Source organism: Vibrio breoganii, from assembly GCF_001677275.1.
GTDB classification, from domain to species: domain Bacteria; phylum Pseudomonadota; class Gammaproteobacteria; order Enterobacterales; family Vibrionaceae; genus Vibrio; species Vibrio breoganii.
Window position 1 is genome coordinate 2,650,796 of the sequence record NZ_CP016177.1, and the last position, 115,343, is coordinate 2,766,138.

The window sequence follows — 115,343 nt, forward strand, 5'->3', positions numbered from 1 at the left end:
TCGATATCGAAAAATATCGAATAGCGTGCCCTTTCTAACTCCATTATCGTGGCTCATCATCCAGATAAGGAAAGGGATTATGAGTAAAATTGAAAAAGCAGTGGACTACGTAAATCAACATTTCACAACGGCTCTAACTGCAGAAGCTGTCGCTGAAGCGTGTGACTGCTCTGTGTTTTACCTACCCAAACTATTTCGCAATAACCTAGGCATGTCTTATCAGCAGTATGTGATGTTTAAAAGAGTAGAGCGCGCCAAAAACCTGCTCGTAAACAGAAGGCATTACAAAGTATCAACCATTGCTATCGAATCTGGCTTTTTAGATGACACCTACTTTTGTCGTGTCTTTAAAAAACAGACAGGTATGACACCAATAGAATACAGAACTAGGCATATCAACATACAGAAGCTTCAACCCGCCTATTAGTTCCTACTCTATATCATTAGCTCTGTGAGGACGGTCGCTCAATGCACTCATACCCGCCGTTCTTGAGCATCAGCATTTTATCAACGACAATTTTCTTGGCTTTATACTCACCGATAAATGCAACAAAGTGGTCTTCATCTATCAAACGGTCAATGACAAATGATGGAAGCTGGTCTTTAAACTCGATACTGGTGAATGTCCTTCCTTCACAGGTAACAAATGCCCCCTCTTCCCAATAACCTTGTATCAGCTCTAATCCTTGTTCCTGCTGATTTTTTCCCTTAGCTATCAAGTCACTGGCTTGTTGCTTAACGTCATCAATCTGCTGCTTACGCATAGGCATAACCTTGCCATTGATACGCAATCGTTGATAAACCGCTTCTCCAGTGCCGCTGAAGCGCAGAGTCATCTGAAAAGGAATTAGATCACCGGAATTAGACAGTCTTTCACCTGTGCGGGACATTTCCCTAAGGTTATCACTATCCCAAGTGTAATGGCTTTTGTACCAAGTCTTATCTTTGAAGATCACATCATCGGAGCTTGATTCTGGGGAATCAAAACGCTCAGTGAGCCAAAATAAAGAGGTTTTTGTGTTGTCAATTTCGCCACCCGAATATTCAGTAATCTGGGCAGATTGACGCAGAGGAGTCGTAGCAGAAGAACAGCCCGCTAGGGTTAGAATAGCTAAAGCAGAAGCAATAAAGTGTTTCATAAAAAATACGCCGAGCGATGTCACTCGGCGTATTTTACATTAATTAACTGAATCTTTCAGTGCTTTACCAGCAGTAAATGCAGGAACATTTGCTGCAGCAATTTGAATCTCTTCACCAGTCTTAGGGTTACGACCAGTGCGTGCATTACGGTGAGATACTTTAAATGTGCCAAAACCAATTAGTTGAACTTGGTCGCCCTCTTTAAGAGCATCGGTTACGCCTTCAAGAGTAGCTTCAAGAGCTGCTTTTGCTTGTGCTTTTGATAGATCGGCTTTTTCAGCAATTGCATCGATTAATTGGGTCTTGTTCATTAGGGTTTCCCTTCTAAAGTGTTTGAAAACAAAGTCACTCTAAAGCATAAAGCCCCCATCTGGCAAAGGGTTGCGGGCGTTCTTTAGGTTCAAGCGAACATTTTTTAGCTCATTCTGCAATTCAACTCACAAATTGACCGAATCTGAAGGGGTTGATGCTTGTATTTTCAACACTTTCAACCTATTCAACAAGCTATCATTTACAGAAAATGACTGTCATAATCCGCCTGTTTCATAAACAATTCACTAGGGTACCATGTTACTTCTTACAATCTATGTCTCCGTTGCTATCGGAGTCTCGTTCATCTGCTCAGTTTTAGAAGCTGTGCTTTTGAGTATTTCACCAAGCTATATTGCTCAGTTGCGACAGCAAGGACATCCTGCTGCCGACAAGCTAAGCAAACTTAAGTCTGATATCGATCGCCCACTGGCTTCGATTCTGACACTAAATACCATTGCTCACACCATAGGTGCAGCAAGCGCAGGTGCACAAGCGTCTGTGGTATTTGGAAGCCAATGGCTAGGTGTGTTTTCTGCAGTGCTTACTCTTGGCATTCTGATTCTTTCAGAGATTGTGCCAAAAACGATTGGTGCGACCTACTGGCGCCAATTAGCACCATCTTCAGCAGGAATACTAAATTGGATGGTATGGATGCTACGACCTTTCGTTTGGTTCTCTGAGCAAATAACCAAGCGTCTATCTCGTGGCAATGTAGAGCCAAAGCTACGTGACGAAATCTCAGCGATGGCTATCCTAGCAAAAGATTCAGATGAGTTTGGTGAGGATGAAATTCGAATCCTTAACAACCTGCTGAACTTGCCAAATGTACCCGTAACTAAAGCGATGACACCGCGACCTGTGGTATTTCGTGTTGATGCAACGCTCTCTATTAATGAGTTCTTAGCAACCCACCACGATACGCCGTTCTCACGCCCTCTGGTTTACATTGAGCAAAAAGACAATATCTGTGGCTTTGTGCACCGATTGGAGCTGTATAAGCTACAACAGAAGGGCAGAGGCACTGAGGCGCTAGGCAGCGTCATGCGTCCTATTCATGTATTCCTAAACAATAGCGCTTTGCCTAAGGTATTCGCGAACATGCTAGCTCAAAGGCTACATATTGCTTTGGTTGTTGATGAGTACGGCACAGTGCAAGGCATCGTAACCCTTGAGGATATCTTTGAGTTTCTATTAGGAAAGCAGATCGTCGACGAAGCTGATAAGAACCGCGATATGCAAGTACTGGCTCAAGAGCGCTGGGAACAGTGGACCAAGAAAAAAGGCGTAATCATCAATAATGATGATGAAGAGCCTATTGAAGAAGAACAAACCGAGGATAAACAGCCACCCGCTGAGCCTACGGAAAAATAAATAAAAAAACGGGAGCCATAAGGCTCCCGTTTTTTTTAACTCAACTCTCAGCTTATAGCTGAACGCCGATATTGCTGACGCTTTCTTCACGAAGCTCAGCACGCAAATCTTTAATCAGGTCTACATCGCGCTCGGTGCATTCACGTAGAGGGCGGAAGATAGCCCACTGCACATCCCACTCGTCACACACGGCTTCATTATCTTTCTGATTGTCATTGGTGATCTCTTCGCTGCCTTGTGCAACTTCAAGATCGGCCACTGTCATGACTGAGTTCTGGCTAATTTTTTGTACTGACTCAGGCAATAGGTCACGATCAAGCAGAGAATGAAGTAGCTCTGCTAATCCCATGCATGCATCGATTGCAGGGTACACACCATAAAAGTCGAACTCTTCTGAATTAGGAACCAGCTCTTCTAGCTTCTCTAGTTGGCGCTCAAAGTTTACCTTTGCGCTCTTCACTGTAAGTAGCTCCCAAACGCTATCGAGAATATCTCGGTAGATTCGTGCCTCGGCAAATTCCGTTGTCTGACAAAACATGGCATAGTTTGGATACATACGTTCACACAAACTGACCATAAAAGTGATTTGTTGCCAAGGTTCTAGCTTATCAATACGAACCTGAAGAGGATTCTGTAACATAACGACTCACAATTGTGGGAAAACAGCAAAAGTGTACTTGATAACACCCAAATAACAAAGAAACAGGGACGCGCTTTCAATGAAAACTGCCACTCAATACCTTTATGTATTGTCTAAAAACAAACAAGAGTACCTAGAACTGCTAAAAAGTGCCGATTTGCCACAACTTGAGATTACCGAAGACCCCTCTCTGGCGAATATCCTGCTTGCTTCCCCACCGATGGCCTCTGAGGTTATTAACGACTTCCCGAATCTTGAATGGGTGCAGTCCATCTATGCGGGAGTGGATGCGTTAACTCAGCCTGCGCCGCGCAGTGATTACCAACTCACTAACGTTAAAGACATCTTCGGACAACCCATCAGTGAATACGTATTAAGCTACTCCATTGCACACTTTCGTCACTTTGCTACCTATAAACAACAGCAAGCCGAGCAAGTATGGCAACCCTACCCTTACGTTTGCTTGAACGAGAAGACCTTAGTCATCTTGGGCACCGGCTCTATCGGCGCTCATCTGTCGAACGTAGCAAAAGCGTTTGGCCTGACGACTATTGGAGTGAACTCTAGCGGCAAGGCTCCTGAAAATAGTCAGTTTGATTCTGTCTTTCCGATATCAGAGCTCAACCATGCATTAAGCTTGGCGGATATTGTAGTGTCGGTATTACCGAAAACGGCACAAACTAAAGGCGTGCTCAACAAACAGAGCTTGAGTCATTGCAAGCAAGCGCTGCTGTTTAACGTAGGGCGTGGCGATGCCATAGAAACCGATGGACTGCTCAGCGCATTAGAAGAGGGCAACCTTGAGCATGCTTATCTCGATGTGTTTATCAATGAGCCTATTTCCCAGCAATGCCCGTACTGGCAAAATCCTAAGGTAACAGTGACACCGCACATTGCAGCGCATAGCTTCCCTAACCAGGTTATGGGGCTATTTAAAGACAACTATCGACGTTGGCTAAATGATGAGCCTTTAAAGGCTATCGTCGACTTTAATAAAGGCTATTAAAACGCAAAACGCCACCCGAGGGTGGCGTTTTAGACTCTAATGTCAGGCTCGATTAGATGCCGTATTGAGCGCGGTACGCTTTTACTGATTCAAGCTGCTCAGCGTTATCGCCTTTCTCTTCAAGGAAGGTGATTAGGTCAGTTAGGCTAACAATCGAGATGATAGAGCAGCCGAAGTCACGCTCTACTTCTTGGATTGCTGAAAGCTCACCCTTACCCTTTTCTTGACGGTCAATAGCAACCAACACACCCGCAAGGTCTGCACCGTTTGCTTGGATGATTTCCATTGATTCACGGATTGCAGTACCGGCAGTAATAACATCGTCCACCAGCATGATACGGCCCTCTAGAGGACTACCTACCAGGTTGCCGCCTTCACCGTGGTCTTTTGCTTCTTTGCGGTTAAAGCAGTATGGCTTATCTGTGTCATGATGGTCAGCTAGCGCTACCGCTGTAGTGGTTGCGATTGGGATACCCTTGTACGCAGGGCCAAATAGCACATCATAGTCAATGCCAGAATCCGCTAGTGCCGCTGCATAAAAACGACCAAGGCGTGCTAGGTCACGACCAGTATTAAACAGGCCAGCGTTAAAGAAGTAAGGGCTAGTACGGCCAGACTTCAGAGTAAACTCACCAAACTTAAGAACCTGTTTCTCAAGTGCAAACTCAATAAATTCACGCTGGTATGCTTTCATTCTTTTCTCTCTTTTATAACGATTTAAACATGTGTACATACGTCTCCTTCGGAGACAAAAAAATAGCCCCTAAAGGAGCTATTTAAAAACTATTCTGCCAGTGCAGCCTTCTGCACTTCAATGATGTCAGCAATGCCCTTTTGAGCCAGAGCCAGCAGTTCCATCAACTCTTGATGAGAGAAGGGTTCGCCTTCTGCAGTGCCCTGAACCTCAATCATTTTGCCTTCTTCCGTCATGACTACGTTCATGTCGGTATCAGCAGCTGAGTCTTCAACATACTCTAGATCACATAGGCCTTGGCCATCAACGATACCAACAGAAACTGCCGATACGTGTCCCTTCATAGGGTTAGCCTTTAGCTTGCCTTGTGCCACAAGCTTTTGGAATGCATCAGCCATAGCAACGCTTGCGCCAGAGATAGAGGCTGTGCGAGTACCGCCATCCGCCTGAATCACGTCACAGTCAACCGTTACCATGATTTCACCCATTGCTTCTAGGTCAACCACAGCACGAAGGCTACGTGCGATAAGGCGTTGGATTTCCATTGTACGGCCACCCTGCTTACCACTTGCCGCTTCACGACGGTTACGCGTATGCGTTGCGCGAGGTAGCATGCCGTATTCTGCCGTTACCCAACCTTTACCTTTGCCTTTCAACCAACGCGGAACATTCTCTTCTACAGAGGCGTTACACAATACCTTGGTATTACCAAACTCCACTAATACAGAACCTTCTGCATAAGCGGTGTAGTTGCGAGTCATTTTAATAGGACGAACCTGATCTACTGCACGATCGTTTGGACGCATTGAGAGTCACCTAAATAATTGGGTATGGGATTGGGTCGAGATTATATAGGAACATGCCACAGGATGCGACCATGCAAGGAAGCTATGATTTGTATCAAGACGCTCTGTTTTGTGCGAAGAAGTGCGGTTTTGTGCTAAGATTGCCCGCAATATAGACGCACACCTATGTGATGAATAAAGGTATTTTAATGATTTACAGCATGACCGCTTACGCGCGCAAAGAAGTTAAAGGCGACTGGGGCAACGCAGTATGGGAAATCCGCTCAGTTAACCAACGTTACCTAGAAACCTATTTCCGCTTACCAGAACAGTTCCGAGGCCTAGAGCCTATCCTTCGCGAGCGTTTTCGTAAGCGTTTAGCACGCGGTAAAGTGGAGTGTCACCTGCGCTTTGAAGCAAACCCAAGTGCTAAGGGTGAGCTAACCATCAACGAAGACCTAGCAAAGCAGGTTATCAACGCTGCAAACCAAGTAATGGCAATGACGGGCGAAACTAGCCGCATTAATCCATTCCAAGTAATGCAGTGGCAAGGTGTGATGGAAACACCTGAGCAAGACATGGACACGGTAAACAAAGACCTACTGGCGGGCTTTGAGGGTGCAATTGCTGACTTCATCGAAGCACGTGCAAGCGAAGGCGAGAACATGAAGGCTCTGATCGATCAGCGACTAGAGGCCATCACTGCTGAAGTGGTTCGCGTACGCGCTCGCATGCCAGAAATCCTACAATGGCAACGTGACCGCCTACTAAGCAAGTTTGAAGAAGCGTCTATCGAGCTAGACTCATCTCGCGTAGAACAAGAGCTTATCGTATTGGCTCAAAAATCTGACGTTGCAGAAGAGCTAGACCGCCTAGACTCTCACGTAAAAGAAACCACCAGCATCATGAAAAAAGGTGGCGCTGTTGGCCGCCGTCTAGATTTCATGATGCAAGAGTTCAATCGTGAATCAAACACACTAGCCTCTAAATCTATCAGCACAGACATCACCGCTTCTGGTGTTGAGTTGAAAGTTCTGATTGAGCAAATGCGCGAGCAGATCCAGAATATTGAATAGTCGATGTATGCTTTAGAGCATTCAAAGGCCCTGCGGTCGAGTCGAACCTCGGGGCCTATTATTTCTGCTTTTGAACTCCAAACGTCACAACCCAAGCCACTAATAATAAACCAATCCCCTTTTCTAGAAACAATCGACTATAAAATCTAGAACTATGTGACTCCCTGCTTACTACCTCGCCATTCAAAACTAAATATCCCCGTTCGAACACCTCATACGTGTAAAACGAAAAAACAATAAGTACAGCAAGTAAGCCCAACTTCAACGGAAGATAAAGCTTTTCTGAAACAGTAATTGAAAGTTTTTTAGTCACAAGGAGTACCCTCTCGTTTTGTATTTTCCATTAGTTTTCTGGCAGCTTCTTGTCCAAGAGAGTCAGCGGTTAGTTTTGATACTCCCTCATAAACAATTTTCGCTCCCTTCTGTTCTAAGGAGGCTATACCTTTGGTAATTGTAGATACTGCCTCTACTTTTTTTGCGACACTAACGTCCACCATAGCTGATATTACTTTTTCAATCGGAGCTTCTTCTGCAAGCGAAGCTGCAGCAATTGCACTTAAATCAGAGACTATGGAAGATCCAACAGTCAAAGCAGGATTAGCTGTCCCGATACCTACCCATTCAATATTGGAAGCTGTGTCTGATACAACTTCTAACGTTTCTTTTAGCCCTCTCTTGTACTCGAGTTCATTAAACTCCCAACTTTTCCACTCACCGCCCGTTAAATATGAATAAAGCCCTAGCAGATCAATATACTTCAACGGATTCCCACTTACATAACCATAGGCCATTTGTTGGCTAGGATCACGGAGCAACATGTCGGTGTTGAGCTGAGTTGTTCTTATAAGCTCATGCTGAATCTCTATGGGTAGATACGTATTTTTTAGGTTCCAATAGTCTGGTTGCACAAAGCGATTTGCGTGTGGGTTGTACCAGCGAGCGTCTAGATTAATAAGGCCTGTGCTGCTCTCTGTATATTGGCCTGTGTATTGGTAGGGCATGAGCTGTGCTAATTGCTTGTTAGCATTTACCCCTGCATTGATTTTCCAGAACGTTTTGTCGTTGTGCTTGCGGTAGGTCTGTCCAAATGGGCTGTAGCCTAGTCGCATTGCGGTTGTTCCAGTCTCATCTAGTGCATGTATAGCACTTCCTAAACGATCATGATGTACGTACAAATGGGCAATATCTGAGCCTTTAGTACCGCTAACTGCTAGCAAAGGGGAATCGAGGTCATACAGTTTTTGATGAAGCACCTCACCATAGGGAAGATCATCTCGCGGCAGTAGCGTCAATGAACGGAACGGGGAGTACTCATTGCCCTCGGAGAACCACTGCCCTTGTTCCTGCCTGCCATCATGATGACTATACAAGGTGCTTATATTTTGCTGAGCTTTGTTGCTTGAATTTCCCTTTTGAGAAGCACTATAAACTCGTTGGGATTTTACACGCCTTGAGCGAGCGTCATATCCATAACTCACAGAGCTACCGTCTGGGTTAACAACGCTAGCCAACCGCCCTAGGGCATCATGACTATAAACTTGCTGTTCCGCCCCATTGCGAACTATCACCAAGTGACCATTAGCATCGTATTCATACTCAAACGCTTGATTGAGAGCGTCTGTTTCATCATCACTTTCACAGTTTGCATCAGCACACAGAAAGCCAGGTAGTCTGTGACCTTGCATCTCTATAAGCTGATTTGCCAAGTTGTAGCGATAGGCATAAGTGTGTGATTTCGTTTTCTTGTGTCGCAGGTTGCCCGACTCATCCCACTCATATTCAAGATCTTCTTGTGCTGGGTAGTCCGCTCGAATTAGTCGGTTTACTCGGTCATATTCGAAATAAGCCCACTGGTCATTGTCTGCTAATTCTGACTTGCGGTTTTGTGCAGTAACATTACCCGCAGGATCATAGTGATACTCAAGCACTTCAAGGGTATCCCAGGTCCCTCTCCAGCGATTGCCTTTATATTCTTCCTGTTCGATGTTGATCTCAATGATTCGACCAAGGGCGTCATAGGCTATTGTTCGTCTACTGTGGTTAGGATAATCAATCTGTACTACCTGTCCCTTCTGGTCATATGTGAGATTGAAGACTCTAGACCCTTCACTACTTTCTCGCTCAATCTGGATAACCCTGCCTTGGGCATCATGCAGATAATGCACGCCCTCTGTAGTGGTTAACTGACTGTAGGTACGCTTACCCACAGAGTTATACTCATAGTGGAAGCTTTGTCCTATCTGCTCATTGTCCACCTGTATTAATCGACCAGCAGCGTCATAGCGGTATTGCTCCGTCAGCTCCGGGCTACCAATGCTCGCTAGGCGCCCCAATCCGTCGTAGTTCAACCTTTCGCTAACCCAGCTGCCTTGATGGTGATACTGACGCTCTGTCATATTACCGCGCTGATCATAGTGGAACTCAATGTCGGTATTGTGCTCTGGCTGATAAACATGACTCACTTGCCCTGCGAAATCATAGTCATAATGCCATTGCTCACCCAACTCATTGCTAAATGAACTCAGTCTGGCTAATTCATCATAAGAAAACGACTGGCTTCCCCCATTGGGTGACGTCACACGAGTAAGCTTGTTGGCCGCATTGAACTGATATTGAGTGACCGCGCCATTAGCCTGCTCTATCTGAGCTAGGTTTCCGAAGTCGTCATATTGATATGAGGTCACATGTGAGAGTTGATTGGCATAAGTCTGAACTTGGTTTTGGTAGTTATATGTCCAGCTTTCACTGCCCCCAAGAGCATCAGCCTCTATTGATAACCTGCCAAGTTCATCGTATTGAAATTGAGTCATGTTTCCGAGGGAGTCGGTCCTCGCTACCAACTGGTCAAAGGCATCGAAGCTCTGACTGGTTTCTTCGCCAAGACGATTGCGAATAACAACAGGGCGACCGGCTGAATCAAGTTGGAAGCGTTTCGTGTGCCCTGCGGCATCCGTTGAGCCCACAACTCGACCCAAGCTATCTAGTATGTTTGACTTGCGATGCCCAAGAGGGTTGATGGTGGCAAGCAGTCTTCCCATTGCATCATATTGATACTGAGTAGCGGCTCCACTGCTGTTTTCTGGCTCAACCATGTACGACAGCTGATTATCTGCGTTGTAGTCGTACTCCCATCTAAATCCATCTCGGTCGGTATAGCCAACAATGTTGTCATTTGCGTCATATTGCCAAGACTCCATATAACCAAGAGGATTGGATGCCGAAATCCTGCGGCCTGCCAAGTCGTAATAAAAGCGATGTGAGCTACCATCAGGCAAGGTAAGCTCAGTCACCTGACCCAACTCGTTATAGCGGTATGTATTGACTACCCCCAAGCGATAATAGGGAAGTTGCTCCGTTATAACTCGGCCATTTCCATCATAGGTGTAATAACTTGCTCGCGACTCTCCCTCTCTGCTTGTCACAATCTCAGAGATCATGTTCCCTGCAAGGTTATATTCTCGCTTTATAAGCACATCAATAGGCGTTGCAACTGAAGCAACTAATCCTTGTTGATTGTATTGGAATCGCCACTCTTGCCCAGCAGCGTCTTTATACTTAAGTAAGCGTCCTAATAAATCGTAAGTTCTTATGCTAACTCGACTATTGCCCAACTCCATAACAGCACGACGGCTGTCAGACTCGATTTTTGTCACCACCAGCTGACTTGGTTGTTGTTCAAATCTCCATTGCGTTATCAATCCAGATTTATTGATATGAAGAACTTTGCGCCCCAACAGATCATAGGCAAACTCCTCAATCCCCCCTTCGGAGTCAGTCACCCTGACAGCTTGACCAAATGCATTGTATTCGTGGTCGAATACACCACCAGTAGCATCACTTTGTCTTACTGGTAGACCGCGCCAATTCAATTCATTTTGTATCCGGACTTGCCCATTATTGGGCGCTGATATGGATACAACTTGCCCTAGTGCATTAACCTGATATTGAACGCTGTTGTGATTGCCATCTTGAGCTTCAACAATGTGGCCTAGTTCATTTCGCCTATATTGAACGAGGTATGAACTGCGTTCATTATCGTAAATGGCCTTTAAATGGCCGGCATCGTCATAGAAATGCTCTGTAATATTGCCAAGAGGATTAGAGATAAATTGAATATTCCCATCAGAGTAATAACTCCAATGTGAAGAATGATGAGTGCTGTTTGTTTCTGAGATTCGGCGACCGGCGAGATCATATTCAAATGCCTTGCTTACCTCAGTCCCTTCTAGGTGCGAGCTAATGAGTCGATTGCGAACGTCGTATTGGTAGTGCCAAATGGCGCCATGAGGCAAGGCTACCTTGACCAAGTTATTTTCTGCATCATACCCATAGTGGGTAAAGTACTCGCTGTTGCCATTTTCGCTTGGCATGACTACACGCTTGCTCGCGACTCGTTGACGTGAGGTATAAGAAAAGTAGGTTTTTACTCCAGAGAAGTCTTGATGAAAGGTGATAAGACCATTGCGGTCATATCGATTGATCGCTTCCCTTCCCAAGGAGTCAACAATATAGGTTGGCGAATCTAAGCTTCGTCCATCTTCACTCAGATAGTCATAGCGAGTTGTTCGCCATAGGGATTGTGGCGTTGAATCTGAGCCCTCAGAAACCCAAAGCAGTCGCCCTATTTTGTCGAATTTCTGATGAAGGATAAAAGACTGTTCAGGAAGTGTATTCACCCCGAAGCGTTCAATGCGAATGGGATACCCGAAATCATCGTACTCAAATAGAGTGTGATTGCCCTGTTGATCCACTCGCTTGATAAGTAGGTTATCAAGCCACTCTTCTTTAACGGTTGAACCGTCTGCTAGGGTTTTCGTCTCAAGTCGCCCATCCACATCATAGTTAAAGTGTGTAGTGTCGCCTGCATTGTTCGTTTGGGTTAATACTCGCCCTTGCGCATCTCGAAAATATTCCATTCTTCGACCAGCGGGATCCGTGCGCGATAGCAACCTCCCATAGTCGTCATAGCTATAGAGATAAGCCTCTCCTAGCTCATTATATTCCGCAGCTAGGTTCCCGCGATTATCGTATAGGTTGCTAACTTCACTACCATCACTCTCGAATACCTTAGAGACGATTTGGTTGTTCGCGTTGTACTGATATCGGGTGCGAGTTCCATTGCGGTTAATCACCGTTGTAATTCGATTGGAGAAATCATATTCGTAAGAGAAGGCGTTTCCACTCGCATCAATTTGGGTATCAACAACGGTCTTTTCACTCTGTTGACGATAAATATAGTGCGCGCTATTTCCCTCACCATCCGACTTCAGCGTCAAGGCTAATGGGTTAGCTTGGTGATCGTATTGATAGCTATGCTGCTCCCCATCAAATTGCACAACATCGGTTAGCATACCTCGTTGATAGGAATAGCGAGTGATTCGACCCTCTTGATCGACTATCTCGGAGAGTCGCCCATCAGCATAAGAAAAACGCAAAGTACGTCCCAGTTCATCGGATAGCGATACGGGTTGTTGCTTGCTATCTCTTTTAATGTCTACTCGTCGACCGTCATTGCCGATAACCACAACCAAAAAACCATGAACATTGTATTGGTAGCGAACCCCTTGAGTATCGGTAACAACAAACTCCCCCTCATCGTTAATCTCTAGGCGTGCACTATGGCCGGAATTAGCGGTAATAGTGGAGCTAGCAACATCAAACGAGAACAGCTTGCGTGCTCCTTGAGGCGTTACCCACTTTATGGTGTGCAGGCCTATTTCATATTCAGCAGGAAAGTGTGGATCAGCGGAATAACGATTCTTCTGTCGATAGACCTCAGACTGAGCGTCATTACGGGTGAGTGTGTCTAGGGTTGTTTGAGCTTTGTCCCTCTTCTGAACATAGATATTTCTCAACGAGACTAGCTCAGATATCGCTTCCGCTAGCTTCTGTTGCACACTGGCTTCGTTAAAGGCAATGCGATCGGTAAATGAGGTCTCTAAAATGGCGAGACTGGCTTCAATATCATCGATAATCCCTTGATACTGATTAACCACGGCTTGGTTTGCCTCAATAAGAGAGGAGGCATCAATATCCACTCCCCATAAAATACGGCTATCTAAGGCACTATGCCAACCTGCACCTAACGACCATGCTGAGCCTTGGTTAAGCCTATGCTGCCGAGTAAGAGAAAACAGTGGATGAGTATAATCTTGCTCGCGGATTATCTTACATCCCGAATACAATTCCACAGGACAATCACTGTCATCGCCTTCAAGCCCTTGTTCGCTATTCTGTTGTTGCTGTTGTTCGTTATCATCTTGACTATCAGTAGTTTGAGCCTCTGTTTCTGCTGCATTTTGATCGGCTTCTATCCCAGCACTGGAAGCGGCATCTGCTGTCTGCGTCGAAATATCGCTAACTTCAGATTGAATAGCATCGGCATCCTCTTTGACGGGATCAGGCTCTGTGTCAGGCTCTTCACTATCCTTGTCGTTGTCATCATTTTCATCGTTATCTGGAATCGTAGGTTCCCTTCCTCCATCACAGGAAAGTGCTCCTTGGCACTCACTCAAGAGAGAAATTTCTAACGCACTCACCATTCTTGTCACGCTAGACAACAACAAGAACATCACCAACAACCCAAACAGTTTTTTCATACTCGACCCAAGACACTAAAGCGGTTTGCTTGTTAGTGTATGAATCACTGGATATTTGCAGGTTTGATTCGTTTGGAGCTAGCTTCCAGATCCTTGTCGATAGCAACACAGAATCTTACAAGCTGGCGTTCTGAATATTATTGACAGTTGTGATCTGGCGTTTTTCCGTGCTATCCTTCGCAACCATTTTTCTAGGGTTATTGCGATGTTAACTCTAGTGCTATCTTTATTGATGCTTATTCAATAACACTGTTCATCACTATTTCGGAGCTCTACGAATGGGAAAAGGCACCCTATATATCGTTTCTGCACCTAGCGGAGCAGGCAAATCTAGCCTGATATCAGCTATGCTGGAAAAAAACCCGGTGTACGCAATGAAGGTTTCTGTTTCTCACACTACGCGCGGAGCTCGCCCTGGTGAGGAAGATGGTGTTCACTATCATTTTGTTGAACGCAATGAATTTGAAACATTGATAGAGCAAGGTATCTTTTTAGAGCACGCTGAAGTATTCGGTAATTACTACGGTACGTCTCGTGTTTGGATTGAAGAGAACCTAGATAGAGGCATTGATGTGTTCTTGGATATTGACTGGCAGGGCGCTCGTCAAATCCGTGAGCAGATGCCACACGCGAAAAGCGTCTTTATTCTTCCACCATCTAATGGTGAGCTTGAGCGTCGCCTAAATGTGCGCGGTCAAGACAGTACAGAAATTATCGCTAAGCGAATGAGTGAGGCGAAATCGGAAATGTCACACTATGATGAATATGACTACATCATAGTTAATGACGATTTCGACGCTGCTTTGATGGATTTTAGAGCCATTCTGCGTGCAGAACGCCTTAAACAAGACAAACAAACAGCGAAATACAGTGGAATGCTATCAGCTTTACTAGCAGAGTAATCTAGAAAGCTGTATAATTTCCCGTCATTTAAAAAATAATTTAGTAATTGGAGTCCTCATGGCACGCGTAACTGTACAAGATGCTGTTGAAAAAGTTGGTAACCGTTTCGACCTTGTTCTAATTTCTGCTCGTCGCGCACGTCAAATGCAAACTGGCGGTAAAGATGCACTTGTGCCAGAAGAGAACGATAAGCAAACAGTAATTGCTCTTCGCGAAATCGAAGAAGGTTTGATTACTAAGGAAATCTTGGACGCTAAAGATCGTCAAGAACAACAAGAGCAGGAAGCAGCAGAACTAGCAGCCGTAAGCAGCATCGCTCACACTCGCTAATCTGCACAACACCTCGTAACCTTTTGGGCCCGTAATTTGTATCTATTTGATAGCCTTAAAGATGTTGCCAAAGAATATTTAACAGAGCCTCAAGTTGAGGCTCTACGTCATTCTTATTCGGTAGCAAAAGAAGCACACGAAGGGCAAACGCGCTCTAGTGGCGAACCCTACATAATCCACCCAGTGGCCGTTGCAAGAATTCTTGCAGAAATGCGCCTCGATCTTGAAACCCTCCAAGCAGCACTTCTTCATGATGTTATTGAAGATACCGAAGTCACCAAAGAAGAACTTGAAGACCTTTTTGGTACTGCTGTAGCTGAACTCGTTGACGGTGTTTCGAAACTCGACAAGCTGAAATTCCGAGACCGTAAAGAAGCTCAAGCGGAAAACTTCCGTAAGATGGTTCTGGCGATGGTTCAGGATATCCGCGTCATCTTGATTAAGCTTTCTGATCGCACGCACAACATGCGTACGCTCGGCGCGCTGCGCCCAGATAAACGTCGCCGCATTGCTCGTGAGACTCTTGAGATCTACTCACCACTGGCTCATAGATTGGGTATCCATAACATCAAAACTGAGCTTGAAGAGCTTGGCTTTGAAGCTCTTTATCCCAACCGTTATCGCGTCTTAAAAGAAGTGGTGAAAACCGCTCGTGGTAACCGTAAGGAGATGATCCAACGCATTCACTCAGAGATTGAGGGACGTTTGGAAGAGTGTGGTATCCACTTTAAGGTCTTAGGTCGCGAGAAGAATCTTTACTCTATCTACAACAAGATGAAGACCAAGGAACAGCGCTTCCATACCATTATGGATATCTACGCGTTCCGAGTAATTGTTGATAATGCCGATACCTGCTATCGCGTGCTTGGCCAAGCTCATAGCTTATACAAGCCACGTCCTGGCAGAATGAAAGACTACATCGCGGTACCAAAAGCGAACGGCTATCAATCACTACACACCTCTATGGTTGGCCCTCATGGTGTTCCTGTTGAAGTACAGATTCGTACTGAAGACATGGACCAAATGGCGGACAAGGGTGTTGCTGCACACTGGTCTTACAAAAATAATGGTCAACGCTCTGGCACTACTGCGCAGATTAAAGCTCAGCGCTGGATGCAGAGCCTGCTTGAGCTTCAGCAAAGCGCCGGTAACTCTTTCGAGTTCATCGAGAACGTTAAGTCGGATCTGTTCCCAGATGAGATTTACGTGTTCACGCCAAAAGGCCGCATTGTTGAATTGCCTGTAGGTGCCACTGCCGTAGATTTTGCTTATGCCGTACATACCGATGTGGGTAATACCTGTGTGGGCGCGCGCGTTGACAGAAATCCATATCCTCTAAGCAAATCACTGAAGAACGGTCAAACGATCGAGATCATCAGTGCACCAGGTGCAAGACCAAACGCGGCTTGGCTTAACTATGTTGTGACTTCTCGTGCTCGTACTAAGATCCGTCAGGTTCTTAAAACGATGCGTCGCGAAGAATCCGTTGCCTTGGGTCGTCGTTTGTTGAATCACGCCTTGGGCCGCCACTCTATCGATACTATCTACCCAGAGAATATCGCGCAGGTTCTTAGTTACCTCAAACTAGAGTCGGTGGACGATATGCTAGCGGCTATCGGTCTAGGCGAATTGATGAGTATCATCGTTGCGCGCAGACTACTAGGTGATGCTGATTTACTTACCGAAACCAGTTCTGTAGAGCCTCGCTCTGATAAGAAGCTCTCTATTAAGGGCGCTGACGGTATCCTTCTGACTTATGCTAACTGTTGTCACCCAATTCCTGGTGACCATATTTTGGCACACGTATCTCCGGGTCGAGGCTTAGTTATCCATAGGGAAACTTGTCCAAATATCCGTGGCTATCAGAAAGAACCTGATAAATACATGGCGGTTGAATGGTCTGAGAGTCATGAGCAAGAGTTCATTGCCGAACTACAGATCGATATGCAAAACAGCCAGGGTGCACTTGCAGAGCTAACCAATGTTATCTCTCGCACTGGGTCAAATATCCATGGTATTTCTACTGAAGAAAAAGATGGCCGTTTGTACACAGTGACCGTTGCCTTAACCACTAAGGACAGGGTTCACCTTGCTGGCATCATGAAGAAGATTCGTGTAATGCCACATGCGCTTAAAGTTCGTCGTCGTCGTAGGTAACAATGAGTCCAGAACGTTATCAAAAAATTGTTTCCGTTCTTAAGGCTCGCCAGCCGGATTTAACCCTCTGCTTAGAGGAAGTGCACAAACCCAATAACGTGTCTGCAGTGATAAGATCTGCAGATGCGGTTGGGTTGCACAAGATACATGCTGTTTGGCCCAACAAAAAAATGCGTACCTTGAGCCACACTTCCGCAGGCGCACGCAATTGGGTTGAAGTAGAGACTCACGACACCACCCAGCAAGCTTACCAAGCGCTAAAAGCTCAAGGTATGCAAATTCTAGTGACCAACCTGTCCGACACCGCTGTTGATTTTCGTGAAGTGGATTACACCAAACCCACCGCTATCGTCCTCGGTGGTGAAAAAGACGGAACCAGCAGAATGGCTGTAGAGATGGCCGACCAAGATATTATTGTGCCTATGGTAGGCATGGTGCAGTCCTTGAATGTATCAGTGGCTAGCGCCTTGATCTTATTCGAGGCACAGCGTCAGCGCCAAAATAAAGACATGTACAATAATCCCCCCCAGCCACTCTCCGATAGTATTATTCAGAAGACACTGTTTGAACGCGGTCACCCCGTATTGGCCAAGGTCGCCAAAAGGAAAGGTCTGCCTTATCCTGAGCTTGATGATGCAGGACAAATTGTCGCTGATTCAAATTGGTGGACAGAGATGCAGCGTCGGTAACAACCACTAATCTGCATTGCTACATCCAACCTCTCTCTGCAAATGACACTACCTCACCATCCCCCACAACAAAATGATCCAGTATTCGAATGTCCACCAGCGCAAGAGCATCGATTAAACGACGTGTAATGCGTTTGTCTGCCTGACTGGGCTCAGCAACACCCGATGGATGATTATGTGCGAGAATCAAGGCGCAGGCATTGTGTTGCAATGAGCGCTTAACCACCTCTCTAGGGTAAACGTTCGCCGCATCTATGGTGCCTTCAAATAGGCTTTCATGATTGATGACTCGATGCTGATTATCGAGGAATAGTACATAGAAGACCTCGCGCTGTTTATCCCGTAGTAAACTCAGCAAAAACAGCTTGGTCTGTTGTGGACTCGTCAGAGCGTCCCCTTTTTCTAGGGTTTCCGCAAGATAGCGCTGTGTCATTTCGATAAAGGCCTGCAGTTGCACATATTTGGCCTGCCCTAGCCCTTTATGCTGGCAAAACTTCTCTTGCGGTGCGGTTAATATGTGCCGCAATGAGCCAAAGGATTTCAACAGATGATCAGCAAGCTCTAAGACATTCATCCCCGGACATCCTGTACGCAAAAAAATAGCGAGCAATTCAGCATCCGTTAACGAGCTTGGACCATGATTGATTAACTTTTCTCGAGGGAGAGACTCTTTAGGCAGTGCTTTTAATGTCATCTTATCCCCTTGCAGATCTGGTTAGCCTTGTAGTATTGATGCAAAATCCGCATTCAGAGGATGAGTTAAGAAAAAACTTGCACACAAATCGCAAGCAATCAGTCCACTTGTCAAACTCTAACTCCAGCCCAATATATGGTATGGTTACCTTATTAATTTAATTGAGAAAATGAGCATGCAACCTCTTGAAGGGAAAAAAATAGTTCTCGGTATCAGCGGTGGTATCGCAGCCTACAAATGTGCTGAATTAACTCGACGCTTGTCTGAACGAGGCGCTCAGGTCAAAGTTGTCATGACCAAAGCAGCCAAAGAATTTATCACGCCATTGACCATGCAAGCCGTCTCGGGACAGCCCGTATCTGAAAGCTTATTAGACCCAGCGGCAGAAGCGTCTATGGGGCATATTGAAATAGCAAAATGGGCCGACCTAGTCCTGCTTGCCCCTGCAACTGCAGACCTTATCGCACGTATGGCTGCAGGTATGGGCAATGATCTACTGACCACTGTGGTGCTAGCCACCGATGCACCGGTTGCTGTTGCTCCGGCAATGAATCAGCAAATGTACAAAAACGTGGCGACCCAAGAGAATATTGCTACGCTACAGCGTCGTGGAATGAGCATCTGGGGTCCAGCGTCTGGCGAACAAGCCTGTGGCGATATCGGTGCAGGTCGAATGTTAGAGCCAATGCAGTTAGTTGAGCGATGCATTGCTCAATTTCAGCCTAAACTATTGCAAGGTAAGAAGATTGTAATTACCGCAGGCCCGACTCAAGAAGCTATAGACCCTGTGCGATTTATCTCTAACCACAGCTCAGGAAAGATGGGTTACGCTCTGGCAGAGCAAGCGGCTAGACTCGGTGCTGAGGTTACGCTAATCAGCGGCCCGGTAAACCTAGCAACACCCGCTAATGTCACGCGCATTAATGTATGGAGTGCTGAACAAATGCATAAAGCTGCGATGGAACACGCGCCTCTGAGCCATGTGTTTATCGGTTGTGCTGCGGTAGCGGATTATCGTCCGGCTGAAATCGCAGAGCAGAAGATGAAAAAAGTCGACGGCAGCGATGAGCTTGTCGTTCGCATGGTGAAGAATCCCGATATTATTGCGGGCGTTGCAAATCTTACGCACAACAGACCCTTTACTGTTGGCTTTGCCGCTGAAACTCAAGACGTCGAGAAATATGCCCTGGATAAACTGTCGAGAAAGAAACTCGACCTCATCTGCGCCAATGATGTTTCTCAAGCGGGTATCGGCTTTAACTCAAACGACAATGCGTTAAATTTATACTGGCCAAATGGCCACAAGAATTTCCCTCTAGCAAGCAAACAAGCATTAGCGCAAAGCATACTAGAGCAGATTAACGAACTTACTCAATAAGCATCAAGCAATGAAAAAAATCGACTTAAAGATCCTAGACTCTCGTATTGGCAAGCAGTTCCCATTACCTCAATACGCGACTGAAGGCTCAGCCGGGCTAGACCTTCGCGCCTGCCTAGACGAAGCCTTAATTGTCACCCCAGGAAAAACACATCTTGTGCCTACTGGTCTCGCTATTCACATCGGCGACCCTAGCCTGGCTGCGACTATTCTGCCTCGTTCAGGCCTTGGCCATAAGCACGGTATTGTATTGGGCAACCTAGTTGGCTTGATTGATTCTGACTATCAGGGCCAGTTAATGGTTTCTGTGTGGAACCGAGGACAAGATACCTTCACCATAGAGCCTGGTGATCGCATCGCTCAGCTGGTTTTTGTTCCTGTGGTGCAAGCCGAGTTTAACTTGGTTGAAGACTTCGACGCCTCTCATCGAGGTGAAGGTGGCTTTGGTCATTCTGGTAAAAACTAACGCTCTAACGTAATTACTACAGTCAAAGAATAAACAGAAAAAGGACGTGATTAATGACAGGCAAACGTAGTTCAAATCGTCGCGACGAGATTTTGCAAGCACTTGCTTTGATGTTGGAATCCAGCGATGGTACTTCCAGAATTACTACTGCTAAATTAGCGCAACAGGTGGGCGTATCGGAAGCAGCGCTTTATCGACACTTCCCAAGTAAAGCTCGCATGTTTGAGGGGTTAATCGAGTTTATCGAACAATCGGTTTTAGCTCGTATCAACCAGATCATGGATCAAGAAAAAGACACCATGAATCGATTGCATGAAGTGCTGCGATTCGTTCTCCTTTTTGCGGAGCATAACAAAGGTCTCTCTCGCATCCTTTCCGGTCATGCGCTAATGTTTGAAAATGAAAGACTTAGAGAACGCATTAATCAGCTTTTTGGTAAAATAGAAAGCCAACTTAAGCAAATTCTAAGAGAAAGAATGCTACGCGAGGGCAAGGGCTTTGCTGTGGATGAGAAAGTTCTGGCTGCTATCGTGCTGAGTTATGTTGAGGGTCGCTTAAATCGCTTTGTGCGTAGTGACTTTGAAATTAAACCATCCGCTGATTTTGACGAGTATTGGACACTGTTAAGCCAGCAACTAGCTTAAAATCCTGGAAGGGGATCATGAATAAATACGCTCCGCCTCAGTTTTCATTCAAATTGCTCCACCCTAAATACTGGAGTGTTTGGATTAGTTTTGGTGTTCTTGCACTGCTTGTGAATCTGCTGCCCTATGCCGTTCTTTATAAATTAGGGCGTGGGTTTGGTAAATACTCAAGTAGGTTGGCGAAAAGCCGAGTTAAGGTAATAAGGCGCAACATTGAACTCGCCTTCCCTGACAAAACGGCTGAAGACGCTGAGCGTATTGTAGAAGAGAATATTAAGAATACAGGGCTTGCCTTTGTTGAGATGGGCATAACTTGGTTCTGGCCCACTTGGCGATTAAAGCGTCGTATACGCACGGTTAACCTGCAGCAAGCGATTGATTTTGAAAACGAAGGGCGTGGTGTATTGCTGTGTCACCCGCACACGTTAAACCTAGAAATCAGTGCTCGCGCCTTCGCAGTATTGGGCTATCCCGGTAGTGGCGTATATCGCCCAAATAACAACCCTGCCTACGACTTCATTCAGTATTGGGGCAGAACCCACAACGGTAACAAGTTGGTGGATCGCAAAAACGTCAAAGAGATGATTCGTGTTCTGAAACGTGGCGAGCGACTATTTTACTTAGGCGATCATGACTATGGTCGAAATAAGTCTGTATTCGTCCCATTCTTTGCTGTAAAAGAGGCCTGCACAACGACTGGGGCCAATATGCTCTACAGTCTAACCAATTGCGCTATGATCCCTGTAGCGGGCTTTAGAGACGACAGGGGACAGTATGAATTGAACCTTGCTGATTCCATTCATGAAGAGTTTCCAAAGAAAGATCTTGAAGCAGGCGCTACCTTGATGAACCAAGCTTACGAGCAAGTCATTTTACGCCAGGTTGACCAATGGATGTGGGTACACAAGCGTTACAAGACAATGAAAGATGAAAGCCTGCCTAAAGGCTATCGATACAAGCAATAACACAATCTAAATTTAATAATCGTGTTCAAGAATACGTAACTTGATCTGCACAATCACTGATAGTGAGAGCATTAAGCGTCATTAAAAAAACTTCACTATTAGTGATGATTCACACTACTCCATTTTGAATTTATACATAATTCCGTGGCTTATTGGATCGTATATCTAGGGTCTGTTGACCTTTTGAGGTTGTTTTTGTAGCGATTTGTTGGGTATTTATACAAGGCAGTCGCTTTTAGGTGTGGTGGTTCCACATGAAAAGTGACTAACGCGGTAGAAATGCCCAACAAAGCGCTACCCGAAGGGCTCGTCCAGAACCCATTTACTCTGCGTTGAGCGACTTTTGCTTAGATGACTAGGCGGCAAGTCCCTCGCCTTGATTAAATGACTTCTGGTCGAGCAAAATTTAATCGCAAAAGGTCAACAGACCCTAGTGACTAACTAATCCGCTTTGAAAGGAATTTATGAGTAAATACGACGGTCCCACCTTTAGCACTGCGCTTCTGCACCCTAAATACTGGGGAGTTTGGTTTGGCTTTGGGCTTCTAGCTCTGCTAGTTAATGTTCTTCCTTTTCGTGCCCAATTACTATTAGGCCGAGGCTTGGGAAGAATGGCGATGCCATTCGCAAAGAAACGAGTAAAGGTAGCCCATAGGAACCTTGAGCTTGCTTTCCCTACTATGCCTCAGGACGAGATCCAGCGCACTGTCATCGAGAATTTCAAGAACACTGGCTTCGCACTGTTTGAAACGGGCATCACTTGGTTTTGGCCAACGTGGAGGCTAAAGCGTCACCTAAAGGTGCACAATGCAGAGCCAATCAAAGGGTTTGCGGCACAGAAAAGAGGGGTACTGGTTTGCCATCCTCACGCCCTTAACCTTGAAGTAAGCGCACGTGCCTTTGCCGTATTAGGATACCCAGGTCACGGCGTATACCGCCCACATTCGAATCCAGCATACGATTTTATTCAGTATTGGGGCCGTACGCACAACGGCAATAAAGTTATCGACCGTAAAAACCTCAAGGAGATGATTCGCACCCTAAAAAGTGGCGAGCGTCTATTCTATTTGGGAGACCACGATTACGGCCCGAATAAATCCGTATTTGTGCCCTTCTTCGCCATCCAAGATGCCTGCACAGTCACTGGAGCCAATATTCTAGTGAAGATGACCGACTGTGCGATTATTCCTATGACAGGCTTTCGTGACACTGATGGGAAGTGGGAATTGTACTTCGATGACCCTATTCACGAGAACTTTCCTAAAGACGATCTCGAAGCAGGTGCAACCTACATGAATAAAGCTCTAGAGGTTGCCATTCTCAGAAAGCTTGACCAGTGGATGTGGCTGCATAAGCGCTATAAAACCATGAAAGATAAAAGCTTGGCGAAAGGCTGTCGTTATCAAAACTAAATAAACGCCACCAGCCCTAGATGCAAAAAGCCCCTCACTTGAGGGGCTTTTTCGTTATTTGTGGTATGGCTTGGATAGCTCATGGACCGCTTCAACAAACACACCTGCGTTTTCAGGTGGTACGTCTAAGTGGATACCATGACCCAAGTTAAACACATGACCGGTGCCCTCACCAAAGCCTTCAAGAATTGTCCCAACTTCTTGACGAATACGCTCAGGTTGCGCATAAAGCATTGAAGGATCCATGTTGCCTTGCAGAGCAACCTTGTCACCAATACGTTTCTTTGCATCCGCAATATTGATAGTCCAATCAAGACCTACTGCATCACAGCCCGTTGCTGCGATAGATTCTAGCCACATGCCACCATTCTTGGTGAACAAGGTCACAGGTACACGGCGGCCTTCATTTTCACGAATCAGCCCATCCACAATTTTGTGCATGTAACGCAGTGAGAACTCGTTGTAGTCGCGAGGGGTCAATACACCACCCCAAGTATCAAAGACCATCACAGACTGCGCTCCAGCCTTGATTTGAGCGTTCAAATACTCAATCACGCTGTCAGCTAACTTATCCAGTAGTAGATGCAATGTCGCAGGCTCTGCGTACATCATCTTCTTGATCTTGGTGAATGCTTTAGAGCTTCCACCTTCGACCATGTAAGTAGCGAGTGTCCAAGGGCTTCCTGAGAAACCAATTAGCGGCACTTCGCCTTGTAGATCTTTACGAATCTGACGAACTGCATTCATGACGTATTGCAGTTCACCTTCAGGATCAGGCAGACCAATCTTCTCTACATCCGCTTTACAGGTAATCGGACGCTCAAACTTAGGTCCCTCACCTGTTTCAAAGTACAGACCCAGTCCCATCGCATCAGGGATGGTCAGGATGTCAGAGAATAGAATTGCCGCATCCAAAGGAAAACGACGCAACGGTTGTAAAGTCACTTCAGAAGCGAGTTCGGCATTTTTGCACAGGGACATGAAGTCGCCGGCAACAGACCTTGTTGCACGATATTCTGGCAGGTAGCGACCTGCTTGACGCATCATCCATACAGGCGTGTAATCAACGGGTTGCTTCAATAAAGCACGCAGGTAACGATCATTTTTTAATTCAGTCATTTTCTAGGTCTTAGTCCCTTACTACGAAAGCGCTATCTTAACACTTTTTACTTATTGGCAATATTTGAGGATTGAGCGGTTGATCATGTTATGCACACTTAAACAATGGAAATCCTTTGCTCAGTTTGTAATCACATGTTAATAATTTGTTCTCTAGCGAAAAATACAATAATCTAGAATAAGAGCAACGCTTGCTCATAACAGTTTACCGTTACCCTCCACTTGTGGAGGGTATTTTTTTGCCTATTGCTGTGAGGCGATAGAATCAACGGTAGATTGAATCAAGGCCCTGGCGATGGTTCCTTCTGGAGCCACCTCTGGCAATGCATCGATGTTAAACCATTTTGCATCACTTAACTCGGTGTAATCTGGCTTAATATCGCCATCTTTATAATCGGCTAAAAAGCCCATCATCATACTGCTTGGAAACGCCCAAGGCTGACTTCCAAAGTAGCGAATGTTTTGTACATCGATACCCGTTTCTTCTTTTACTTCTCGCGCGACACACTGCTCTAACGTTTCGCCAACTTCAAGGAATCCAGCAATAACGGTGTACATGTTCCCTTTGTGTCTAGGGTGCTGTGCGAGAAGTATTTGTGACTCTTTGCGTACAGCGACAATAATGCACGGGAAAATACGAGGGTAATGCAACGTTCGGCATTGCTGACACTGCATTGCCAGTTGGTTGTGATTGAGACTGTTTCTTCCACCACACTGGCCGCAGAAGCGCATGGTTTGCGTCATATGGCCATATTGCACCGCTTTACTTACCAGTAAGAATAAATCGTCTTCTAGGTGCAGCAATTCACGCAAAGAGACCATAGGCAGCGAGGCTTCAACATCGGCATCATTCAGCCAATACACTGGATGCTCTTCATAGTGACCAATTTCAATTGCACTCTCAGCTGGCAATGAAAATCCTTGGCCTACATCATTAGCACTGCCAAAAGGCAGTTGGTCATCTTTCAACCATACATCGCTACCATTGACCACTAACCAATAGCCAATCGCTTGATGTTTACTTTTTTTTAACATCCCGTTATCTCTTTGCTTGCAGTTCTACCATTTTACTGGCAATCTAAATCTATACCAGTCGTATAGAAGAATTGATTCAAAGCTATTGGTATAACACACAATTTTGCTATTAATATGGAACCCTCTCGGTGTGTTCGAGAGCTTTACCTGACCGGTAAAGGATCATGAGGACATGGTCATGCTAAAGAAATTCAAACAAGTACAACAAGAATGGGGTGGCTCTAGTGAAGTCATTGACCATTGGCTAGAGACGCGCCAAGCATTGCTTGTCGAGTATATAAAACTAGCGGCTTTGCAGCCTTCTTCATCTCCATCCAACGTCATCACGCTACCCACTAAAGATGAGCTACAAAATTTCTCTCAGCATCTTGTAGATTATATTTCTGAAGGTCACTTTAAGATCTATGACATGGTAATGGATAAGTGGAACTCCACGGGTTTTCAAACCACAGAAGAGATTAGCCAAACTTACGCGAAGATTGTGCTCACCACTGAACCGCTCCTTAGCTTTACAGATAAATATGCAGAAATCGGCGAAGATGAGGAGCTCGAATCATTTGAAAGCGACATGTCTAAAGTCGGAGAAGTTCTAGAGCTTCGCTTTGAGGTAGAAGATAAACTTATTCAATTGATCGCCGATAGCCTAGCAATGCCTCCTGGCGCTTAGCTAACTGCGCTCTACATATTACCTAGGGAGCCTCGACAGCTTTCTAGGTTTTTTCGATTAAAATATTCTCACTAGCATTAAGCGCTCTGAAAATTTCGTAATCAGCAGACATTAAAAAAGGCACCCTAGGGTGCCTTTTTGCTATCAGCTAAACAGCTCGATTACTCGTCAGAGAAACCTGCGTTTAGAAGTGCAGCCAAGTTATCCGTTGCTTGTTCAGCAGATGGACCTGGTTGCTCTTCACGGCTAGCTTGACGGTTCTGGTGGTAAGCGAAACCTGTACCCGCTGGGATCAGACGACCCACGATTACGTTTTCTTTCAGACCACGAAGCTCATCACGCTTACCAGAAACAGCAGCTTCTGTTAGTACGCGAGTTGTCTCCTGGAACGATGCCGCAGAGATGAACGACTCAGTTGCTAGAGATGCTTTAGTGATACCTAGTAGCTCGCGCTCAAAGCCTGCTGGCTCTTTACCTTCTGCTTCTAGTGCACGGTTAGCAATCTTAACTTGTGAGTATTCCACTTGCTCGCCAGGTAGGAACTCAGAGTCACCAGCGTGTGTAATAGTACACTTACGTAGCATTTGACGAACGATAGTCTCAATGTGCTTATCGTTAATCTTAACGCCCTGTAGTCGGTAAACTTCTTGTACTTCGTTAGCGATGTACTGAGTCATAGCATGGATACCACGTAGACGTAGGATATCATGCGGAGTCTCAGGGCCGTCGGCGATTACATCACCGCGCTCAACCTTCTCACCTTCGAACACGTTCAGCTGGCGATGCTTAGGAATCATCTCTTCGTAAGCGTCTCCGCCTTCACGAGTGATTACTAGACGACGCTTACCTTTCGTTTCTTTACCAAACGACACAGTACCTGTGTGCTCAGCAAGAATCGCAGGCTCTTTAGGCTTACGAGCTTCAAACAAGTCAGCAACGCGTGGTAGACCACCGGTGATATCTTTGTTTCCGCCAGATTTCTGAGGGATACGTGCAAGAGTGTCACCAACGCCTACTTCAGCGCCATCTTCGATGTTTACAATCGCTTTACCAGGTAGGAAGTACTGAGCTGGCATATCAGTGCCAGGGATCATTACATCGTTACCTTTCGCATCAACAAGTTTGATAGCTGGACGCATGTCTTTACCAGCAGCAGGACGTGCTGCAGGGTCAGTTACTTCGCTTGAAGATAGACCTGTAAGGTCATCTGTTTGACGAGAAACTGTTACGCCATCAATCATGTCAACGTACTGGATGCTACCTGCCACTTCAGTGATGATTGGCAGTGTGTGAGCTTCCCAGTTTGCGATTACATAACCAGAATCTAGCTTCGCTGATTCAAGATCGCTTTCTTTAATGTTAAGAATCGTACCGTATGGAAGTTTGTGCTTCTCTTTCGTACGACCTAACTCATCAACGATGGTTAGTTCAGACGCACGAGAAGTAATCACTAGCTTACCTTCTTTGTTCACAACGTACTTAGCGTTGTGAAGGAAAGGTGTACCGTCATTCTTAGTCTGGATGCTGTTTTCAGCAGCCGCTGTCGATGCCGCACCACCGATGTGGAACGTACGCATGGTAAGCTGTGTACCAGGTTCACCGATAGACTGAGCAGCGATAACACCTACTGCTTCACCTTGGTTCACTAGGTGGCCACGTGCTAGGTCACGACCGTAACACAGTGCACAACAACCGAAGTCTGCATCACAGGTAACTACTGAGCGCACTTTCATGCTGTCTACAGAGTTTTCTTCCATGATCTGACACCACTTCTCATCAATTAGAGTATTACGTGGGATCAGTACTTCTTCGGTACCAGGCTTAATAACATCTTCAGCTACAACACGACCTAGAGCTAGCTCAGAAAGCGCAACTTTAACGTCACCACCTTCGATATGAGGCATCATTTCAACGCCTTCATGAGTGCCACAGTCATGTTCGTGAACTACAACGTCCTGTGCAACGTCTACTAGACGACGCGTTAGGTAACCGGAGTTCGCTGTTTTCAGTGCTGTATCCGCAAGACCCTTACGAGCACCGTGCGTTGAGATAAAGTACTGAAGTACGTTTAGACCTTCTTTAAAGTTTGCTGTGATTGGCGTCTCGATGATTGAACCATCTGGACGAGCCATCAGACCACGCATACCAGCAAGCTGACGAATCTGCGCAGCAGAACCACGAGCACCGGAGTCGGCCATCATGTAGATGCTGTTGAACGACTCTTGTTGTTCTTCTTCACCGTCACGGTTGATCACAGTTTCAGAAGATAGGTTATCCATCATCGCTTTCGCAACGCGGTCGTTCGTAGACGCCCAAATATCGATAACTTTGTTGTAACGCTCACCCGCAGTTACCAGACCTGATTGGTACTGGTCTTGGATTTCACGTACTTCTTCTTCAGCTGATTCAATCTCATCGTACTTAGCTTGAGGAACAACCATATCGTCGATACCAACAGATACACCAGATAGTGCCGCGTAAGCAAAACCTGTGTACATGATTTGGTCAGCGAAGATAACAGTGTCTTTAAGACCAAGCTTACGGTAAGCCTCATCTAGAAGCTTAGAAATCTGCTTCTTGCCTAGCTTTTGGTTTACTAGATCAAACGGTAGACCCGTTGGAACGATCTGCCAAAGCATTGCACGACCGACAGTAGTATCTACCATCTTAGTTTCTGTCGTGCTATTACCGTCTTCATCTTTGATGGTTTCAGTAATACGAACTTTTACACGTGCGTGAAGTTCAGCGCTCTTAGTGCGGTATGCCTTCTCAGCCTCTTCTGGGCCAGCAAGGTACATGCCTTCACCTTTCACGTTGATCTTGTCACGAGTCATGTAGTAAAGACCCAATACAACGTCCTGAGAAGGTACGATGATAGGATCACCTGACGCTGGCGACAGAATGTTGTTTGTCGACATCATCAGCGTACGTGCTTCAAGCTGAGCTTCCAGAGTTAGAGGTACGTGTACCGCCATCTGGTCACCATCGAAGTCGGCGTTGTACGCAGCACACACAAGTGGGTGTAGCTGGATCGCTTTACCTTCGATTAGTACTGGTTCGAACGCTTGGATACCTAGACGGTGAAGTGTAGGTGCACGGTTCAATAGTACCGGGTGTTCGCGAATAACTTCGTCTAGGATATCCCAAACGACTGCTTCTTCACGCTCTACCATCTTCTTAGCTGCTTTGATCGTTGTCGCTAGACCACGAAGCTCAAGCTTGCTGTAGATGAATGGCTTAAATAGCTCAAGTGCCATCTTCTTAGGAAGACCACACTGGTGCAGACGAAGGTATGGACCTACTGTGATTACAGAACGGCCAGAGTAGTCTACACGCTTACCAAGAAGGTTCTGACGGAAACGACCTTGTTTACCCTTGATCATATCAGCAAGAGATTTCAGAGGACGCTTGTTAGAACCTGTGATAGCACGACCGCGACGACCGTTATCTAGAAGCGCATCAACAGACTCTTGCAGCATACGTTTTTCGTTACGTACGATGATGTCCGGAGCAGATAGCTCTAGTAGACGCTTCAAACGGTTGTTACGGTTGATAACACGACGGTATAGGTCGTTCAGATCTGAAGTCGCAAAGCGACCGCCATCTAGTGGTACTAGAGGACGTAGATCTGGCGGAAGTACTGGAAGTACAGTCAGAATCATCCACTCAGGGTTGTTACCTGATGCTACGAATGCTTCAACCAACTTCAAGCGCTTAGTAACTTTCTTACGCTTAGTTTCAGAGTTAGTCGTTTCTAACTCTTCGCGCATTAGTTCAGCTTCTTGCACGAGATCCATGGTAGAAAGCAGATCTTTGATCGCTTCTGCACCCATCTTCGCAGTGAACTCGTCACCCCACTCTTCTAGTTTGTCCAGATACTCTTCTTCAGTAAGCATCTGACCTTTTTCTAGATCAGTCATACCCGCTTCTGTTACTACGTACATTTCGAAGTAAAGAACGCGTTCGATATCACGCAGTGGGATATCCATTAGTAGACCGATACGAGACGGTAGTGATTTTAGGAACCAAATGTGCGCTACAGGCGACGCTAGCTCGATGTGGCCCATGCGGTCACGACGAACTTTAGTTTGTGTAACTTCTACGCCACACTTCTCACAGATAACTCCGCGGTGCTTCAGACGCTTGTATTTGCCACATAGACATTCGTAATCTTTAACTGGGCCAAAGATACGTGCACAGAACAGACCATCGCGCTCAGGTTTGAACGTACGATAGTTGATTGTCTCAGGCTTTTTAACTTCACCAAAAGACCATGAACGAATCATGTCTGGTGAAGATAGACCGATTTTGATTGCATCAAATTCTTCAGTCTTATGCTGTGCTTTTAGAAAGTTTAATAAGTCTTTCACGATCAGCTCCTGTAAGGAGTTAAAAGGGGCTCACCTACCGGTGAGCACCTTCTTACCAATAACCACTTTTCTTTAAAAGAAAGGGATTACTCTTCGTCTTCTAGCTCGATGTTAATACCTAGCGAGCGAATCTCTTTCAACAATACGTTGAACGATTCAGGCATGCCTGGTTCCATCGCGTGGTTGCCATCTACGATGTTCTTATACATCTTAGTACGGCCATTCACGTCATCCGACTTAACGGTTAGCATTTCTTGAAGGGTGTAAGCAGCACCGTATGCTTCTAGTGCCCATACTTCCATCTCACCGAAACGCTGACCACCGAACTGAGCTTTACCACCAAGTGGCTGCTGAGTTACTAGGCTGTACGAACCAGTCGAACGTGCGTGCATCTTGTCATCAACAAGGTGGTTCAGTTTCAGCATGTACATGTAACCTACAGTTACAGGACGCTCAAACGAATCACCAGTACGACCATCAAACAGAGTTAGCTGACCAGATTCTGGTAGGTCACCCAGTTTAAGTAGATCTTTGATGTTTCTCTCAGATGCACCGTCAAATACTGGAGTCGCGATTGGTAGACCGCCACGTAGGTTCTTGATAAGCGTACGAACTTGATCGTCCGACAGCTCAGCAATATCTACTTCTTGACGAGAGTCACCTAGATCATAAACCTTCTGTAAGAACTCACGGAACTTAGCAAGCTCCTGCTGTTCTTTAACCATCTGGTTGATCTTGTCACCAATACCTTTAGCAGCTAGACCCAAGTGTACTTCTAGGATCTGACCGATGTTCATACGCGAAGGTACACCCAGTGGGTTAAGAACGATATCGACCGGTTGACCTTTCTCATCGTAAGGCATGTCTTCAACAGGGTTAATCTTAGAGATAACACCCTTGTTACCGTGACGACCCGCCATTTTATCACCAGGCTGGATGCGACGTTTAACCGCTAGGTAAACCTTAACAATCTTAAGAACGCCAGGTGCTAGGTCATCGCCTTGAGTGATCTTACGACGCTTAGTTTCGAACTTCTTATCGAAGTCAGCTTTAAGCTCGTCGTTCTGCTCTGCAAGTTGCTCAAGTTGAGATTGCAGTGCGTCATCTTCAAGAGTCTGCTCTAACCACTGTTTGCGGTTAATGCTGTCAAGTTTCGCTTCCGAGTAACCACCAGCGATCAATACAGCGCGAACACGGTTAAGAAGGCCACCCTCAAGAATCTGGAATTCTTCAGTTAGATCTTTCTTCGCTTCTTTCAGCTGCATTTGCTCAATTTCTAGAGCACGCTTGTCTTTCTCTACGCCATCGCGAGTGAAGACTTGAACGTCAATGATGGTACCTGAAACAGAGTTAGGTACACGCAGTGAAGTATCTTTAACGTCAGATGCTTTTTCACCGAAGATTGCACGTAGTAGTTTCTCTTCAGGAGTTAGCTGAGTTTCGCCTTTCGGAGTTACCTTACCAACTAGGATGTCGCCACCCTTAACTTCAGCACCAATGTAAACGATACCTGACTCATCTAGTTTAGATAGAGCAGCTTCACCTACGTTTGGAATATCAGCAGTGATCTCTTCAGAACCCAGCTTAGTATCACGAGCCACACAAGATAGTTCTTGGATGTGGATAGTAGTAAAGCGATCTTCTTGTACTACACGCTCAGAAACTAGGATTGAATCCTCAAAGTTGTAACCGTTCCAAGGCATAAATGCGATACGCATGTTCTGACCAAGAGCCAGTTCACCAAGGTCGGTAGAAGGACCATCTGCTAGAACGTCACCTTTTGCTACTGGTTCGCCAGGTAGCACGGTAGGACGTTGGTTAATACAAGTGTTCTGGTTAGAACGCGTGTATTTAGTTAGGTTGTAAATGTCGATACCGGCTTCGCCTGGTACCAATTCATTTTCGTTAACCTTAACTACGATGCGAGATGCGTCTACAGACTGAACCGAACCGCCGCGCTTAGCTACCGCTGTAACACCAGAGTCAACCGCAATGTTGCGCTCAACACCAGTACCTACAAGTGGCTTATCAGCACGTAGAGTTGGAACTGCCTGACGTTGCATGTTTGCACCCATCAATGCACGGTTTGCATCATCGTGCTCTAGGAATGGGATCAAAGATGCAGCGATAGATACTACCTGGTTCGTAGCAACATCCATATAGCTCACGTTTTCACGTGGGTGCAGACCTGATTCACCCTTCAAGCGGGCTGTGATCAGTTCTTCTGTAAAGGTGTTGTCTTCAGACAGTACGGTGTTCGCCTGAGCGATAACGTATTGACCTTCTTCGATAGCAGATAGGTAATCAACTTCTTCGGTTACTACACCATCAACAACGCGACGGTATGGGGTTTCTAGGAAACCATACTCATTACAACGTGCGTAAGCAGATAGTGAGTTAATTAGACCGATGTTTGGACCTTCAGGAGTTTCGATCGGACATAGACGACCGTAGTGCGTAACGTGAACGTCACGAACCTCAAAGCCAGCACGCTCACGAGTTAGACCACCAGGACCTAACGCAGAGATACGACGCTTGTGAGTAACTTCTGAAAGCGGGTTGTTCTGATCCATAAACTGAGACAACTGAGAAGAGCCAAAGAACTCTTTCACTGCCGCAGAAATTGGCTTAGCGTTGATCAGATCTTGAGGCATGATTGCATCAAGGTCACCAAGGCTCAAACGCTCTTTAACAGCACGCTCAACACGAACTAGACCTACACGGAATTGGTTTTCAGCCATTTCGCCCACAGAGCGAATACGACGGTTACCAAGGTGATCGATATCATCCACTTCACCTTTACCATTACGGATAGAGATAAGCTTCTTCATCACTTCGATGATATCAGTTTCGTCTAGGATGCCTTGCTCACCAGCGTCTTCACGCATGATAGAGCTGTTGAACTTCATACGGCCTACAGTTGATAGGTCGTAGCGCTCTTCAGAGAAGAACAAGCTTTGGAACAGAGCTTCAGCAGCTTCTTTCGTTGGCGGCTCGCCAGGACGCATCATGCGGTAGATTTCTACCAATGCAGAGATACGGTCTGTAGTGCTGTCGTTGCGAACTGTGTCTGACATGAATGGACCATGATCTAGGTCATTCGTGAACAGAACTTCAAGCTTAGTGTGACCTGCTTGCGCAAGGTTCGCTAGGCTCTCTAGGCTGAACTCTTGGTTCGCGCCCACAACGATTTCGCCAGTGCTCTCGTCAATGTAATCTTTTGAAGCCACTTTGCCTACGATGTAGTCAACCGGTACTTCAATGAACTCAACGCCATCTTTTTCAAGAGAGCGGATATGACGAGCTGTAACACGACGGCCAGCTTCAACGTAAGTCTTGCCGTTTGCTTCAACATCAAATGAAGCAGTTTCGCCACGCAGACGCTCAGGAACCAACTCCATCATTAGAGTTTGGTTTTGAACTTCAAAGCGTACTTTTTCGAAGAACAGATCTAGGATCTCTTCTGTCGTTTTACCCAATGCACGTAGGATAATAGACGCTGGAAGCTTACGACGACGGTCGATACGAACGAACAAGCTATCCTTTGGATCGAACTCAAAGTCTAACCATGAGCCACGGTAAGGAATAACACGTGCGTTATATAAAACTTTACCAGAAGAGTGAGTCTTACCCTTATCGCTGTCGAAGAATACACCTGGGCTTCTGTGCAGCTGGGATACGATAACCCTCTCGGTACCATTGATCACGAAGGTACCATTGTCTGTCATGAGTGGAATTTCACCCATGTAGACTTCTTGTTCTTTAATATCTTTTACAGTACCAGCTGGTGCATCTCTGTCGAATACGACTAGACGCAGCTTAACGCGCAGCGGTTTTGAATAAGTGATACCTCGAATTTGACATTCTTTAACATCAAATACTGGTTCACCAAGACGGTAGCTAACGTATTGCAGCTCAGAATTGCCGTTGTAGCTCTGAATTGGAAAAACAGAACGAAAAGCAGCTTCTAGACCGTATTGTCCTTCAGGATCCTGCTCGATAAATTTATCGAAAGAATCAAGCTGGATCGATAGCAGGTACGGGACGTCCAAAACTTGTGGACGAGTACCAAAATCCTTACGGATGCGCTTTTTCTCGGTATAAGAGTAAACCATGGGGTTCCTCAGCTCGCTGATAAGTGACCCAACTGTCTAATATTCGCTCAAAAATAAAAGACAGAGACTAACAACTGTTTAATATACAAACACTTCGATAAATAATCGAAGTGTTATGCGCGGATACAGGTGGCTAAACAGAGAAAAACACCCGTGCCCTACAGCGCAAAAAGGCCGGTGGTTAATAAACCACCAGCCATTAGCCATTCGGCTAAGAAACTAAGTAATAATTACTTAACTTCAACAGAAGCACCAGCTTCTTCTAGAGTAGCTTTAAGAGCTTCTGCTTCTTCTTTAGAAACAGCTTCTTTAAGCGGTGCTGGAGCACCATCAACTAGAGCTTTAGCTTCTTTAAGGCCTAGACCTGTAGCGCCACGTACTGCTTTGATAACTTGTACTTTGTTACCGCCGATAGCAGTAAGAACTACGTCAAATTCAGTTTGCTCTTCAGCAGCGTCGCCGCCAGCTGCGCCGCCAGCAACTACTGCAGCTGCAGCAGATACGCCGAATTTTTCTTCCATAGCTTCGATAAGCTCAACAACTTGCATTACAGACATTTCTGCAACTGCGTCTAGGATTTGCTCGTTAGTAATAGACATAACAATTCTCTTTTAAGTCAACAATAAGTTTATTTTGCAACCAGTAAAAAGCAAGGCTTAAGCCGCTGCTTCTTCTTTTTGATCGCGTAGTGCAGCGATAGTACGTACCAGCTTGCCTGCAGAAGCTTCTTTCATGCACATCATTAGGCGTGCGATAGCTTCGTCGTAAGTTGGTAGTGTCGCTAATACATCTGCGTCAGTAACCGCGCCTTCAAATGCAGCAGCTTTGATCTCGAAATCTTTGTTCTCTTTAGCGAAGTCTTTGAAAAGACGCGCTGCAGCACCTGGGTGCTCGTTAGAGAATGCAACTAGAGTAGGACCAGTGAAAGTGTCAGTTAGACACTCGTACTCAGTACCTTCCATTGCACGGCGTGCTAGTGTGTTACGCACAACTCTCATGTAAACACCCGCTTCACGAGCTTGTTTACGTAGAGAAGTCATTGCGCCAACAGGAACGCCACGAGAATCAGCTACAACTGCAGAAAGTGCACCACTGGCAGCTTCGTTGACTTCAGCAACAATTGCTTTTTTGTCTTGAAGGTTTAAAGCCATTTTGGATTTACTCCTGGTTGTCGTTACACCACTCACCAAAATTGGTGAGAGTAAAAACAGTGCAGTCCCAGAAGAAAGGCAATCTTTTTCAAGCTTGGCTTTCTGTCAGTTCGGGCACCATCTACGTAGGTATACTATTAAGCTACATCGTTAAAAATAACTTGTAACACCTACGGTCTTGGACGGAGACTCACTCTTACATCGAGATGTTTGAGTCAGCCCCAACCACAAATATTAGGCGCGAGATTATACACTAATTTCGCGCCTACGCAAGATTATGCTTGCGTGTTCAGGCTAGCCTGATCAACAGCAACACCAGCACCCATAGTAGTAGAGATGCTAATCTTCTGCAGGAATGTACCTTTAGCAGAAGACGGCTTAGCTTTCTTAAGAGCAATTAGTAGTGCTTCTAAGTTCTCTTGAATCTGTGCAGTTTCAAAAGATGCTTTACCGATAGTAGTGTGAATGATGCCATTTTTGTCGTTACGGTAACGAACCTGACCAGCTTTAGCGTTCTTAACCGCTTGAGCAACGTTAGGAGTTACAGTACCAACTTTAGGGTTTGGCATAAGGCCACGAGGACCTAGGATAGTACCAAGTTGACCAACTACGCGCATTGCATCCGGAGAAGCAACAACTACGTCGAAGTCCATTACACCCTTCTTAACTTGCTCAGCTAGGTCTTCCATACCAACGATGTCAGCACCAGCTTCTTTCGCAGCTTCTGCGTTTGCACCTTGGGTGAACACAGCAACACGAATGTCACGACCAGTACCGTGAGGTAGTACAGTTGCACCACGTACGTTTTGGTCTGATTTACGAGCATCAATGCCAAGGTTAACAGCAACGTCAACACTTTCATTGAATTTAGCAGTCGCTAGTTCTTTAAGAAGAGCAACTGCTTCGTTGATTTCGTACTCTTTAGTAACATCAACTTTGTCGCGAATAACGCGCATACGCTTAGTAAGTTTTGCCATCTTATTAACCCTCTACCACTAGGCCCATTGAACGAGCAGTACCCGCGATAGTGCGTTTCATCGCTTCGATGTCAGCGCCAGTCATGTCTGCAGCTTTAGTTTCTGCGATCTCTTGAATTTGAGCGTCGGTAACAGTACCCACTTTCTCAGTATTCGGACGACCAGAACCAGACTTAATGCCAGCTGCTTTAAGCAGAAGAACTGCTGCAGGTGGAGTCTTAGTTTCGAACGTGAAAGAACGGTCGTTGTATACAGAGATAACAACTGGGATTGGTAGACCTTTTTCAACAGATTCTGTTTTTGCGTTGAACGCTTTACAGAATTCCATGATGTTCACGCCGTGTTGACCTAGTGCAGGACCAACCGGTGGCGACGGGTTTGCCATACCTGCTGCAACTTGCAGTTTGATATAAGCTTCAACTTTCTTAGCCATGATATTTCCTAATTTTGGGTAGTAACGCTGCCTTACGGCCAGCTCCCCGTTGTTTTAAAAACGCTTTACTTCACATAAGGAAGTAAAGAGGCGCGAATTATAGATACAATTCGCGCCTCAAACAAGCCCTAAAGCCTATTTTTTAGTCAACTTTTTCAACTTGACCAAATTCGAGTTCTACCGGTGTTGCACGACCGAAGATCGATACAGACACTTTAAGACGGCTCTTCTCATAATCCACTTCTTCAACTGTACCGTTGAAGTCAGCAAATGGACCATCGCATACACGAACAATCTCACCCGCTTCGTACATTGTACGAGGGCGAGGAGCTTCACTTGCTTTCTCAAGACGATTTAAGATAGCGTCAGCTTCTTTGTCCGTGATAGGTGCAGGTTTATCTGAAGTTCCACCAATAAAGCCCATAACGCGTGGAACGCTACGTACTAGGTGCCATGATTCATCGTTCATAATCATTTGAACAAGTACATAACCTGGGAAGAATTTACGTTCACTCTTACGACGCTGACCAGCGCGCATTTCGACAACTTCTTCAGTTGGAACCAATACTTCGCCAAACAGTTCTTCCATATCATGCATTCTGATATATTCACGAAGAGAGTTTGCTACGCGACCTTCAAAACCAGAAAAGGCTTGAACCACGTACCAACGTTTCTTTGGAGCTTCACTCATGAATTAAAACCCTCACACCCCAGTCGCTAGAGCAACAAGACGAACCATAATTCCGTCAATGCCCCAAAGCGCTAGAGCCATAACAATACTTACAGCCAATACGATCAATGTAGTTTGCAGAGTTTCTTGGCGCGTTGGCCAAACAACCTTGCGAATCTCCATACGAGATTCACGTGCAAATACGATCGCAGCTTTACCTTTAGTAGTCGTAGCGGCTACACCTAGAGCGATTGCAATTAATACAACCACACCAGCAGCGCGAGCTACTACTGACATTTCACCATACAGGTAATTTCCCACAACAGCAGCGGCTAGCAGAGCAAAAGCGACAATCCACTTGAAGATGTCTGCTGCACTTGAGCTATCAGGAGTTTCTGCATTTGCTTTCATAAAACTAACCTGTGACAAGTCTTACTATAGACGACAATAACCCCGCTGTTGCAGGGCCTATTCATTAGTGTTGAAAATCAACACCTTCTTTCCGAACTTTCTTTCTAATACAGGCTATAAAACCCACAATAGAAATGAAAATTCTCAAAATTCTTTGCTTGTTAGACGATAAAAAGACCATTTTATCTTCTAATCATAAACAGTAGCGCAGAAAAAGGGCATCAAATGATGCCCTTTTGTTTAGATTTCGTCAATTATTAATCGAAAATCTTAGCAACAACACCAGCACCAACGGTACGGCCACCTTCGCGAATTGCGAAACGTAGACCTTCATCCATTGCGATTGGAGCGATTAGCTCAACAGTCATTTGGATGTTGTCGCCTGGCATTACCATCTCTACGCCTTCAGGTAGAGTGATGTCGCCTGTTACGTCAGTTGTACGGAAGTAGAACTGTGGACGGTAACCTTTGAAGAAAGGAGTGTGACGGCCGCCTTCATCTTTAGAAAGAACGTACACTTCTGACTCAAACTTAGTGTGTGGGTTGATAGAACCTTTAGCAGCAAGTACTTGGCCACGTTCAACGTCATCACGCTTAGTACCACGTAGTAGTGCACCAACGTTCTCACCTGCACGACCTTCGTCAAGCAGCTTACGGAACATTTCAACACCAGTACAAGTAGTAAGAGTAGTCTCTTTGATACCAACGATTTCTACTTCGTCACCTACACGTAGGATACCGCGCTCGATACGACCAGTAACAACAGTACCACGACCTTGAATTGAGAATACATCTTCAATAGGAAGTAGGAACGGTTGGTCAACAGCACGCTCTGGAAGTGGAATGTAAGAATCTAGTGCTTCTGCAAGCTCAACGATCTTGTCTTCCCACTGCTTTTCGCCGTTTAGAGCGCCAAGTGCAGAACCTTGGATTACTGGTAGATCATCACCTGGGTAATCGTACTCAGAAAGAAGTTCACGAACTTCCATTTCTACTAGCTCAAGTAGTTCTTCATCATCAACCATGTCACATTTGTTCATGAATACGATGATGTAAGGGATACCAACCTGACGACCAAGTAGGATGTGCTCACGAGTTTGAGGCATAGGGCCATCAGTCGCAGCAACAACTAGGATACCGCCGTCCATTTGAGCAGCACCAGTGATCATGTTTTTAACATAATCGGCGTGTCCAGGACAATCTACGTGTGCGTAGTGACGTTCAGGAGTATCGTACTCAACGTGAGAAGTAGCGATTGTGATACCGCGCTCACGCTCTTCAGGAGCATTATCGATAGATGCGAAATCTTTAGCTTCACCACCGTATACTTTTGAAAGAGTAGTACAGATAGCTGCAGTTAGAGTTGTTTTACCGTGGTCAACGTGGCCGATAGTACCAACGTTTACGTGCGGTTTCGTACGTTCAAATTTTTCTTTAGACACGAGCGTGTTCCTCTAGGTACGGTTTATAAAGTGGCTTTGTAGACCACGCAACCAAATAAATTGGATGTAAAGTATATATCAAAAGGAAATATTTGCTTGAGAGCTGGTGCTGATAGGCGGATTTGAACCGCCGACCTCACCCTTACCAAGGGTGCGCTCTACCAACTGAGCTATATCAGCACACGATAGGTTGGAGCGGGCAGCGGGAATCGAACCCGCATCATCAGCTTGGAAGGCTGAGGTAATAGCCATTATACGATGCCCGCAACACGTAACTCTTCGAGCTATTTCCTTAAGAAACTGGTGGTGGGAGATGGATTCGAACCATCGAAGGCAGTGCCGTCAGATTTACAGTCTGATCCCTTTGGCCACTCGGGAACCCCACCAAATTGTGCTTTCATAAAGAAAGTGGTGCCGACTACCGGAATCGAACTGGTGACCTACTGATTACAAGTCAGTTGCTCTACCTACTGAGCTAAGTCGGCACATAAGTGGAGCGCATTCTATTGGATGATTTCGAACCTTGCAATAAGAAAATGCAAAAAATCATCAGTTTTTACGTTTACATTGAGCCACGGCTAATTTTTCAGCAGATTCAAGGAAAATCACCACAGCTTTGCCGTCGCACAATTGAAATATTTATCCCTTCATGTATGTTGAGGCGATGAAGAAAAGGAAGGCTCAAATCAATGAATCCACACATAAATTTCAACCGACACGAATGGGCAGAGCTAAGAGCATCTGTACCTATGGTGTTATCTGATTCGGACATTGTAGAGCTACGTGGTATCAATGAAAAATTGGATACTCGCGAAGTAGAAGAAATATACCTTCCCCTATCTCGACTTCTAAACCTGCATGCAGGCTCCCAGCAACGTCGTCAGCGTGTCTTAGACACTTTCTTGAATAAAGAGGACGGTCACAGCCCTTTCATTGTAGGAATCGCTGGTAGCGTCGCTGTAGGCAAGAGTACAACGGCTCGTGTAATGCAAGCTTTGCTCTCTCGCTGGGGAGATCACCCTAAGGTTGCTCTGATCACTACGGACGGCTTTCTCTACCCTAACGAAGTGTTAGAAGAAAGAGGGATCATGCACCGCAAGGGCTTCCCTGAGTCTTACGATATTCAAAAGCTCGTTGATTTCGTTTCGGATGTTAAGGCCGGCAAAGAAAAGGTAGAAGCTCCAATTTATTCTCACCTTACCTACAACATCACTGATGAGGTAGAAGTGGTTGATAGGCCGGATATTTTAATCTTAGAAGGGCTGAACGTACTTCAATCTGGAATGGACTATCCGGAGCAGCCGCATCGCGTATTCGTTTCTGACTTCCTTGATTTTTCCATTTATGTGGACGCCGATAGCACCTTGATTCAGCAGTGGTATGTAGAGCGTTTTTTAAAGTTTCGTTCTGGGGCATTCAAAAAGCCCAACTCATATTTTGGTCACTACACTAAATTGAGCGAAGAACAGGCCGTCGCTAAAGCCTGTTCCATATGGGCAGATATTAACGGCAAGAATCTAGTGTCCAATATACTGCCAACAAAAATTAGAGCGAACCTTATCCTAAGGAAAGGAATTGATCATAAAGTTGACCAAATCCTACTAAGAAGCTGATCTAACGGATATTTCTCCACCGATAAACGATTCAATCTGGTTACCAGTATCGAGTAGTAAGGCACCTTGTTGATCGATGCCTTTGCATATGCCGGTAACTTCTCGGTTACCCATAATCAGTTTAATCGGTTGCTCCAAAAAGTTATCGTACTGGTTCCATTGCTCTAGAAATGGCTTCAGCCCCTGATGCTCATAGATGTTGATCGCATCATGCAATTTCCTTGTCATCGCAATCACAATCTCATTTCGAGAGATGCCCTGATCGCCTGATATCTCTTTTAGGCTCGTCCAAGGCTGTCCAATTCCTTGTACATGCTCTGGCATTGATACATTGAGCCCAATACCTATCACTAAATTAGCAGCATCACCCGCCTGCCCTGACAACTCAACCAATATGCCGGCAAGCTTCTTATTGTCAAAATACACGTCGTTTGGCCATTTAAGCTTAAGACCTTGTATGCCTAACTCTTCAAGGGCATCGACAAGAGCGAGACCAATGACCAAGCTTATCCCCATAGCCGCAGGAAGACCCGCTTCAAGGCGCCAATACATCGAGTAGTAAATATTTGAACCAAACGGAGAGACCCACTCGCGTCCACGACGCCCCCGCCCTTGGGTTTGATATTCGGCGACGCAGACACTGCCAGATTGAAGCTCTTTTTGCCCCAACATATGTTGATTTGTCGAATCAATAACAGGAATGACTTCTATAGGTAGTCCTAGCTCTTTAACCAGCAACTGGTCATCTAATAGATCCAGAGGTTGCTCTAGCCTATATCCCTTTCCCTTGACACTATAGATATCAATACCAAGCTCTTGAATGGATTTAATGTGTCTCGCAATAGCCGCTCTAGAGACGCCAAAATGCTCGCCCAATTGCTCGCCTGAACAAAAATCGCCTTTGCTAAGCTCCTGAATTAATTTAAGTTTGAAGCTAAAGTCTTTCATTGTCTTTACCTTCAAAAATAGCGTCGAGGTTGGTTTCTTGAGTTCGCCCCATGAAACGGACTTCATGCTCCAAGGCAATTTGATACTTCTGCCATACTGTTTGCTTCACATGCCAAGCGACAGACAACACATCATCAGCCGTCGCGTCATTGAAATTAACGATGACCAAAGCCTGTTGATCGTGAACTCGAGCACCTCCATGGGAGTACCCCTTGAGGTTGGCGTTATCTATAAGCCAACCGGCGGCAACCTTAATGCCATCGCCCGCAGGGTAACCAACGATGCTTGGATAGTGCAGTTTTAGCTCATCAAATTGAGTACTAGAGATAACTGGATTTTTGAAGAAACTGCCTGCATTACCCATGACTCTTGGGTCTGGAAGTTTTGACTGGCGAACCTGACACACTGCATCAAAGATCTTTTGCGCGGTTGGTTCACCTTCAATTAACTGTTGCAGTGCGCCATAGGCAGTTCTAGGGCTCCAGTCTTTTGATAACTTAAAACCGACCTTAGTAATCAGTGCCTTACCAGATAACTCTTGTTTAAATATAGAGTCGCGATAGCCAAACTGGCATTGCTCCGAAGCCAGTCTTTTCACTGTGAATGACTGCAAGTCTAAATACTCTACAAAGTCACATACGTCTTTCAGTTCTAAGCCATAAGCTCCGATATTTTGGATAGGCGCCGTACCTGCACAGCCTGGAATCAAGGCCAGGTTTTCCAAGCCCGGCATTCCCTTTTCGACGGTCCATTGAACAAGCTCAGGCCAATCTTCTCCGGCCGCAACCTCAAGATAATAGAAGCTTTCATCTTCCGTAACGTGTTTACCCTTCAATCGATTCAGTACTGCTACTCCGGCAAAGTAATCAGTAAAGAGCATGTTACTCCCCGTGCCTAAAGGGAGCTTAGGCAGATCTTTCCAATCCGGATTACGATAGATCTCAATAAGATCGTTTACTGAACGTGCTTCTACAAGAAAGTCGCAGTCTGTTTGAATTGAAAATGTATGGTAGGGAGAGAGTTCCGCTTGAGGGGTAATATGCATCATAGAATTAATTGTTCCATTCCCTTGTCGGGATTCCAAAGGGTAGTATTTTCAACTTTCCCTTATAATACTGGAACAAACTCAATTCCGCAGTTAATTAATGAACAGTCTGATTATCAAAGATCTGGAGCCATTGCGTTTGCCGCTCCTAAAGAAGTTATACAAGTCTCACTACCCTTCTACCAAGATAAAGGCAGGAGAGAAGATCATTGTCGCCGAGCAAAACTCAAAAATTGTAGGTGTTGTACGGTACCGTGAGGTTGATAAATGGCAGTTGCTAACCGGTATGCTGGTTGTTCCAGAAGTGCGGAATCAAGGCATTGCCTCACAGCTTTTGCGCTTTAGCCAGAAAGACATTCTGCATGACCAGGTTTTCTGTTTTGCTTATGAACACCTAGAGGAACTGTACAGCGCTCACGGATTTACAACTATTCGAGTTGAACAGCTCCCTTCTGCCTTAGCCAAGCTATATTTGCGCTACACTCAGACGGGAAAGCCACTAATTATCATGCAATATCACAGTTAACTAATTTCAAGATAATTGTTTACCAATTCATCTAGGCACTAAAGCTGCAAATTTGGTAAAATAACAGGCTAAATCAGCCCTTTACAGGACTCAATATTCATAATGGTTTTAGCTAAGAATGTCATCGATGGACTAGAAGCAGTTCCCGTTGATCCAAAAGACTTTAGAACACTTTATTCGGCTAAAGAGTTCAAAGCACAGCTATTAGAGCTTATCAAAACAGCCAAGAAGCGTATCTACATTGCCGCCTTGTATCTTGAGGACGACGAAGCAGGACGAGAGGTCTTTGGTGAGATCTACAAGGCAAAACAAGCTAATCCAGGATTAGATGTTCAGATCTGTGTAGATTGGCATAGAGCTCAACGCGGGCTGATAGGTGCTGAGTCATCTGATGGCAATGCTGCAATGTACACGAAGATGGCTGAATCTCACAAACACACAGTCCCCGTTTATGGTGTACCTGTTCGTGGTAAAGAAGTGTTCGGTGTACTGCACCTTAAAGGCTTTATCTTTGATGATACAGTTCTTTATAGTGGCGCAAGTATTAACAATATCTATCTGCACCAGCAAGAAAAGTATCGCTTTGATCGATACCACTTAATCAATAGCCCAGCAATTGCCGATGCTATGGCTAATTACATTATGGACGCACTCATTAAAAACCCTGCAGTGAACACACTGACAGAAAAAGAGCGTCCAGCAACCAAGTCATTGAAAGGTGCAATTCGTCAATTGCGAGCAAGTCTTGCAGTCACCAACTACCGCTTTGATTGTGCAGATGTTACCGAAGACAAAATCGCGATTACCCCGATTGTTGGTGTAGGTAAGCGTAGAAATCTTCTAAACATGGCGATCGTTCAATTACTACGTGATGCCAAAGATGAAATTACCATATGTACGCCTTACTTTAACTTCCCTAAAAGTGTCGCTAAGGAGCTAAAGAAAGCCCTTCGACGCGGCGTTAAAGTAACGGTTGTAGTGGGTGACAAAACTGCCAACGACTTCTTCATAGATCCCGAAGAAGAGTTTAAAACCGTTGGTGGATTACCTTATCTGTATGAGATGAATCTACGCCGTTTCTTGAAAGCGAATGAGGCGAATATTGCGTGTCGCAAGTTGGACATCCTTCTTTGGAAGCACGATGCCAATAGTTACCACTTGAAGGGGTTATGGGTCGATAAGCAAAACATGCTGCTCACCGGCAACAACCTAAACCCTAGAGCATGGAAACTGGACTTGGAAAACGCCTTATTGATCAGAGATCCACAAGGTTATTTAAAGTCGCAATTTGAGCAAGAGTTTGAAAATATCATCGAGAATACTCAGCGTATTGGAAGCTACAAACATATTGAAAAGATTGAACATTATCCTGAAGCCGTGCAGAAACTACTGCGTAAAATAACGCGCGTACAGGCTGATAGAGTCCTCAAGCAGTTGCTTTAGTACTGATGGCAGATATGTAGAATAAGAGGCTCCTATGGAAACATAGGGGCCTTTTTATTTGGTTCTAGGTTCTAAGCTTCTAGGTTCTAGGTTCTAGGTTCTAGGTTCTAGGTTCTAGGTTCTAGGTTCTAGGTTCTAGGTTCTAGGTTCTAGGTTCTAGGTTCTAGGTTCTAGGTTCTAGGTTCTAGGTTCTAGGTTCTAGGTTCTAGGTTCTAGGTTCTAGGTTCTAGGTTCTAGCAGGTAGGAATAACGTACAGATATTTTTAAGCTAGTAATACCAATTAAAGTAAAAATATGATCTAATTGAGGCTATCAAACAATTGTGAAATATTGCTATGGATAGCCTTGATAATACCGATTTCAAAAAGCTAGCGAGTCAACAAAAAACCATTCAGATGAAGGTTCGCTTACTAGCGCTTGCACACTTCAAAGAAGGTCATTCGCGAACTCAAATTGCTAAATATCTTAAAGTTAGCCGAACCAGTGTGAATAAATGGGTTAAGGTCTTTTTTGAAGAAGGCTTGGAAGGGCTTCAAGAAAAACCCCGCACAGGTAGACCTGCATATCTCAATGAGGAACAACGAAAACAACTCAGCGAATTCATACAAAAAGCAGCTGAATCACCGTCTGGAGGACGTCTTGTCGGTAGCGATATACATGACTACATCGTTGAACACTTTGATAAACACTATCACCCCAATTCCATCTATTATCTCCTCGAGCACATGGGCTTTTCTTGGATAACTTCTCGTTCAAAACACCCTAAGCAATCACAGCAAATCCAAGACGATTTTAAAAAAATTCCAAATAGAAACGATCCTTAAGATCCCCGGCCATATTGGGCTAGAACAGGTTGATGTCTGGTTTCAAGATGAGGCTAGATTTGGTCAGCAGAACACAACAACTCGTCTTTGGGCGACTCGCGGAACGAGGCCTAGAGTCGTAAAACAGCAGCAATTTGAATACGCTTATTTGTTTGGCTCTGTGTGCCCAGCAAGAGGGATCGGCGAAGCAATAGTTGTTCCTTGGGTAAACAAGGACATCATGATCAACCACCTAGAACAAATATCGAAAGCTACAGAAAAAGGTCGTCATGCAGTCGTAATAATGGATGGTGCAGGCTGGCATACGGACGACATAGCGAACCAATTTAATAACGTCAGTATCATCAAGCTTCCTCCATACTCGCCAGAGCTGAACCCTATTGAACAAGTTTGGAGCTGGTTAAGACAACATTATTTAGCAAACCAAAGTTTCACTGATTACAACGAAATTGTGTCCAAGGTTTGTCGCGCTTGGAATGGCTTTCTTGAGTGCAGAGATCGCGTCACAAAAATGTGCCAAAGAGATTGGATAGACCTGATCAGTTAATTTTCCGGATTGGTATAAAAACAAAAAGGCCTTAGCATTTCTGCTAAGGCCTTCTATATGGCAGGGGTGGAGAGATTCGAACTCCCAACACGCGGATTTGGAATCCGCTGCTCTGCCAATTGGAGCTACACCCCTAAAATTTTTCGGATTCTTAAATCTGAAAAAACCTCGCATAAAGCGAGGTCTTCAGAATAAGTGGCGGAGTGGACGGGACTCGAACCCGCGACCCCCGGCGTGACAGGCCGGTATTCTAACCAACTGAACTACCACTCCGCACCAATTTGTTATTGTCTTGAAGTCTTACTCGCGTTGCTTCAATACAATCTAATTTAAAGCCTGGCGATGTCCTACTCTCACATGGGGAAACCCCACACTACCATCGGCGCTATTATGTTTCACTTCTGAGTTCGGCATGGAATCAGGTGGGTCCACAATGCTATGGTCGCCAAGCAAATTTTAAAATTCGGAAAGCTATTATTTAAAAGTTATATCACACATTCAAAGTTCTTACTTTGAGTCCACAAAACCCCTTGGGTGTTGTATGGTTAAGCCTCACGGGCAATTAGTACAGGTTAGCTCAATGCCTCGCAGCACTTACACACCCTGCCTATCAACGTTCTAGTCTCGAACAACCCTTTAGGACACTTAAAGTGCCAGGGAAGACTCATCTCAGGGCTCGCTTCCCGCTTAGATGCTTTCAGCGGTTATCGATTCCGAACTTAGCTACCGGGCAATGCCATTGGCATGACAACCCGAACACCAGAGGTTCGTCCACTCCGGTCCTCTCGTACTAGGAGCAGCCCCCTTCAATCTTCCAACGCCCACGGCAGATAGGGACCGAACTGTCTCACGACGTTCTAAACCCAGCTCGCGTACCACTTTAAATGGCGAACAGCCATACCCTTGGGACCGACTTCAGCCCCAGGATGTGATGAGCCGACATCGAGGTGCCAAACACCGCCGTCGATATGAACTCTTGGGCGGTATCAGCCTGTTATCCCCGGAGTACCTTTTATCCGTTGAGCGATGGCCCTTCCATTCAGAACCACCGGATCACTATGACCTGCTTTCGCACCTGCTCGAATTGTCATTCTCGCAGTCAAGCGGGCTTATGCCATTGCACTAACCACACGATGTCCAACCGTGTTTAGCCCACCTTCGTGCTCCTCCGTTACTCTTTGGGAGGAGACCGCCCCAGTCAAACTACCCACCAGGCACTGTCCTCATCCCCGATAAGGGGACTAAGTTAGAACATCAACACTACAAGGGTGGTATTTCAAGGACGGCTCCAACGATACTGGCGTACCGTCTTCAAAGCCTCCCACCTATCCTACACATGTAGGGTCAATGTTCAGTGCCAAGCTGTAGTAAAGGTTCACGGGGTCTTTCCGTCTAGCCGCGGGTACACTGCATCTTCACAGCGATTTCAATTTCACTGAGTCTCGGGTGGAGACAGCGTGGCCATCATTACGCCATTCGTGCAGGTCGGAACTTACCCGACAAGGAATTTCGCTACCTTAGGACCGTTATAGTTACGGCCGCCGTTTACCGGGGCTTCGATCAAGAGCTTCGACCGAAGTCTAACCCCATCAATTAACCTTCCGGCACCGGGCAGGCGTCACACCGTATACGTCATCTTACGATTTTGCACAGTGCTGTGTTTTTAATAAACAGTTGCAGCCACCTGGTATCTGCGACTCCTAGTAGCTCCATCCGCAAGGGACTTCACCGCCAAGAGCGTACCTTCTCCCGAAGTTACGGTACCATTTTGCCTAGTTCCTTCACCCGAGTTCTCTCAAGCGCCTTGGTATTCTCTACCCGACCACCTGTGTCGGTTTGGGGTACGATTTCTTATAATCTGAAGCTTAGAGGCTTTTCCTGGAAGCATGGCATCAATGACTTCACTGCACGTAGCAGCTCGACATCGTATCTCAGCGTTGAGAAAGTCCGGATTTACCTAAACTTTCCGCCTACATACTTGAACCTGGACAACCATCGCCAGGCCCACCTAGCCTTCTCCGTCCCCCCATCGCAATTATAAGAAGTACGGGAATATTAACCCGTTTCCCATCGACTACGCCTTTCGGCCTCGCCTTAGGGGTCGACTTACCCTGCCCCGATTAACGTTGGACAGGAACCCTTGGTCTTCCGGCGAGGGGGTTTTTCACCCCCTTTATCGTTACTCATGTCAGCATTCGCACTTCTGATACGTCCAGCAGCCCTTACAGACCACCTTCAACCGCTTACAGAACGCTCCCCTACCCCGCATACAAAGTATGCAGCCGCAGCTTCGGTGTATAGCTTAGCCCCGTTACATCTTCCGCGCAGGCCGACTCGACCAGTGAGCTATTACGCTTTCTTTAAATGATGGCTGCTTCTAAGCCAACATCCTGGCTGTCTGAGCCTTCCCACATCGTTTCCCACTTAGCTATACTTTGGGACCTTAGCTGGCGGTCTGGGTTGTTTCCCTCTCCACGACGGACGTTAGCACCCGCCGTGTGTCTCCCGGATAGTACTCAATGGTATTCGGAGTTTGCAAAGGGTTGGTAAGTCGGGATGACCCCCTAGCCTTAACAGTGCTCTACCCCCATTGGTATTCGTCCGAGGCGCTACCTAAATAGCTTTCGGGGAGAACCAGCTATCTCCAGGTTTGATTGGCCTTTCACCCCTAGCCACAAGTCATCCGCTAATTTTTCAACATTAGTCGGTTCGGTCCTCCAGTTGATGTTACTCAACCTTCAACCTGCCCATGGCTAGATCACCTGGTTTCGGGTCTAATTCTAGCAACTCGACGCCCAGTTAAGACTCGGTTTCCCTACGGCTCCCCTATACGGTTAACCTTGCTACTAAAATTAAGTCGCTGACCCATTATACAAAAGGTACGCAGTCACGCTTCGAGGCGCTCCTACTGCTTGTACGTACACGGTTTCAGGTTCTATTTCACTCCCCTCACAGGGGTTCTTTTCGCCTTTCCCTCACGGTACTGGTTCACTATCGGTCAGTCAGTAGTATTTAGCCTTGGAGGATGGTCCCCCCATGTTCAAACAGGATATCACGTGTCCCGCCTTACTCGTTTTCACTTAAAATGCGTTGTCGGTTACGGGGCTATCACCCTATACTGCGAGACTTTCCAGACTCTTCACCTGACGCATTAAAAGCTTAAGGGCTAATCCAATTTCGCTCGCCGCTACTTTCGGAATCTCGGTTGATTTCTCTTCCTTCGGGTACTTAGATGTTTCAGTTCCCCGAGTTTGCCTCATTAACCTATGTATTCAGTTAATGATACGTGCTTATGCACGTGGGTTTCCCCATTCAGAAATCCCAGACTCAAATGGTTATTACTACCTAATCTGGGCTTATCGCAAGTTATTACGTCTTTCATCGCCTCTGACTGCCAAGGCATCCACCGTGTACGCTTAGTCACTTAACCATACAACCCCAAAGGGTCTTGCTTACGCAATGCAGTTGCTACGCTGCAGTATGACGTTTCCAAGGTGCGTTATCTCTTTATTATGAGCGAGATAACATTCGATTTTGCCGGACTCAAATTTGAATGCACTCTGGCAAGAGTACATTCCCAAGAACACTTGAATGTGTGTTGGTACCTACATCATAAAGACATAGGATTTGAGAACTTTTAAATTTGAACAACAATGAAATCACATTGTTGTTCGTCAGCTTTCCAAATTGTTAAAGAGCATGAATTTCTAAGCAATAAAGCTTTCGAAACCATTTTTAAAGACACTTAATTCTTAATTTAATAAGAAGTGCACTTAAAGATGGTGGAGCTATGCGGGATCGAACCGCAGACCTCCTGCGTGCAAGGCAGGCGCTCTCCCAGCTGAGCTATAGCCCCATCTTGGTATTTTTTCTTAGACCAGGAAGATTAAAAGGCCGTGTACATCAGTACACAACGAAGAATCTAACGCAGTATAAGGAAAAATTGGTGGGTCTGAGTGGACTTGAACCACCGACCTCCCGCTTATCAGGCGAGCGCTCTAACCAGCTGAGCTACAGACCCAATTTTTCACAAAACAGCACAAGTGCCATTTCGCAAAATACTCTCTTCACTTTCTAAACCGTATCAATCTGTGTGGACACTCATCGTGAGTAATCATCGTATAAGGAGGTGATCCAGCCCCAGGTTCCCCTAGGGCTACCTTGTTACGACTTCACCCCAGTCATGAACCACAAAGTGGTGAGCGTCCTCCCGAAGGTTAAACTACCCACTTCTTTTGCAGCCCACTCCCATGGTGTGACGGGCGGTGTGTACAAGGCCCGGGAACGTATTCACCGTGACATTCTGATTCACGATTACTAGCGATTCCGACTTCATGGAGTCGAGTTGCAGACTCCAATCCGGACTACGACGCACTTTTTGGGATTCGCTCACCATCGCTGGTTGGCTGCCCTCTGTATGCGCCATTGTAGCACGTGTGTAGCCCTACTCGTAAGGGCCATGATGACTTGACGTCGTCCCCACCTTCCTCCGGTTTATCACCGGCAGTCTCCCTGGAGTTCCCACCATTACGTGCTGGCAAACAAGGATAAGGGTTGCGCTCGTTGCGGGACTTAACCCAACATTTCACAACACGAGCTGACGACAGCCATGCAGCACCTGTCTCAGAGTTCCCGAAGGCACCAAAGCATCTCTGCTAAGTTCTCTGGATGTCAAGAGTAGGTAAGGTTCTTCGCGTTGCATCGAATTAAACCACATGCTCCACCGCTTGTGCGGGCCCCCGTCAATTCATTTGAGTTTTAATCTTGCGACCGTACTCCCCAGGCGGTCTACTTAACGCGTTAGCTCCGAAAGCCACGGCTCAAGGCCACAACCTCCAAGTAGACATCGTTTACGGCGTGGACTACCAGGGTATCTAATCCTGTTTGCTCCCCACGCTTTCGCATCTGAGTGTCAGTATCTGTCCAGGGGGCCGCCTTCGCCACTGGTATTCCTTCAGATCTCTACGCATTTCACCGCTACACCTGAAATTCTACCCCCCTCTACAGTACTCTAGCCTGCCAGTTTCAAATGCGGTTCCGAGGTTGAGCCCCGGGCTTTCACATCTGACTTAACAAACCACCTGCATGCGCTTTACGCCCAGTAATTCCGATTAACGCTCGCACCCTCCGTATTACCGCGGCTGCTGGCACGGAGTTAGCCGGTGCTTCTTCTGTCGCTAACGTCAAACACTAAAGCTATTAACTCTAATGCCTTCCTCACGACTGAAAGTACTTTACAACCCGAAGGCCTTCTTCATACACGCGGCATGGCTGCATCAGGCTTGCGCCCATTGTGCAATATTCCCCACTGCTGCCTCCCGTAGGAGTCTGGACCGTGTCTCAGTTCCAGTGTGGCTGATCATCCTCTCAGACCAGCTAGGGATCGTCGCCTTGGTGAGCCATTACCTCACCAACTAGCTAATCCCACCTGGGCATATCCTGAAGCGAGAGGCCCGAAGGTCCCCCTCTTTGGTCCGTAGACGTTATGCGGTATTAGCCATCGTTTCCAATGGTTATCCCCCACATCAGGGCAATTTCCCAGGCATTACTCACCCGTCCGCCGCTCGACGCCCAACAAATCACCCGAAGGGTCAATGTTGTCGTTTCCGCTCGACTTGCATGTGTTAGGCCTGCCGCCAGCGTTCAATCTGAGCCATGATCAAACTCTTCAATTAAAGTTTTGTTGAAGCTTACACTTCGGCTCAATGAATACTGACTTCAAAACTGTTCCTTACTCGAAAGTAAGAAGTAATTTTAAAGCTATTATCGTTCCAACAGAACGATAATGAATTGACTGTGCCAATGACTAAAAGTCATCGTTTTGGTCACTCAGTTCATTGATAAATCTTTTCGATTATCATCAACGAGTGCCCACACAGATTGATAGGTTTAAATTGTTAAAGAGCGCTGCTTTGAATGCCTTAGCACTTAAGCAGGACGCGTATAATACGCGACTGACTGTTAAAGTCAACATAAAACTCTAAATAAATTAGAACTTTATGGTGACTCGCTTCATTAGAAGCAAGTCTAACCTTTTGTCTTCACTTTTTAAAAAGTGAAAATAAATAGGAGCCTGGCGATGTCCTACTCTCACATGGGGAAACCCCACACTACCATCGGCGCTATTATGTTTCACTTCTGAGTTCGGCATGGAATCAGGTGGGTCCACAATGCTATGGTCGCCAAGCAAATTTTAAAATTCGGAAAGCTAATATCTAAAAGTTTTTATCACACATTCAAAGTTCTACTTTGAGTCCACAAAACCCCTTGGGTGTTGTATGGTTAAGCCTCACGGGCAATTAGTACAGGTTAGCTCAATGCCTCGCAGCACTTACACACCCTGCCTATCAACGTTCTAGTCTCGAACAACCCTTTAGGACACTTAAAGTGCCAGGGAAGACTCATCTCAGGGCTCGCTTCCCGCTTAGATGCTTTCAGCGGTTATCGATTCCGAACTTAGCTACCGGGCAATGCCATTGGCATGACAACCCGAACACCAGAGGTTCGTCCACTCCGGTCCTCTCGTACTAGGAGCAGCCCCCTTCAATCTTCCAACGCCCACGGCAGATAGGGACCGAACTGTCTCACGACGTTCTAAACCCAGCTCGCGTACCACTTTAAATGGCGAACAGCCATACCCTTGGGACCGACTTCAGCCCCAGGATGTGATGAGCCGACATCGAGGTGCCAAACACCGCCGTCGATATGAACTCTTGGGCGGTATCAGCCTGTTATCCCCGGAGTACCTTTTATCCGTTGAGCGATGGCCCTTCCATTCAGAACCACCGGATCACTATGACCTGCTTTCGCACCTGCTCGAATTGTCATTCTCGCAGTCAAGCGGGCTTATGCCATTGCACTAACCACACGATGTCCAACCGTGTTTAGCCCACCTTCGTGCTCCTCCGTTACTCTTTGGGAGGAGACCGCCCCAGTCAAACTACCCACCAGGCACTGTCCTCATCCCCGATAAGGGGACTAAGTTAGAACATCAACACTACAAGGGTGGTATTTCAAGGACGGCTCCAACGATACTGGCGTACCGTCTTCAAAGCCTCCCACCTATCCTACACATGTAGGGTCAATGTTCAGTGCCAAGCTGTAGTAAAGGTTCACGGGGTCTTTCCGTCTAGCCGCGGGTACACTGCATCTTCACAGCGATTTCAATTTCACTGAGTCTCGGGTGGAGACAGCGTGGCCATCATTACGCCATTCGTGCAGGTCGGAACTTACCCGACAAGGAATTTCGCTACCTTAGGACCGTTATAGTTACGGCCGCCGTTTACCGGGGCTTCGATCAAGAGCTTCGACCGAAGTCTAACCCCATCAATTAACCTTCCGGCACCGGGCAGGCGTCACACCGTATACGTCATCTTACGATTTTGCACAGTGCTGTGTTTTTAATAAACAGTTGCAGCCACCTGGTATCTGCGACTCCTAGTAGCTCCATCCGCAAGGGACTTCACCGCCAAGAGCGTACCTTCTCCCGAAGTTACGGTACCATTTTGCCTAGTTCCTTCACCCGAGTTCTCTCAAGCGCCTTGGTATTCTCTACCCGACCACCTGTGTCGGTTTGGGGTACGATTTCTTATAATCTGAAGCTTAGAGGCTTTTCCTGGAAGCATGGCATCAATGACTTCACTGCACGTAGCAGCTCGACATCGTATCTCAGCGTTGAGAAAGTCCGGATTTACCTAAACTTTCCGCCTACATACTTGAACCTGGACAACCATCGCCAGGCCCACCTAGCCTTCTCCGTCCCCCCATCGCAATTATAAGAAGTACGGGAATATTAACCCGTTTCCCATCGACTACGCCTTTCGGCCTCGCCTTAGGGGTCGACTTACCCTGCCCCGATTAACGTTGGACAGGAACCCTTGGTCTTCCGGCGAGGGGGTTTTTCACCCCCTTTATCGTTACTCATGTCAGCATTCGCACTTCTGATACGTCCAGCAGCCCTTACAGACCACCTTCAACCGCTTACAGAACGCTCCCCTACCCCGCATACAAAGTATGCAGCCGCAGCTTCGGTGTATAGCTTAGCCCCGTTACATCTTCCGCGCAGGCCGACTCGACCAGTGAGCTATTACGCTTTCTTTAAATGATGGCTGCTTCTAAGCCAACATCCTGGCTGTCTGAGCCTTCCCACATCGTTTCCCACTTAGCTATACTTTGGGACCTTAGCTGGCGGTCTGGGTTGTTTCCCTCTCCACGACGGACGTTAGCACCCGCCGTGTGTCTCCCGGATAGTACTCAATGGTATTCGGAGTTTGCAAAGGGTTGGTAAGTCGGGATGACCCCCTAGCCTTAACAGTGCTCTACCCCCATTGGTATTCGTCCGAGGCGCTACCTAAATAGCTTTCGGGGAGAACCAGCTATCTCCAGGTTTGATTGGCCTTTCACCCCTAGCCACAAGTCATCCGCTAATTTTTCAACATTAGTCGGTTCGGTCCTCCAGTTGATGTTACTCAACCTTCAACCTGCCCATGGCTAGATCACCTGGTTTCGGGTCTAATTCTAGCAACTCGACGCCCAGTTAAGACTCGGTTTCCCTACGGCTCCCCTATACGGTTAACCTTGCTACTAAAATTAAGTCGCTGACCCATTATACAAAAGGTACGCAGTCACGCTTCGAGGCGCTCCTACTGCTTGTACGTACACGGTTTCAGGTTCTATTTCACTCCCCTCACAGGGGTTCTTTTCGCCTTTCCCTCACGGTACTGGTTCACTATCGGTCAGTCAGTAGTATTTAGCCTTGGAGGATGGTCCCCCCATGTTCAAACAGGATATCACGTGTCCCGCCTTACTCGTTTTCACTTAAAATGCGTTGTCGGTTACGGGGCTATCACCCTATACTGCGAGACTTTCCAGACTCTTCACCTGACGCATTAAAAGCTTAAGGGCTAATCCAATTTCGCTCGCCGCTACTTTCGGAATCTCGGTTGATTTCTCTTCCTTCGGGTACTTAGATGTTTCAGTTCCCCGAGTTTGCCTCATTAACCTATGTATTCAGTTAATGATACGTGCTTATGCACGTGGGTTTCCCCATTCAGAAATCCCAGACTCAAATGGTTATTACTACCTAATCTGGGCTTATCGCAAGTTATTACGTCTTTCATCGCCTCTGACTGCCAAGGCATCCACCGTGTACGCTTAGTCACTTAACCATACAACCCCAAAGGGTCTTGCTTAACGCAATGCAGTTGCTACGCTGCAGTATGACGTTTCCAAGGTGCGTTATCTCTTTATTATGAGCGAGATAACATTCGATTTTGCCGGACTCAAATTTGAATGCACTCTGGCAAGAGTACATTCCCAAGAACACTTGAATGTGTGTTGGTACCTACATCAATAAAGACATAGGATTTGAGAACTTTTAAATTTGATAAATAATGAAATCACATTATTTATCGTCAGCTTTCCAAATTGTTAAAGAGCATGTTTATTTCCTAAAAAGGAAAAAACCATTTTTAAAGACACTTATTTTCTTAAGAAGAAAATGCGTTTAAAGATGGTATCCCGTAGGGGAGTCGAACCCCTGTTACCGCCGTGAAAGGGCGGTGTCCTAGGCCTCTAGACGAACGGGACATAGGCATCTCTTAACTTTTTAAACCATATCAATCTGTGTGGACACTCATCGTGAGTAATCATCGTATAAGGAGGTGATCCAGCCCCAGGTTCCCCTAGGGCTACCTTGTTACGACTTCACCCCAGTCATGAACCACAAAGTGGTGAGCGTCCTCCCGAAGGTTAAACTACCCACTTCTTTTGCAGCCCACTCCCATGGTGTGACGGGCGGTGTGTACAAGGCCCGGGAACGTATTCACCGTGACATTCTGATTCACGATTACTAGCGATTCCGACTTCATGGAGTCGAGTTGCAGACTCCAATCCGGACTACGACGCACTTTTTGGGATTCGCTCACCATCGCTGGTTGGCTGCCCTCTGTATGCGCCATTGTAGCACGTGTGTAGCCCTACTCGTAAGGGCCATGATGACTTGACGTCGTCCCCACCTTCCTCCGGTTTATCACCGGCAGTCTCCCTGGAGTTCCCACCATTACGTGCTGGCAAACAAGGATAAGGGTTGCGCTCGTTGCGGGACTTAACCCAACATTTCACAACACGAGCTGACGACAGCCATGCAGCACCTGTCTCAGAGTTCCCGAAGGCACCAAAGCATCTCTGCTAAGTTCTCTGGATGTCAAGAGTAGGTAAGGTTCTTCGCGTTGCATCGAATTAAACCACATGCTCCACCGCTTGTGCGGGCCCCCGTCAATTCATTTGAGTTTTAATCTTGCGACCGTACTCCCCAGGCGGTCTACTTAACGCGTTAGCTCCGAAAGCCACGGCTCAAGGCCACAACCTCCAAGTAGACATCGTTTACGGCGTGGACTACCAGGGTATCTAATCCTGTTTGCTCCCCACGCTTTCGCATCTGAGTGTCAGTATCTGTCCAGGGGGCCGCCTTCGCCACTGGTATTCCTTCAGATCTCTACGCATTTCACCGCTACACCTGAAATTCTACCCCCCTCTACAGTACTCTAGCCTGCCAGTTTCAAATGCGGTTCCGAGGTTGAGCCCCGGGCTTTCACATCTGACTTAACAAACCACCTGCATGCGCTTTACGCCCAGTAATTCCGATTAACGCTCGCACCCTCCGTATTACCGCGGCTGCTGGCACGGAGTTAGCCGGTGCTTCTTCTGTCGCTAACGTCAAACGATGAAGCTATTAACTTCAACGCCTTCCTCACGACTGAAAGTACTTTACAACCCGAAGGCCTTCTTCATACACGCGGCATGGCTGCATCAGGCTTGCGCCCATTGTGCAATATTCCCCACTGCTGCCTCCCGTAGGAGTCTGGACCGTGTCTCAGTTCCAGTGTGGCTGATCATCCTCTCAGACCAGCTAGGGATCGTCGCCTTGGTGAGCCATTACCTCACCAACTAGCTAATCCCACCTGGGCATATCCTGAAGCGAGAGGCCCGAAGGTCCCCCTCTTTGGTCCGTAGACGTTATGCGGTATTAGCCATCGTTTCCAATGGTTATCCCCCACATCAGGGCAATTTCCCAGGCATTACTCACCCGTCCGCCGCTCGACGCCCAACAAATCACCCGAAGGGTCAATGTTGTCGTTTCCGCTCGACTTGCATGTGTTAGGCCTGCCGCCAGCGTTCAATCTGAGCCATGATCAAACTCTTCAATTAAAGTTTTGTTGAAGCTTTCGCTTCGGCTCAATGAATACTGACTTCAAAACTGTTCCTTACTCGAAAGTAAGAAGTAATTTTAAAGCTATTATCATTCCAACAGAATGATAATGAATTGACTGTGCCAATGACTAAAAGTCATCGTTTTGGTCACTCAGTTCATTGATAAATCTTTTCGATTATCATCAACGAGTGCCCACACAGATTGATAGGTCTAAATTGTTAAAGAGCGTTGCTTTTCGATGATTCCTTTGTGAGGAGCCTCTCAAGCGGACGGCCATTCTAGCGATTTGAACCTCAGTGTCAAACACTTTTTGAATTTAATTTTCTAAGAGAAGTTAAACTCAATTGGGTTCGGCTAGGTAGCCTACTGAACTACTGCGAAGCGTTTCCGCTGTTGCCGTGTCAGTGGGGCGCATTATAGAGATGCTCGTCACATTGGCAAGGGCTTTTTTAAAGTTTTATTTCAAGTGTTCACAAAACCATCAAAAACGGTTTTTGCGACATATTAGACGTGATCAGAGGATAAAATTGGAAAAATTATTGTGGCTTGCGTAATATCTATGTGTCTGTTTTGTTAATGAATTTCACATCCATCAATTCACCAATATATAGTGATAAGCGAATTATGAACTCAAACAAGTCTCTATTGATTGTCATCATCCTTGCAGTAGCTGGTTTTGCACTTGTGTCTCTGTTGTCTATACCGTCTGGTATTGCTTTCTGTTTAGGCGTTGTATCAACTGCTTTAATCTTATGGCAGAAACCTGCTAGTACTGCTTCAAGCTCTAAACCTTCTTATTCATCTTCCTCTTCATCCACACCCGCTTTGAGCGATGAGAATACGACCTTATATGTAGGCAACCTTTCCTACAAAGCGAGTGAGTCTCATGTCAAAGAGTTATTTGAAGAATACGGCACTGTTTATAGCGTGCGTCTAATGAAAGATAAGCGAACGGGTAAGCGTCGTGGCTTTGGGTTTGTCGAAGTAGAGAACGACGATGCTGATGCTATGATCACATCTCTTAATGAGCATGAGTATATGCAAAGAACGATTAAGGTCCGTGTCGCCAATGAACCTAAGCACCCTACAGCGGCTGAATCTTAATCTCGGAAAAACCTAACTCAGTAAAAGAAGATTGTAGCGCGGATCTGGAATACGGCTCCGCGCTACAATACACATCGTAGCTCAGTTTATTGCTAAAACGAGTCACTGAGACCTCATTAAGTAAGAACTCGACCCTCCTTGATATCGCATCACCTGAATCCACTAGCGTCACTTCATTACCCAAGACCTGACAAATCTCACTTCTTAATAGTGGGAAATGGGTACACCCTAATACAGCAACATCAATATTCCCCTTCAAAGGCTGTAGAACCTGCTCTAGCACAGTAAGGTCAACATCAATCCCTCTGAGCTTTTGTTCGGCCATATCCACCAGCTCAGTAGTCCCTATCATTTTGACGTCTTTGTCTTTAGCAAAGTCTTTTATTAAATCATGGGTGTATTCTCTAGTTACCGTAGCTGGAGTAGCAATAAGACCAACACCCAGATTGGCTCTTTGCGAAGCAGGCTTAATAGCGGGGACAACACCGACGATGGGAATAGAGAACTTCTCTCTTAATCTAGGAAGGACCACTGTACTTGCGGTATTACACGCAATCACGACTAAAGAGATGCTTTGAGTCTCAATGAAGTGCTGCACGTAGTGCTCCACTCGATCAACTAACTCTTCTTGTGCCAACTCCCCATAAGGGTATGCCTGGTTATCAAATGCATAGGTAACACTCACCCACGGAAGCCTTGCCTTTATGTCTTTAAATACAGAAATGCCACCCACTCCGGAGTCAAACATTAAGATTCTTGTTTCAGGCATTGGCGCTCTTTGTCAGGTTTGGATTATTAATGGGAGGCTACTCTATCAAAATACACGACATAGTTAAGTCATCTAATATTATAACGAAGTAAAAATTACAGCACTGTTTTATGTGCAGACAACTATTATTGAATCAAATATCTAGTGCACACAATCTATACTCCGACGGCTGATGAGTATAGAATCTGCGCCTCTTGTTTCAAGTCAGGAAAAGTGAATGGCCAACCCAAATGTAAACTCTGAGTCTTATCAGGTGCAGTTAGACGATAAAACCGCACGTCTGCAAGAGATGTTTAGCGAATATACGATGCCATCATTAGAGGTTTTCACTTCTGATGAACAGCATTACCGAATGCGAGCAGAGTTCCGCGTTTGGCACGAAGGTGAAGACCTGTACTACGTGATGTTTAATCAAGAGACACGCGAAAAATACCGTGTTGACCAATTTCCTGTTGCAAGCCGCTTGATCAATGACTTGATGCCACTTCTGGTTGAAGCAGTAAAAGAGCACGACGTACTTCGTCATAAGCTTTTCCAAGTAGATTTCCTTTCTACACTTAGCGGTGAAATCCTAATTTCACTTCTTTATCACAAGCAACTTAATGATGAGTGGCAAGAAAGAGCGAAGGCACTTAAGCAACGCCTCAATGATGAAGGGTTTAATCTAAACCTTATCGGTAGAGCAAGGAAGATGAAGGTTGTCCTTGATAGAGACTACGTTATTGAGAAGCTAAATGTGTTTGGTAAAACGTACACTTATCAGCAAGTCGAGAATAGCTTCACCCAGCCTAACGGTCGCGTTGCAGAAAAAATGCTGGAATGGGCGGTAGATTGCACCAAGGAATCTAAGGGTGACTTGTTAGAGCTCTATTGTGGTAATGGCAACTTCTCGCTGGCATTAGCTCAAAACTTTAATCGCGTATTGGCAACAGAGCTGGCTAAGCCCTCTGTAGATTCAGCGCAATACAACATCAAGGCGAATGAAATCGACAATGTGCAGATTATACGTATGTCTGCCGAAGATTTTACCGACGCAATGGAAGGCAAGCGTGAGTTCCGTCGCCTTAAGCAGGCCAATGTTGACCTAAGCAGTTACGACTGTAATACCATCTTTGTTGATCCACCGCGTTCAGGTATGGATGAAGGCACGTGTCGTATGGTTCAAGGATACGAGCGTATTCTGTACATTTCTTGTAACCCAGATACGCTTAAAGATAATCTCGAGATTCTATCGGAAACGCACAACATTACTCGTTATGCGCTATTTGACCAGTTCCCATATACTCACCATATGGAAATGGGAATAATGCTTGAGCGTAAAGCCTAACCAATAAAAAAGAGCGGATATCCGCTCTTTTTTTTATCTTCCTAGATAACCTAGCTTTCTTCCTACCCACACGAGTAGTAGCAAGGTAAAGATAATTGAAAAGAAGTTTGAGCCCGCTTCTGGATACTGCGCCTTTAGAAATGCGCCATGCCCAAAGAAACCAATAAAGAAGCTACCTAACCCTAGTAATGGGAAGTCCTCATCGACCGGCTTATTTAAGTAGTTCTGATAAATCACTTGGACGGCGAGCACCAAGCAGATTAACGGGAAAATTGAAAAGGAATAACCTGGTACGGATAGAGAAGACAGCAAGGCACTGCCACTCATCCCGCAAACCAGTGCTAACAAAAGTGACTTTTTATCCGAAGCCAATGCTTCTTTCTTATCTGTCATAAAATCCTCTTAATCATTCTTGTTTTGAAATTGATTCATAGCGTGGCCACCCAAAGAGATCATTCGTACTTGATCAACCAATCTTTGTCTGTGAGCCGCGCGTTGATTGGGTTCGATATCTAGAAACTCCGCACCAGAGCTAAATACAAGAGTAACAATTGCGTCAGCCTGTAGCGACGCTATCTTTCGTGGTAATTGCTGAGCATTGAGGTAGTCGGCTAATTCAGCACTGAAGAACTGAATCTCTCGCGCTACCGCAGCACGAAACTCTTCAGACGTACCTGAGCGTTCACGTAGCAAGAGTCTAAAGATATCAGGGTTAGTCTCAATAAATTCAACAAACGTCTCTATTGAAGTTTGTATCACACTTCGGTCTGGTTGAATCCTTTCGCGGGCTCTACGCATCAACTGTCGTAGCAGCAAACCCGCTTCATCCACCATAACAATACCGAGCTGGTCCATATCATCAAAGTGTCGATAAAAAGACGTTGGTGCAATACCCGCCTCTCTAGCTACTTCCCGAAGGCTCATGCTAGAAAAGCTTCGGCCAGCAGATAACTGTCCAAACGCTGAGTCGATAATCGCTCTTCTGGTTTTTTGTTTTTGCTCTGCCCTAACGCCCATATTCCATTCATACTCTTTTTGACCTGCCCCAATAAAACATAACTGCTTCTCTATTTGCAAACTCTCCCGCCCCACAAAGTGATCTTTATTGTGAGACTGACCACTTAGTCACCACTAACTGATTTACCAATGGCAACAAAGGTTTAAAATGCCATTAACAAAACAAGGAGGTTTCAGTGAGTTCTTCATCGCATTTTGATGTAATCGTAATTGGTAGTGGCCCTGGAGGCGAAGGTGCTGCTATGGGATTAACCAAGGCTGGCTTCAATGTTGCTATTATTGAGAAAGAGAAAAGTGTCGGAGGCGGATGTACTCATTGGGGTACGATTCCATCCAAAGCACTAAGGCACGCCGTTAGCCGCTTCATTGAATTCAATAACAACCCACTCTTTTGTAAAAACAACCGCAGCTTAGATGCCAGTTTTGATGACATCTTAGATCATGCCAAAACCGTCATCGACAAACAGACCACGCTAAGGCAAGGATTCTACGACAGAAACCAATGCACACTGATCTTTGGCGAGGCTAAGTTCTCCGATGCTCATAGTGTAAGAGTCACTGGTGAAGATGGACGTGTTAAGCAATATACCGCTGACCGATTCGTGATTGCGACGGGTTCACGCCCTTATCATCCAACCAACGTAGACTTTAACCACCAGCGTATCTATGACAGTGACTCAATATTGTCTCTACATCATCAACCAAGACACATCATCATTTATGGTGCTGGGGTTATCGGATGTGAATACGCCTCTATATTCCGCGGTCTAGGCGTCAAGACAGACCTTATCAACACTCGCGATCAACTGCTCTCCTTCCTAGATAAAGAGATCTCTGATGCACTCTCTTATCATTTTGGTAGTAATGGTGTAGTGATTCGCAACGGTGAGTCATTCGCCGAAATAGAAGGCACAGATGACGGTGTTATCGTACACCTAGAATCGGGTAAGAAAATGCGAGCTGATTGCTTGCTGTATGCGAATGGTCGAACGGGTAATACAGACACTCTCAACTTAGATGTCACGGGCTTATCTGCCGATTCACGCGGTCAGTTGAAGATCAATAGTAACTACCAAACCGATGTTGAGCATATCTACGCGGTTGGTGATGTGATTGGATACCCAAGCTTAGCCAGTGCTGCCTATGACCAAGGTCGCTTTGTCGCGAAAGCGATTGCCGAGGGTGAGGCGACTCAACGACTGATTGAGGATATCCCTACAGGTATTTACACCATTCCAGAGATCAGCTCTGTCGGAAAAACGGAGCAAGAACTTACCGCCGCAAAAGTGCCGTATGAGGTAGGGCGAGCTTCCTTTAAGCACCTCGCACGCGCTCAGATTTCAGGTAAAGACATTGGCAGTTTGAAGATCCTCTTCCATAGAGAAACCAAAGAGATATTAGGTATCCACTGCTTTGGTGAAAGGGCCGCTGAGATTATTCATATCGGTCAAGCCATCATGGAGCAACCTGGACCTGCAAATAGCATCGACTATTTTGTGAACACCACCTTCAACTACCCCACTATGGCGGAAGCCTACCGAGTTGCGGCTCTGAATGGATTGAATCGTTTATTCTAATAACGGTTAAGCATGGGCAGTTTCTAGGAACTGCCCTTTTTTCCACAAGCGAACAAATACCCAAGCCAATGTAGCGCCGCGCATCGCCATAAAGCCCAGCATGGCAATCCACAGGCTGTGATTCTCAAGATGGGCAAAGCCAAAATAAAGTGCGAAGAACACTAGCGCTGCAACAAACATGCTATTTCGCATTTCCTTACCGCGCGTTGCACCAATGAATATGCCATCAAACAGATAACACCACATGGACACAATAGGCATAATGGCTAACCATGCTAAGTACTCATCGGCCGTCTCCCTGACGCTATCGATATCGCTAATCAAGCCAACAATGATATGGCCACCAGCACCAAACAATAAGGCAAACCCACAGCAGATGATCAGTCCCCAGAAGAAGGTACCTAGAATCGAAAGAGACAATTCCTTCTTACTTTTCGCCCCTATGGCTTTCCCTACCATCGCCTCTATGGCATAAGCAAAGCCGTCCATTGCATAAGAGACCATTAAGACCAAACTCATCAACACTGCATTCGCGGCCACAACATCGTCACCAAAGTTTGCGCCTTGAAATGTCATAAATGCCAGCACAGCTTGCAGGCATAAGGAGCGTAAGAATATATCTCGGTTTAAACGAACAAAGCGTGATAAGCCGGTGAACAATTTATTTATACCCAAAGAGAGTATCTGCTTAGAGCTCAAGGATACGGCACTACCCCAAATCTTATGGCAAAAGTAAATACCCACTAACGCACCCGTGTAGTCAGCAATAACAGAAGCAGAAGCGGCGCCCGCGACACCATAGTCAAGAACCACCACAAACAGGACATCCAATGCGATATTTGTAACATTGGTAATAATGACCATCCACATGGGTGCTTTTGCGTTTTGATTTCCTAACAGCCATCCAAGTAACACAAAGTTGACCATTGCGGCCGGAGCACTCCAAGCCCTGATGGTGAAATACTCATTCGCGTAGAACTGAACTTGTTCACTGGCATCACTGAAGCTTAAGGCTAGGTTGATAATCCCTCGGTGTAAGACCAAAAAGATCAGTGCAAAGGCCAGCGCCATAAAAATGCCTTGCAGTAGCACCAGAGCCAACTTTCGTGGGTTCTCTGCCCCCTTTGCCTGTGCTGATAAGCCAGTTGTCGACATACGTAGAAAACCAAACAGCCAAAACACCATGCTGATCATTGTGCTTCCTAAGGCAACACCCCCCAGATACCAAGAATGATCCAAGTGACCGACCACGGCGGCATCGACTAACCCCAATAGAGGTACAGTGATATTAGACAAAACCATAGGTATCGCTAAGGCGAGTATTCTCTTGTGCAGACTGAGATCCATCAGCGAGCGGACAACGGGGTTTTGCATGACCATCCTTGAGATATTTGAGGCAAAAAAAAGCAGCGCTTCTATAAAGAGCGCTGCATATAGTGAATCATAAATTTTGGGATATTGGTATTACATCCAAGTGCTATTACGAATGATCCCTACCGCTATGCCTTCGATGGCAAGATGCTGTTGTGTTAGGTCGACCTTGATTGGAGAAAGCTCTGCATTCTCTGGGTGCAGCAAAACGGTAGACCCTTTGCGCTCTAACCTTTTTACGGTTACATCTTCATCGACACGAGCCACAACCACTTGTCCGTCTCTAACATCTTGAGTCTTATGAACCGCCAGAAGGTCGCCATCCATAATGCCGATGTCTTTCATACTTTCGCCGTGTACGCGAAGCAGGAAGTCAGCTTTAGGTTTAAACATTTGCGGATCAACCTGATAATGCGACTCTATGTGCTCTTGCGCCAAGATTGGCTCACCCGCTGCAACATTACCAATTAACGGCAAGCCATCATCGTTAGCACTGTCTTGTAGAAGTATTCGGATACCGCGCGATGCGCCAGGGATGATCTCAATGACCTGCTTTTTCGCTAGAGCTTTGAGGTGCTCTTCGGCAGCATTCGCTGAACGAAACCCCAGTTCGCGCGCAATTTCGGCTCTTGTTGGTGGCATGCCAGTATCTTCGATTTTCGTCTTGATAAGATCGAATACCTGCTGCTGTCTTTGGGTTAAGGGTCTCATACATCACCTGTTCTTTTATACAGTTCACTGTGAGTATATACAGCATGGTTAAATAATCAACCAGTTACCCCTAATAAGCTGAAATTTAAGTTAAAAGAACAAAACCTCAACCCAGATGTACAATACTAGGCCTAAAGCCACAAACACGGCGGCTGAACCAATGTCTTTAGCTCGACCTGCCAATTCATGAATCTCTGAACCGATTCGATCGACGACTGCCTCAACGGCTGAATTCATTAGCTCAGCGATCAACACGATGAATAGCGACAGTATCATCAGCATTCTTTCTGTTTGGCTGACATCGAGAATACATGCAATAGGGATAAGAAAGAGGGCTAAGAAAACTTCCTGACGAAACGCGGCCTCATGTTTAAAAGCGGCTTTAAGCCCCTGAATAGAATAACCCGTTGCCTTAATAACGCGTTTGAATCCTGTATTACCTTTCATTGATCACCTATTCTTTTTATCTTGCTGTGCTTTTTCATTTATTGACCTAACATTAAAACAATTCTGGTTAAAAGGTTCGACCAGTTCTGCTATTCTTGCGACGCTTATTTTACCACCTAGTCTTGAAGAGCCTTGGGCACCAAATATAAATTGGGACAATCATAAATATGTCTTCTGGTCATACACTGACACAAACAGCTTTACGCTTTCCTTTGAAAGTATTGGTTAAGGGTAATGTCGTACCCCCTTCTCCTATTAGTGATCTCAACATAGATATAGAGAAACCTATTGTCTATGTGTTGCCGTTCGAATCTAATGTCGACCTTCTTTCTGTTCGTCGTCGAGCCATTCAACTTGGTTTACCTGATCCGCTACAACCTCTTGAGGTTGGTGGCAAAAGCTTTAGACGCTATGTATTTATCTCTACAGGCAAACTCGACCGAGACAACGATACTCTTGACTCACTAGGATCTCAAAGCCTGTTTACGCAACTTCTTAAATTGCACCGTGAACAATCCGATCTTGACGTGCAACTGATCCCAACCACCGTTATGTGGGGGCGAAAGCCAGGTAAAGAGGGACGAGATAAGCCTTATCTAGAAAACCTCTCCCCTTGGAATAAGATGCAAGCAGTGCTCTTTTCTGGACGCGATTGTATGATTCGCTTTAGCCCGCTAGTGTCAATGCGTTACATGGCAGACTCTCGTGGCTCTGATGAAACCATAGCTCAGAAACTGGCTCGCGTAGCACGTATTCACTTCTCTAGACAAAAATTAGCAGCATCAGGGCCAAGCCTACCTAGTAGAGATGTCCTGTTTGAGCGACTGATCAAATCTGAGGCTATTAATAAAGCCATTGCCGATGAGGCCGCAGCTAAGAATATTAGTGTTGAAAAAGCAGAGCAACATGCCCTGAAGATAATGGATGAGATTGCGGCTAAGTTCTCTTACTCACTGATCAAGCAAGGTAACTTTGTTCTAACTTGGCTGTGGAACAGACTCTATCAAGGTATCAATGTAAGCAACGCTTCGACAGTGCGTAAGCTGGCGCAAGATGGACATGAGATTGTTTATGTTCCGTGCCACAGAAGCCACATGGATTACTTACTACTTTCCTACATTCTTTATCATGAAGGGATGGTACCGCCACATATCGCAGCCGGAGTAAATCTGAACTTCTTCCCTGCAGGCCCTATCTTTAGACGAGGCGGCGCTTTCTTCATCCGCCGCAGCTTTAAGGGCAATAAGTTGTACTCCACCATTTTCCGAGAGTACCTTGCTGAGTTGTTTACCAAGGGATATTCCGTTGAGTATTTCAGTGAGGGTGGTCGCTCTCGCACAGGTCGTTTACTACAAGCCAAAACGGGCATGTTAGCAATGACAGTGCAGGCGATGCTCAGAGGATTGAACCGTCCAGTCACCTTAGTCCCAGTGTATATTGGCTATGAGCATGTCATGGAGGTTTCCACTTACGCTAAGGAACTTCGTGGTAAACGCAAAGAAAAAGAAAACGCCGGGCAAGTACTGCGCACAATTAGAAAGCTGCGTAACTTTGGTCAAGGCTACGTAAACTTTGGTGAGCCTATCCCGCTGAACCAGTACCTGAATGAAAATGTGCCAGAATGGCGTGAAGACATCGGCGCTGCAGAAGGCACTAAGCCAACGTGGATGACTCCTACAGTCAATGCTATCGCTGAAAAGATGATGACGCATATCAATGATGCCGCTGCGGCTAACGCGCTGACGCTAACGGCGACAGCATTATTAGCTTCAAGACAAAGAGCGCTAACTAAGGAAAGCTTAATCAATCAGATTAATTGCTACCTTAGTATTTTACGCAATGTGCCATACACCAGTTTTGCCACCACTCCGGATAGCAGTGCTGAAGAGCTAGTAGCGCACGCTACCTCACTGGATAAGTTTGTGGTCGATTCTGACAGCATGGGTGAGATCATATCCTTAGACCGTCATCAATCTGTTCTGATGACCTACTATCGTAATAACATCATTCATATGCTCGCTCTACCTTCACTGCTAGCACAGCTAATTATCCAATTGCCTGACTGTACTATCACGAGATTGAAGCGCAATATCGCTGTTTTGTATCCGTTCTTACAAAAAGAGCTGTTCCTTTCATACGATAGTGAGCAACTGGAAGACAAGGTTGAACAAATAGTGCAGGAGTTTCTCTCTCAACAGTTGATTGAGGTTGAGGGTGATATGGTTAATCTTAATCAGACCAATATCCATACCCTGCAGTTACTGTCTCGCACTATCTCTGAAACACTGCAGCGCTATAGCATTGCTCTTAATCTACTGGCGGCTCAACCAGAGCTAGCTCAAGCAGAATTAGAAATGAGGTGTCAGGATATTGCACAGCGCCTGGGTCGTTTACACGGTATCAATGCTCCTGAGTTCTTTGATAAAGGGGTATTCGCGGCGTTATTCAGCACCCTAAAAGAACAAGGTTACTTGAATGCAGAGGGTGAGTGCGATATCGAGCGCACTGAGAAGTTGGCACAAGGCCTACTGGAAATCCTCTCTCCTGAGGTGAAACTCACCATCAAAGAAGGTATCGCTCAAGCGGTATAAAGACAAAAAAATCCCGGATTTAATCCGGGATTTTTTTATAAGTAAGTAACAAACAGCCCTATCGTAATGACCATCCCAACATAGTTATTGTTGAGAAACGCTTGAAAGCATAGTGCGCGATCCCTAGTTTTTATCAACCACTGTTGATATACAAACAATCCAGCAGCCACTAACACTCCCCAATAAAAAGCAGGGCCAAGAGCCGCGTTCTCACCAACAATCAAAAGCAAGATGATGGTGATAGCTTGCAAGATCCCTACGATTAATTTGTCGAATCGTCCAAATAGTATTGCGGTAGATTTGATGCCTATCTTCAGATCATCATCTCTATCCACCATAGCGTATTGGGTATCGTAGGCGATAGTCCAAAGCATATTGATAACAAACAGCAACCAAGCCAAAGGTGCTATGTGGCCAGATTCTGCCGCCCATGCCATTGGAATTGCCCAACTAAAGGCCATTCCCAACACCAATTGAGGCAAGTGAGTAAAGCGCTTCATAAAGGGATAAAGGGCCGCTAGCGCAACACCCACAAACGACAGCTGAATAGTCAGTGTGTTCATGGTCAGTACTAGTGCAAAAGAGATAAGACTCAGAACGCCAAATAAGGCTAATGCCTCTTTTGCAGACACCAACCCGCTAGGGATAGGTCGAAACTGAGTACGCTCAACATGACCATCTAACTCTCTATCAGCAAAGTCATTGATCACGCACCCTGCGGAACGCATCAAGAATACGCCTAAACAGAATACGATCAATACTGTCCACTGCGGTCTACCCTCGGAGGCCATTACCAAAGCCCACAAGGTTGGCCATAAAAGCAATAGACTACCGATAGGTCGATCCATTCTCATCAACAGGTAGTAGGCTCTTATTTTAGAGACCATTAATCGGATTCCTTGTCTGAATATACTGGGGACTTAGGCAAGAACAGCTCTGCAACTAGCATGGGAGTTCCGTTCATCCATAGCCTAGAGCGTCTTGCGAGTAGGGGCTGACCTTCTACATCGATAATGCCAACCTGCAATCCATCACGATAGGCACCTTCAGAACTAAATACCGTGACCCCTAGTGGCAACTCTCCTTGGTTCTCAAAATCATGAGAATGAGATTGCAATGAGCTCTGAGGTATTAGGGTGCGGCCATATACCCAATCGTGACGATCTCCTCGAAGAATCACTTCTCGTAGTAGACACACTTCTTTGTTTAGTACTTGTGCTTCTTGAGTTGAGAGCTCTTCAGGTTGTACCTTGTTGCTCGTAAACAGCTCCACACTCAAATCCGAGCAAGAGAGAGACAATCTGTGAGAAAGAGAGTCTTCTTCTAACAACCAGTGTTTAGCGTTGTTATCTGGGAACTGAAAGTCGCTAGGGCTCTGCCAATTGATGTTTAGCAAGGCCTGCTGAAATGTCCTTATAGGGCTAGTCATACTTACTTCGTAACTCTTTACCAACCAATGGCAACTGTATAAATAAAATATTGGAGCAATTGTACCAATCGCGGTGCCAATAAGGTAACTCAGATCATCAATTAAGTGTTCTGAGTTCGGTTTACGCTATCAAGCCAGCCCAATAAACACCCGGCAACCAATCCCGCAAGGTGTGCGGCATTCGCAATCGCCATAAACGGTTGCACAAAGCCAAGTACCAACCAGATCAACATGAAGGCGAGGATAGGCTTAGGTATATCTAGGCCAAACTGCGGAGCTCTTACCGATAGTACCCATATATATCCAACCAAGGCATACACGACACCACTTAGGCCTCCAAAGTTGGCACCTTCGATCCAATACTGCGCACATCCAGACAAGAGAGCGGAAACCAAGAAAATCTTCGTGAGACGACCTCGACCCAGTCTTTGTTCAATATCCCCACCCAATTGCCACCACCAAAGTAAATTAAAGGTGATGTGCAGAACGGAGAAGTGCAATACAGCATGGGTAACATAGCGCCAAACTTGCCACTGTTGATCGGCCATCGCCGGAAAGTGCAATAAGGAGAACACCTGCTGCTGCATTCCGAGTAGACGCAAACCATAAATCACAATACAGACAAGCATAACCAACAGCGTCATTGGCCCCGCTTTTGCCTTTATCATCTGCATGAAACTTGGCGTTGAATAGCTAAACTGTTGAGTGCGCGTCTCAGCCATATCCCAAGAAGCCGCCTGGTACTTCTTATCATTAGGGTTCTTGAGAAACAGCTCGAGCTCTTGCTGAACCATAGACAGCTTTGCGTCATCATGTAGCCAGAGTACAAACTGGCCATCACCTTCCGGCATCTGCGAAACAGTGACCCGCTGTGATGCCATGTAATCAATAAAGGCTTGCGCTATTCGTGGGTTATTCAGTTGTATAAGGCGAATCATTCATGAGCCTCTATTGGCAGTTGCTGTCGCTGCCAAGCCTCAAATCCTCCATCTATGCTAAATACTTGCTCAAAGCCCTGGTTCAGTAAATATTGAGCCGCTCCAACACTGCTAATTCCGTGGTAACACAACACTAGAATCGGGTCTTCAAATTCCACTGAGTCCATGAACTCGGCGATAGTCTGATTGGTAAGGTGGTAGGCATCTACAGGGTGTGCCACTGTAAAGGCTTGAATGTCACGAATATCCACCAATCTCGCTTGTTGCGTGGTTTGCATTTGGTGTGCTTGATTCACACTGATTCGTTGTACTTCTTCCATTATTTACTTGTCCTCAAAAAATCCTATCCCAAGCCTCTGAATAATTTCATACCCAGGTTTGGGATAACAGTGATCAAATTGCCACCAGCTGTGGGTAAATCTGTGGATTACGTTGATAAAGTGTTTTGATTAATAATGATCCACAATATCTAGTATTGATCCTTAATAATGTGTTGATTTCAAATTATCTATCCCCACTCGATTTATCGATGATAACCCTTGCTTTGACTGAGTTAAAGACATGCTATCGAAATTTATCCCACAGAGTTATCCACAGATTAGGCTTATCATGAAACACTAAAACCGATCCCAATAAAAAAGGCCAAGATCTCTCGATCTTGGCCTTCATAATTCTTAGTTTATATTAGAGGTCGCCGACCGCTAATTTAAGCTTCTTCATCGCATTCTTTTCTAGTTGACGAATACGCTCAGCAGAAACACTGTAGGTATCAGCAAGGTCTTGTAGCGTTTGCTTCTGATCATCTAACCAGCGTGCGCGCACAATGTGCTGGCTACGCTCATCCAAAGTCGCTAGTGCATTAGCTAAGCGTGCATTGGTATGGTTTTCCCAGTTGTCCGCTTCGACATTGTCAGCGATATCAGAGTCTTTATCTTCAAGATAAAGCGCTGGTGCTACTGGATTGAAGTTCGCACTGTCATCGTCATCAGCCGAAAACTCGAAAGTTGCGTCTTGAGCGGCTAAGCGAGATTCCATTTCACGAACCTCAGTTGGTGATACACCTAGCTCTCTTGCTACCGTCTCAACTTCACCGTTGTTAAACCAACCTAGGCGCTTCTTGTTTTTACGCAGGTTGAAAAACAGTTTACGTTGAGCCTTAGTCGTCGCAATCTTAACGATACGCCAGTTACGCAGTACGTACTCATGAATCTCAGCTTTGATCCAATGAACAGCAAATGAAACAAGGCGAACACCCACTTCTGGGTTAAATCGTTTCACCGCTTTCATTAATCCGATATTACCTTCCTGAACTAAGTCAGCTAGAGGAAGACCATAACCAGAGTAACCACGAGCTACATGAACAACAAAACGCAAATGAGACAAAATCAGCTCTTTCGCAGCCTCAATCTCACCTTTGTAATGCAAACGCTCGGCAAGGTCTTTCTCTTTCTCTGCGGTTAGCATTGGGTAACCGTTTGCAGATCTGATGTAGCTATCTAAGCTATCTTGAGATACAACTGCCATTGAAAACGTTTTACTAGCCATTCAATCCCTCATTCATCGAACTTTACAACCTATTCGCTATTAAATTAGCGACTGCTAAAAAAACAGCGGACTGGACATTATGCACAGAAATTCATCGAGAGCAACCCCTCGACTGTGAGCTGAGGCATACCCTCACCCACTTCCCACCTACTGAGACAAGTAAATTCTACACAGGTTCAATTTCAGAAAGATGACGGCGTGCTGAGGCTTGAGCGGCAAATAAACCAAGAAAGCTACCAATTAACAATAAGATAATCGACTCATCAAAACTCAACGGGCTCAAAATGAAACTGCTGTCATATAACGATGCGACCGATTGAACCGTACTTCCCAAGAAAAGTGACAGCGCTAAAGTAATTAACCATGCAAACAAAGAACCCAATAAACCGAACCACATCCCGGTGTAAAGGTAAGGACGAAGAATGAAGCTGTTGGTTGCCCCAAGAAACTTCATGACTTGAATCTCTTCTTTTCGTGCTAGCACATTAAAGCGCATGGTATTGCCAATAATAAGCACTACAGCCACCAGCATCATACAGGCAAGTGCTAAAGCAAGTGCGCTACTCAGCGCCTTAATGGCGTCAAAGCGTTGTAACCAGTCTTGATCCACTCGAACATCAGTAAAGACTTCAACAGCATTGGCAAGGTCGAGGATATGTTGCTGCGTGGTATCAGAGGCTTGCGCTGGATGAATCACCAATAGTGCTGGCAGTGCATAATCATCGAGCAAGCTAATAGCGTCATTGAACCCAGAGTGCGAGCTTAGGTCCTGCAATCCTTGCTGTGAAGAAATGTACTCGACACTCGCGATTGCTTGGTCGCCTTCAAGCTGATCCTTGATCAGCATAATGCGCGCCTCTGGTGTGCCTTCTTGTAAGTAAGCACTTACAGCAGCAGGCTGGCTTACTTGTTCAGCGGCATCCAGAATGTTTTTCGCCACCACATAAAGGCTAGATGGCAACGCGAGTACTATCGCAATCACCGCTAAGGTGAACAAATTGCCCAAAGGCCTTTGAGCAATATCGTGCAGTGAACCTTTTGCTACTAGGTAGTGAGAGCGAAAATACCCAATTTTTTGTACTGAACTCTTATTGGCCATAACCCTCTGCCTCGCTCAAAAATCCTTGGTTCAACTCAAAACGGCGATATTGCTTTCGTGTTTCCATCATGCCGACATCGTGGGTCGCGATAAGAATAGAAACGCCCGCGCGATTAAATTCTTCAAATAGCCTAAAGATACGATTAGAAAGCTCAGGGTCTAGGTTTCCGGTTGGCTCATCGGCAAGCAATAACGTCGGTCTATTGACGACAGCGCGAGCAATACCCACTCGCTGCTGCTCTCCACCTGATAATTGAGTCGGCAAACAGCGCGCTTTATCTAGCAAGCCGGTTTTGTCCAAGGCTGCATTTACGCGGCGTTTAATCTCGTTTTCTGCGATGGACTCGATACGCATAGGCAAAGCCACATTATCGAAGACACTTCTGTCCATCAAAAGACGGTGATCCTGAAAGACTATGCCGATATTACGTCTGAGTAGAGGGATTTCTTTATCGCCAATACGTGTAATGTCATGCCCATTGAAGGCTATCTTACCGTCAGTCGGTCGTTCCATGGCGCAAATCAACTTAAGCAGAGTACTTTTACCTGCCCCTGAGTGACCCCCTAAAAAAGCCAACTCGCCCTTTCTTAGATGGAAGTCCACCTTCTGCAATGCTTGATGGCCGCCGCGATAAGCCTTGCTAACCTGTTGAAAGTTAATCACTAAATCGTCCTTGCTGTGGGGTGTTAATCTTCTCTGCTAAACAATGCGTCAATGAACTCTTGAGTCTCAAATGGACGCAGGTCATCAATACCCTCACCCACACCGATATAACGAATTGGGATCTTAAACTTATCGGCGATAGCGAAGATAACACCCCCTTTTGCTGTGCCATCCAGTTTAGTTAATGTAATTCCGGTTACCGGTGCAACATCGCTGAATAGTTTCGCTTGGCTCATTGCGTTTTGACCCGTACCTGCGTCTAACGTCAACATGATCTCATGTGGAGCGCTGCCATCAATCTTCTTCATTACGCGAACAATCTTACGAAGCTCTTCCATAAGGTTGCTCTTGTTCTGTAAGCGCCCAGCCGTATCTGCAATAACAACATCGTAGCCACGCGCTTTGGCCGCTTCGATGGCATCATAGATAACAGAAGCACTGTCCGCTCCCGTGTGTTGAGCGACAACAGGAACATCATTTCGCTGCCCCCATACTTGAAGTTGCTCGACCGCTGCCGCACGGAAGGTATCACCCGCTGCTAGCATCACTTTCTGTCCTTGAGACTGAAATTGCTTAGCAAGCTTACCAATGGTGGTCGTCTTACCAACACCATTCACACCCACCATCAGAATAACGTAAGGCGTTTTTTGCTCATCAATCTGCAACGGTTGCTCTACTTGTGCCAATATCTCGGCAAGCTCCAGCTTGAGTAAGTCATATAATGCCTCACCGTCTTTTAACTGCTGGCGAGAAGCTTTCTCTGTCAGGCTATCGATGATTTTCATGGTTGTTTCCATGCCAACATCGGCAATCAGAAGCTGCTCTTCCAACTCTTCAAATAAGTCATCATCAATCTCTTTGCCTTTGAATAGGCCAAAGAAACCCGCACCAATATTGGCTTTAGTACGTGCAAGACTGCGCTTTAGTCGAGCAAAAAAGCTTTCCGTTGGCTTCTCTTGAACCTCAGGCTGAATGGCCTCGGGTTGAAGTACCTCGGGTGCTTTCTCTTCTGGTTCTGGCTCGCTTTCTTCTTCAACGGGTTGTTCTTCAACAGGCTCTAACTCTACGACTTCGCTCTCAGGCTGTTCAGTCGGCGTAGCTTGCTGCTCAGCAATGTCAGCCTCAGGCTGTTGCTGTTCATTAATGTCCGTTTCTTTTTGTTCCGGTTGAGTTTGTTCTTCTTCACCAAAACCAAGCCAAGACAATAAGCCGCGTTTTTTCTTATCCGTCATCGGAGACTATCCCAGTTACTTTATGATTCGTGCATATATACGGCGCCAATCGGCACGGTACGTTCAATTAGCGATGATTAATCTCGTATTTACGAGTACAATTTTAAAATAATCAATAGGGTATGATACCACTTATTCGATGGCCAAAAACAGCATGAGAAAACATCAACGCTCCTCTTCTTCACAAAATAACAAGGGTTCAGGCTCAATCCGCATCATCAGTGGCTTATGGCGCGGACGAAAACTCCCCGTTTATGATGCTGAAGGATTACGCCCCACCACAGATCGAGTGAAGGAAACCTTGTTCAATTGGATTGCCAATGACATCCCAAATGCTCGCTGTCTAGATCTGTTTGCAGGCTCTGGAGGACTAGGATTTGAAGCAGCCTCAAGACAGGCCGAAGAAGTCACCTTGATTGAGCTCAACAGCCAAGCTTTTCAACAGTTGCAACAAAACGCACAGACCGTTAAAGCGACAAACATCAACCTATTGAACCAAAATTCACTAAACTTCTTGAAACAGGAAGGACAGGCATACGATATTGTATTTATTGATCCGCCGTTTCGACAAGGTTTACTAGCAGACACAATAGAGCTGTTGGAAAACAATCACTGGCTAAACGATCAGGCACTGATTTACATTGAGACTGAAAAAGAATTAGAGATGCCTGCCCTGCCAGAAAGCTGGCAATTACATCGTGAAAAAGTGGCGGGACAAGTTAGATTTCAACTATTTATAAGAGAGCAGTAATGAAATATCTTTTGATGCTAGCGAAGGCTGCAATCGCCTTTGTTTGGTTTGTTTTGATTTTTAATATTTTTCACCCGTTTCCAGGTAAGGCCGCCATCGCACTCTACATCATGGCCGCTTTCCTACTCATGATGCACGGACTTCAGTCAGCCATCTTCCTTGGAGCATTTGGAGACAAGGTAAAGCTCTCTTCCTGGGAGAAGTGGTCAATACTTATCTTTGGTATCTTCGCGTTGTTAGATATTCGACGCAAACACATGATGGATTAATCAGATTAATCACCAAGCGCACTATTGAGTGCGCTTTTTTATACCCGAATGAAAAGCTTCGAGTATGGCTTCAAAAAGAAAACCGTAAGGATGGATTCGATGCGACTGGGCTTCCAGCCCCCGACCAAATGTACTTTTCTCGTCCAAACTATAAATCCCAGATGCAAAAAGGCCTCACTCTTTCGAGTGAGGCCTTATGTAGTGGTCGGTGAAGAGGGATTCGAACCCCCGACCCTCTGGTCCCAAACCAGATGCGCTACCAAGCTGCGCTATTCACCGACTTATGTTTCGTTCTGATTAAATCAAAACAGGGAACCGAGGTTACCTTAATCAATGGGGTGGCTAACGAGATTCGAACTCGCGACCACCGGAATCACAATCCAGGGCTCTACCAACTGAGCTATAGCCACCACTGATCTTTTATTGCCATCGCATATTTGCCATGACCAATTGTAGTGGTCGGTGAAGAGGGATTCGAACCCCCGACCCTCTGGTCCCAAACCAGATGCGCTACCAAGCTGCGCTATTCACCGACAAATTTTAGAGAACTTCGTTTTTACCAGAGGGTTACCTCTAGTCCCGCTATTCTCAAAGGCAGGATGCACTATCAAACCGTGCTATTCACCGACTTATATTTCGTTCTGATTAAATCAAAACAGGAAACCGAAGTTACCGAAATAATGGGGTGGCTAACGAGATTCGAACTCGCGACCACCGGAATCACAATCCAGGGCTCTACCAACTGAGCTATAGCCACCACTATTTTTTGCCAATACGCTGTTTCTGAGAACAAGCTTCCGGATGGTACGCCCGAAAGGATTCGAACCTTCGACCTTTGGCTCCGGAGGCCAACGCTCTATCCAGCTGAGCTACGGGCGCATGCCCTATCGGCGGAGTGGAATAATACGGATATCACACTTTGCCGTCTAGTACTTTTTCAGATTTTTTTTGTGTTTGCGCTTTTTTTCAACGAAAACGATCACTTACTGTAAGTTTCGAGATGTGATTTAACCCTCGCCCCAGTAAAGATATAGTTTAATGCAACAATCATAAGATATATAATCACTCAACATTTACAACACCTTAACAGTTAGTTGTTCCATTTTGTGCGAACTACGTACAAATGTTCATCTGGTTGGCGCTTACTCAGGAATTAAAAGAGAGTTAATGGATATGTCTCGTAAACTTATTACCCTATTTACAGCCGCGCTTGTATTCTCCGGAGCTAGCTTCGCCTCTTCGAGCCAAGAAGATTATGACGCGATTGCCGAGCGAATTAAGCCAGTGGGCGATGTTTATCTTGCTGGAGCAGAACCAGAGCAAGAAGTTGCCTCAGGCCCTCGAGACGGCGCAACAATCTATGGAACATTCTGCGTAGCCTGTCATGGCACAGGTGTGAGCGGAGCTCCTAAAATCAACGATGCTGCTGATTGGACCGCGCGTATTGCCCAAGGTAAAGAAACGATGGCAGATCACGCAATCAATGGATTCAACGCAATGCCAGCACGTGGTGCGTGTATGGATTGTAGCGATGATGAAATCATTGCCGCTATCGACCATATGATTGCCGACCTTTAAGGGTTTAACGACACAAATAAAAAAGATGGCCTAGGCCATCTTTTTTTGTTTCTTGGACAAGTTTTTAGCTAAGATCTTGGACAAGCTCTTGAGCATCTATTTTTTAAACATCGCCCTTAGATTGGCAATATGGGCTTGCCCCTTCTCCATACGCTCTTCCTTGGTTTGTTCTTTCTTCTTCACTTCCCACTCTAAATCATCGAACGGAAGCTCATCTAAAAAGCGGCTTTGCGTTGGCTTGATAAGTTCACCGTACTGACGACGCTCTTTACATACCGTAAAGCTCAATTCTTTCTGTGCACGAGTAATGCCTACATACATTAAGCGGCGCTCTTCTTCGACGTTATCTTCATCTATGCTGGTTTGGTGCGGCAAGATCCCCTCTTCAGCACCCATCAAATAAACATAAGGGAACTCTAGGCCTTTTGATGCATGCAGTGTCATCAATTGAACCTGATCGGCCTCAGCGTCATCTTCACCACGCTCCATCATGTCACGCAAGGTTAAACGCTGAACCACTTCCTTAAGGGTCTTCTCTTCTTTGTCGTAGTTGTCCCCTTCGAGATCAGCCACTATCCAAGTATAAAGGTCAGACACGTTCTTCATTCGCATTTCTGCGGCTTTCGGGCTCGCGGAAGTTTCGTAGAGCCAGTCTTCATACTTAATATCACGCACTAGACTGCGAACGGCTTCAACGGTATTGCCGCGCTCTGCGTTGTCACCGACCCTCACTAGCCACTCGGTAAAGCGGCGTAGGCTTTCTAAGCCCTTACCTGCAAGCGTCTGTTCTAATCCAAGCTCAAACGATGCCTCAAACAAGCTCTTGCCACGCATGTTGGCATAGCTGCCTAGCTTTTCGAGAGTAACCGGGCCTATCTCTCTGCGCGGTGTATTCACGATACGCAAAAATGCATTATCGTCATCAGGGTTCACAAGCACCCTTAGGTAAGCCATTACATCTTTGATCTCAGCTCTAGAGAAGAACGAGGTTCCCCCAGAAATGCGATAAGGGACTCGGTTCTGCATCAGTGACTTTTCAATCAGACGCGATTGATGGTTGCCGCGATAAAGGATGGCGTAATCTTTGTAATGGGTTCGGTTAACAAACTTATGCGCAATTATCTCACCGGTAATTCTCTCTGCCTCATGGTCTTCATTCTTGGCCATGAGTACCTTGAGCTTTTCACCATCAGGTATCTCTGAGAAGAGTTTCTTCTCATACACGTGTGGGTTGTTTGCGATTAAGATGTTAGCCGAGCGCAATATTCGACTAGTAGAGCGGTAGTTCTGCTCCAGTTTAATAAGCTTTAAGCTTGGGTAGTCTTCACCAAGCAACACCAAGTTCTGTGGCTTAGCACCGCGCCAAGAATAAATAGACTGATCATCATCGCCCACCACCGTCAGTCGACCACGCTCGCCAACCAACAACTTAACCAGTTCATACTGGCTGGTGTTGGTATCTTGGTACTCATCCACCAAAAGGTATCGAATGCGTGCCCGCCAGCGCTCTCGCACTTCCTCGTTTTGCTTTAATAGCAATACGGGCATAAGAATCAAATCATCAAAATCTAGGGCGTTATAAGCCACCATCTGGCGCTGATACATCTCAAAGCAATCGGCAAATAACGTATGTTGTTCACCCTGCGCCGAGGCTCTTGCTTGAGCCGGCGTCAACATGTCGTTCTTCCAGTTTGAAATGGTACTGACTAGCTGGCGAAGTAAATCTTTATCACCGTCTAACAAATCTTCCGTAAGCTCTTTGAGCATTGAAAGCTGGTCTTGGTCATCAAAAAGAGAAAAACCCGCCTTTAGACCTAGTGCTTTGTATTCTCGGCGAATGATGTTGAGGCCTAGGGTGTGGAATGTAGACACCATCAAGCCTTTTGATTCATTCTTACCTAAAGTTTGCCCGACACGCTCTTTCATCTCTCGTGCCGCTTTGTTGGTAAAGGTTACCGCTGCGATATTGCGAGCCTTATAACCACACTGCTGAACTAGATAGGCAATCTTATTGGTAATTACGCGAGTTTTACCTGAGCCTGCACCGGCCAATACCAGACAAGGCCCTGACACAAATTTTACCGCTTGGTCTTGCTGTGGATTCAGTCTCATAACGCCACCGAGATACAAAAAAGGGCTCTAATCATACTGTTCACCTTGCTCATTTCCAATCGAATTTTCCTTTTCCAAATGCTTACCTATGCTTACAAACAGTTGCATTTTAATAATTGTCCAATAAAATGAATGAACGTTCATTCATTTGGGTAGGGAATGTTATATCCATGACATCTAAAACCAAGCGCGAAGACATCTTAGAAGCTGCTGTGACTATTTTAGGTCGTGATGGCTTCAATGGCCTTTCGATACAAAAACTCGCGAAAGAAGCCAAGATGGCTGCAGGCACTGTTTATCTCTACTTCAAAGACAAGGATAGCGTGATTGCAGAGGTAAGACTCTGGCTAACAAGACAGGTTGCGGAAATCATTCAGAAGGATGTGCTCTCTAATCAATCTCTCTATGAAAGGTACGAAACTATGTGCCACAACGTATGGAGTATTGGGGGATCTCAACTAGGGTTATTACAAACTCAAATTCAGTATGAATCGTTACCTTCGCCTTTAAGCAAAGAGATTCGAAACCTAGAGAAAAAATTGTTTGATCGGCTGCTCAGTGTCTTTGAAGAAGGCAGACAGTCCGGAAAACTTAAGAATTTACCCGATTCGGTTTTATATAGCCTAAGTTTGGAAAGCTGCGTTGCATTGACCCGCAAGCATTTTCAAGAAATAGACCCTATCGACAGCGAAACTTATCAACTGGCCATCCAAGCAAGCTGGGATGCCATTACAACTAAATAACTGGAGAACCGTTCCATGAAAAAGTGGACACTAATTATGCTTATTATTGCTATCGCCCTGTTCGGTAGCGTGATTGGCTTCAATATCTTCAAGCAGCAGAAGATAGCAGAATACATGGCGAACCGCCCAGAGCCAGAGTATCCAGTTACCGTAATGACGGCCTCTGCTGAAGAGTGGACGCCAAGTATCGACGCAATTGGATTCATTGAACCACTGCAGGGTGTAACACTAACTGCAGAGGCAAGTGGCATTGTGACTAAGATTAACTTTGTTTCTGGCCAACAGGTTTCTAAGGGTGCCTCTTTGGTGCAGCTAGATTCCGATGTTGAAAAAGCGAATCTACAAAGTGCTGAGGCTCGATACCCAGCCTCAATAGCAAAATATAAGCGTTACAAAGGCTTAATCAAGAAAGGGGCGATCTCGCAAGCCGATTTTGATGATGCCGAAGCCTCTTATCTATCATTGAAAGCCGATATTGCTGGCCTCAAAGCCACCATCGATCGTCGCGACGTGAATGCACCCTTTGCAGGTGTGATTGGTATTCGTGGCGTCAACCTTGGTGAATACATGCAAGCGGGTAGCCGAATCGCGCGCCTAGAAGACATCAGTGTTATGCGTATGCGCTTTACCGTTTCGCAAAACGATATCTCACGTATCAACATTGGTCAGGCGATCCGCATCAAAGTCGACTCTTATCCTGGTAGCACTTTTGACGGTACCATTTCAGCGATAGAGCCTGCGATTAACTATCAAAGTGGTTTACTGCAAGTACAGGCTGAAATTCCAAATACTCAAGGTGAACTGAGATCCGGTATGTTTGCTCGTGCGCAAATTGTGTTGCCAAAACTTCAAGATCAAGTCGTGCTACCTCAAGTGGCGATTACTTACACCCTGTACGGTGATAGCGTATTCGTTCTCGATGAAGAAACTCATCGTGTAGCACAACGTGTCATTAAAGCTGGCGAGCGCGACCAAAACAACGTGCGAATCCTAGATGGCGTTAAGCCTGGTGAAGTGATCGTGACCTCAGGTCAGGTACGCCTGAGCAACGAGTCCAAGGTGAAAATTGTGGAAAGTGATGCCACCACCCCACCGACTGAACTTCCGATGCTGTAAGGGATAGACAATGCGATTTACAGACATTTTTATAAAGCGCCCAATACTCGCGATCTCTATCAGCTTTTTGATAGCTCTGCTGGGTATGCAAGCTATCTTCAAGATGCAGGTGCGTGAATACCCTGAAATGACCAACACTGTAGTTACGGTATCAACCAGTTACTACGGTGCTAGTGCAGATCTGATCCAGGGCTTTATTACTCAGCCACTAGAGCAAGCCATTGCTCAGGCTGACAATATCGATTTCATGACATCTCAATCGGTACTGGGTAGTTCAACCATTACTGTCACCATGAAGTTAAACACAGACCCGAATGCGGCGTTATCGGACATACTCGCTAAAACCAACTCGGTTCGCTCTCAGCTTCCTAAGGAATCAGAGGATCCTACTGTAACCATGTCGACAGGTTCGACGACCGCGGTTATGTATATAGGCTTCACAAGTGATGAATTAGCTTCAAGTCAGATCACTGACTATCTTGAACGCGTTGTTAATCCACAGCTATTTACCGTTAATGGCGTATCCAAGATCGACCTTTACGGTGGTATGAAATACGCACTGCGTGTATGGCTAGATCCTGAAAAAATGGCAGGTTTGCAACTCACCGCAACTGACGTGATGGGTGTATTAGATGCCAACAACTTCCAGTCGGCAACCGGTCAGGCAACCGGCGCTTTAGTTCTTTATAATGGTAGTGCTAACACTCAAGTTGCTAACGTTGAAGAGCTAAAAAATCTTGTCGTAAAACAAGATGGCGGTCAGGTTGTTCGCCTTAGCGATATTGCCAAGGTAACCCGTGAGAAGAGTCACGATATCTATCGTGCAAGTGCCAATGGCCAAGAGGCGGTTGTAGCTGCAATTAACGGTGCGCCAAGTGCTAACCCAATCAACATCGCAGCTGATGTTCTGGAGCTTTTGCCACAACTAGAAAAGAACCTGCCAACCAATATCAAGATGCAGGTAATGTATGACTCCACGGTTGCGATCAACGAGTCAATTCAAGAGGTAGCAAAAACCATTCTTGAGGCGGCTCTTATCGTACTGGTCGTTATCACATTATTCTTGGGCTCTTACCGTGCGGTACTAATCCCTATCGTAACCATCCCGCTATCGCTAATCGGGGTAGCCATGTTCATGCAAGCGCTAGGGTTTTCCTGGAACTTGATGACCTTGCTCGCCATGGTATTGGCTATCGGCTTGGTGGTGGATGATGCCATCGTTGTACTGGAGAACGTCGACCGGCATATTAAGCTGAGAGAAACACCGTTTAGGGCCGCGATTATTGGTACGCGAGAGATCGCGGTTCCGGTTATTGCAATGACACTGACACTGGGTGCAGTTTACGCTCCTATTGCCTTGATGGGCGGTATTACTGGCTCGTTATTCAAGGAGTTTGCGCTCACCCTTGCGGGGGCGGTATTTGTATCCGGGATCATAGCGTTAACGCTCAGTCCTATGATGTGTGCAACCTTCCTTAAGCAGAACGAGGAACCAAATCGCTTTGAGCAATTTGTTCATAAGAAATTAGATGCCCTTAGTGAGTCTTATGCATCTGCACTCGGTTCAGTAATGCAACACCGAGGCGTTGTGATTGCCTTTGCATTGATTGTATTCGGTAGCTTGCCGTTACTGTTCAAGTTTATTCCAAGTGAATTGGCACCGTCGGAAGATAAAGGTGTTGTCATGATGATGGGTACTGGTCCATCAAATGCGAACCTAGATTATCTGCAAAACACCATGAACCATGTGAATGAGCTTCTGAACGAGCAACCTGAGGTCGCATACGCACAGATCTTTACAGGTGTACCTAACTCCAATCAGGCATTTGGTATTGCGTCTTTGAAACCATGGAGCCAGCGTGAAGCTAGCCAATCAGAGATCACTAACCGAGTTTCTGGCTTAATCGCAGAAGTACCCGGTATGGCAATCACTGCGTTCCAAATGCCAGAGCTTCCTGGTGCAGGCTCAGGCCTTCCGATTCAATTTGTTATCACTACACCAAACAGCTTTGAGAGTTTGTTCCAGATAGCAACCAACACACTTGCTGAAGTAAATGCAAACCCACAATTTGTTTATTCTGATCTCGACCTGAACTACGATTCAGCCACTATGAAGATCACCATAGATAAAGATAAAGCGGGTGCTTATGGCATTACCATGCAAGATATCGGTATAACCCTAAGTACCATGATGGCTGATGGCTACGTCAACCGTATCGATTTGTATGGCCGTTCGTATGAGGTTATCCCACAGGTGGAGCGTAAATTCCGAATGAATCCTGAGTCGATGAACAACTATTATGTACGTTCATCTACGGGCGATTCAGTACCATTAGGCAGCTTAATATCCATCGATGTGATACCTCAGCCTAGGTCTCTACCTCACTTTAACCAGTTGAATTCAGCAACTGTGGGTGTGGTTCCAGCTCCTGGTGTGGCTATGGGTGATGCCATCGCATGGTTTGAAACGACTGCAGCGGAAAAACTACCGAGTGGATACAACCATGACTATATGGGTGAATCTCGTCAGTTTGTGACCGAAGGAAGTGCGTTATACACCACCTTCTTGCTGGCAATCGCGATCATCTTCTTGGTACTGGCAATACAGTTTGAGTCGTTACGTGACCCACTGGTGATCATGGTATCCGTACCACTCGCCATCAGTGGCGCTTTGGTGGCGTTGGCTTGGGGTCTATCAACGATGAACATCTATTCCCAGGTCGGATTGATAACGCTGGTTGGTCTAATTACCAAACACGGCATTTTGATCTGTGAGGTGGCAAAAGAAGAGCAATTGCATCATCAACGCAATCGTGTAGATGCAGTAATGGCTGCAGCTAAAGTACGTCTGAGACCAATTCTAATGACCACTGCGGCGATGATTGCAGGTTTGATACCTCTAATGTATGCAACAGGTGCAGGTGCTGCACAGCGCTTTAGTATAGGCATCGTAATTGTTGCCGGTCTTGCTATTGGTACCGTGTTTACCTTGTTTGTACTACCGGTTATCTACAGCTTCCTTGCTTCCGAGCATAAACCGCTACCTGAATTTGATGAAAGCGAAGTCGTTGAATCAAACTAATCTAGGGTAATGAACGTAAAAGGGCTCAGAGATGAGCCCTTTTTTATATCAAAAACAAATATCTGTCTCGATATTGTTTGCGACAAAAGACGCTGAATTGCTTAGAATATAACAAACGATTTTGGAGAAACGCCCCTATGTTCGACCCTAAAAAACTAGAGCAGATTGCAAAGCAAATTCATGAATCTATGCCTCAGCCAGTAAAAGACCTAGGCACTGACGTTGATCAAAAAGTCCGTCAAGTCATTCAATCCCAGCTGAACAAGCTAGATGTGATCAGTCGTGAAGAGTTCGAGGTGCAAACTCAAGTATTACTGCGCACTCGTCAAAAGCTAAACGAGATGGAAAAGAAGATGGCCGATCTAGAAGAGAAGCTTTCTACTAAAGGCGAATAGCCACCTCACGTACAAACAAAAAGGCTTGGTATTTTCATACCAAGCCTTTTTTAGTTTAAGAGTACCGCCGAACTCGTCGGCGGACTTTTAACTAGCGATTAGCCACCAACAGCAATGCGCTTCATGTCAGTCATGTAGCCACGTAGTTCTTCACCTACGTACTCAACTGGGTGGTTGCGAATGGCTTCGTTCACTTCGATTAGGCGTTGGTTATCAGCAAAGTTAGACGCTTCACCTAGGCCTTTACCGATAACATCAGTTGCTACTGAAGGCATGAACTTCTCACGTAGAAGCGGTGTTGCTACGTTTGCGAATAGGTAGTTACCGTACTCAGCGGTATCAGAGATAACAACGTTCATCTCGTATAGACGCTTACGTGCAACAGTGTTCGCGATTAGCGGAAGCTCGTGCAGTGATTCGTAGTAAGCAGACTCGTCGATAATGCCAGAAGCTGTCATTGCTTCAAACGCAAGCTCAACACCAGCACGAACCATAGCGATCATTAGGATGCCGTTGTCGAAGTACTCTTGCTCAGAGATCTCTACATCAGACTCAGGGTAGTTTTCGAAATCAGTTTCGCCTGTCTCTTCACGCCATTTGAATAGGTTAACGTCGTCGTTTGACCAGTCAGCCATCATAGTGCGAGAGAATTCGCCTTGGATGATGTCATCCATGTGCTTGTTGTAAAGCGGGCGCATAAGATCTTTAAGCTCTTCAGAAAGGTCAAAAGCGCGGATCTTAGCAGGGTTTGATAGACGGTCCATCATATGAGTGATGCCACCGAACTTCAGTGCTTCAGTGATAGTTTCCCAACCGTACTGAAGAAGCTTTCCTGCGTAACCAGCATCGATGCCGTCAGCAATCATCTTCTCATAACATACGATAGAACCCGCTTGTAGCATGCCACAAAGGATAGTTTGCTCACCCATTAGGTCAGACTTAACCTCAGCAACAAAAGAAGACTCTAGACAGCCCGCGCGGTGACCACCCGTACCTGCAGCCCAAGCTTTAGCGATATCCCAGCCTTCGCCTTTAGGGTCGTTTTCTGGGTGAACAGCGATCAGTGTTGGAACGCCGAAGCCACGCTTGTACTCTTCACGAACCTCAGTACCTGGGCACTTAGGTGCAACCATAACTACTGTAAGGTCTTCACGAATCTGCATGCCTTCTTCAACAACGTTAAAGCCGTGAGAATAACCCAATGCAGCGCCTTGCTTCATTAGTGGCATCACTGTCTCAACAACATTGCTATGTTGCTTATCTGGAGTCAGGTTGACAACTAGGTCTGCTTGAGGAATAAGAGTCTCGTAACTACCTACTTCAAAGCCATTCTCTTTTGCGTTTTTGAAAGATTGGCGTTGCTCATCAATAGCAGCTTGGCGTAATGCATAAGATACATCTAGGCCAGAATCGCGCATGTTCAAGCCTTGGTTTAGGCCTTGAGCACCACAACCTACGATAACCACTTTCTTACCTTTTAGGTAATCAGCTTCTGTAGCAAATTCAGAACGGTCCATAAAACGGCAACGACCCAATTGGTCCAATTGCTCACGTAGGTTTAGCGTGTTGAAATAGTTAGCCATGACGGGCTCTCCTTAAAAATTCTTTCCATAGTTCGGCTTTATTTGCCGATTGAGTTCATACTAATTCAGGTTGAAAGTTGCTTAAAGTGATATATTCACAACTAATCATTGCAAATTATGCAACAAGAAGATTACTCAAATGAACATCAAAAGCCTACAGATTTTTCTACATCTTTCTGAAAGTAAGAACTTCAGCAAGACTGCGTCCGCAATGCACATGAGCCCATCGGCATTAAGCCGTCAAATAAAGCGCTTAGAACAAGAAGCGGAGCAGATTCTATTCATTAGAGACAATAGAAGTGTTGAGTTAACCACCGCAGGCAAAGAGCTGCTCCCTGTTGCTCACAACATTGTGAATCAATGGCAAACCTTTACCCTAAACTTTTCAGATCATAAGGATGTATTAAAGGGTGAGATACGGCTATTTTGCTCGGTAACAGCAAGCTACAGCCACTTGCCTCGTTTACTGTCAGAGTTTCGTTTATTGCATCCATTGATCGAGTATAAGCTCAGTACCGGTGACCCTGCACAAGCAATAGAAAAGGTACTAAATGATGAAGCGGATATCGCCATTTCTGCAGAAAGTGACCAATTACCTTCAAGGGTTGCCTTTGAAAACATCAGCGAGATTTCATTATCGGTTATAGCCCCTAAGGGAGTAGCCAATATAGAAAGCATGCTCACAGAGCCTATTAACTGGAATGAAATTCCCTTTATTATACCCTCAGAGGGCACCGCTCGAGATCGCTGTAATACCTGGTTTAAGCGAAGCAAGATTAAGCCAAACATCTATGCGCAGGTGGCAGGGCATGAGGCGATCGTCAGTATGGTGGCATTAGGCTGTGGTATTGGAATTGCACCAGATGTCGTGATTAATAACAGCCCAGTAAAAGACCATATTCAAAAGCTGGATGTGGAGCCGGTTAAGCCATTTAAGCTAGGGGTATGTTGCAAGCGTTCGCAGCTCAATAATCCACTGATCAAGGCCTTGTGGAGTGTGGCTGAGGCTAATTATATTTCGAGTTAGACTGGGTTCTGGGTTCTGGGTTCTGGGTTGATATGACCCCGTAAAAGTAGACACGGGGTTTTATTTTACTAGTTCGAAATCATTGGGACTAACTCCACCGAGTGTCCCATGTTTTCTTACTGAATTATAATAATTAACGATATAAAGTCGACTTTGAGTGATCATTTGCTGGCGAGATATCTCTCCAACGTTACTCATCCACTCTTTTTTGTACTGTGCAAAGAAGCTCTCTGCACACGCATTATCCCAGCAATTTCCTTTCCTAGACATACTCACGGTAATGTTCCGTTTGTGATGCCAAAGCAATGTATTCTCAGCCGTATATTGGGTTCCTTGATCTGAATGAAATAGTAATTTGTCACCGTCCGGCTTTCTGAGCTTCCACGCTCGATTTAGTGTCTTTATGACTAAGTCAGCATTGTTTATTTTGCTCGTTCCCCAACCAACAACTTTTCTTGAGTACAAATCAAGAATTACACACAAGTATTGCCAACCATCCCGGCACCTAACCTGAGTAATATCGGATACCCAAACACGATTAGGGTCAGCGACTTTAAACTCTCGATTCAGCAGATTAAAAGCGTTAATGGTATTTGATTTACTTACTGCGCGACCAAAGCTGCGTTTACAAGCCCGAGAACGATAGCCCATAGCTTGCAGTAAGCGTTGGACCCTCGCTTTGCTGCACACAAAGCTGTTTTCAATCGCAAATTTCCAAAGCTTCCGATAACCAGGAATACAGTGCTGCTCGTCGCTGGTAGCCTTGAGAAAATCAGATAATGTACGATTCTCTACAGACCGTTCACTAAGTTCACTGTTCAACCACTTATAATACCCTGAACGAGAGACTTCAAAGAGATGGCAAAGCCACTTAATCGGTCGCTTGGCACTATGGTGCTTAGCTATAAACTCAAACTTTATTCTTTTCGGCTGTCGAAGTAGGCCTTCGCCTTTTTTAGCATGTCATTCTCCATTTCAGCCCTTTCAAGCTGCTTTTTAAGACGAGCGACTTCTCGCTCTAGCTCAGCTAAAGAATGCTCTGGACCTTCGTTCTTAATTGGGTTTGAAGTTTGCTTAGATGATGTCAATTTGCGCCTCCATTTACTCAAAAGCCTAGGATGAATACCTAATGACTTAGCGACTGAGTTTACTGTATCTGGAGACTCTAGTGATTTTTGAACTGCGTTTCTTTTAAACTCGTTTGAAAATACTCGTCTTTGTTTTACTTGCATGACACCTAATCCTTAAATTAGGTGTCTACTTTATTGAGGTCGTATCAGGTTCTGGGTTCTGGGTTCTGGGTTCTGGGTTCTGGGTTCTGGGTTCTGGGTTCTGGGGAGATTTTACAAACGCTAGATATGAAAAAACTCGCTATAAAAGCGGGTTATTCAAAATTAAAGCCTGGCGATGTCCTACTCCCACATGGGCGGTGCGGCGATCCGCAAACACACGCTACTTTTCCAAGATTCAGATATGAAAAAACCCGCTATAAAAGCGGGTTTTTTTCAAATTTAAAGCCTGGCGATGTCCTACTCCCACATGGGCGGTGCGGCGATCCGCAAACACACGCTACTTTTCCAAGATTCAGATATGAAAAAACCCGCTATAGAAGCGGGTTTTTTCAAATTTAAAGCCTGGCGATGTCCTACTCTCACATGGGCGGTGCGGCGATCCGCAAACACACGCTACTTTTCCAAGATTCAGATATGAAAAAACCCGCTATAGAAGCGGGTTTTTTCAAATTTAAAGCCTGGCGATGTCCTACTCCCACATGGGCGGTGCGGCGATCCGCAAACACACGCTACTTTTCCAAGATTCAGATATGAAAAAACCCGCTATAGAAGCGGGTTTTTTCAAATTTAAAGCCTGGCGATGTCCTACTCTCACATGGGCGGTGCGGCGATCCGCAAACACACGCTACTTTTCCAAGATTCAGATATGAAAAAACCCGCTATAGAAGCGGGTTTTTTCAAATTTAAAGCCTGGCGATGTCCTACTCTCACATGGGCGGTGCGGCGATCCGCAAACACACGCTACTTTTCCAAGATTCAGATATGAATAATACCAATTAAAGTAAAAATATGATCTAATTGAGGCTATCAAACAATTGTGAAATATTGCTATGGATAGCCTTGATAATACCGATTTCAAAAAGCTAGCGAGTCAACAAAAAACCATTCAGATGAAGGTTCGCTTACTAGCGCTTGCACACTTCAAAGAAGGTCATTCGCGAACTCAAATTGCTAAATATCTTAAAGTTAGCCGAACCAGTGTGAATAAATGGGTTAAGGTCTTTTTTGAAGAAGGCTTGGAAGGGCTTCAAGAAAAACCCCGCACAGGTAGACCTGCATATCTCAATGAGGAACAACGAAAACAACTCAGCGAATTCATACAAAAAGCAGCTGAATCACCGTCTGGAGGACGTCTTGTCGGTAGCGATATACATGACTACATCGTTGAACACTTTGATAAACACTATCACCCCAATTCCATCTATTATCTCCTCGAGCACATGGGCTTTTCTTGGATAACTTCTCGTTCAAAACACCCTAAGCAATCACAGCAAATCCAAGACGATTTTAAAAAAATTCCAAATAGAAACGATCCTTAAGATCCCCGGCCATATTGGGCTAGAACAGGTTGATGTCTGGTTTCAAGATGAGGCTAGATTTGGTCAGCAGAACACAACAACTCGTCTTTGGGCGACTCGCGGAACGAGGCCTAGAGTCGTAAAACAGCAGCAATTTGAATACGCTTATTTGTTTGGCTCTGTGTGCCCAGCAAGAGGGATCGGCGAAGCAATAGTTGTTCCTTGGGTAAACAAGGACATCATGATCAACCACCTAGAACAAATATCGAAAGCTACAGAAAAAGGTCGTCATGCAGTCGTAATAATGGATGGTGCAGGCTGGCATACGGACGACATAGCGAACCAATTTAATAACGTCAGTATCATCAAGCTTCCTCCATACTCGCCAGAGCTGAACCCTATTGAACAAGTTTGGAGCTGGTTAAGACAACATTATTTAGCAAACCAAAGTTTCACTGATTACAACGAAATTGTGTCCAAGGTTTGTCGCGCTTGGAATGGCTTTCTTGAGTGCAGAGATCGCGTCACAAAAATGTGCCAAAGAGATTGGATAGACCTGATCAGTTAATTTTCCGGATTGGTATAAACCCGCTATAGAAGCGGGTTTTTTCAAATTTAAAGCCTGGCGATGTCCTACTCCCACATGGGCGGTGCGGCGATCCGCAAACACACGCTACTTTTCCAAGATTCAGATATGAAAAAACCCGCTATAGAAGCGGGTTTTTTCAAATTTAAAGCCTGGCGATGTCCTACTCTCACATGGGGAAACCCCACACTACCATCGGCGCTATTATGTTTCACTTCTGAGTTCGGCATGGAATCAGGTGGGTCCACAATGCTATGGTCGCCAAGCAAATTTTGTGTGCAATCAGATTAAGAATCTAATAGCAAAATATGGTGCTAGTACCCAGAGTCGAACTGGGGACCTCACCCTTACCAAGGGTGCGCTCTACCAACTGAGCCATACCAGCAATTTGTCGTCTAGAGAGACGAAAAAACCCGCTTCAAAAGCGGGTTATTCAAAATTAAAGCCTGGCGATGTCCTACTCTCACATGGGGAAACCCCACACTACCATCGGCGCTATTATGTTTCACTTCTGAGTTCGGCATGGAATCAGGTGGGTCCACAATGCTATGGTCGCCAAGCAAATTTTAAAATTCGGAAAGCTATTATTTAAAAGTTATATCACACATTCAAAGTTCTTACTTTGAGTCCACAAAACCCCTTGGGTGTTGTATGGTTAAGCCTCACGGGCAATTAGTACAGGTTAGCTCAATGCCTCGCAGCACTTACACACCCTGCCTATCAACGTTCTAGTCTCGAACAACCCTTTAGGACACTTAAAGTGCCAGGGAAGACTCATCTCAGGGCTCGCTTCCCGCTTAGATGCTTTCAGCGGTTATCGATTCCGAACTTAGCTACCGGGCAATGCCATTGGCATGACAACCCGAACACCAGAGGTTCGTCCACTCCGGTCCTCTCGTACTAGGAGCAGCCCCCTTCAATCTTCCAACGCCCACGGCAGATAGGGACCGAACTGTCTCACGACGTTCTAAACCCAGCTCGCGTACCACTTTAAATGGCGAACAGCCATACCCTTGGGACCGACTTCAGCCCCAGGATGTGATGAGCCGACATCGAGGTGCCAAACACCGCCGTCGATATGAACTCTTGGGCGGTATCAGCCTGTTATCCCCGGAGTACCTTTTATCCGTTGAGCGATGGCCCTTCCATTCAGAACCACCGGATCACTATGACCTGCTTTCGCACCTGCTCGAATTGTCATTCTCGCAGTCAAGCGGGCTTATGCCATTGCACTAACCACACGATGTCCAACCGTGTTTAGCCCACCTTCGTGCTCCTCCGTTACTCTTTGGGAGGAGACCGCCCCAGTCAAACTACCCACCAGGCACTGTCCTCATCCCCGATAAGGGGACTAAGTTAGAACATCAACACTACAAGGGTGGTATTTCAAGGACGGCTCCAACGATACTGGCGTACCGTCTTCAAAGCCTCCCACCTATCCTACACATGTAGGGTCAATGTTCAGTGCCAAGCTGTAGTAAAGGTTCACGGGGTCTTTCCGTCTAGCCGCGGGTACACTGCATCTTCACAGCGATTTCAATTTCACTGAGTCTCGGGTGGAGACAGCGTGGCCATCATTACGCCATTCGTGCAGGTCGGAACTTACCCGACAAGGAATTTCGCTACCTTAGGACCGTTATAGTTACGGCCGCCGTTTACCGGGGCTTCGATCAAGAGCTTCGACCGAAGTCTAACCCCATCAATTAACCTTCCGGCACCGGGCAGGCGTCACACCGTATACGTCATCTTACGATTTTGCACAGTGCTGTGTTTTTAATAAACAGTTGCAGCCACCTGGTATCTGCGACTCCTAGTAGCTCCATCCGCAAGGGACTTCACCGCCAAGAGCGTACCTTCTCCCGAAGTTACGGTACCATTTTGCCTAGTTCCTTCACCCGAGTTCTCTCAAGCGCCTTGGTATTCTCTACCCGACCACCTGTGTCGGTTTGGGGTACGATTTCTTATAATCTGAAGCTTAGAGGCTTTTCCTGGAAGCATGGCATCAATGACTTCACTGCACGTAGCAGCTCGACATCGTATCTCAGCGTTGAGAAAGTCCGGATTTACCTAAACCTTCCGCCTACATACTTGAACCTGGACAACCATCGCCAGGCCCACCTAGCCTTCTCCGTCCCCCCATCGCAATTATAAGAAGTACGGGAATATTAACCCGTTTCCCATCGACTACGCCTTTCGGCCTCGCCTTAGGGGTCGACTTACCCTGCCCCGATTAACGTTGGACAGGAACCCTTGGTCTTCCGGCGAGGGGGTTTTTCACCCCCTTTATCGTTACTCATGTCAGCATTCGCACTTCTGATACGTCCAGCAGCCCTTACAGACCACCTTCAACCGCTTACAGAACGCTCCCCTACCCCGCATACAAAGTATGCAGCCGCAGCTTCGGTGTATAGCTTAGCCCCGTTACATCTTCCGCGCAGGCCGACTCGACCAGTGAGCTATTACGCTTTCTTTAAATGATGGCTGCTTCTAAGCCAACATCCTGGCTGTCTGAGCCTTCCCACATCGTTTCCCACTTAGCTATACTTTGGGACCTTAGCTGGCGGTCTGGGTTGTTTCCCTCTCCACGACGGACGTTAGCACCCGCCGTGTGTCTCCCGGATAGTACTCAATGGTATTCGGAGTTTGCAAAGGGTTGGTAAGTCGGGATGACCCCCTAGCCTTAACAGTGCTCTACCCCCATTGGTATTCGTCCGAGGCGCTACCTAAATAGCTTTCGGGGAGAACCAGCTATCTCCAGGTTTGATTGGCCTTTCACCCCTAGCCACAAGTCATCCGCTAATTTTTCAACATTAGTCGGTTCGGTCCTCCAGTTGATGTTACTCAACCTTCAACCTGCCCATGGCTAGATCACCTGGTTTCGGGTCTAATTCTAGCAACTCGACGCCCAGTTAAGACTCGGTTTCCCTACGGCTCCCCTATACGGTTAACCTTGCTACTAAAATTAAGTCGCTGACCCATTATACAAAAGGTACGCAGTCACGCTTCGAGGCGCTCCTACTGCTTGTACGTACACGGTTTCAGGTTCTATTTCACTCCCCTCACAGGGGTTCTTTTCGCCTTTCCCTCACGGTACTGGTTCACTATCGGTCAGTCAGTAGTATTTAGCCTTGGAGGATGGTCCCCCCATGTTCAAACAGGATATCACGTGTCCCGCCTTACTCGTTTTCACTTAAAATGCGTTGTCGGTTACGGGGCTATCACCCTATACTGCGAGACTTTCCAGACTCTTCACCTGACGCATTAAAAGCTTAAGGGCTAATCCAATTTCGCTCGCCGCTACTTTCGGAATCTCGGTTGATTTCTCTTCCTTCGGGTACTTAGATGTTTCAGTTCCCCGAGTTTGCCTCATTAACCTATGTATTCAGTTAATGATACGTGCTTATGCACGTGGGTTTCCCCATTCAGAAATCCCAGACTCAAATGGTTATTACTACCTAATCTGGGCTTATCGCAAGTTATTACGTCTTTCATCGCCTCTGACTGCCAAGGCATCCACCGTGTACGCTTAGTCACTTAACCATACAACCCCAAAGGGTCTTGCTTAACGCAATGCAGTTGCTACGCTGCAGTATGACGTTTCCAAGGTGCGTTATCTCTTTATTATGAGCGAGATAACATTCGATTTTGCCGGACTCAAATTTGAATGCATCCTGGCAAGGATACATTCCCAAGAACACTTGAATGTGTGTTGGTACCTACATCCCTCTTTATTTAAAAAGAAGTACATAGGATTTGAGAACTTTTAAATTTGATTAGTAATGAAATCACATTACTAATCGTCAGCTTTCCAAATTGTTAAAGAGCATGAATTTCCAAGCAATAATGCTTATGAAACCATTTTTAAATATTCTCTATTCTTTCTAGAGAAAAGAACAAAAACACTTAAAGATGGTGGAGCTATGCGGGATCGAACCGCAGACCTCCTCGCTGCCAGCGAGGCGCTCTCCCAGCTGAGCTATAGCCCCATCTGGAAGTTTTTCCTGCTCTAACTTTTTAAACCATATCAATCTGTGTGGACACTCATCGTGAATAATCATCGTATAAGGAGGTGATCCAGCCCCAGGTTCCCCTAGGGCTACCTTGTTACGACTTCACCCCAGTCATGAACCACAAAGTGGTGAGCGTCCTCCTCGAAAGGTTAAACTACCCACTTCTTTTGCAGCCCACTCCCATGGTGTGACGGGCGGTGTGTACAAGGCCCGGGAACGTATTCACCGTGACATTCTGATTCACGATTACTAGCGATTCCGACTTCATGGAGTCGAGTTGCAGACTCCAATCCGGACTACGACGCACTTTTTGGGATTCGCTCACCATCGCTGGTTGGCTGCCCTCTGTATGCGCCATTGTAGCACGTGTGTAGCCCTACTCGTAAGGGCCATGATGACTTGACGTCGTCCCCACCTTCCTCCGGTTTATCACCGGCAGTCTCCCTGGAGTTCCCACCATTACGTGCTGGCAAACAAGGATAAGGGTTGCGCTCGTTGCGGGACTTAACCCAACATTTCACAACACGAGCTGACGACAGCCATGCAGCACCTGTCTCAGAGTTCCCGAAGGCACCAAAGCATCTCTGCTAAGTTCTCTGGATGTCAAGAGTAGGTAAGGTTCTTCGCGTTGCATCGAATTAAACCACATGCTCCACCGCTTGTGCGGGCCCCCGTCAATTCATTTGAGTTTTAATCTTGCGACCGTACTCCCCAGGCGGTCTACTTAACGCGTTAGCTCCGAAAGCCACGGCTCAAGGCCACAACCTCCAAGTAGACATCGTTTACGGCGTGGACTACCAGGGTATCTAATCCTGTTTGCTCCCCACGCTTTCGCATCTGAGTGTCAGTATCTGTCCAGGGGGCCGCCTTCGCCACTGGTATTCCTTCAGATCTCTACGCATTTCACCGCTACACCTGAAATTCTACCCCCCTCTACAGTACTCTAGCCTGCCAGTTTCAAATGCGGTTCCGAGGTTGAGCCCCGGGCTTTCACATCTGACTTAACAAACCACCTGCATGCGCTTTACGCCCAGTAATTCCGATTAACGCTCGCACCCTCCGTATTACCGCGGCTGCTGGCACGGAGTTAGCCGGTGCTTCTTCTGTCGCTAACGTCAAACACTAAAGCTATTAACTCTAATGCCTTCCTCACGACTGAAAGTACTTTACAACCCGAAGGCCTTCTTCATACACGCGGCATGGCTGCATCAGGCTTGCGCCCATTGTGCAATATTCCCCACTGCTGCCTCCCGTAGGAGTCTGGACCGTGTCTCAGTTCCAGTGTGGCTGATCATCCTCTCAGACCAGCTAGGGATCGTCGCCTTGGTGAGCCATTACCTCACCAACTAGCTAATCCCACCTGGGCATATCCTGAAGCGAGAGGCCCGAAGGTCCCCCTCTTTGGTCCGTAGACGTTATGCGGTATTAGCCATCGTTTCCAATGGTTATCCCCCACATCAGGGCAATTTCCCAGGCATTACTCACCCGTCCGCCGCTCGACGCCCAATAAATCACCCGAAGGGTCAATGTTGTCGTTTCCGCTCGACTTGCATGTGTTAGGCCTGCCGCCAGCGTTCAATCTGAGCCATGATCAAACTCTTCAATTAAAGTTTTGTTGAAGCTTACGCTTCGGCTCAATGAATACTGACTTCAAAACTGTTCCTTACTCGAAAGTAAGAAGTAATTTTAAAGCTATTATCGTTCCAACAGAACGATAATGAATTGACTGTGCCAATGACTAAAAGTCATCGTTTTGGTCACTCAGTTCATTGATAAATCTTTTCGATTATCATCAACGAGTGCCCACACAGATTGATAGGTCTAAATTGTTAAAGAGCGTTGCTTTTCGACGATTCCTTTTGTGAGGAGTCTCTCAAAGCGGACAGCCATTCTAGCGATTTGAACCTCAGTGTCAAACACTTTTTGAATTTAATTTTCTAAGAGAAGTTAAACTCAATTGGGTTCGGCTAGTTAGCCTACTGAAACACTGCGAAGCGTTTCCGCTGTTGCCGTGTCAGTGGGGCGCATTATAGAGATGCTCGTCACATTGGCAAGCCTTTTCTATAAGTTTTTTGCAGTTTCTTTTTTTACGCTCAACAAACAAACAACCCGCTTGAAAAGCGGGCTGTTTTGGTCGGTTTAAAGCAGTTTCTGATAGTTTTAGATAAATGCGAACGCATCAGAATAAATTTGCTCGACCTTAGCTTTCTTATTAAAGATAAACTGCTCTCTTGCACTACCGGCCATTTCAAATCGACCTGCTATATAGATGTCATACTCAGAGAGGTCTGAAAAATCCTGCATCACGGCTTGAAGCACATTGCCGGTTTTTCCAGTCCAAATGCCTTCATCATCTTCTACTACAGGAACAAAATGGATATTTGCGTGCTGTTCTTCAATAGACGTCAGTTCATCAAACGCATACAGCTGTGATTTACTTCTTGCTCCCCAATACAAATAGATTGGGTTATTGATATTTTGGCTGATGCAGTGATCCAGAATAGAACGCACGTAGCTAAAACCCGTTCCACCAGCGATAAGTAACATAGAGCGATCACTCTCTTTAAGAGCCGCATCACCATGAGGAGCATCAATAACAATATCACTACCATTGCTCAGCGCTTCATGCATACGGTTAACGACCTCAAGAGCATAAGCATTTTCTTCAGCAGCACCAATATGAAGCTCTAGCTCTCCCTCATGTCGACAAGGGCTACTTGCGATTGAAAAAGGACGCTTGTCTTTCTCACCCATTACGACCATCAAATACTGCCCCGCTTCAAACTCAACAGGAGTTTCAGGGTGCAACAATACTCGGAATGTATTGCTGGCTAAGGGCTTAATTGATTTTACTTTGCAACGAATGGTCATATCTTCCTCTATATCCTTACTCATCAAAAGTAAGTACTAAATCTGTGTTTGCAAACGCTTGGCAAGCAAAGACCCAGCCTTGGGCTTGCTCTTTCTCTGTTAGCATAGGTTCTAACTGATACGCTACTGTACCAGTCTTTAATCGGCATAGACACATTCCGCATGCTCCAACTTGGCATCGGTTAGGGAATGCGATGTTCTGAGATAGAGCAGCGTCTAATATGGTTTGCTGTTCCTCTATCTCAAATATTACACCACTGGGCAAAAGCTCTACCTTGTATGTCATAAGATGTTGAGCTGTTCCCAGATCTTATCAATACGAGCAACCAGCTCTTTATCTTTATGGATAGGTCTACCCCATTCCCTCGTCGCTTCACCTTGCAACTTGTTGGTGGCATCTATACCTAATTGAGAGTGTGGCCCATCAATAAATTGACTATCACGAGCCGGATCCATACGGGTGGTAATAGCCCAAATCACATCATTCCAATCTCTAACATTAACGTCTTGATCGCAGACAATGACAAACTTCATCTCTGCATGTTGAGAGAACTCAGCTAACACTGCATCAATGACTTCGATCCCTTGGTTAGCTTGTTGCTTATCTATGGATAGAATAGCCATCCCGCCAAAGCCCGCTTCAGTAGGTAAATAACAATCCTTTATAAATGGAAATTGCTGTTTTAGTGCGTCAAATAGCTGCTCGGCTTTTTCCTGCTGCAGAGCAGGTAAAGGTGTAGACGAACCTTCTTTAGACATGGCTAACTCTGCTGGCCATTTGATGGTCGCATCTAGACCCATCTTCGAGCCAAGGCCTGCAACTGGTGAAGCAAAATCAAGAGAATCTATTGGGGTGTTCTCAATCATCACTATGTCGCGTTTCGGTTGCATGTGCTCTGTCATTGCCGCGACAACTTGATTCCAATCTCGAGCATCAACACTTTCATCGCATACTAGTACATATTTGGTGTACATAAACTGACGTAAGAAAGACCACACGCCCATCATCACACGCTTGGCGTGACCCGGGTATTGTTTCTTCATGGTCACTACCGCCATGCGATAAGAACAGCCCTCTGGAGGTAGGTAAAAATCCTCTATCTCTGGAAATTGCTTTTGTAGTATAGGGACAAAAACTTCATTCAGGGCGACACCTAATACCGCAGGTTCATCTGGCGGACGTCCCGTGTAGGTACTGTGATAAATAGGGTCTTTACGCATCGTAATGTGTGTAATGGTAAACACATTATGACTTTCTACTTCATTGTAGTAGCCGGTGTGGTCACCATAAGGGCCTTCGTCAGCAAATTCGCTAGGGTCGATATAACCTTCTAGCACAATCTCAGCACTGGCAGGAACATCTAGATCGTTGCTGATTGACTTAACCACTTCGGTTTTGCTGCCCCTTAACAAGCCTGCGAAGGCATACTCGGAGAGCGAATCTGGTACTGGCGTTACCGCACCTAGAATGGTTGCAGGGTCAGCACCAAAGGCTACTGAAACAGGGAATGGTTTTCCAGGGTTGGCTTCTGACCAATCTCTAAGATCGAGAGCACCACCTCGATGGGCTAACCAACGCATGATGACTTTATTCTTGCTTAGCTTTTGCTGGCGATAGATACCAAGGTTTTGTCGTTTCTGATTAGGTCCGCGAGTAACCGTTAATCCCCACGTTAATAGTGGAGCGACATCCTCGGGCCAACAACTCATAACTGGGATCTTATCTAAGTCGACGTCATCACCCTGCCAGACGATATCTTGGCAAGGCGCTTTACGAAGGCGCTTTGCCGGCATATTGAGGACTTGTTTAAAAACAGGCAGTTTATCTAGAGCATCTTTAAAGCCCTTTGGTGGCTCAGGCTCTTTAAGATAAGCCAGTAACTTGCCTACCTCTCGCAGATCGCTGACTTGTTGACGACCCATACCAAGAGCCACTCGCTTGGAGGTGCCAAATAGATTGGTTAAAACAGGCACATCATAGCCAATAGGATTTTCAAACAGTAATGCAGGACCACCAGCACGCAGGGTTCGGTCGCTGATTTCTGTCATTTCGTAGTCGGGATCAACCGGGTGGGAGATGCGCTTTAATTGTCCTTCTTTCTCCAGAAGGGCAAGAAAGTCTCGCAAGTCTTTGCAGCTCATAACAATCCATTTAGCCTAAAAAGATGGGCGCAGTATAGCAAAAAGCCCATCACCTTCCGCTAACAAATTTAACGGTTAAATATTTCTGGGTACTTACTTGCCCACTGATTGAACCAGCTATTGTACCCATAGCCTTGGATGCTTTCAGTGATCACCTGTGCATCACCTTGATTGCTCATCCTGGAGACCAAAAAATCTTCCGCGGGTTGCGAGGTCGGCGCGTATTTGGCTAGCAACTGCAGACTACGCTCACTCAATGAAGGGTTTTGGCTCGCCACGATCATTTGTTGTATTGAAAAGTCACTACCGTCTTGCCCTAGTCGTTCTAGCTCTCGACTTAATGCGCTATCGGCTTTCATCTTCCACACAATATCGTAGAGTTCAGGGTTATTGGATCTCGTTGCCATTGCGACCATCAGGTCTGAACTTGGTAACCAAGATAACACGCTGTTATCGGTAATCTGCTCAACGAGATAGGCCAATCCCTCATCTGAGATCGTGTCGATGTTGTTAATCAGTAGCTTTTCTCTTTGCGATGTCAGGTCTGGATGTTCCGTTAGCCAAGCACGTAAATCGAGTTGCTCATTCTCCACACCCACGTACAACTCAATGACTTGATCGTCCAACTTCCAATCATCAATCAGGCGCTGTGCCATTATTTGATAGGAAAACGCCGGAGAAACAAAACGGAAGCCATCCCCCTGCTCCACTATTTTCAGTGACGGGGCTACCTTGCGCTGAGTGTCAACAAAGACGGCTAAATCAGAGGTATATTGGGGGGCACTTTCAGAAATAGATTTGATGGCGAGAAACCTGACGACTTCTTGCTGCGGCTGTTTAATTCGAAGCAGATTGAAATTTGCTTGATCGGATTGTTCGGATAGAGCGAGCGATACTATGCGTTGCGCACTCTCCTGAGACTGAGCATCAGATAGCATTTGCTGCTTATCTTCCACGCTAAGTTCAATGGCTTGCACTGCAAATGAGCTGCCAAGCATGGCAGATAACAACGTAGCCAATAGCTTTTTATGCATACTCTTACTCCCTGTAATACTGTATACCAGCTTAGTGATACTATGCCGTCCTAGCATAGTTTTGTCGTAATTAAAAAAACGCCACCTTAGTTAGGTGGCGTATCTTACGATAAGTTCAGTTAATGGCAAATTTCGAAAGAAATCTGCTATTGACGTCGCATAGCGTCGAAGAACTCATTGTTAGTTTTGGTCATTGCCAACTTATCAATCAGGAACTCCATCGCATCAGTCTCACCCATTGGGTGTACGATCTTACGAAGAATCCACATCTTCTGAAGTTCATCTGGCTTAGTGAGCAACTCTTCACGACGAGTACCTGAACGGTTGAAATCAATCGCAGGGAAGACACGCTTTTCAGCAATCTTACGGTTTAGGTGCAGTTCCATGTTACCTGTACCCTTAAATTCTTCGTAGATAACTTCATCCATCTTAGAACCCGTATCTACCAAAGCAGTTGCAATAATAGTTAAGCTACCGCCTTCTTCTACGTTACGAGCCGCACCGAAGAAGCGCTTAGGTCTGTGAAGTGCATTCGCATCCACACCACCTGTTAGAACCTTGCCTGAAGAAGGGATTACTGTGTTGTAAGCACGCGCTAGACGAGTGATTGAATCAAGAAGGATAACAACGTCTTTCTTGTGCTCAACTAGACGTTTCGCTTTCTCGATTACCATCTCAGCAACCTGTACGTGACGAGACGCTGGCTCATCAAACGTAGAAGCGATTACTTCGCCCTGAACCAGGCGCTGCATCTCAGTTACTTCTTCTGGACGCTCATCGATAAGCAATACCATCAACTCACACTCTGGGTGGTTGCGGGCAATACTTTGGGCGATGTTTTGCAGCAACATTGTCTTACCCGCTTTTGGCGGAGCAACGATTAAGCCACGTTGACCTTTACCGATCGGTGAAGCCAAATCTAGGATACGAGCTGTAATATCTTCAGTCGCACCGTTACCTACTTCCATTACCATACGCTCGTTAGCGTGCAGTGGAGTCAGGTTTTCAAACAAAATCTTATTACGTGCGTTATCAGGCTTATCGTGGTTAACGGTATTAACCTTAAGCAATGCAAAGTAACGCTCACCATCTTTAGGCGGGCGAATCTTACCGGCAATGCTGTCACCTGTACGCAGGTTAAAGCGACGAATCTGACTTGGCGATACATAAATGTCATCTGGGCCAGCTAGATATGAACTGTCTGAGCTGCGCAGAAAACCAAATCCGTCTTGTAGAATCTCTAGGACGCCGTCACCAAAGATATCCTCTCCGCTTTTAGCGTGCGCTTTTAGCGTAGAAAATATGATGTCCTGCTTTCTCAATCTAGCAAGATTCTCAAGACCAAGGCTCTCACCAAGTTTCACTAAGTCTGAGACAGGTCTGTTCTTCAGCTCTGTTAGATTCATAGTGGTCGATTTTTCGGTGGTCTTTGTATTAGATTTAGTAGTCAAAATAGGATCTGTATGTGTTAGTTAGAGAGATTTGGTCTCAGGATCGACCAAGAAAAGGAAAATTGTATGATTTACGTGCAATAAACTAGCACTAAAAACAAGCCTAGTCTAGCTTCTAGAAAAAACAAAACCGTGCATTAAAAAATACACGGTTAATTTGTTTTTCTCATTTTAGATATTTGCGTCTAGGAACTCTTTAAGCTGAGTCTTTGAAAGCGCACCTACCTTGGTTGCCGCTACATTGCCGTCTTTAAACAACAGTAATGTTGGGATACCACGAATGCCATATTTTGGTGGCGTTGCTGGGTTGTGATCGATATTTAGCTTACCAATAGTAAGTTTACCAGCGTACTCTTCTGAGATTTCATTCAAAATAGGGGCAATCATTTTACATGGACCACACCATTCTGCCCAGAAATCTACCAGCACAGGGCCTGCAGCTTTTATTACATCACTTTCAAAACCGTCGTCAGAAAGCTGCAAAATCTTATCGCTCATCTTTAGCTCCAAATCAATTTTCTGATGCCGATCCGATGATTATCGGCAATTAGATTGCCTATTGGAATGGATTTCCTTTCTTAATGCAAGCGTAAGCTGATATTCTATGCTCATGAAAAAGACACACATCACAGAGCAAAAATTCGCCGACTTCGATTTGCACCCAGATATTATCACTGGATTGCAAACAAAAGGATTTGAGTATTGTACTCCGATTCAAGCGTTAGCGCTGCCAGTACTGCTCACTGGCCAAGACATTGCGGGGCAAGCTCAGACGGGTACTGGTAAAACATTAGCCTTTCTAACCGCTACTTTCGATTACCTACTTAAAAACCCTGCCGATGAGTCTCGAGCAGTGAACCAACCGCGCGCCATTATTATGGCACCAACGCGTGAGTTGGCTATTCAGATCCATCGTGATGCTGAAGCTTTGATTGCAAGCACCGGCCTTAAAGCTGCGCTTGCATATGGTGGTGAAAGCTACGACAAGCAGCTGAATGAGCTACAACAAGGTGTTGATATCTTGATCGGTACTACTGGTCGTATCATCGATTTCTTCAAGCAGAAAGCCTTTAACCTTAATCATATCCAAGCTGTTGTTCTTGACGAAGCTGACCGTATGTTTGACCTGGGTTTCATTAAAGACATTCGCTTTTTGTTCCGTCGTATGCCAGAGCCAAAAGATCGTCTTAACATGCTTTTCTCTGCAACCCTTTCTTACCGAGTGCAAGAACTTGCGTTCGAACACATGAACAATCCTGAGCATGTGGAAGTAGAACCAGAGCGTCGCACCAACGTCCGTATCGAAGAAGAGCTGTTCCACCCTTCAAATGAAGATAAGATCGCTCTGCTTATGACCTTGATTGAGCAAGATTGGCCTGAAAAAGCGATCATTTTTGCCAATACAAAATACAAATGTGAGCAAGTCTGGGGTTACCTAGCAGCCGATGAGCACCGTGTGGGTCTTTTAACAGGTGACATTCCGCAGAAAAAACGCGAACGAATTCTAGAGCAATTTACTACAGGCGAATTAGACTTCTTGGTTGCGACTGATGTTGCTGCACGTGGTCTACACATTCCACTGGTTACGCACGTATTTAACTACGACCTACCAGATGACGCTGAAGATTATGTTCACCGTATTGGCCGTACAGGACGTGCTGGTGAAAGCGGTCATTCAATCAGTTTTGCTTGTGAAGAGTATGCAGTTAACCTACCTGCAATCGAAGAATACATCGATCACTCAATTCCAGCATCAGACTATGACCCTGAAGCTTTGATTCAAGAGTTGCCGAGACCAATTCGTCTTCAACGCTCACCAAACACCCGTCGTCAAAGTGGTGGAAAACCTCAAGGTCGCAATAATAATCAGCGACGCAGCAGACCATCTAGGCCACATAACAGATAATCAGGAAACAGCTAATTTAGGTTATGACAGACTCATCTCCTCTTTATGCCGCCATTGACCTTGGCTCGAATAGCTTCCATATGCTTGTTGTAAAGCACGTACATGGAAGCGTTCGCACTATGGCGAAGATTAAGCGCAAGGTTCGCCTCGCTGCTGGTTTAGACAGTAGCAACGCGTTAAGTCAGGAAGCAATGCAAAGAGGATGGGACTGTTTGTCTCTATTTGCTGAACGCTTACAAGACATCCCTGAACAAAACATTCGTATTGTCGGAACCGCCACGCTTCGTGTCGCAACCAATATTGATGAGTTCTTGAATAAAGCCAATCAGATTCTGGGTAAAGATATTCAGGTTATCTCTGGGAATGAAGAAGCTGCCACTATATATAAAGGGGTTGCTCACACCTCTGGTGGTAAAGGTAAGCGTCTCGTTGTTGATATTGGTGGCGCCAGTACCGAACTGATTATCGGTGAAGGCTTTGACGCTAAGGTACTTAACAGCCTGCAAATGGGCTGCGTAACTTGGTTAGAGCAACACTTCAACGACCGACAGCTCACCGCTGACAATTTCCACCGCGCCATTGAGGCCGCCAAGCAAACTCTAAGCCCGGTTCTGAATGAATATACAGAGCTAGGTTGGGACTTGTGTGTAGGGGCTAGCGGAACCGTTCAAGCACTGCAAGAGATAATGCTAGCGCAAGGCATGGACGAAGTGATTACTCACTCCAAGTTAAAGCGCCTACAGAAACAAGCCATGCGAGCTCATGCCTTAGAAGAGCTTGAGATCGAAGGTCTCACCCTTGAGCGAGCCCTTGTCTTCCCTAGTGGTCTTTCTATTTTACTGGCCATTTTTGAGCTTTTAGACATTGATGAAATGACTCTTGCCGGCGGCGCGCTTCGCGAAGGCATGGTCTATGAAATGATCACCGAACTGCATCAAGAAGACATCCGTCAGCGAACCTTAACCAGCGTTCAACAGCGCTTTCAGCTCGATCAAGACTATGCACAGCAGGTTGCCGAGACCGCAAATAAGCTAGTCAATCAATGTGGTAGTGAGTTTCTGCCTGAGCCTGTCGCAATAGAATTGCTACAAGCCGCTGCTCAGTTACATGAAATTGGACTGACTATCGATTTTAAAAAGGCAGGTCAACATAATGCCTACCTACTGCAACACCTTGATTTACCGGGTTATACGCGAGCACAGAAAAATCTACTTGCCGACGTTACGCTACGCTATAAGGATGCTTTGTCCTCTTTACCTGAGCAGCAGGCCGTCAGTAAACAAAGCGCAGAAAACATCTTAAGAATTCTACGCTTGTCAGTGCTACTTACCCATAGGCGCAATGTGAATCTGCAGCCCTCAGTGGAACTGCAAGCGACAAGTAAACAACTTTGTTTATCCATTGATGCAAGTTGGTGTAACGCCAATCCATTGACCGTTGCTGAACTAGAGATTGAAGCCAATCGGCAGTCAGACCAAAACTGGCCTTTGCAAATCAAGCAGATATAATTTATCTAGCCCAGTTTATCCAACTGGGCTTTTTTACAGACAAATATTTTGAAAACAAAATCGAAGCAAGGAGAGCTTGAGAAATGAGCATTATATTGGAGTGCATCCGCTGTGTTGGCCGAGGAGAGCGTGGTCGTAAACCTCTCTCATTTGATCAAGCCTTTACGGTGATGGATCAATATCTTGACGGTCAGATCGACGATGATCAAATGGCGATGTTGATGATGCTCATTCGAGTTAACAATGAGACAGCTGCAGAGATTGCCGGCTTTACCAAGGCCTTCCACCAGCGATTACCAAAAATCGAAGTCGATATTGATTGGCCTTGTTATGCAGGAAAGAAAAGCAAACAAGATATCAATGGCAATCAACAATCCCTGCCCTGGAATCTGATCGCCGCCTCTATTCTCGCAGACGAGGGTTATAAGGTGCTGATCCATGGTCATCTTGATACAGGATCAGACCGCGTGCATAGCCAACACTATTTGCAGCCATTGAATATCGAAACGGCGCGCGATATTGAGCATGCTACTTCACTACTGCAATCTTCAAACATCGCTTACTTGCCTCTATCCCACTTTGCTCCTATCGCAGAGAAGATGCTTGATTGGAAGAAGCGCTACGGCTTGAGAACTCCGATAAATACTGTAGTGAGAGGATTAAACCCTGGTAGCGCAAAGTATGGCGTTAGAGGCAGCTTCCACCCAGGCTTTCAGGAATTGCATGCGGAGATCGAAACAAACATAGGTCACTCGAACTGCTCTATTGCCTCCTTTAAAGGAGTATCCGGTGAGTCTGAGTACAACCCAAAGGTAAGCCAGACAATTTGGACAAGTGATAGTAAGGGCTTACATTCGCACTACTGGAAAGAGATGTACAACGAACAAATCGTCAGCCCAAAACAGTGCCCTCTTGGCACGATAGAGGCTGACAAGGTTCAGATGGCTAACCACGTGGTAGCGTCTATTGCCGTGTTACTCTTTACCAAACTAAAAGATAAGCAATTATCCGACCAAGAAGCCTACCGCTTATGGACGCAGTTCTGTACCAAGTACTAACACTCAGTATAAAAAAAAGAGCTCCCTAGGGAGCTCTTTTTTTTGCGATATTCTATGCCTGTGCAGCGATTCTTTGGTCTGATTCGGTCGTCAGTTTTCGAATCAAGTAATTGAGCAAGACACCGTACATAGGAACAAACAAGCCCAAGCTAATTACAAGCTTAAACACATAGTCCACTAGCGCTATCTCTTGCCAGTGTTGCGCCATAAACGCATCAGGGCTGTTATAGAAAGCGATGCTAAAGAAAGCTAAGGTATCTAATGCATTACCAAATAAAGTGGAGCACGTTGGGGCAATCCACCATTGCTTCATTTGACGCAGGCGATTAAATACATGCACGTCCAAGATTTGTCCTAGCAAGTAAGCCATGAATGAAGCAATAGCGATTCTGGCCACGAACAGGTTGAACTCTCCAAGCGGAGCAAAACCTTGAAACTGCCCTTCAAAGAATACTACCGAGAGAAAATAGGACACTACTAGCGAAGGCAGCATTACCAAGAAGATAATTCTACGTGCAAGTGCAGCACCAAAGATGCGAACGGTCAGGTCTGTTGCCAAAAAGATAAATGGAAACGTAAACGCGCCCCAAGTGGTGTGAAAACCAAAAACGGTAAATGGCAGTTGAACGAGATAGTTGCTCGAGGCAATGATGATCAGGTGGAATGACGCTAAAAAGAAAAGCGCTTTTCGCAGTTGCGATGGATTAAAACGGTTCATATTGTACCTTTTTAGTAGATGGGGGCGAGGGAACCCATTCGAAGCAAGTCGCTTCATCTCAAAATTTAAAGCCCACCAAAATGGCGGGCTCGGAATTATACATAACGATTCAGATTGTGCAATACATGAACAGCACTATGGTTTCATGTGAAACCTTTCTAACTAAATACCCTTTGCTACCAGTCCAGCGAGGTATTGCAGTTCTTCTTCCGATTGGCCAGCAGATAGCGCCTCCAACCACATGGATTCACTATAGTGTTCCGCGCGCAACATTAACTGACAACCTTCGAAGTCAATCAACCAAGAGTGAAGGTCAGCATCTTGCTGCTTTTCCAATACTGTGGCACTGATAAGGTCGATAAATTGCTGTCCAACTGAAGGAAAGTCATCATGATCAAACGATGACGTGACCAAGGAAAGGCGACCTTTTTGAGAGTCAAAATGACGAAGAGTAAAACTAGACACCAGTAATGTGCTCCTGAATTAGATCGAGAAAGGCATCAGCGTATTTATCGAGTTTGCGTTGCCCCACTCCATTTACGGCCAGCATTTCACCATACGAAGTAGGCAGGATATCAGCCATATCAATCAAGGTAGCATCGTTAAACACCACATAAGGAGGTAAGCCTTCCTCATCAGCTACGCGCTTACGAAGATTACGTAATTTTGCAAACAGCTTCTTATCGTAGTGTTTGGTTGGGGTCTTGTCGGATTTGGCAGAAACCGTGAGATCCAGCCTAGGCACAGCAAGCTCTAATTCCATATCGCCACGTAATAACGGTCTGGCTTCTTCTGTCAGCTGCAAGGTTGAATTTCGTGCAATGTTTTGAGTCAGCATGCCTTTATGCACCAACTGACGCATAACACTCACCCAGTAGTCATGGCTATTATCGCGACCTATACCATAAGTCGTTAGCTTGTCATGACCGTTCTCGCGAATACGTATGTTCTGCATACCACGAAGCACTTCTGTCACATACCCCATACCAAAGGACTGATTAACACGATACACACAAGAGAGCGCCTTTCGTGCAGCCTCAGTACCATCAAAGGTTTTTGGCGGATCGATACAGATATCGCAGTTACCACACGCTTTCTCACGATACTCACCAAAATAATGCAGCAGGACTTGTCGACGGCAGGTTTGTGCTTCAGCAAAGGCACTCATTGCGTTTAACTTGTGCATCTCGACTTTTTTCTGCTGTTCATCCTCTTTTTCATCAAGCATGCGTCGCAACCAGTTGATGTCGGATGGGTCATACAAGGTCATCGCTTCAGCGGGCAAGCCATCTCGCCCTGCTCGACCGGTTTCCTGATAGTAGGACTCAATGTTTCTTGGGATATCAAAGTGCACAACAAAGCGCACATTCGGTTTATTGATTCCCATACCAAAGGCTACGGTGGCGACAACGATCTGAATATCATCTTTTTGAAACGCTTCTTGCACGTAGCCGCGCTCATCCGGATCCATTCCCGCATGATAGCCCATGGCTCGAATGCCGTTATTGCAGAGTTTTTCCGTCACCATTTCGACTTTCTTGCGACTGCCACAATAAATGATGCCGCACTGACCTTTCTGCGTCGCGAGATAGCGAATCACTTGAGCGACTGGCTTGGCTTTTTCTACCAAGGTATAGCGAATATTGGGTCTATCAAAGCTGCCTAGATAACAAAGAGGGTCATCGAGTTGCAGTCGGCCGTTAATATCGAGTCGCGTTGTATCGTCTGCTGTAGCGGTCAACGCCATAAAGGGTACATGGCTAAATTGCTGTTTTAACTGACCCAAAGACGCGTATTCAGGCCTAAAGTCATGCCCCCACTGAGAGATACAGTGCGCTTCATCAATGGCGATAAGGTTGATCTCTAAGTGCTGCAAACGCTCCATAAACTCATGCATGAGCACACGTTCTGGCGATACATAGATCAACTTTATTTTGCCTTGATGCATACGGTTATACACCGACAACAACTCCTCACGAGTCATGCTTGAGTTGATACACTCGGCAGCCACACCATTGGCTTTCAATTGGTCAACTTGGTCCTTCATCAATGAGATAAGCGGTGATATCACCAAGCCCATTCCAGAAGCCACCAGCATAGGCACTTGGTAACACATAGACTTACCACCACCGGTAGGCATGATAACCAAAGAGTCCTTTCCAGAGAGTGCAGCATCCACCACCTGTTGTTGGCCGTCGCGAAATTCCTGATAGCCAAACACATCCTCCAGCACGCGCTGCGGTGTTATTTGAGTATCGGATTCCTCAATCATAGACAAATGGGTGGACATGTAGGATGTATTACCTGTGAGTAGTGGATGATGAGTCAGCGCTACATTGTAAAGGGGATGATCTAGGATGCAAACCGCATTTTGCTGGCTCTTAGAGAGCACGCTCTCTATACTCTGCTGTTTTCCGAACAGTATCTTGAGAATCTATGGATAACCCAGCTCAACAACGCACTCGACAAGGTGTCATCTTCGCCATAATGGCATACACCATGTGGGGAATTGCGCCTATATATTTCAAAGCGTTATCTTCGGTTCCTGCCATTGAAATACTGATGCACCGAATCATTTGGTCCTTCTTTTTACTGGCTGGTCTGATCCACTTTGGACAAGGGTGGCGTTCCTTTCAAGAAATATTAAAAAGTAAAACCAAGCTCGTTTATTTGATCACCACCTCTCTTTTAATCGGAGTGAACTGGCTTATTTTTATCTGGGCCGTCAACAGCAATCATATGCTAGAGGCAAGTCTCGGTTATTACATAAACCCTATCATCAATGTCATGCTTGGGATGGTGTTTCTGAGCGAACGATTAAGACCGGTACAGTGGATCGCTGTTGCTCTGGCATTCTGTGGCGTTGCTATTGAGCTGATTGCCTTTGGCTCTATTCCTTACATCTCGTTTGCATTGGCCTGCAGCTTTGGTGGCTATGGGTTGTTAAGAAAGAAGGTAAACCTTGATGCCCAAACAGGTTTGTTCGTTGAAACCCTGCTGTTACTGCCACTGGCTGTCATTTATTGGGCCTTCTTTACCCATAGTGATACCTCCAACATGTTTAACAACAGCTGGGATTTAAACACACTACTCTTGCTCGCAGGAGCGATAACCACCGCACCACTACTTTGCTTTACCGGCGCGGCGACTCGTATCAAGCTATCGACTTTAGGCTTCTTCCAATACATAGGTCCAAGCCTGATGTTCATCTTGGCGATCACCGTCTACGGTGAGCACTTTAGTATCAATAAAGCCGTGACCTTCTTATTCATTTGGGCGGCTTTGGTAGTATTTAGCTTCGATGGAATCAAAAACGCTAGGAGCAATAGAAAGTGAACGAAGTTAATGTGTTACTGACTCTGGCTAGCGTACATTTTATTGCCTTAATGAGCCCAGGCCCTGATTTTGCTTTAGTGGTACAGAATTCAACACGCTACGGAAGACAAACGGGCATCGCTATTGCGTTTGGTCTTTCTATTGGCATTCTTATTCACTCAATCCTCAGCCTAACAGGGATCAGCTACCTCGTTCATTCACACCCAACGCTGTTTCTTGTGCTTCAGCTTATGGGGGGTAGCTACCTTGCTTACCTCGGATTAACGGGTATAAAGTCGATAATCCAAAGTATTCGAAAGCCTGCGGTAGACAAAAAACCGGGTAAGGATTTTACCCTCAATAGCAAGAAGCAAGCCTTCACTCGAGGCTTGACCACTAACCTATTGAATCCTAAAGCCTTAGTATTCTTCGTCAGTTTGATGTCGACATTGGTTCCAGCAAGCATGTCTGTAGAAGGCAAAGTCGCGGCACTAGTCATCCTTTGGAGCCTGTCGCTGTTTTGGTTCGCACTATTGGCGTGGGCTTTATCGACAAAAAGGTTGCAGCAAGTGCTCGCTCGCGTTGCCATCTATATCGATATCATTTGTTGCTTGCTGTTTTCCGTCTTAGGTACAGCCATTCTTTGGCAAGCGATCACTCAACTCCTATAACTTCTCTCTCAAAGTGTTCATTTTCATTTGAAAAATCATGATTAAATGCCACGCTTTCAGTACTTTACTGTAGCAGCGTGGCAACCCAATGATTCTTCGAACACTATCCCTACTCACTCTAGCCTGCGTGGCATCTTCAACGGTCATCGCCAATCAAGCCAGCGATGCGGTCGCACCTGAAACCCCTACCGGTTGGGAAACTAAGAAAGCCCAACAAAGCAAAGAGTGGATGGTTACAGCTGCAAACCCCATCGCTAGCCAGTATGCAGCCCAAGTGCTCAATGATGGCGGTAATGCGGTCGATGCCATGGTGGTAACACAATTAGTGCTAGGATTAGTTGAACCCCAATCATCAGGAATTGGCGGTGGCGCTTTCCTCGTATACTGGGATGGTGAGAAAAAAAACCTCACCACTTTCGATGCTCGTGAGACCGCCCCTCTAGCCGTCAAGCCTGAACACTTTATTGGCGAGGATGGCCAACCATTAAAATTCTACGATGCAGTCGTAAGTGGTCTGTCAGTGGGCACACCGGGTGCGATAAAGCTATTGTGGGAAATGCACCAAAAGCATGGCAGCGTCAAATGGCCAAGGCTGATTGAACCCGTAATAGAATTGGCAGAGCAAGGATTTACCATTAGCCCTCGATTAGCCAGTTTAATAGAAAGAGATAAACAACATCTCTCCATTGATGCCAACAGCAAGGCCTACTTCCTCAATGCAGATGGCAGCGCTAAACAAGCCGGTGAAGTACTGATTAATCAGGCGTATGCCGATACGTTAAGGCTTTTGGCCACCTATGGTGAAAATGCTTTTTACCAAGGCGATATCGCCAATGATATTGTTACAGCAGTCGCCAATCACCCCAAACACACAGGGGTGCTAGCAAAGAAAGACCTTGCCAGATATGAAGTCATAGAACGAACCCCAATCTGCGTGGACTATCTAGAATACGATGTTTGCGGTATGGGTCCCCCTAGCTCGGGAGGGATTGCCGTCGGTCAAATACTCAAACTCTCCGAGCAATTCCCACTGCATGAGTGGGGATCAAGCAGCGCAAATAGCTACAAAGTCATCGGTGATGCAACCCAATTGGCCTTTGCAGATAGAGCCAAATACCTAGCCGATAGTGATTTTGTGTCTGTACCCTCTCAAGGGCTCATCAATGAGGACTACCTTAAACAGCGCGCAGAAATGATAAACCTCAAAGCGCCTCTAAAATCAGTCAGTGCTGGGTCTCCTCCTTGGGAGATCGCCCTTAACTACGCCAATGACCAATCCATAGAGCTTCCTTCGACAACTCACTTTAATATTGTTGATGCCGAAGGAAATGTGGTCAGTTTAACCAGCAGTGTAGAAAACGTTTTTGGTTCTCGAATCATGGTCAGAGGGTTCTTACTCAACAACCAGATGACCGATTTTTCCTTTAAACATCATCAAGATGGTCAGATCATCGCTAATCACATTGCGCCAGGAAAAAGACCGCGCTCTTCCATGTCACCAACCATAGTCCTGAAAAATGACTCTCCTTATTTATCCATTGGTTCACCTGGCGGTAGCTACATCATTGGGTATGTTGCACAAGCGCTCATCGCTCACCTAACTTGGCAGTTACCTTTAGAGGAGGTGGTTCAATTGCCCCACATCTCCAATCGATTCGGCACAGTTGAATTTGAGCAAGACACTAGCGCACAGCAGTATGAGCAACAGTTTAAAAAATGGGGTTACAAAACCAAATTGAAGCCTCTCAATTCAGGCCTACACATCATTAAAATTGAGCGAGATTTGACCGGCGCGGCCGATCCAAGGCGAGAAGGTGTCGCTATTGGAGAAAATCAGATGGTAAGACAATAACGACATCCGCCCGAAATTTGTAAGAGATCTCTCACAAAGATGTGCGCGATCGAAGTTAAAATATATCGGAATTAGACCAAGATAACACTAAGCCATTGATTTATATAGAGCGAGATTGTGATTTGTTGTTACGATTAAAATCTTTTTTCTGTCACCCCATTGAGCAAAAATGAAAAAAGCATAATATAACAAGGGTCGGAAGGAAGCTGACACGGAAAAGGAAATCACCAAGGACTCGGTGTTCTTCAGGATGAAGATTCGGTTATTCAGGATGAATAGTCGGCATGGAAAGCAAATTGGACATTGAATGGACGCAATAGTAGCTAGGATGGTTACTACTAAGGAAAGACAATGGACACCTCTGGATGAGGCAAGGACTAAACATCAGGATGATGTAAAGGACACCGCTCAAGGAATAAGTGACGTGCGCTAACGAGGATTGTTGGCAGACCAGGATAAGGTCATATGGACACCGCTAGGATGGCGAGAAAAGGAATACGCTGAAGGATAACAGCACACTATCATGGATTTGATGCATGGAGCACACTTAGTAGCCGGATTGCTGCGAGTAAGACTATAACCCCGAAGAGCGCAAGCTCTCGGGGTTTTTCTTTATGTCACATATTTCATTCATCCCAACTTCCCACATGCCACACCTGATATACTGAGAAAGCCCCCTCCCTTAATCTTTGCTTTAGGAGATAACTTTCTTGCTCAGCATCCTAGTTACTCAATTTGTCGTCCTGTGGGCAGTCATCGATCCTGTTGGCTCAGTCCCTGTGTATCTTTCACAAACTCACCATTTAGCTAAAAAACAACGCCGATTAGTTGCGATTAAAGCCGTAGCGATTGCCACAGGCGTGCTTCTATTCTTTTTACTTGCGGGACAAGTGTTACTAGAGGCAATGCAAATTCCTCTCCCCGCATTCCAAGCCGCCGGTGGGTTAGTTCTACTGTTATTCGCATTGACCATGATTTTTGGCGAAAGCAAGCCAGAGCAAGAAAGCAAGATGTCGAAAGAGATAAACCGATCGGAGCTTGCCGATCTGGCCGTTTACCCTTTGGCTATTCCTTCAATCGCCTCTCCTGGCGCTATGATGGCCATCGTAATGCTTACCGATAACCATAGGCACGCCTTTATCGATCAGGCTATGACGGCAGGTGTTATGTTAGTCGTATTGCTCATCACCCTATTCTTATTACTAGGGGCGACTCATATTCAGAAGTGGATTGGCAACGTGGGTGCGGCTATCATCAGTCGTGTAATGGGGTTGATTCTGGCTGCGGTTGCAGTGAACAACCTTTTGCAAGGCATAAAAGATTTTTACTTAGCCTAAAAAGTAAA

The 115,343-nt window shown here is 45.9% G+C and carries 85 protein-coding genes, 16 tRNA genes and 10 rRNA genes; 38 read left to right on the forward strand and 73 right to left on the reverse strand.

Annotated elements, in window-relative coordinates; all coding sequences use genetic code 11:
* Nucleotides 1-79: 79 nt before the first annotated feature.
* On the forward strand, nucleotides 80-427 hold the full coding sequence (locus A6E01_RS12285; protein ID WP_017027291.1) for a helix-turn-helix transcriptional regulator: 348 nt from the start codon (nucleotides 80-82) through the stop codon (nucleotides 425-427).
* A 16-nt stretch (nucleotides 428-443) separates the two neighbouring features.
* Here the strand turns inward: A6E01_RS12285 and A6E01_RS12290 are convergent, their stop codons facing one another.
* Both A6E01_RS12290 and A6E01_RS12295 read right to left on the reverse strand, forming a co-directional pair.
* On the reverse strand, nucleotides 444-1,139 hold the full coding sequence (locus A6E01_RS12290; protein ID WP_017027290.1) for a DUF1481 domain-containing protein: 696 nt from the start codon (nucleotides 1,137-1,139) through the stop codon (nucleotides 444-446).
* A 39-nt stretch (nucleotides 1,140-1,178) separates the two neighbouring features.
* Nucleotides 1,179-1,451 (reverse strand): HU family DNA-binding protein, encoded by a 273-nt coding sequence (locus tag A6E01_RS12295; protein WP_017027289.1) that lies wholly within the window; start codon nucleotides 1,449-1,451, stop codon nucleotides 1,179-1,181.
* 256 nt (nucleotides 1,452-1,707) lie between these two features.
* Here A6E01_RS12295 and A6E01_RS12300 point away from each other — a divergent pair, with 256 nt between their 5' ends.
* Nucleotides 1,708-2,823 carry a CNNM domain-containing protein gene (locus A6E01_RS12300; RefSeq protein WP_017027288.1) on the forward strand — a complete coding sequence of 372 codons (1,116 nt, stop codon included), beginning with the start codon at nucleotides 1,708-1,710 and terminating at the stop codon, nucleotides 2,821-2,823.
* A gap of 52 nt (nucleotides 2,824-2,875) precedes the next feature.
* Here the strand turns inward: A6E01_RS12300 and A6E01_RS12305 are convergent, their stop codons facing one another.
* Nucleotides 2,876-3,463, reverse strand: coding sequence for a YjaG family protein (locus A6E01_RS12305; RefSeq protein WP_017027287.1), 588 nt, complete (start codon nucleotides 3,461-3,463; stop codon nucleotides 2,876-2,878).
* A gap of 79 nt (nucleotides 3,464-3,542) precedes the next feature.
* Between A6E01_RS12305 and A6E01_RS12310 the strand changes: the two genes are divergently transcribed.
* On the forward strand, nucleotides 3,543-4,469 hold the full coding sequence (locus A6E01_RS12310; protein WP_065210295.1) for a D-2-hydroxyacid dehydrogenase: 927 nt from the start codon (nucleotides 3,543-3,545) through the stop codon (nucleotides 4,467-4,469).
* A gap of 52 nt (nucleotides 4,470-4,521) precedes the next feature.
* Here the strand turns inward: A6E01_RS12310 and pyrE are convergent, their stop codons facing one another.
* Nucleotides 4,522-5,163 (reverse strand): orotate phosphoribosyltransferase, encoded by a 642-nt coding sequence (gene pyrE, locus A6E01_RS12315; RefSeq protein ID WP_017027285.1) that lies wholly within the window; start codon nucleotides 5,161-5,163, stop codon nucleotides 4,522-4,524.
* An 89-nt stretch (nucleotides 5,164-5,252) separates the two neighbouring features.
* Nucleotides 5,253-5,969 (reverse strand): ribonuclease PH, encoded by a 717-nt coding sequence (rph, locus tag A6E01_RS12320; RefSeq protein ID WP_017027284.1) that lies wholly within the window; start codon nucleotides 5,967-5,969, stop codon nucleotides 5,253-5,255.
* A gap of 188 nt (nucleotides 5,970-6,157) precedes the next feature.
* On the opposite strand from rph, the gene A6E01_RS12325 reads away from it, so the two are divergent.
* The gene (locus A6E01_RS12325) at nucleotides 6,158-7,024 is read left to right on the forward strand and encodes a YicC/YloC family endoribonuclease (RefSeq protein ID WP_017027283.1); all 867 of its coding nucleotides are present in this window, start codon (nucleotides 6,158-6,160) and stop codon (nucleotides 7,022-7,024) included.
* Nucleotides 7,025-7,082: 58 nt separating this feature from the next.
* On the opposite strand, the gene A6E01_RS12330 is transcribed toward A6E01_RS12325, so the two are convergent.
* The gene (locus tag A6E01_RS12330; RefSeq protein WP_065210296.1) at nucleotides 7,083-7,337 is read right to left on the reverse strand and encodes a hypothetical protein; all 255 of its coding nucleotides are present in this window, start codon (nucleotides 7,335-7,337) and stop codon (nucleotides 7,083-7,085) included.
* Nucleotides 7,330-13,623, reverse strand: coding sequence for an RHS repeat-associated core domain-containing protein (locus A6E01_RS12335; protein WP_237334476.1), 6,294 nt, complete (start codon nucleotides 13,621-13,623; stop codon nucleotides 7,330-7,332). Before A6E01_RS12335 ends, A6E01_RS12330 begins: the two co-directional genes overlap by 8 nt.
* A 278-nt stretch (nucleotides 13,624-13,901) precedes the next feature.
* On the opposite strand from A6E01_RS12335, the gene gmk reads away from it, so the two are divergent.
* The 4 genes from gmk to trmH are packed head-to-tail and all read left to right on the forward strand — an operon-like array spanning nucleotide 13,902 to nucleotide 17,702.
* Nucleotides 13,902-14,525, forward strand: coding sequence for a guanylate kinase (gmk, locus tag A6E01_RS12340; protein WP_017027280.1), 624 nt, complete (start codon nucleotides 13,902-13,904; stop codon nucleotides 14,523-14,525).
* Nucleotides 14,526-14,583: 58 nt separating this feature from the next.
* Entirely contained in the window at nucleotides 14,584-14,856 is a 273-nt protein-coding gene (rpoZ, locus tag A6E01_RS12345) for a DNA-directed RNA polymerase subunit omega (protein WP_017027279.1), read from the forward strand.
* Between the two features lie 36 nt (nucleotides 14,857-14,892).
* Entirely contained in the window at nucleotides 14,893-17,013 is a 2,121-nt protein-coding gene (gene spoT / locus A6E01_RS12350; RefSeq protein ID WP_065210297.1) for a bifunctional GTP diphosphokinase/guanosine-3',5'-bis pyrophosphate 3'-pyrophosphohydrolase, read from the forward strand.
* Nucleotides 17,014-17,015: 2 nt separating this feature from the next.
* Entirely contained in the window at nucleotides 17,016-17,702 is a 687-nt protein-coding gene (trmH, locus tag A6E01_RS12355; protein WP_065210298.1) for a tRNA (guanosine(18)-2'-O)-methyltransferase TrmH, read from the forward strand.
* A 19-nt stretch (nucleotides 17,703-17,721) separates the two neighbouring features.
* Here trmH and radC read toward each other — a convergent pair whose 3' ends face one another.
* Nucleotides 17,722-18,396: a RadC family protein gene (gene radC / locus A6E01_RS12360; RefSeq protein WP_065210299.1), complete on the reverse strand. Its 675-nt coding sequence runs from the start codon at nucleotides 18,394-18,396 to the stop codon at nucleotides 17,722-17,724.
* Between the two features lie 175 nt (nucleotides 18,397-18,571).
* On the opposite strand from radC, the gene coaBC reads away from it, so the two are divergent.
* The 5 genes from coaBC (at nucleotide 18,572) to lpxL (A6E01_RS12385) (ending at nucleotide 23,261) form a co-directional block, all read left to right on the forward strand.
* Nucleotides 18,572-19,774 (forward strand): bifunctional phosphopantothenoylcysteine decarboxylase/phosphopantothenate--cysteine ligase CoaBC, encoded by a 1,203-nt coding sequence (coaBC, locus tag A6E01_RS12365; protein ID WP_065210300.1) that lies wholly within the window; start codon nucleotides 18,572-18,574, stop codon nucleotides 19,772-19,774.
* Nucleotides 19,775-19,784: 10 nt separating this feature from the next.
* Entirely contained in the window at nucleotides 19,785-20,240 is a 456-nt protein-coding gene (gene dut / locus A6E01_RS12370; protein ID WP_017027274.1) for a dUTP diphosphatase, read from the forward strand.
* Between the two features lie 53 nt (nucleotides 20,241-20,293).
* Nucleotides 20,294-20,884: a nucleoid occlusion factor SlmA gene (gene slmA / locus A6E01_RS12375; RefSeq protein WP_017027273.1), complete on the forward strand. Its 591-nt coding sequence runs from the start codon at nucleotides 20,294-20,296 to the stop codon at nucleotides 20,882-20,884.
* A 17-nt stretch (nucleotides 20,885-20,901) separates the two neighbouring features.
* On the forward strand, nucleotides 20,902-21,849 hold the full coding sequence (gene lpxL, locus A6E01_RS12380) for an LpxL/LpxP family Kdo(2)-lipid IV(A) lauroyl/palmitoleoyl acyltransferase (RefSeq protein ID WP_065210301.1): 948 nt from the start codon (nucleotides 20,902-20,904) through the stop codon (nucleotides 21,847-21,849).
* 464 nt (nucleotides 21,850-22,313) lie between these two features.
* The gene (gene lpxL, locus A6E01_RS12385) at nucleotides 22,314-23,261 is read left to right on the forward strand and encodes an LpxL/LpxP family Kdo(2)-lipid IV(A) lauroyl/palmitoleoyl acyltransferase (RefSeq protein ID WP_065210302.1); all 948 of its coding nucleotides are present in this window, start codon (nucleotides 22,314-22,316) and stop codon (nucleotides 23,259-23,261) included.
* Nucleotides 23,262-23,315: 54 nt separating this feature from the next.
* Here the strand turns inward: lpxL (A6E01_RS12385) and hemE are convergent, their stop codons facing one another.
* Together hemE and nudC are read right to left on the reverse strand one after the other, a co-directional pair.
* A complete protein-coding gene (hemE, locus tag A6E01_RS12390; RefSeq protein ID WP_017026993.1) occupies nucleotides 23,316-24,380 on the reverse strand; it encodes a uroporphyrinogen decarboxylase in 1,065 nt (354 codons plus the stop codon).
* 243 nt (nucleotides 24,381-24,623) lie between these two features.
* Entirely contained in the window at nucleotides 24,624-25,415 is a 792-nt protein-coding gene (gene nudC / locus A6E01_RS12395) for an NAD(+) diphosphatase (RefSeq protein ID WP_065210303.1), read from the reverse strand.
* 172 nt (nucleotides 25,416-25,587) lie between these two features.
* Here nudC and A6E01_RS12400 point away from each other — a divergent pair, with 172 nt between their 5' ends.
* Nucleotides 25,588-26,082: an Rsd/AlgQ family anti-sigma factor gene (locus tag A6E01_RS12400; protein ID WP_065210304.1), complete on the forward strand. Its 495-nt coding sequence runs from the start codon at nucleotides 25,588-25,590 to the stop codon at nucleotides 26,080-26,082.
* A 161-nt stretch (nucleotides 26,083-26,243) separates the two neighbouring features.
* On the opposite strand, the gene rpoC is transcribed toward A6E01_RS12400, so the two are convergent.
* From rpoC to A6E01_RS12465, 13 genes are all read right to left on the reverse strand, one after another.
* Nucleotides 26,244-30,452 carry a DNA-directed RNA polymerase subunit beta' gene (gene rpoC / locus A6E01_RS12405; protein ID WP_065210305.1) on the reverse strand — a complete coding sequence of 1,403 codons (4,209 nt, stop codon included), beginning with the start codon at nucleotides 30,450-30,452 and terminating at the stop codon, nucleotides 26,244-26,246.
* An 86-nt stretch (nucleotides 30,453-30,538) separates the two neighbouring features.
* Nucleotides 30,539-34,567: a DNA-directed RNA polymerase subunit beta gene (gene rpoB, locus A6E01_RS12410; protein ID WP_065210306.1), complete on the reverse strand. Its 4,029-nt coding sequence runs from the start codon at nucleotides 34,565-34,567 to the stop codon at nucleotides 30,539-30,541.
* Between the two features lie 230 nt (nucleotides 34,568-34,797).
* A complete protein-coding gene (gene rplL, locus A6E01_RS12415; protein WP_017032430.1) occupies nucleotides 34,798-35,166 on the reverse strand; it encodes a 50S ribosomal protein L7/L12 in 369 nt (122 codons plus the stop codon).
* 57 nt (nucleotides 35,167-35,223) lie between these two features.
* On the reverse strand, nucleotides 35,224-35,718 hold the full coding sequence (gene rplJ, locus A6E01_RS12420) for a 50S ribosomal protein L10 (RefSeq protein WP_017032431.1): 495 nt from the start codon (nucleotides 35,716-35,718) through the stop codon (nucleotides 35,224-35,226).
* A 275-nt stretch (nucleotides 35,719-35,993) separates the two neighbouring features.
* Nucleotides 35,994-36,695 carry a 50S ribosomal protein L1 gene (gene rplA / locus A6E01_RS12425; RefSeq protein WP_017026986.1) on the reverse strand — a complete coding sequence of 234 codons (702 nt, stop codon included), beginning with the start codon at nucleotides 36,693-36,695 and terminating at the stop codon, nucleotides 35,994-35,996.
* 4 nt (nucleotides 36,696-36,699) lie between these two features.
* Nucleotides 36,700-37,128: a 50S ribosomal protein L11 gene (gene rplK / locus A6E01_RS12430; RefSeq protein ID WP_017026985.1), complete on the reverse strand. Its 429-nt coding sequence runs from the start codon at nucleotides 37,126-37,128 to the stop codon at nucleotides 36,700-36,702.
* Between the two features lie 142 nt (nucleotides 37,129-37,270).
* Nucleotides 37,271-37,819, reverse strand: a complete 549-nt coding sequence (gene nusG / locus A6E01_RS12435) for a transcription termination/antitermination protein NusG (RefSeq protein ID WP_017026984.1) — start codon at nucleotides 37,817-37,819, stop codon at nucleotides 37,271-37,273.
* Nucleotides 37,820-37,831: 12 nt separating this feature from the next.
* On the reverse strand, nucleotides 37,832-38,209 hold the full coding sequence (gene secE, locus A6E01_RS12440) for a preprotein translocase subunit SecE (RefSeq protein ID WP_017026983.1): 378 nt from the start codon (nucleotides 38,207-38,209) through the stop codon (nucleotides 37,832-37,834).
* A gap of 257 nt (nucleotides 38,210-38,466) precedes the next feature.
* Complete coding sequence (tuf, locus tag A6E01_RS12445; protein ID WP_065210307.1) at nucleotides 38,467-39,651, reverse strand: elongation factor Tu; 1,185 nt, start codon at nucleotides 39,649-39,651, stop codon at nucleotides 38,467-38,469.
* Nucleotides 39,652-39,755: 104 nt separating this feature from the next.
* Nucleotides 39,756-39,831 (reverse strand) — tRNA-Thr (locus A6E01_RS12450).
* A gap of 11 nt (nucleotides 39,832-39,842) precedes the next feature.
* Nucleotides 39,843-39,917 (reverse strand) — tRNA-Gly (locus A6E01_RS12455).
* A 35-nt stretch (nucleotides 39,918-39,952) separates the two neighbouring features.
* Nucleotides 39,953-40,037 (reverse strand) — tRNA-Tyr (locus A6E01_RS12460).
* A gap of 23 nt (nucleotides 40,038-40,060) precedes the next feature.
* A tRNA-Thr gene (locus A6E01_RS12465) sits at nucleotides 40,061-40,136 on the reverse strand.
* A gap of 204 nt (nucleotides 40,137-40,340) precedes the next feature.
* On the opposite strand from A6E01_RS12465, the gene coaA reads away from it, so the two are divergent.
* Nucleotides 40,341-41,264 carry a type I pantothenate kinase gene (gene coaA, locus A6E01_RS12470; protein ID WP_017032433.1) on the forward strand — a complete coding sequence of 308 codons (924 nt, stop codon included), beginning with the start codon at nucleotides 40,341-40,343 and terminating at the stop codon, nucleotides 41,262-41,264.
* Here coaA and birA read toward each other — a convergent pair.
* Nucleotides 41,253-42,212 carry a bifunctional biotin--[acetyl-CoA-carboxylase] ligase/biotin operon repressor BirA gene (birA, locus tag A6E01_RS12475; protein ID WP_017032434.1) on the reverse strand — a complete coding sequence of 320 codons (960 nt, stop codon included), beginning with the start codon at nucleotides 42,210-42,212 and terminating at the stop codon, nucleotides 41,253-41,255. The two genes, coaA and birA, sit on opposite strands and share 12 nt — an antisense overlap.
* A complete protein-coding gene (murB, locus tag A6E01_RS12480; RefSeq protein WP_065210308.1) occupies nucleotides 42,199-43,260 on the reverse strand; it encodes a UDP-N-acetylmuramate dehydrogenase in 1,062 nt (353 codons plus the stop codon). The genes birA and murB overlap by 14 nt, the downstream gene beginning before the upstream one ends.
* Nucleotides 43,261-43,357: 97 nt before the next feature.
* Here murB and A6E01_RS12485 point away from each other — a divergent pair, with 97 nt between their 5' ends.
* The 3 genes from A6E01_RS12485 (at nucleotide 43,358) to A6E01_RS20955 (ending at nucleotide 46,597) form a co-directional block, all read left to right on the forward strand.
* Nucleotides 43,358-43,783, forward strand: a complete 426-nt coding sequence (locus A6E01_RS12485; RefSeq protein WP_065210309.1) for a GNAT family N-acetyltransferase — start codon at nucleotides 43,358-43,360, stop codon at nucleotides 43,781-43,783.
* Between the two features lie 102 nt (nucleotides 43,784-43,885).
* Nucleotides 43,886-45,226 carry a CDP-diacylglycerol--serine O-phosphatidyltransferase gene (gene pssA, locus A6E01_RS12490; protein WP_065210310.1) on the forward strand — a complete coding sequence of 447 codons (1,341 nt, stop codon included), beginning with the start codon at nucleotides 43,886-43,888 and terminating at the stop codon, nucleotides 45,224-45,226.
* Between the two features lie 335 nt (nucleotides 45,227-45,561).
* Nucleotides 45,562-46,597, forward strand: a protein-coding gene (locus tag A6E01_RS20955) for an IS630 family transposase (protein ID WP_371944777.1) whose coding sequence is annotated in 2 segments (ribosomal slippage) — nucleotides 45,562-46,028 and nucleotides 46,027-46,597 — 1,038 coding nt in all. Because the reading frame shifts where the segments join, the coding sequence is not laid out codon by codon here.
* Nucleotides 46,598-46,655: 58 nt separating this feature from the next.
* Here the strand turns inward: A6E01_RS20955 and A6E01_RS12505 are convergent.
* From A6E01_RS12505 to A6E01_RS12555, 11 genes are all read right to left on the reverse strand, one after another.
* Nucleotides 46,656-46,732: transfer RNA gene (locus tag A6E01_RS12505), tRNA-Trp, on the reverse strand.
* 61 nt (nucleotides 46,733-46,793) lie between these two features.
* A tRNA-Asp gene (locus A6E01_RS12510) sits at nucleotides 46,794-46,870 on the reverse strand.
* Nucleotides 46,871-46,931: 61 nt separating this feature from the next.
* A 5S ribosomal RNA gene (gene rrf, locus A6E01_RS12515) occupies nucleotides 46,932-47,047 on the reverse strand.
* A 91-nt stretch (nucleotides 47,048-47,138) separates the two neighbouring features.
* Nucleotides 47,139-50,027, reverse strand: a 23S ribosomal RNA gene (locus A6E01_RS12520).
* Nucleotides 50,028-50,377: 350 nt separating this feature from the next.
* Nucleotides 50,378-50,453: transfer RNA gene (locus A6E01_RS12525), tRNA-Ala, on the reverse strand.
* Between the two features lie 88 nt (nucleotides 50,454-50,541).
* Nucleotides 50,542-50,618: transfer RNA gene (locus A6E01_RS12530), tRNA-Ile, on the reverse strand.
* A gap of 101 nt (nucleotides 50,619-50,719) precedes the next feature.
* Nucleotides 50,720-52,272 (reverse strand): 16S ribosomal RNA (locus tag A6E01_RS12535).
* A gap of 396 nt (nucleotides 52,273-52,668) precedes the next feature.
* Nucleotides 52,669-52,784 (reverse strand): 5S ribosomal RNA (gene rrf, locus A6E01_RS12540).
* 91 nt (nucleotides 52,785-52,875) lie between these two features.
* Nucleotides 52,876-55,764: ribosomal RNA gene (locus tag A6E01_RS12545) — 23S ribosomal RNA — on the reverse strand.
* 345 nt (nucleotides 55,765-56,109) lie between these two features.
* Nucleotides 56,110-56,185, reverse strand: a tRNA-Glu gene (locus tag A6E01_RS12550).
* Nucleotides 56,186-56,252: 67 nt separating this feature from the next.
* Nucleotides 56,253-57,805, reverse strand: a 16S ribosomal RNA gene (locus A6E01_RS12555).
* The 16S, 23S and 5S rRNA genes sit together here with 5 tRNA genes alongside, the layout of an rRNA operon.
* A 628-nt stretch (nucleotides 57,806-58,433) precedes the next feature.
* On the opposite strand from A6E01_RS12555, the gene A6E01_RS12560 reads away from it, so the two are divergent.
* Entirely contained in the window at nucleotides 58,434-58,913 is a 480-nt protein-coding gene (locus A6E01_RS12560; protein ID WP_017030151.1) for an RNA recognition motif domain-containing protein, read from the forward strand.
* On the opposite strand, the gene murI is transcribed toward A6E01_RS12560, so the two are convergent.
* Entirely contained in the window at nucleotides 58,894-59,682 is a 789-nt protein-coding gene (murI, locus tag A6E01_RS12565; protein ID WP_017030150.1) for a glutamate racemase, read from the reverse strand. The genes A6E01_RS12560 and murI overlap by 20 nt on opposite strands.
* 217 nt (nucleotides 59,683-59,899) lie before the next feature.
* Between murI and trmA the strand changes: the two genes are divergently transcribed.
* Nucleotides 59,900-61,009 carry a tRNA (uridine(54)-C5)-methyltransferase TrmA gene (trmA, locus tag A6E01_RS12570; protein WP_017030149.1) on the forward strand — a complete coding sequence of 370 codons (1,110 nt, stop codon included), beginning with the start codon at nucleotides 59,900-59,902 and terminating at the stop codon, nucleotides 61,007-61,009.
* A gap of 33 nt (nucleotides 61,010-61,042) precedes the next feature.
* Here trmA and A6E01_RS12575 read toward each other — a convergent pair whose 3' ends face one another.
* Both A6E01_RS12575 and fabR read right to left on the reverse strand, forming a co-directional pair.
* On the reverse strand, nucleotides 61,043-61,402 hold the full coding sequence (locus tag A6E01_RS12575; protein WP_017030148.1) for a YijD family membrane protein: 360 nt from the start codon (nucleotides 61,400-61,402) through the stop codon (nucleotides 61,043-61,045).
* A 9-nt stretch (nucleotides 61,403-61,411) separates the two neighbouring features.
* Entirely contained in the window at nucleotides 61,412-62,026 is a 615-nt protein-coding gene (gene fabR, locus A6E01_RS12580) for an HTH-type transcriptional repressor FabR (RefSeq protein ID WP_017030147.1), read from the reverse strand.
* 176 nt (nucleotides 62,027-62,202) lie between these two features.
* On the opposite strand from fabR, the gene sthA reads away from it, so the two are divergent.
* Nucleotides 62,203-63,603, forward strand: coding sequence for a Si-specific NAD(P)(+) transhydrogenase (sthA, locus tag A6E01_RS12585; RefSeq protein ID WP_017033045.1), 1,401 nt, complete (start codon nucleotides 62,203-62,205; stop codon nucleotides 63,601-63,603).
* 6 nt (nucleotides 63,604-63,609) lie between these two features.
* On the opposite strand, the gene dinF is transcribed toward sthA, so the two are convergent.
* The 3 genes from dinF to A6E01_RS12600 all read right to left on the reverse strand — a co-directional run bounded on the left by dinF (nucleotide 63,610) and on the right by A6E01_RS12600 (nucleotide 66,132).
* On the reverse strand, nucleotides 63,610-64,977 hold the full coding sequence (gene dinF / locus A6E01_RS12590; protein WP_017030145.1) for an MATE family efflux transporter DinF: 1,368 nt from the start codon (nucleotides 64,975-64,977) through the stop codon (nucleotides 63,610-63,612).
* Nucleotides 64,978-65,067: 90 nt separating this feature from the next.
* Nucleotides 65,068-65,685, reverse strand: a complete 618-nt coding sequence (gene lexA / locus A6E01_RS12595) for a transcriptional repressor LexA (RefSeq protein WP_026012790.1) — start codon at nucleotides 65,683-65,685, stop codon at nucleotides 65,068-65,070.
* Between the two features lie 90 nt (nucleotides 65,686-65,775).
* Nucleotides 65,776-66,132 carry a diacylglycerol kinase gene (locus A6E01_RS12600; protein ID WP_017030144.1) on the reverse strand — a complete coding sequence of 119 codons (357 nt, stop codon included), beginning with the start codon at nucleotides 66,130-66,132 and terminating at the stop codon, nucleotides 65,776-65,778.
* A 167-nt stretch (nucleotides 66,133-66,299) separates the two neighbouring features.
* Here A6E01_RS12600 and plsB point away from each other — a divergent pair, with 167 nt between their 5' ends.
* On the forward strand, nucleotides 66,300-68,723 hold the full coding sequence (plsB, locus tag A6E01_RS12605) for a glycerol-3-phosphate 1-O-acyltransferase PlsB (protein ID WP_017030143.1): 2,424 nt from the start codon (nucleotides 66,300-66,302) through the stop codon (nucleotides 68,721-68,723).
* A gap of 35 nt (nucleotides 68,724-68,758) precedes the next feature.
* On the opposite strand, the gene ubiA is transcribed toward plsB, so the two are convergent.
* The 8 genes from ubiA to ftsY form a co-directional block, all read right to left on the reverse strand.
* Nucleotides 68,759-69,610 carry a 4-hydroxybenzoate octaprenyltransferase gene (gene ubiA, locus A6E01_RS12610; protein ID WP_017030142.1) on the reverse strand — a complete coding sequence of 284 codons (852 nt, stop codon included), beginning with the start codon at nucleotides 69,608-69,610 and terminating at the stop codon, nucleotides 68,759-68,761.
* Nucleotides 69,610-70,152: a chorismate lyase gene (locus A6E01_RS12615; RefSeq protein ID WP_017030141.1), complete on the reverse strand. Its 543-nt coding sequence runs from the start codon at nucleotides 70,150-70,152 to the stop codon at nucleotides 69,610-69,612. The genes ubiA and A6E01_RS12615 overlap by 1 nt, the downstream gene beginning before the upstream one ends.
* Before the next feature lie 101 nt (nucleotides 70,153-70,253).
* Nucleotides 70,254-71,090 carry a rhomboid family intramembrane serine protease GlpG gene (gene glpG / locus A6E01_RS12620; RefSeq protein ID WP_017030140.1) on the reverse strand — a complete coding sequence of 279 codons (837 nt, stop codon included), beginning with the start codon at nucleotides 71,088-71,090 and terminating at the stop codon, nucleotides 70,254-70,256.
* A complete protein-coding gene (gene glpE, locus A6E01_RS12625; protein ID WP_017030139.1) occupies nucleotides 71,087-71,410 on the reverse strand; it encodes a thiosulfate sulfurtransferase GlpE in 324 nt (107 codons plus the stop codon). The genes glpG and glpE overlap by 4 nt, the downstream gene beginning before the upstream one ends.
* A gap of 364 nt (nucleotides 71,411-71,774) precedes the next feature.
* Nucleotides 71,775-72,635, reverse strand: a complete 861-nt coding sequence (rpoH, locus tag A6E01_RS12630; protein WP_017030138.1) for an RNA polymerase sigma factor RpoH — start codon at nucleotides 72,633-72,635, stop codon at nucleotides 71,775-71,777.
* A gap of 166 nt (nucleotides 72,636-72,801) precedes the next feature.
* Nucleotides 72,802-73,734 carry a permease-like cell division protein FtsX gene (gene ftsX, locus A6E01_RS12635; protein WP_017030137.1) on the reverse strand — a complete coding sequence of 311 codons (933 nt, stop codon included), beginning with the start codon at nucleotides 73,732-73,734 and terminating at the stop codon, nucleotides 72,802-72,804.
* Nucleotides 73,724-74,398 (reverse strand): cell division ATP-binding protein FtsE, encoded by a 675-nt coding sequence (gene ftsE, locus A6E01_RS12640; protein ID WP_017030136.1) that lies wholly within the window; start codon nucleotides 74,396-74,398, stop codon nucleotides 73,724-73,726. Before ftsE ends, ftsX begins: the two co-directional genes overlap by 11 nt.
* A 23-nt stretch (nucleotides 74,399-74,421) precedes the next feature.
* Nucleotides 74,422-75,630, reverse strand: coding sequence for a signal recognition particle-docking protein FtsY (gene ftsY, locus A6E01_RS12645; RefSeq protein WP_017030135.1), 1,209 nt, complete (start codon nucleotides 75,628-75,630; stop codon nucleotides 74,422-74,424).
* Between the two features lie 154 nt (nucleotides 75,631-75,784).
* Between ftsY and rsmD the strand changes: the two genes are divergently transcribed.
* Nucleotides 75,785-76,381: a 16S rRNA (guanine(966)-N(2))-methyltransferase RsmD gene (gene rsmD / locus A6E01_RS12650; protein ID WP_026012758.1), complete on the forward strand. Its 597-nt coding sequence runs from the start codon at nucleotides 75,785-75,787 to the stop codon at nucleotides 76,379-76,381.
* Complete coding sequence (locus A6E01_RS12655; RefSeq protein ID WP_017030133.1) at nucleotides 76,381-76,650, forward strand: DUF1145 domain-containing protein; 270 nt, start codon at nucleotides 76,381-76,383, stop codon at nucleotides 76,648-76,650. The genes rsmD and A6E01_RS12655 overlap by 1 nt, the downstream gene beginning before the upstream one ends.
* A gap of 202 nt (nucleotides 76,651-76,852) precedes the next feature.
* Here A6E01_RS12655 and A6E01_RS12660 read toward each other — a convergent pair.
* The 5 genes from A6E01_RS12660 to A6E01_RS12680 all read right to left on the reverse strand — a co-directional run bounded on the left by A6E01_RS12660 (nucleotide 76,853) and on the right by A6E01_RS12680 (nucleotide 77,529).
* Nucleotides 76,853-76,929: transfer RNA gene (locus tag A6E01_RS12660), tRNA-Pro, on the reverse strand.
* A 55-nt stretch (nucleotides 76,930-76,984) separates the two neighbouring features.
* Nucleotides 76,985-77,060: transfer RNA gene (locus A6E01_RS12665), tRNA-His, on the reverse strand.
* Nucleotides 77,061-77,106: 46 nt separating this feature from the next.
* Nucleotides 77,107-77,183, reverse strand: a tRNA-Pro gene (locus tag A6E01_RS12670).
* 148 nt (nucleotides 77,184-77,331) lie between these two features.
* Nucleotides 77,332-77,407: transfer RNA gene (locus A6E01_RS12675), tRNA-His, on the reverse strand.
* A 45-nt stretch (nucleotides 77,408-77,452) separates the two neighbouring features.
* Nucleotides 77,453-77,529 (reverse strand) — tRNA-Arg (locus A6E01_RS12680).
* Between the two features lie 288 nt (nucleotides 77,530-77,817).
* Between A6E01_RS12680 and A6E01_RS12685 the strand changes: the two genes are divergently transcribed.
* Nucleotides 77,818-78,228: a c-type cytochrome gene (locus A6E01_RS12685; RefSeq protein ID WP_017029535.1), complete on the forward strand. Its 411-nt coding sequence runs from the start codon at nucleotides 77,818-77,820 to the stop codon at nucleotides 78,226-78,228.
* Between the two features lie 96 nt (nucleotides 78,229-78,324).
* On the opposite strand, the gene rep is transcribed toward A6E01_RS12685, so the two are convergent.
* Entirely contained in the window at nucleotides 78,325-80,340 is a 2,016-nt protein-coding gene (rep, locus tag A6E01_RS12690; protein ID WP_017029534.1) for a DNA helicase Rep, read from the reverse strand.
* A gap of 170 nt (nucleotides 80,341-80,510) precedes the next feature.
* Between rep and A6E01_RS12695 the strand changes: the two genes are divergently transcribed.
* The 4 genes from A6E01_RS12695 (at nucleotide 80,511) to ubiK (ending at nucleotide 85,676) form a co-directional block, all read left to right on the forward strand.
* Nucleotides 80,511-81,083 carry a TetR/AcrR family transcriptional regulator gene (locus tag A6E01_RS12695; RefSeq protein WP_017029533.1) on the forward strand — a complete coding sequence of 191 codons (573 nt, stop codon included), beginning with the start codon at nucleotides 80,511-80,513 and terminating at the stop codon, nucleotides 81,081-81,083.
* A gap of 15 nt (nucleotides 81,084-81,098) precedes the next feature.
* The gene (locus A6E01_RS12700) at nucleotides 81,099-82,199 is read left to right on the forward strand and encodes an efflux RND transporter periplasmic adaptor subunit (protein ID WP_017029531.1); all 1,101 of its coding nucleotides are present in this window, start codon (nucleotides 81,099-81,101) and stop codon (nucleotides 82,197-82,199) included.
* A gap of 10 nt (nucleotides 82,200-82,209) precedes the next feature.
* On the forward strand, nucleotides 82,210-85,281 hold the full coding sequence (locus A6E01_RS12705) for a multidrug efflux RND transporter permease subunit (protein ID WP_065210311.1): 3,072 nt from the start codon (nucleotides 82,210-82,212) through the stop codon (nucleotides 85,279-85,281).
* Nucleotides 85,282-85,418: 137 nt separating this feature from the next.
* Entirely contained in the window at nucleotides 85,419-85,676 is a 258-nt protein-coding gene (gene ubiK, locus A6E01_RS12710; RefSeq protein WP_017029529.1) for a ubiquinone biosynthesis accessory factor UbiK, read from the forward strand.
* A gap of 98 nt (nucleotides 85,677-85,774) precedes the next feature.
* On the opposite strand, the gene ilvC is transcribed toward ubiK, so the two are convergent.
* On the reverse strand, nucleotides 85,775-87,259 hold the full coding sequence (ilvC, locus tag A6E01_RS12715; RefSeq protein ID WP_017029528.1) for a ketol-acid reductoisomerase: 1,485 nt from the start codon (nucleotides 87,257-87,259) through the stop codon (nucleotides 85,775-85,777).
* Nucleotides 87,260-87,398: 139 nt separating this feature from the next.
* Here ilvC and ilvY point away from each other — a divergent pair, with 139 nt between their 5' ends.
* Complete coding sequence (gene ilvY, locus A6E01_RS12720; protein ID WP_017029527.1) at nucleotides 87,399-88,286, forward strand: HTH-type transcriptional activator IlvY; 888 nt, start codon at nucleotides 87,399-87,401, stop codon at nucleotides 88,284-88,286.
* Nucleotides 88,287-88,346: 60 nt separating this feature from the next.
* Here the strand turns inward: ilvY and A6E01_RS12725 are convergent.
* A protein-coding gene (locus A6E01_RS12725) for an IS3 family transposase (RefSeq protein ID WP_156744619.1) occupies nucleotides 88,347-89,518 on the reverse strand; the annotation gives its coding sequence in 2 pieces (ribosomal slippage) (nucleotides 88,347-89,245 and nucleotides 89,245-89,518; 1,173 coding nt in all).
* Nucleotides 89,519-90,408: 890 nt separating this feature from the next.
* On the opposite strand from A6E01_RS12725, the gene A6E01_RS20960 reads away from it, so the two are divergent.
* A protein-coding gene (locus A6E01_RS20960) for an IS630 family transposase (protein ID WP_371944777.1) occupies nucleotides 90,409-91,444 on the forward strand; the annotation gives its coding sequence in 2 pieces (ribosomal slippage) (nucleotides 90,409-90,875 and nucleotides 90,874-91,444; 1,038 coding nt in all).
* 168 nt (nucleotides 91,445-91,612) lie between these two features.
* On the opposite strand, the gene rrf (A6E01_RS12750) is transcribed toward A6E01_RS20960, so the two are convergent.
* The 12 genes from rrf (A6E01_RS12750) to trxA all read right to left on the reverse strand — a co-directional run bounded on the left by rrf (A6E01_RS12750) (nucleotide 91,613) and on the right by trxA (nucleotide 103,468).
* Nucleotides 91,613-91,728, reverse strand: a 5S ribosomal RNA gene (gene rrf, locus A6E01_RS12750).
* A 43-nt stretch (nucleotides 91,729-91,771) separates the two neighbouring features.
* Nucleotides 91,772-91,847: transfer RNA gene (locus tag A6E01_RS12755), tRNA-Thr, on the reverse strand.
* A gap of 59 nt (nucleotides 91,848-91,906) precedes the next feature.
* Nucleotides 91,907-92,022, reverse strand: a 5S ribosomal RNA gene (gene rrf / locus A6E01_RS12760).
* A gap of 91 nt (nucleotides 92,023-92,113) precedes the next feature.
* Nucleotides 92,114-95,002, reverse strand: a 23S ribosomal RNA gene (locus A6E01_RS12765).
* Nucleotides 95,003-95,372: 370 nt separating this feature from the next.
* A tRNA-Ala gene (locus A6E01_RS12770) sits at nucleotides 95,373-95,448 on the reverse strand.
* A gap of 76 nt (nucleotides 95,449-95,524) precedes the next feature.
* Nucleotides 95,525-97,079 (reverse strand): 16S ribosomal RNA (locus tag A6E01_RS12775).
* Nucleotides 97,080-97,632: 553 nt separating this feature from the next.
* Entirely contained in the window at nucleotides 97,633-98,343 is a 711-nt protein-coding gene (fre, locus tag A6E01_RS12780) for an NAD(P)H-flavin reductase (RefSeq protein WP_017027069.1), read from the reverse strand.
* Between the two features lie 16 nt (nucleotides 98,344-98,359).
* Nucleotides 98,360-98,629 carry a 2Fe-2S iron-sulfur cluster-binding protein gene (locus A6E01_RS12785; RefSeq protein ID WP_017027070.1) on the reverse strand — a complete coding sequence of 90 codons (270 nt, stop codon included), beginning with the start codon at nucleotides 98,627-98,629 and terminating at the stop codon, nucleotides 98,360-98,362.
* Nucleotides 98,626-100,485: a 4-hydroxy-3-polyprenylbenzoate decarboxylase gene (ubiD, locus tag A6E01_RS12790; protein ID WP_017032912.1), complete on the reverse strand. Its 1,860-nt coding sequence runs from the start codon at nucleotides 100,483-100,485 to the stop codon at nucleotides 98,626-98,628. Before ubiD ends, A6E01_RS12785 begins: the two co-directional genes overlap by 4 nt.
* 68 nt (nucleotides 100,486-100,553) lie before the next feature.
* A complete protein-coding gene (locus A6E01_RS12795) occupies nucleotides 100,554-101,519 on the reverse strand; it encodes a hypothetical protein (protein WP_065210315.1) in 966 nt (321 codons plus the stop codon).
* A 146-nt stretch (nucleotides 101,520-101,665) separates the two neighbouring features.
* The gene (gene rho / locus A6E01_RS12800) at nucleotides 101,666-102,925 is read right to left on the reverse strand and encodes a transcription termination factor Rho (RefSeq protein ID WP_017027073.1); all 1,260 of its coding nucleotides are present in this window, start codon (nucleotides 102,923-102,925) and stop codon (nucleotides 101,666-101,668) included.
* 216 nt (nucleotides 102,926-103,141) lie between these two features.
* Complete coding sequence (gene trxA, locus A6E01_RS12805) at nucleotides 103,142-103,468, reverse strand: thioredoxin TrxA (RefSeq protein WP_017027074.1); 327 nt, start codon at nucleotides 103,466-103,468, stop codon at nucleotides 103,142-103,144.
* A 112-nt stretch (nucleotides 103,469-103,580) separates the two neighbouring features.
* Here trxA and rhlB point away from each other — a divergent pair, with 112 nt between their 5' ends.
* The 3 genes from rhlB to A6E01_RS12820 all read left to right on the forward strand — a co-directional run bounded on the left by rhlB (nucleotide 103,581) and on the right by A6E01_RS12820 (nucleotide 107,442).
* Nucleotides 103,581-104,876 (forward strand): ATP-dependent RNA helicase RhlB, encoded by a 1,296-nt coding sequence (gene rhlB, locus A6E01_RS12810; RefSeq protein WP_026026055.1) that lies wholly within the window; start codon nucleotides 103,581-103,583, stop codon nucleotides 104,874-104,876.
* 23 nt (nucleotides 104,877-104,899) lie between these two features.
* On the forward strand, nucleotides 104,900-106,384 hold the full coding sequence (gene gppA / locus A6E01_RS12815; protein ID WP_065210316.1) for a guanosine-5'-triphosphate,3'-diphosphate diphosphatase: 1,485 nt from the start codon (nucleotides 104,900-104,902) through the stop codon (nucleotides 106,382-106,384).
* 83 nt (nucleotides 106,385-106,467) lie between these two features.
* A complete protein-coding gene (locus A6E01_RS12820) occupies nucleotides 106,468-107,442 on the forward strand; it encodes a glycosyl transferase family protein (protein ID WP_017027077.1) in 975 nt (324 codons plus the stop codon).
* 52 nt (nucleotides 107,443-107,494) lie between these two features.
* On the opposite strand, the gene A6E01_RS12825 is transcribed toward A6E01_RS12820, so the two are convergent.
* The 3 genes from A6E01_RS12825 to recQ all read right to left on the reverse strand — a co-directional run bounded on the left by A6E01_RS12825 (nucleotide 107,495) and on the right by recQ (nucleotide 110,432).
* On the reverse strand, nucleotides 107,495-108,160 hold the full coding sequence (locus tag A6E01_RS12825; RefSeq protein WP_017027078.1) for a 7-cyano-7-deazaguanine/7-aminomethyl-7-deazaguanine transporter: 666 nt from the start codon (nucleotides 108,158-108,160) through the stop codon (nucleotides 107,495-107,497).
* A 162-nt stretch (nucleotides 108,161-108,322) separates the two neighbouring features.
* Nucleotides 108,323-108,625 (reverse strand): DUF3630 family protein, encoded by a 303-nt coding sequence (locus tag A6E01_RS12830; protein WP_017027079.1) that lies wholly within the window; start codon nucleotides 108,623-108,625, stop codon nucleotides 108,323-108,325.
* Nucleotides 108,618-110,432 carry an ATP-dependent DNA helicase RecQ gene (gene recQ, locus A6E01_RS12835; protein ID WP_017032906.1) on the reverse strand — a complete coding sequence of 605 codons (1,815 nt, stop codon included), beginning with the start codon at nucleotides 110,430-110,432 and terminating at the stop codon, nucleotides 108,618-108,620. Before recQ ends, A6E01_RS12830 begins: the two co-directional genes overlap by 8 nt.
* Nucleotides 110,433-110,596: 164 nt before the next feature.
* On the opposite strand from recQ, the gene rarD reads away from it, so the two are divergent.
* The 4 genes from rarD to A6E01_RS12855 all read left to right on the forward strand — a co-directional run bounded on the left by rarD (nucleotide 110,597) and on the right by A6E01_RS12855 (nucleotide 115,335).
* On the forward strand, nucleotides 110,597-111,496 hold the full coding sequence (rarD, locus tag A6E01_RS12840) for an EamA family transporter RarD (protein ID WP_065210318.1): 900 nt from the start codon (nucleotides 110,597-110,599) through the stop codon (nucleotides 111,494-111,496).
* Entirely contained in the window at nucleotides 111,493-112,146 is a 654-nt protein-coding gene (locus tag A6E01_RS12845; protein ID WP_065210319.1) for a LysE family translocator, read from the forward strand. The genes rarD and A6E01_RS12845 overlap by 4 nt, the downstream gene beginning before the upstream one ends.
* A gap of 88 nt (nucleotides 112,147-112,234) precedes the next feature.
* On the forward strand, nucleotides 112,235-113,998 hold the full coding sequence (ggt, locus tag A6E01_RS12850) for a gamma-glutamyltransferase (RefSeq protein WP_065210320.1): 1,764 nt from the start codon (nucleotides 112,235-112,237) through the stop codon (nucleotides 113,996-113,998).
* A 710-nt stretch (nucleotides 113,999-114,708) separates the two neighbouring features.
* A complete protein-coding gene (locus tag A6E01_RS12855; RefSeq protein ID WP_017027085.1) occupies nucleotides 114,709-115,335 on the forward strand; it encodes a MarC family protein in 627 nt (208 codons plus the stop codon).
* The last annotated feature ends 8 nt before the right edge of the window (nucleotides 115,336-115,343 follow it).

What these genes read in the sequence shown, in the direction of transcription:
- A6E01_RS12795 (WP_065210315.1), bottom strand. Translation starts at nt 101,519, where the DNA reads ATGCATAAAAAGCTATTGGCTACGTTGTTATCTGCCATGCTTGGCAGC.
- A6E01_RS12705 (WP_065210311.1), top strand. Translation starts at nt 82,210, where the DNA reads ATGCGATTTACAGACATTTTTATAAAGCGCCCAATACTCGCGATCTCT.
- recQ (WP_017032906.1), bottom strand. Translation starts at nt 110,432, where the DNA reads ATGATTGAGGAATCCGATACTCAAATAACACCGCAGCGCGTGCTGGAG.
- ftsX (WP_017030137.1), bottom strand. Translation starts at nt 73,734, where the DNA reads ATGGCCAATAAGAGTTCAGTACAAAAAATTGGGTATTTTCGCTCTCAC.
- A6E01_RS12575 (WP_017030148.1), bottom strand. Translation starts at nt 61,402, where the DNA reads ATGACAGATAAGAAAGAAGCATTGGCTTCGGATAAAAAGTCACTTTTG.
- hemE (WP_017026993.1), bottom strand. Translation starts at nt 24,380, where the DNA reads ATGACTGAATTAAAAAATGATCGTTACCTGCGTGCTTTATTGAAGCAA.
- glpE (WP_017030139.1), bottom strand. Translation starts at nt 71,410, where the DNA reads ATGGAAGAAGTACAACGAATCAGTGTGAATCAAGCACACCAAATGCAA.
- secE (WP_017026983.1), bottom strand. Translation starts at nt 38,209, where the DNA reads ATGAAAGCAAATGCAGAAACTCCTGATAGCTCAAGTGCAGCAGACATC.
- glpG (WP_017030140.1), bottom strand. Translation starts at nt 71,090, where the DNA reads ATGATTCGCCTTATACAACTGAATAACCCACGAATAGCGCAAGCCTTT.
- rpoB (WP_065210306.1), bottom strand. Translation starts at nt 34,567, where the DNA reads ATGGTTTACTCTTATACCGAGAAAAAGCGCATCCGTAAGGATTTTGGT.
- A6E01_RS12300 (WP_017027288.1), top strand. Translation starts at nt 1,708, where the DNA reads ATGTTACTTCTTACAATCTATGTCTCCGTTGCTATCGGAGTCTCGTTC.
- A6E01_RS12825 (WP_017027078.1), bottom strand. Translation starts at nt 108,160, where the DNA reads ATGAACCGTTTTAATCCATCGCAACTGCGAAAAGCGCTTTTCTTTTTA.
- rph (WP_017027284.1), bottom strand. Translation starts at nt 5,969, where the DNA reads ATGCGTCCAAACGATCGTGCAGTAGATCAGGTTCGTCCTATTAAAATG.
- lpxL (WP_065210301.1), top strand. Translation starts at nt 20,902, where the DNA reads ATGAATAAATACGCTCCGCCTCAGTTTTCATTCAAATTGCTCCACCCT.
- dinF (WP_017030145.1), bottom strand. Translation starts at nt 64,977, where the DNA reads ATGCAAAACCCCGTTGTCCGCTCGCTGATGGATCTCAGTCTGCACAAG.
- nusG (WP_017026984.1), bottom strand. Translation starts at nt 37,819, where the DNA reads ATGAGTGAAGCTCCAAAGAAACGTTGGTACGTGGTTCAAGCCTTTTCT.
- rplJ (WP_017032431.1), bottom strand. Translation starts at nt 35,718, where the DNA reads ATGGCTTTAAACCTTCAAGACAAAAAAGCAATTGTTGCTGAAGTCAAC.
- ftsY (WP_017030135.1), bottom strand. Translation starts at nt 75,630, where the DNA reads ATGACGGATAAGAAAAAACGCGGCTTATTGTCTTGGCTTGGTTTTGGT.
- A6E01_RS12310 (WP_065210295.1), top strand. Translation starts at nt 3,543, where the DNA reads ATGAAAACTGCCACTCAATACCTTTATGTATTGTCTAAAAACAAACAA.
- A6E01_RS12820 (WP_017027077.1), top strand. Translation starts at nt 106,468, where the DNA reads ATGAGCATTATATTGGAGTGCATCCGCTGTGTTGGCCGAGGAGAGCGT.
- trmA (WP_017030149.1), top strand. Translation starts at nt 59,900, where the DNA reads ATGGCCAACCCAAATGTAAACTCTGAGTCTTATCAGGTGCAGTTAGAC.
- A6E01_RS12695 (WP_017029533.1), top strand. Translation starts at nt 80,511, where the DNA reads ATGACATCTAAAACCAAGCGCGAAGACATCTTAGAAGCTGCTGTGACT.
- ubiD (WP_017032912.1), bottom strand. Translation starts at nt 100,485, where the DNA reads ATGAGCTGCAAAGACTTGCGAGACTTTCTTGCCCTTCTGGAGAAAGAA.
- ggt (WP_065210320.1), top strand. Translation starts at nt 112,235, where the DNA reads ATGATTCTTCGAACACTATCCCTACTCACTCTAGCCTGCGTGGCATCT.
- murB (WP_065210308.1), bottom strand. Translation starts at nt 43,260, where the DNA reads ATGATGCATATTACCCCTCAAGCGGAACTCTCTCCCTACCATACATTT.
- rplK (WP_017026985.1), bottom strand. Translation starts at nt 37,128, where the DNA reads ATGGCTAAGAAAGTTGAAGCTTATATCAAACTGCAAGTTGCAGCAGGT.
- trmH (WP_065210298.1), top strand. Translation starts at nt 17,016, where the DNA reads ATGAGTCCAGAACGTTATCAAAAAATTGTTTCCGTTCTTAAGGCTCGC.
- A6E01_RS12655 (WP_017030133.1), top strand. Translation starts at nt 76,381, where the DNA reads ATGAAATATCTTTTGATGCTAGCGAAGGCTGCAATCGCCTTTGTTTGG.
- lpxL (WP_065210302.1), top strand. Translation starts at nt 22,314, where the DNA reads ATGAGTAAATACGACGGTCCCACCTTTAGCACTGCGCTTCTGCACCCT.
- rep (WP_017029534.1), bottom strand. Translation starts at nt 80,340, where the DNA reads ATGAGACTGAATCCACAGCAAGACCAAGCGGTAAAATTTGTGTCAGGG.
- rpoH (WP_017030138.1), bottom strand. Translation starts at nt 72,635, where the DNA reads ATGGCTAGTAAAACGTTTTCAATGGCAGTTGTATCTCAAGATAGCTTA.
- A6E01_RS12560 (WP_017030151.1), top strand. Translation starts at nt 58,434, where the DNA reads ATGAACTCAAACAAGTCTCTATTGATTGTCATCATCCTTGCAGTAGCT.
- gmk (WP_017027280.1), top strand. Translation starts at nt 13,902, where the DNA reads ATGGGAAAAGGCACCCTATATATCGTTTCTGCACCTAGCGGAGCAGGC.
- rhlB (WP_026026055.1), top strand. Translation starts at nt 103,581, where the DNA reads ATGAAAAAGACACACATCACAGAGCAAAAATTCGCCGACTTCGATTTG.
- A6E01_RS12285 (WP_017027291.1), top strand. Translation starts at nt 80, where the DNA reads ATGAGTAAAATTGAAAAAGCAGTGGACTACGTAAATCAACATTTCACA.
- A6E01_RS12785 (WP_017027070.1), bottom strand. Translation starts at nt 98,629, where the DNA reads ATGACATACAAGGTAGAGCTTTTGCCCAGTGGTGTAATATTTGAGATA.
- slmA (WP_017027273.1), top strand. Translation starts at nt 20,294, where the DNA reads ATGACAGGCAAACGTAGTTCAAATCGTCGCGACGAGATTTTGCAAGCA.
- rho (WP_017027073.1), bottom strand. Translation starts at nt 102,925, where the DNA reads ATGAATCTAACAGAGCTGAAGAACAGACCTGTCTCAGACTTAGTGAAA.
- fre (WP_017027069.1), bottom strand. Translation starts at nt 98,343, where the DNA reads ATGACCATTCGTTGCAAAGTAAAATCAATTAAGCCCTTAGCCAGCAAT.
- plsB (WP_017030143.1), top strand. Translation starts at nt 66,300, where the DNA reads ATGTCTTCTGGTCATACACTGACACAAACAGCTTTACGCTTTCCTTTG.
- pssA (WP_065210310.1), top strand. Translation starts at nt 43,886, where the DNA reads ATGGTTTTAGCTAAGAATGTCATCGATGGACTAGAAGCAGTTCCCGTT.
- radC (WP_065210299.1), bottom strand. Translation starts at nt 18,396, where the DNA reads ATGACATTAAAAGCACTGCCTAAAGAGTCTCTCCCTCGAGAAAAGTTA.
- birA (WP_017032434.1), bottom strand. Translation starts at nt 42,212, where the DNA reads ATGAAAGACTTTAGCTTCAAACTTAAATTAATTCAGGAGCTTAGCAAA.
- gppA (WP_065210316.1), top strand. Translation starts at nt 104,900, where the DNA reads ATGACAGACTCATCTCCTCTTTATGCCGCCATTGACCTTGGCTCGAAT.
- ubiK (WP_017029529.1), top strand. Translation starts at nt 85,419, where the DNA reads ATGTTCGACCCTAAAAAACTAGAGCAGATTGCAAAGCAAATTCATGAA.
- A6E01_RS12600 (WP_017030144.1), bottom strand. Translation starts at nt 66,132, where the DNA reads ATGAAAGGTAATACAGGATTCAAACGCGTTATTAAGGCAACGGGTTAT.
- ilvC (WP_017029528.1), bottom strand. Translation starts at nt 87,259, where the DNA reads ATGGCTAACTATTTCAACACGCTAAACCTACGTGAGCAATTGGACCAA.
- rplA (WP_017026986.1), bottom strand. Translation starts at nt 36,695, where the DNA reads ATGGCAAAACTTACTAAGCGTATGCGCGTTATTCGCGACAAAGTTGAT.
- rpoZ (WP_017027279.1), top strand. Translation starts at nt 14,584, where the DNA reads ATGGCACGCGTAACTGTACAAGATGCTGTTGAAAAAGTTGGTAACCGT.
- murI (WP_017030150.1), bottom strand. Translation starts at nt 59,682, where the DNA reads ATGCCTGAAACAAGAATCTTAATGTTTGACTCCGGAGTGGGTGGCATT.
- A6E01_RS12615 (WP_017030141.1), bottom strand. Translation starts at nt 70,152, where the DNA reads ATGACTAGCCCTATAAGGACATTTCAGCAGGCCTTGCTAAACATCAAT.
- A6E01_RS12685 (WP_017029535.1), top strand. Translation starts at nt 77,818, where the DNA reads ATGGATATGTCTCGTAAACTTATTACCCTATTTACAGCCGCGCTTGTA.
- ilvY (WP_017029527.1), top strand. Translation starts at nt 87,399, where the DNA reads ATGAACATCAAAAGCCTACAGATTTTTCTACATCTTTCTGAAAGTAAG.
- A6E01_RS12335 (WP_237334476.1), bottom strand. Translation starts at nt 13,623, where the DNA reads ATGAAAAAACTGTTTGGGTTGTTGGTGATGTTCTTGTTGTTGTCTAGC.
- fabR (WP_017030147.1), bottom strand. Translation starts at nt 62,026, where the DNA reads ATGGGCGTTAGGGCAGAGCAAAAACAAAAAACCAGAAGAGCGATTATC.
- A6E01_RS12325 (WP_017027283.1), top strand. Translation starts at nt 6,158, where the DNA reads ATGATTTACAGCATGACCGCTTACGCGCGCAAAGAAGTTAAAGGCGAC.
- A6E01_RS12305 (WP_017027287.1), bottom strand. Translation starts at nt 3,463, where the DNA reads ATGTTACAGAATCCTCTTCAGGTTCGTATTGATAAGCTAGAACCTTGG.
- pyrE (WP_017027285.1), bottom strand. Translation starts at nt 5,163, where the DNA reads ATGAAAGCATACCAGCGTGAATTTATTGAGTTTGCACTTGAGAAACAG.
- A6E01_RS12295 (WP_017027289.1), bottom strand. Translation starts at nt 1,451, where the DNA reads ATGAACAAGACCCAATTAATCGATGCAATTGCTGAAAAAGCCGATCTA.
- A6E01_RS12400 (WP_065210304.1), top strand. Translation starts at nt 25,588, where the DNA reads ATGGTCATGCTAAAGAAATTCAAACAAGTACAACAAGAATGGGGTGGC.
- trxA (WP_017027074.1), bottom strand. Translation starts at nt 103,468, where the DNA reads ATGAGCGATAAGATTTTGCAGCTTTCTGACGACGGTTTTGAAAGTGAT.
- coaBC (WP_065210300.1), top strand. Translation starts at nt 18,572, where the DNA reads ATGCAACCTCTTGAAGGGAAAAAAATAGTTCTCGGTATCAGCGGTGGT.
- rsmD (WP_026012758.1), top strand. Translation starts at nt 75,785, where the DNA reads ATGAGAAAACATCAACGCTCCTCTTCTTCACAAAATAACAAGGGTTCA.
- dut (WP_017027274.1), top strand. Translation starts at nt 19,785, where the DNA reads ATGAAAAAAATCGACTTAAAGATCCTAGACTCTCGTATTGGCAAGCAG.
- A6E01_RS12700 (WP_017029531.1), top strand. Translation starts at nt 81,099, where the DNA reads ATGAAAAAGTGGACACTAATTATGCTTATTATTGCTATCGCCCTGTTC.
- rarD (WP_065210318.1), top strand. Translation starts at nt 110,597, where the DNA reads ATGGATAACCCAGCTCAACAACGCACTCGACAAGGTGTCATCTTCGCC.
- nudC (WP_065210303.1), bottom strand. Translation starts at nt 25,415, where the DNA reads ATGTTAAAAAAAAGTAAACATCAAGCGATTGGCTATTGGTTAGTGGTC.
- ubiA (WP_017030142.1), bottom strand. Translation starts at nt 69,610, where the DNA reads ATGGTCTCTAAAATAAGAGCCTACTACCTGTTGATGAGAATGGATCGA.
- A6E01_RS12290 (WP_017027290.1), bottom strand. Translation starts at nt 1,139, where the DNA reads ATGAAACACTTTATTGCTTCTGCTTTAGCTATTCTAACCCTAGCGGGC.
- lexA (WP_026012790.1), bottom strand. Translation starts at nt 65,685, where the DNA reads ATGAGACCCTTAACCCAAAGACAGCAGCAGGTATTCGATCTTATCAAG.
- coaA (WP_017032433.1), top strand. Translation starts at nt 40,341, where the DNA reads ATGAATCCACACATAAATTTCAACCGACACGAATGGGCAGAGCTAAGA.
- rplL (WP_017032430.1), bottom strand. Translation starts at nt 35,166, where the DNA reads ATGTCTATTACTAACGAGCAAATCCTAGACGCAGTTGCAGAAATGTCT.
- A6E01_RS12485 (WP_065210309.1), top strand. Translation starts at nt 43,358, where the DNA reads ATGAACAGTCTGATTATCAAAGATCTGGAGCCATTGCGTTTGCCGCTC.